At 42.4% G+C, this 102,840-nt stretch carries 86 protein-coding genes and 1 tRNA gene; 55 read left to right on the top strand and 32 right to left on the bottom strand.

Translation table 11 applies throughout. The features are described from left to right. The first annotated feature begins 9 nt into the window (after positions 1-9). Positions 10-86: transfer RNA gene (locus ACROAE_RS16250), tRNA-Asp, on the top strand. Positions 87-852: 766 nt separating this feature from the next. Then, a complete protein-coding gene (locus ACROAE_RS16255) occupies positions 853-2,127 on the top strand; it encodes a CinA family nicotinamide mononucleotide deamidase-related protein (RefSeq protein ID WP_432403630.1) in 1,275 nt (424 codons plus the stop codon). 49 nt (positions 2,128-2,176) lie between these two features. Here ACROAE_RS16255 and ACROAE_RS16260 read toward each other — a convergent pair whose 3' ends face one another. The 3 genes from ACROAE_RS16260 to ACROAE_RS16270 all read right to left on the bottom strand — a co-directional run bounded on the left by ACROAE_RS16260 (position 2,177) and on the right by ACROAE_RS16270 (position 7,302). Continuing rightward, entirely contained in the window at positions 2,177-5,236 is a 3,060-nt protein-coding gene (locus ACROAE_RS16260) for a DUF2339 domain-containing protein (RefSeq protein ID WP_432403784.1), read from the bottom strand. A 146-nt stretch (positions 5,237-5,382) separates the two neighbouring features. After that, positions 5,383-6,570, bottom strand: coding sequence for a flagellar assembly protein T N-terminal domain-containing protein (locus ACROAE_RS16265; protein ID WP_432403632.1), 1,188 nt, complete (start codon positions 6,568-6,570; stop codon positions 5,383-5,385). Positions 6,571-6,573: 3 nt separating this feature from the next. Further along, positions 6,574-7,302 carry a flagellar basal body L-ring protein FlgH gene (locus ACROAE_RS16270; protein WP_432403635.1) on the bottom strand — a complete coding sequence of 243 codons (729 nt, stop codon included), beginning with the start codon at positions 7,300-7,302 and terminating at the stop codon, positions 6,574-6,576. Between the two features lie 545 nt (positions 7,303-7,847). Here ACROAE_RS16270 and ACROAE_RS16275 point away from each other — a divergent pair. Together ACROAE_RS16275 and ACROAE_RS16280 are read left to right on the top strand one after the other, a co-directional pair. After that, positions 7,848-8,630: a hypothetical protein gene (locus ACROAE_RS16275; RefSeq protein ID WP_432403637.1), complete on the top strand. Its 783-nt coding sequence runs from the start codon at positions 7,848-7,850 to the stop codon at positions 8,628-8,630. Between the two features lie 69 nt (positions 8,631-8,699). Then, positions 8,700-9,155, top strand: a complete 456-nt coding sequence (locus tag ACROAE_RS16280; RefSeq protein WP_432403639.1) for an LPP20 family lipoprotein — start codon at positions 8,700-8,702, stop codon at positions 9,153-9,155. A 62-nt stretch (positions 9,156-9,217) separates the two neighbouring features. Here the strand turns inward: ACROAE_RS16280 and ACROAE_RS16285 are convergent, their stop codons facing one another. The 3 genes from ACROAE_RS16285 to argE all read right to left on the bottom strand — a co-directional run bounded on the left by ACROAE_RS16285 (position 9,218) and on the right by argE (position 13,706). Further along, entirely contained in the window at positions 9,218-9,757 is a 540-nt protein-coding gene (locus ACROAE_RS16285) for a DUF1439 domain-containing protein (RefSeq protein ID WP_432403641.1), read from the bottom strand. Beyond that, entirely contained in the window at positions 9,754-12,402 is a 2,649-nt protein-coding gene (gene ppc, locus ACROAE_RS16290; protein WP_432403643.1) for a phosphoenolpyruvate carboxylase, read from the bottom strand. Before ppc ends, ACROAE_RS16285 begins: the two co-directional genes overlap by 4 nt. A 152-nt stretch (positions 12,403-12,554) precedes the next feature. Beyond that, a complete protein-coding gene (gene argE, locus ACROAE_RS16295) occupies positions 12,555-13,706 on the bottom strand; it encodes an acetylornithine deacetylase (RefSeq protein WP_432403645.1) in 1,152 nt (383 codons plus the stop codon). Between the two features lie 262 nt (positions 13,707-13,968). Between argE and argC the strand changes: the two genes are divergently transcribed. From argC to ACROAE_RS16340, 9 genes are all read left to right on the top strand, one after another. Beyond that, positions 13,969-14,949: an N-acetyl-gamma-glutamyl-phosphate reductase gene (gene argC, locus ACROAE_RS16300; protein ID WP_432403647.1), complete on the top strand. Its 981-nt coding sequence runs from the start codon at positions 13,969-13,971 to the stop codon at positions 14,947-14,949. A gap of 30 nt (positions 14,950-14,979) precedes the next feature. Further along, complete coding sequence (gene argB / locus ACROAE_RS16305; protein WP_432403651.1) at positions 14,980-15,759, top strand: acetylglutamate kinase; 780 nt, start codon at positions 14,980-14,982, stop codon at positions 15,757-15,759. A gap of 14 nt (positions 15,760-15,773) precedes the next feature. Continuing rightward, positions 15,774-16,679 (top strand): ornithine carbamoyltransferase, encoded by a 906-nt coding sequence (locus tag ACROAE_RS16310; RefSeq protein WP_432403653.1) that lies wholly within the window; start codon positions 15,774-15,776, stop codon positions 16,677-16,679. A 110-nt stretch (positions 16,680-16,789) separates the two neighbouring features. Beyond that, positions 16,790-18,013 carry an argininosuccinate synthase gene (locus ACROAE_RS16315; protein WP_432403655.1) on the top strand — a complete coding sequence of 408 codons (1,224 nt, stop codon included), beginning with the start codon at positions 16,790-16,792 and terminating at the stop codon, positions 18,011-18,013. A gap of 154 nt (positions 18,014-18,167) precedes the next feature. Next, entirely contained in the window at positions 18,168-19,532 is a 1,365-nt protein-coding gene (gene argH, locus ACROAE_RS16320) for an argininosuccinate lyase (protein WP_432403657.1), read from the top strand. 455 nt (positions 19,533-19,987) lie between these two features. Then, positions 19,988-21,667, top strand: a complete 1,680-nt coding sequence (locus ACROAE_RS16325) for a glucan biosynthesis protein G (protein WP_432403659.1) — start codon at positions 19,988-19,990, stop codon at positions 21,665-21,667. Between the two features lie 11 nt (positions 21,668-21,678). Next, positions 21,679-23,862 (top strand): glucans biosynthesis glucosyltransferase MdoH, encoded by a 2,184-nt coding sequence (gene mdoH / locus ACROAE_RS16330; RefSeq protein ID WP_432403786.1) that lies wholly within the window; start codon positions 21,679-21,681, stop codon positions 23,860-23,862. Positions 23,863-24,207: 345 nt separating this feature from the next. Then, positions 24,208-24,471 carry a hypothetical protein gene (locus ACROAE_RS16335; RefSeq protein ID WP_432403661.1) on the top strand — a complete coding sequence of 88 codons (264 nt, stop codon included), beginning with the start codon at positions 24,208-24,210 and terminating at the stop codon, positions 24,469-24,471. A 48-nt stretch (positions 24,472-24,519) separates the two neighbouring features. Continuing rightward, the gene (locus tag ACROAE_RS16340) at positions 24,520-25,968 is read left to right on the top strand and encodes an MFS transporter (RefSeq protein WP_432403663.1); all 1,449 of its coding nucleotides are present in this window, start codon (positions 24,520-24,522) and stop codon (positions 25,966-25,968) included. A 5-nt stretch (positions 25,969-25,973) separates the two neighbouring features. Here ACROAE_RS16340 and ACROAE_RS16345 read toward each other — a convergent pair whose 3' ends face one another. From ACROAE_RS16345 to ACROAE_RS16360, 4 genes are all read right to left on the bottom strand, one after another. Continuing rightward, positions 25,974-26,759, bottom strand: coding sequence for a sulfotransferase family protein (locus ACROAE_RS16345; RefSeq protein ID WP_432403666.1), 786 nt, complete (start codon positions 26,757-26,759; stop codon positions 25,974-25,976). Positions 26,760-26,854: 95 nt separating this feature from the next. Further along, positions 26,855-28,168, bottom strand: coding sequence for an ATP-binding protein (locus tag ACROAE_RS16350; protein ID WP_432403668.1), 1,314 nt, complete (start codon positions 28,166-28,168; stop codon positions 26,855-26,857). A gap of 323 nt (positions 28,169-28,491) precedes the next feature. Then, a complete protein-coding gene (locus ACROAE_RS16355; RefSeq protein ID WP_432403670.1) occupies positions 28,492-29,424 on the bottom strand; it encodes a nucleotidyl transferase AbiEii/AbiGii toxin family protein in 933 nt (310 codons plus the stop codon). Between the two features lie 5 nt (positions 29,425-29,429). Beyond that, positions 29,430-30,203 (bottom strand): type IV toxin-antitoxin system AbiEi family antitoxin domain-containing protein, encoded by a 774-nt coding sequence (locus ACROAE_RS16360; RefSeq protein ID WP_432403672.1) that lies wholly within the window; start codon positions 30,201-30,203, stop codon positions 29,430-29,432. 446 nt (positions 30,204-30,649) lie between these two features. On the opposite strand from ACROAE_RS16360, the gene ACROAE_RS16365 reads away from it, so the two are divergent. Then, positions 30,650-31,756, top strand: a complete 1,107-nt coding sequence (locus ACROAE_RS16365; RefSeq protein ID WP_432403674.1) for a Fic family protein — start codon at positions 30,650-30,652, stop codon at positions 31,754-31,756. 8 nt (positions 31,757-31,764) lie between these two features. Here the strand turns inward: ACROAE_RS16365 and ACROAE_RS16370 are convergent, their stop codons facing one another. After that, the gene (locus ACROAE_RS16370; RefSeq protein ID WP_432403676.1) at positions 31,765-32,106 is read right to left on the bottom strand and encodes a hypothetical protein; all 342 of its coding nucleotides are present in this window, start codon (positions 32,104-32,106) and stop codon (positions 31,765-31,767) included. A gap of 104 nt (positions 32,107-32,210) precedes the next feature. Here ACROAE_RS16370 and ACROAE_RS16375 point away from each other — a divergent pair, with 104 nt between their 5' ends. Continuing rightward, positions 32,211-33,509 (top strand): restriction endonuclease, encoded by a 1,299-nt coding sequence (locus ACROAE_RS16375; protein ID WP_432403678.1) that lies wholly within the window; start codon positions 32,211-32,213, stop codon positions 33,507-33,509. A gap of 529 nt (positions 33,510-34,038) precedes the next feature. On the opposite strand, the gene ACROAE_RS16380 is transcribed toward ACROAE_RS16375, so the two are convergent. The 3 genes from ACROAE_RS16380 to ACROAE_RS16390 all read right to left on the bottom strand — a co-directional run bounded on the left by ACROAE_RS16380 (position 34,039) and on the right by ACROAE_RS16390 (position 38,351). Continuing rightward, positions 34,039-35,355, bottom strand: coding sequence for an anaerobic C4-dicarboxylate transporter (locus ACROAE_RS16380; protein WP_432403680.1), 1,317 nt, complete (start codon positions 35,353-35,355; stop codon positions 34,039-34,041). A 223-nt stretch (positions 35,356-35,578) separates the two neighbouring features. Further along, positions 35,579-36,781: a winged helix-turn-helix domain-containing protein gene (locus ACROAE_RS16385; protein ID WP_432403682.1), complete on the bottom strand. Its 1,203-nt coding sequence runs from the start codon at positions 36,779-36,781 to the stop codon at positions 35,579-35,581. Positions 36,782-37,205: 424 nt separating this feature from the next. Continuing rightward, positions 37,206-38,351: a hypothetical protein gene (locus ACROAE_RS16390; protein ID WP_432403684.1), complete on the bottom strand. Its 1,146-nt coding sequence runs from the start codon at positions 38,349-38,351 to the stop codon at positions 37,206-37,208. A 512-nt stretch (positions 38,352-38,863) separates the two neighbouring features. Here ACROAE_RS16390 and ACROAE_RS16395 point away from each other — a divergent pair. After that, positions 38,864-39,538: an inovirus Gp2 family protein gene (locus tag ACROAE_RS16395; RefSeq protein ID WP_432403686.1), complete on the top strand. Its 675-nt coding sequence runs from the start codon at positions 38,864-38,866 to the stop codon at positions 39,536-39,538. Between the two features lie 258 nt (positions 39,539-39,796). Here ACROAE_RS16395 and ACROAE_RS16400 read toward each other — a convergent pair whose 3' ends face one another. The 4 genes from ACROAE_RS16400 to radC (ACROAE_RS16415) all read right to left on the bottom strand — a co-directional run bounded on the left by ACROAE_RS16400 (position 39,797) and on the right by radC (ACROAE_RS16415) (position 41,753). Then, positions 39,797-40,015: a helix-turn-helix transcriptional regulator gene (locus ACROAE_RS16400; protein WP_226411862.1), complete on the bottom strand. Its 219-nt coding sequence runs from the start codon at positions 40,013-40,015 to the stop codon at positions 39,797-39,799. Continuing rightward, positions 40,012-40,572 (bottom strand): tyrosine-type recombinase/integrase, encoded by a 561-nt coding sequence (locus ACROAE_RS16405; protein WP_226411860.1) that lies wholly within the window; start codon positions 40,570-40,572, stop codon positions 40,012-40,014. The genes ACROAE_RS16400 and ACROAE_RS16405 overlap by 4 nt, the downstream gene beginning before the upstream one ends. 133 nt (positions 40,573-40,705) lie before the next feature. Then, on the bottom strand, positions 40,706-41,110 hold the full coding sequence (locus tag ACROAE_RS16410) for a DUF2787 domain-containing protein (RefSeq protein ID WP_432403688.1): 405 nt from the start codon (positions 41,108-41,110) through the stop codon (positions 40,706-40,708). 166 nt (positions 41,111-41,276) lie between these two features. After that, positions 41,277-41,753: a RadC family protein gene (radC, locus tag ACROAE_RS16415; RefSeq protein ID WP_432403690.1), complete on the bottom strand. Its 477-nt coding sequence runs from the start codon at positions 41,751-41,753 to the stop codon at positions 41,277-41,279. A 144-nt stretch (positions 41,754-41,897) separates the two neighbouring features. Here radC (ACROAE_RS16415) and ACROAE_RS16420 point away from each other — a divergent pair, with 144 nt between their 5' ends. The 8 genes from ACROAE_RS16420 (at position 41,898) to darG (ending at position 51,412) form a co-directional block, all read left to right on the top strand. Further along, a complete protein-coding gene (locus tag ACROAE_RS16420; RefSeq protein ID WP_432345755.1) occupies positions 41,898-42,098 on the top strand; it encodes a helix-turn-helix transcriptional regulator in 201 nt (66 codons plus the stop codon). Positions 42,099-42,253: 155 nt separating this feature from the next. Next, on the top strand, positions 42,254-45,430 hold the full coding sequence (locus ACROAE_RS16425) for a type I restriction endonuclease subunit R (RefSeq protein ID WP_432403693.1): 3,177 nt from the start codon (positions 42,254-42,256) through the stop codon (positions 45,428-45,430). A gap of 122 nt (positions 45,431-45,552) precedes the next feature. Then, positions 45,553-47,058, top strand: a complete 1,506-nt coding sequence (locus tag ACROAE_RS16430) for an HsdM family class I SAM-dependent methyltransferase (RefSeq protein ID WP_432403696.1) — start codon at positions 45,553-45,555, stop codon at positions 47,056-47,058. Continuing rightward, positions 47,048-48,340, top strand: coding sequence for a restriction endonuclease subunit S (locus ACROAE_RS16435; protein WP_432403698.1), 1,293 nt, complete (start codon positions 47,048-47,050; stop codon positions 48,338-48,340). Before ACROAE_RS16430 ends, ACROAE_RS16435 begins: the two co-directional genes overlap by 11 nt. Next, positions 48,337-48,885 carry a hypothetical protein gene (locus ACROAE_RS16440; protein ID WP_432403701.1) on the top strand — a complete coding sequence of 183 codons (549 nt, stop codon included), beginning with the start codon at positions 48,337-48,339 and terminating at the stop codon, positions 48,883-48,885. The genes ACROAE_RS16435 and ACROAE_RS16440 overlap by 4 nt, the downstream gene beginning before the upstream one ends. Positions 48,886-48,891: 6 nt before the next feature. Next, positions 48,892-49,725 carry an ATP F0F1 synthase synthase gene (locus tag ACROAE_RS16445; protein ID WP_432403703.1) on the top strand — a complete coding sequence of 278 codons (834 nt, stop codon included), beginning with the start codon at positions 48,892-48,894 and terminating at the stop codon, positions 49,723-49,725. 2 nt (positions 49,726-49,727) lie between these two features. After that, positions 49,728-50,333: a type II toxin-antitoxin system toxin DNA ADP-ribosyl transferase DarT gene (gene darT / locus ACROAE_RS16450; protein WP_432345766.1), complete on the top strand. Its 606-nt coding sequence runs from the start codon at positions 49,728-49,730 to the stop codon at positions 50,331-50,333. Between the two features lie 26 nt (positions 50,334-50,359). Beyond that, entirely contained in the window at positions 50,360-51,412 is a 1,053-nt protein-coding gene (gene darG / locus ACROAE_RS16455; RefSeq protein ID WP_432345768.1) for a type II toxin-antitoxin system antitoxin DNA ADP-ribosyl glycohydrolase DarG, read from the top strand. Positions 51,413-51,461: 49 nt separating this feature from the next. Here darG and ACROAE_RS16460 read toward each other — a convergent pair whose 3' ends face one another. From ACROAE_RS16460 to ACROAE_RS16470, 3 genes are all read right to left on the bottom strand, one after another. Further along, positions 51,462-52,034, bottom strand: a complete 573-nt coding sequence (locus ACROAE_RS16460; RefSeq protein WP_432345769.1) for a DarT ssDNA thymidine ADP-ribosyltransferase family protein — start codon at positions 52,032-52,034, stop codon at positions 51,462-51,464. 437 nt (positions 52,035-52,471) lie between these two features. Then, positions 52,472-53,683: a tyrosine-type recombinase/integrase gene (locus ACROAE_RS16465; protein ID WP_432403705.1), complete on the bottom strand. Its 1,212-nt coding sequence runs from the start codon at positions 53,681-53,683 to the stop codon at positions 52,472-52,474. 199 nt (positions 53,684-53,882) lie between these two features. Then, positions 53,883-54,746: a YicC/YloC family endoribonuclease gene (locus ACROAE_RS16470; protein ID WP_432403707.1), complete on the bottom strand. Its 864-nt coding sequence runs from the start codon at positions 54,744-54,746 to the stop codon at positions 53,883-53,885. A gap of 242 nt (positions 54,747-54,988) precedes the next feature. Between ACROAE_RS16470 and rph the strand changes: the two genes are divergently transcribed. Together rph and pyrE are read left to right on the top strand one after the other, a co-directional pair. After that, a complete protein-coding gene (gene rph, locus ACROAE_RS16475) occupies positions 54,989-55,702 on the top strand; it encodes a ribonuclease PH (RefSeq protein WP_011639245.1) in 714 nt (237 codons plus the stop codon). A gap of 72 nt (positions 55,703-55,774) precedes the next feature. Further along, positions 55,775-56,416: an orotate phosphoribosyltransferase gene (gene pyrE, locus ACROAE_RS16480; RefSeq protein WP_432403709.1), complete on the top strand. Its 642-nt coding sequence runs from the start codon at positions 55,775-55,777 to the stop codon at positions 56,414-56,416. Between the two features lie 101 nt (positions 56,417-56,517). On the opposite strand, the gene folE is transcribed toward pyrE, so the two are convergent. The 4 genes from folE to coaBC form a co-directional block, all read right to left on the bottom strand. Beyond that, on the bottom strand, positions 56,518-57,168 hold the full coding sequence (folE, locus tag ACROAE_RS16485) for a GTP cyclohydrolase I FolE (RefSeq protein ID WP_432403711.1): 651 nt from the start codon (positions 57,166-57,168) through the stop codon (positions 56,518-56,520). A gap of 231 nt (positions 57,169-57,399) precedes the next feature. Continuing rightward, positions 57,400-57,993 carry a nucleoid occlusion factor SlmA gene (gene slmA, locus ACROAE_RS16490; RefSeq protein WP_432403714.1) on the bottom strand — a complete coding sequence of 198 codons (594 nt, stop codon included), beginning with the start codon at positions 57,991-57,993 and terminating at the stop codon, positions 57,400-57,402. Positions 57,994-58,028: 35 nt separating this feature from the next. Further along, positions 58,029-58,487, bottom strand: coding sequence for a dUTP diphosphatase (gene dut / locus ACROAE_RS16495; RefSeq protein WP_432403716.1), 459 nt, complete (start codon positions 58,485-58,487; stop codon positions 58,029-58,031). Beyond that, complete coding sequence (gene coaBC / locus ACROAE_RS16500) at positions 58,484-59,677, bottom strand: bifunctional phosphopantothenoylcysteine decarboxylase/phosphopantothenate--cysteine ligase CoaBC (RefSeq protein ID WP_432403718.1); 1,194 nt, start codon at positions 59,675-59,677, stop codon at positions 58,484-58,486. The genes dut and coaBC overlap by 4 nt, the downstream gene beginning before the upstream one ends. A 278-nt stretch (positions 59,678-59,955) precedes the next feature. Here coaBC and radC (ACROAE_RS16505) point away from each other — a divergent pair, with 278 nt between their 5' ends. The 5 genes from radC (ACROAE_RS16505) to ACROAE_RS16525 all read left to right on the top strand — a co-directional run bounded on the left by radC (ACROAE_RS16505) (position 59,956) and on the right by ACROAE_RS16525 (position 63,678). Continuing rightward, positions 59,956-60,633: a RadC family protein gene (gene radC, locus ACROAE_RS16505; protein WP_188959009.1), complete on the top strand. Its 678-nt coding sequence runs from the start codon at positions 59,956-59,958 to the stop codon at positions 60,631-60,633. A gap of 121 nt (positions 60,634-60,754) precedes the next feature. Then, entirely contained in the window at positions 60,755-60,991 is a 237-nt protein-coding gene (rpmB, locus tag ACROAE_RS16510) for a 50S ribosomal protein L28 (RefSeq protein ID WP_137223931.1), read from the top strand. A gap of 6 nt (positions 60,992-60,997) precedes the next feature. Next, complete coding sequence (gene rpmG, locus ACROAE_RS16515; protein WP_011494790.1) at positions 60,998-61,171, top strand: 50S ribosomal protein L33; 174 nt, start codon at positions 60,998-61,000, stop codon at positions 61,169-61,171. A gap of 550 nt (positions 61,172-61,721) precedes the next feature. Continuing rightward, the gene (gene argA / locus ACROAE_RS16520) at positions 61,722-63,041 is read left to right on the top strand and encodes an amino-acid N-acetyltransferase (protein ID WP_432403788.1); all 1,320 of its coding nucleotides are present in this window, start codon (positions 61,722-61,724) and stop codon (positions 63,039-63,041) included. A gap of 97 nt (positions 63,042-63,138) precedes the next feature. Further along, positions 63,139-63,678 carry a PH domain-containing protein gene (locus ACROAE_RS16525; protein ID WP_432403721.1) on the top strand — a complete coding sequence of 180 codons (540 nt, stop codon included), beginning with the start codon at positions 63,139-63,141 and terminating at the stop codon, positions 63,676-63,678. On the opposite strand, the gene rarD is transcribed toward ACROAE_RS16525, so the two are convergent. Continuing rightward, on the bottom strand, positions 63,675-64,595 hold the full coding sequence (gene rarD / locus ACROAE_RS16530; protein WP_432403723.1) for an EamA family transporter RarD: 921 nt from the start codon (positions 64,593-64,595) through the stop codon (positions 63,675-63,677). The two genes, ACROAE_RS16525 and rarD, sit on opposite strands and share 4 nt — an antisense overlap. Before the next feature lie 142 nt (positions 64,596-64,737). After that, positions 64,738-65,202, bottom strand: a complete 465-nt coding sequence (locus ACROAE_RS16535) for a thioesterase family protein (RefSeq protein ID WP_432403725.1) — start codon at positions 65,200-65,202, stop codon at positions 64,738-64,740. A 389-nt stretch (positions 65,203-65,591) separates the two neighbouring features. Between ACROAE_RS16535 and recQ the strand changes: the two genes are divergently transcribed. Next, entirely contained in the window at positions 65,592-67,436 is a 1,845-nt protein-coding gene (recQ, locus tag ACROAE_RS16540; protein ID WP_432403727.1) for a DNA helicase RecQ, read from the top strand. A gap of 50 nt (positions 67,437-67,486) precedes the next feature. On the opposite strand, the gene ACROAE_RS16545 is transcribed toward recQ, so the two are convergent. Further along, positions 67,487-69,316 (bottom strand): diguanylate cyclase domain-containing protein, encoded by a 1,830-nt coding sequence (locus ACROAE_RS16545; RefSeq protein WP_432403730.1) that lies wholly within the window; start codon positions 69,314-69,316, stop codon positions 67,487-67,489. Positions 69,317-69,868: 552 nt separating this feature from the next. On the opposite strand from ACROAE_RS16545, the gene leuA reads away from it, so the two are divergent. The 6 genes from leuA (at position 69,869) to glpK (ending at position 78,245) form a co-directional block, all read left to right on the top strand. After that, entirely contained in the window at positions 69,869-71,437 is a 1,569-nt protein-coding gene (gene leuA / locus ACROAE_RS16550; RefSeq protein ID WP_432403733.1) for a 2-isopropylmalate synthase, read from the top strand. Next, positions 71,434-72,528, top strand: coding sequence for a 3-isopropylmalate dehydrogenase (gene leuB / locus ACROAE_RS16555; RefSeq protein WP_432403735.1), 1,095 nt, complete (start codon positions 71,434-71,436; stop codon positions 72,526-72,528). The genes leuA and leuB overlap by 4 nt, the downstream gene beginning before the upstream one ends. Further along, a complete protein-coding gene (gene leuC, locus ACROAE_RS16560; protein WP_432403737.1) occupies positions 72,528-73,940 on the top strand; it encodes a 3-isopropylmalate dehydratase large subunit in 1,413 nt (470 codons plus the stop codon). The genes leuB and leuC overlap by 1 nt, the downstream gene beginning before the upstream one ends. A 19-nt stretch (positions 73,941-73,959) precedes the next feature. After that, a complete protein-coding gene (gene leuD / locus ACROAE_RS16565; protein WP_432403739.1) occupies positions 73,960-74,565 on the top strand; it encodes a 3-isopropylmalate dehydratase small subunit in 606 nt (201 codons plus the stop codon). Positions 74,566-75,126: 561 nt separating this feature from the next. Then, positions 75,127-76,479 (top strand): outer membrane protein transport protein, encoded by a 1,353-nt coding sequence (locus ACROAE_RS16570; protein WP_432403742.1) that lies wholly within the window; start codon positions 75,127-75,129, stop codon positions 76,477-76,479. 269 nt (positions 76,480-76,748) lie between these two features. Further along, on the top strand, positions 76,749-78,245 hold the full coding sequence (gene glpK / locus ACROAE_RS16575; protein WP_432403744.1) for a glycerol kinase GlpK: 1,497 nt from the start codon (positions 76,749-76,751) through the stop codon (positions 78,243-78,245). A 336-nt stretch (positions 78,246-78,581) separates the two neighbouring features. Here the strand turns inward: glpK and ACROAE_RS16580 are convergent, their stop codons facing one another. The 3 genes from ACROAE_RS16580 to ACROAE_RS16590 all read right to left on the bottom strand — a co-directional run bounded on the left by ACROAE_RS16580 (position 78,582) and on the right by ACROAE_RS16590 (position 80,759). Next, on the bottom strand, positions 78,582-78,902 hold the full coding sequence (locus ACROAE_RS16580) for a hypothetical protein (RefSeq protein WP_432403746.1): 321 nt from the start codon (positions 78,900-78,902) through the stop codon (positions 78,582-78,584). Between the two features lie 91 nt (positions 78,903-78,993). After that, on the bottom strand, positions 78,994-80,064 hold the full coding sequence (locus tag ACROAE_RS16585) for a PepSY domain-containing protein (protein ID WP_432403748.1): 1,071 nt from the start codon (positions 80,062-80,064) through the stop codon (positions 78,994-78,996). Continuing rightward, positions 80,061-80,759, bottom strand: a complete 699-nt coding sequence (locus tag ACROAE_RS16590; protein ID WP_432403750.1) for a PepSY domain-containing protein — start codon at positions 80,757-80,759, stop codon at positions 80,061-80,063. The genes ACROAE_RS16585 and ACROAE_RS16590 overlap by 4 nt, the downstream gene beginning before the upstream one ends. A gap of 419 nt (positions 80,760-81,178) precedes the next feature. On the opposite strand from ACROAE_RS16590, the gene mraZ reads away from it, so the two are divergent. From mraZ to lpxC, 15 genes are all read left to right on the top strand, one after another. Continuing rightward, positions 81,179-81,637, top strand: a complete 459-nt coding sequence (gene mraZ / locus ACROAE_RS16595; RefSeq protein ID WP_432403752.1) for a division/cell wall cluster transcriptional repressor MraZ — start codon at positions 81,179-81,181, stop codon at positions 81,635-81,637. A gap of 24 nt (positions 81,638-81,661) precedes the next feature. Beyond that, a complete protein-coding gene (gene rsmH, locus ACROAE_RS16600; protein ID WP_432403754.1) occupies positions 81,662-82,603 on the top strand; it encodes a 16S rRNA (cytosine(1402)-N(4))-methyltransferase RsmH in 942 nt (313 codons plus the stop codon). A 14-nt stretch (positions 82,604-82,617) separates the two neighbouring features. Continuing rightward, a complete protein-coding gene (gene ftsL / locus ACROAE_RS16605) occupies positions 82,618-82,932 on the top strand; it encodes a cell division protein FtsL (RefSeq protein WP_432403756.1) in 315 nt (104 codons plus the stop codon). 11 nt (positions 82,933-82,943) lie between these two features. Further along, a complete protein-coding gene (locus ACROAE_RS16610) occupies positions 82,944-84,692 on the top strand; it encodes a penicillin-binding transpeptidase domain-containing protein (protein WP_432403758.1) in 1,749 nt (582 codons plus the stop codon). Continuing rightward, positions 84,676-86,169 (top strand): UDP-N-acetylmuramoyl-L-alanyl-D-glutamate--2,6-diaminopimelate ligase, encoded by a 1,494-nt coding sequence (gene murE, locus ACROAE_RS16615; protein ID WP_432403760.1) that lies wholly within the window; start codon positions 84,676-84,678, stop codon positions 86,167-86,169. The genes ACROAE_RS16610 and murE overlap by 17 nt, the downstream gene beginning before the upstream one ends. Then, positions 86,166-87,539, top strand: coding sequence for a UDP-N-acetylmuramoyl-tripeptide--D-alanyl-D-alanine ligase (locus tag ACROAE_RS16620; protein ID WP_432403762.1), 1,374 nt, complete (start codon positions 86,166-86,168; stop codon positions 87,537-87,539). The genes murE and ACROAE_RS16620 overlap by 4 nt, the downstream gene beginning before the upstream one ends. Continuing rightward, a complete protein-coding gene (gene mraY, locus ACROAE_RS16625) occupies positions 87,540-88,622 on the top strand; it encodes a phospho-N-acetylmuramoyl-pentapeptide-transferase (protein ID WP_432403764.1) in 1,083 nt (360 codons plus the stop codon). 21 nt (positions 88,623-88,643) lie between these two features. Then, positions 88,644-89,966, top strand: a complete 1,323-nt coding sequence (murD, locus tag ACROAE_RS16630) for a UDP-N-acetylmuramoyl-L-alanine--D-glutamate ligase (protein WP_432403766.1) — start codon at positions 88,644-88,646, stop codon at positions 89,964-89,966. Next, positions 89,956-91,170, top strand: coding sequence for a cell division protein FtsW (ftsW, locus tag ACROAE_RS16635; RefSeq protein WP_432403790.1), 1,215 nt, complete (start codon positions 89,956-89,958; stop codon positions 91,168-91,170). Before murD ends, ftsW begins: the two co-directional genes overlap by 11 nt. Beyond that, positions 91,170-92,273: an undecaprenyldiphospho-muramoylpentapeptide beta-N-acetylglucosaminyltransferase gene (murG, locus tag ACROAE_RS16640; protein ID WP_432403768.1), complete on the top strand. Its 1,104-nt coding sequence runs from the start codon at positions 91,170-91,172 to the stop codon at positions 92,271-92,273. The genes ftsW and murG overlap by 1 nt, the downstream gene beginning before the upstream one ends. Position 92,274: 1 nt before the next feature. Continuing rightward, complete coding sequence (gene murC, locus ACROAE_RS16645) at positions 92,275-93,741, top strand: UDP-N-acetylmuramate--L-alanine ligase (RefSeq protein ID WP_432403770.1); 1,467 nt, start codon at positions 92,275-92,277, stop codon at positions 93,739-93,741. A gap of 112 nt (positions 93,742-93,853) precedes the next feature. Next, the gene (locus tag ACROAE_RS16650; protein ID WP_432403772.1) at positions 93,854-94,624 is read left to right on the top strand and encodes a cell division protein FtsQ/DivIB; all 771 of its coding nucleotides are present in this window, start codon (positions 93,854-93,856) and stop codon (positions 94,622-94,624) included. Further along, positions 94,621-95,856, top strand: a complete 1,236-nt coding sequence (gene ftsA, locus ACROAE_RS16655; RefSeq protein WP_101088499.1) for a cell division protein FtsA — start codon at positions 94,621-94,623, stop codon at positions 95,854-95,856. Before ACROAE_RS16650 ends, ftsA begins: the two co-directional genes overlap by 4 nt. 26 nt (positions 95,857-95,882) lie before the next feature. Further along, on the top strand, positions 95,883-97,049 hold the full coding sequence (gene ftsZ, locus ACROAE_RS16660) for a cell division protein FtsZ (protein WP_432403775.1): 1,167 nt from the start codon (positions 95,883-95,885) through the stop codon (positions 97,047-97,049). Positions 97,050-97,260: 211 nt separating this feature from the next. Continuing rightward, complete coding sequence (lpxC, locus tag ACROAE_RS16665; RefSeq protein WP_432403778.1) at positions 97,261-98,181, top strand: UDP-3-O-acyl-N-acetylglucosamine deacetylase; 921 nt, start codon at positions 97,261-97,263, stop codon at positions 98,179-98,181. A 3-nt stretch (positions 98,182-98,184) separates the two neighbouring features. Here lpxC and ACROAE_RS16670 read toward each other — a convergent pair whose 3' ends face one another. Continuing rightward, on the bottom strand, positions 98,185-98,637 hold the full coding sequence (locus ACROAE_RS16670; protein ID WP_188958953.1) for a DUF721 domain-containing protein: 453 nt from the start codon (positions 98,635-98,637) through the stop codon (positions 98,185-98,187). 27 nt (positions 98,638-98,664) lie between these two features. Between ACROAE_RS16670 and ACROAE_RS16675 the strand changes: the two genes are divergently transcribed. Both ACROAE_RS16675 and secA read left to right on the top strand, forming a co-directional pair. Next, a complete protein-coding gene (locus tag ACROAE_RS16675) occupies positions 98,665-99,564 on the top strand; it encodes a M23 family metallopeptidase (RefSeq protein WP_432403780.1) in 900 nt (299 codons plus the stop codon). Between the two features lie 58 nt (positions 99,565-99,622). Continuing rightward, positions 99,623-102,343, top strand: a complete 2,721-nt coding sequence (gene secA / locus ACROAE_RS16680) for a preprotein translocase subunit SecA (RefSeq protein WP_432403782.1) — start codon at positions 99,623-99,625, stop codon at positions 102,341-102,343. Positions 102,344-102,840 lie beyond the last annotated feature (497 nt).

Raw genomic sequence — 102,840 nt, forward strand, 5'->3', positions numbered from 1 at the left:
CTTGCTAAAGGAGCGGTAGTTCAGTTGGTTAGAATACCGGCCTGTCACGCCGGGGGTCGCGGGTTCGAGTCCCGTCCGCTCCGCCAATTACATCGAAGCCTCGTCTAACGACGAGGCTTTTTTGTATCTAAAATTTAAAGCGATTACTGAAGTTGGAACGTTAGCTCTGCTGGTGCTTGGCCGCAATGTTCAAGAGGCTGATATTCCCGAGATTGATTGGTTCTCACCCTATTTATTCGGGTGGTAGAGTTTCTATAAGCGACAGGCCGCTTGTTAAACTGATGTCGGGGTTCATTTTTATCACAATCAGTATCAGCTCCGCTAATGACATCGAAGCCTCATCTAACGACGAAGCTTTTTTGTATCTGAAATTTATGCTATTTCCCTGTCAAGACAACAATAATCAGCGCTTCATGATGTTCTGTCAGCAATGTTGCTGTCATGATGATTGTTTATCCTATGTTATTGGCTCTCAAGAAATAAAATGTGCGTTTCATGTCAAATGTACGATTTGATTTTGTTGTATGTTTTAAATACTCATTTGATAGCCGCTTTGCTCACCGTAGCTAATTACATATATGTTTTATTCGCAATCAATCGCTTCACTTTTTCCATTTCAGGGTTTATCCAGCTTTTAGTTGGTTGATTCAAAATACACATTTATCGCTTATAACTCGCATATAGGTCATTAACAAAACGATCCAATTTAGCCGTTTTGAGATATTACTGTTGAGTTGTTGTAATTCATTCAGCTACTTATTAGCAAATTTCCTATTATTTCGATCTATTTTCTTGCCAATAGCATATTGCTCCCCTAACTTAAGTGCCAATTGCATGGGATAAGGAATAACGATGAAGTTAGAAATGATTTGCACAGGTGAAGAAGTACTATCTGGTCAGATAGTGGATACCAATGCAGCTTGGGTTGCGAATACCTTGATGGAGTTAGGCATTGAGATGCAACATCGTGTGACGGTAGGTGATCGGATGGATGACCTCGTCGCTGCATTCCAAGAGCGCAGTAAGCATGCAGATGTCATTATTGTTAATGGTGGCTTGGGGCCGACTAGTGATGATATGTCTGCGCTAGCCATGGCGAAAGCTAAAGGTGAAGAGCTTGTCGAGAATGTGCAATGGCGTGAGCATTTAGAAGATTGGTTTACCCGTAATAATCGGGTAATGGCTAAGAGCAACTTAAAGCAAGCTTGGTTACCGGCTTCTGCTGTGATGGTCGATAATCCTGTCGGCACAGCATGTGGCTTTAGAGTAAAATTGAATAATGCATGGTTATTCTTTACACCAGGTGTACCTTTTGAATTAAAGCACATGATCACCGAACAGTTTATTCCATTTATTACTGAAGAGTTTGGTGTTCAAGAAAAGTCAGCATTAGAAAAGTTACTCACTATTGGCCATGGTGAGTCATCTTTAGCGGATACTCTTTCTGAAATTTCTTTACCTGCTGGAATTGAATTAGGTTATCGTTCTTCAATGCCACACATTGAAATCAAGATATTTGCGCGTGGTGATAACGCTATTCGTCAGTTATCTGATGTAACAAAGCAGGTTAAAGCTTTATTAGGGTGTGCAGTCGTTGCTGAAAATCGCCCAACATTAGCAGCAGAGATCCATCATCGATTATACCAGTCCGGTTTTAGCCTTAGTGTGGCAGAATCTTGTACTGGTGGCATGATCACCAGTCAATTGATCGACTTTGCGGGAAGTTCATCATACTTGCATCATGGCTTAGTGACTTACAGTAATGAGTCTAAAGTGAAGGTGCTGGGCGTTAATCCACAGATACTTGACGATCATGGTGCTGTTTCTATTCAGACTGTAGAGGCGATGGCGCAAGGTGTACGGGGCATTTTAGACAGTGATTTTGCATTAGCCACTAGCGGTATAGCGGGTCCTGAGGGAGGATCTGATGACAAACCTGTTGGAACCGTTGCCATCGCATTAGCAACTAAACACGGGGTATACAGCCAAATGGTCAAGTTACCAAAACGATCACGCCAGCTTGTAAGAAGTATGAGTACGGCAATAGCTTACGATATGCTTCGTCGTGCATTACTTGAAGAAGCTGTAATTGTTGATTATCCGTCAATACCTCGATTCGCCAAGTAAGTTTATTCTAGCTTGCTTATCACTGTGATAAGCAAGCTAGATTTAATGACTAGGCTGTAAGGTCTTCAGGCAATTGATTGTTTTTCGCTTTTTGATAAAAGTAAGCCACTGTCAACAAAATCACCCCAATCAGAATAAATGCGATGATTTTTTGAATTAACTCAAATGACGCCATATCGACAAAAATCACTTTGATACAAGCAAAAGCAAATAGTAATGCCGCGAGCCTGACTAGGCTTGCTTGTTGAGGTCGTAAGCTGATAAACATCACTGCACTGGCATGTACGACTAATAGCACAGCACTCATTGGCGCAGCTACGCTGGTGTCGAATTGGTAGCTCCAGAATAAATAACTTATTACTAATAAAGTATGCCAAGCCCATTTTAGTGCTGTATGAGTGACTATTTTTCTGTGCGCTCTAATACCTAATCTCGCTGTTAGTAAATATCGAGCTAATAAAGCTAGCACTCCAAGCTCTGCTAAATTAATCAGTAAGTTATTAATATTTAACGTCAGCTGTGTTTCGCTGTGAAGCGCAATAGGTAAAATGGCACAGATAAAGATGGCCGCGTATGCCAGGCTATAACTAGGTGCTAAGGCCGACTTTAGATGTTGACCTATACGAGTGTTTCTCTCGGTAATGACACTGAAATAGCCGCAAATAATTAGCGCTGTGATTGCCCATGATGGATAGAGTAGATTGGTAACAGTTTGACTCAGTACAGCTATTACTAAGGCAATATAATATGGCGCAATATGCCATTGAAGCGTGGTCATTTGCTGCCACTTCTTAGGGAGCAGAGTATAACGCCAGCTGATAAATCCAATAAATGATAAACCAATCACTAATGCGAGTAGCCCTTGCCACAGTTCAGCTAGGCACATTGTTGCAGTGATCATGGTTGCTAATACCGTGAGTATTTGCGACTCATAGCGAAGACTTTTGTGATTAACGACGTATGCCAATCCTAAGCTCATGAGACTGCTTACCCATAATGCTATAGCAATATAGTCTGGGTAACTACGCACGATTTTAGGCAATAGCAGTAACGGTAAAGCTAAATAACATGCCAACTGAACGTAGTAAGCAAAGCGGATTAATTTGGCATCGGCATAATATTTTTTGTACCAATAATACGCGAGTAATAGTCCAATAAAGAGCTCAATACGAGCAAGTTTTGCATTCATCGCTTGGTCTGCAAAACTCAGACTATTGGCATCTACCATGCCAATAATCACTAATCCTAATAGCGGTAGTTGCACTAACCAGGCTAGCATTTCGCTAACGCGGAGAGTGTGTTTAGCACTCATGTACAGTAATAATAAGCTGATTAATGGCAATGTATTAAGCCAATATTGCTCAGTAATAAAGAAGCTAATGAGTAATAATGTAACCGTATATAGCACTCCCAGTAACTCACGGATAAACCGTACTGCTAGGTGTTCAAATGCCATTAAATCAGCTTGATAGCGGCTAAGAAGCTTCTGTGCGGCAAAAGTCATTGCACAGGTTAGTGCCATTGATAAGCTTAATAACCCTTGATACCCCAATAAGCTATCGTTGTCATAGTGCGGCAGGTTGAGTACTTCAAATACGTTCGCAAAACTGCTGATGATGCCAAGTACCAGTAAGACATAAGCTTCTGCTCTAATAGGGCTAAACAGTTGTTTACAGCCAATCCACAGAAACAATAATCCCTCTAGTAACAGCACTAGTCCCATCAACTCTACGCTGAGTAAAAACAGTGCGGCAAATCCCGCAAAGCTGCCGGCAAAAGCTAAAGCCAGGGCGCTAATATCTTTATCGCGTTTAATTAGCAAATATAACAACCCGCACAGCAATGCATTAAGCGCAAATAGCTCTCCAGCAAACACACTCCACTGGGTTAGGGTGTAGAGAGTAAAAACCATGAGTGCGATAGGCACTGCTAGCAACCTTGGTGTTAACGTCGATTTGATGATAAATAATAAGCTGGCAATGCTGTAGAGATAAAATAGTCCATTGACCATCAATAATGCTAAACCGGTTTGCCAATCAATGGCCGCAAACGGTAATTGAATGAATAAGCCGAGTATTTGTATACAAGCTATATGCAGTAATGCAGTGATTTCGATGAGTATCGGCCATGCTAATTTGTGGCTTTGAACCATCGAGCAGATGCCGATAAGCATCAAATAAGGTAGGTACAGTAATGGTGTTTGACCACCATCAAGTAACATCAGTGGCGCTAAAGAACCACCTATTAAAGCGATAATGGCCACCACTTTAGTGTCGAGTTTAAATGATAAACCATAACCAAAAACGGTGTTGAGTAAGAGGAGACCAAAGCAGGCAACATCGGGGATAAGGTTAAAATAGGGCCCTAAGAAATACAAACACAAGTAGTTAAGAATAAGCCCAAGGCCGACCAGACCGGAGCCAAAATCTTGCATGCCCGGCCTTTTTTGTCGAATAAATATACCGCCGATAATAATACTATTTGCGACACCTAAACCTAATAACGCTTTCCCCAGCTCTGAAAACCAGTTGTTAATTGAAAACTGTAATAAGTAACCAAACCCAAGAGTCAGCGTAATGATGCCGGCAACGGTCATCAAAAATACAGGACCTAAACCTTTAGCTTGGTAATGTTGATAAAAGCTTTTTGCTTGTTCGGTTAACCCAGATAATGGTGCAAGTGCTGATGCGCTAAACTCTCCAATGGCTTCAGCTAATTGAGAGACCATAGCACTTAGCGCACTTTGTCGTGCTGGTGACTTTGTGGCTATTGATGTTTTTTGTGCTGTTATGGATGACGTTGATACTGAATGATTAGTGTCTAACGGCTGATGTTCCCAAGCGGAAGAAGAGTATTGAGTTATATCCGTAACGAGACTATCGCTCGTATTACTTGCTTGGTTCTCATGTATTGAAATAGGCAAATTTTCGCTAGCCAAGCTATTTTGTTGATCATCGCTATTTTGCGCTTGTACTTGCACAGCCAAAGCATCAAGTTGCTGGCTGAATTTAGCTAATTGCTGATTTACATCGGCCCGTTGTGCATCTTGTTGCGAGACCAGCTCTGCTAACTGCGCTTTTAATTTGGCTACGTCATCCACTAACGGCATCATTTATCCCATGATTACTAAGCATTCCAATATTGCCAGGTTATTGTACGTGGTTCTGATTGATTAGGAAATGCTCAGTTTTCTGATACTTGAGATAAATACCGTGTGAGCATTCCATTGCTCACGGTTATGAATATGTTAATTGGTTACTGCTCTTGCGGTACGGTTGTCACTACATCATAGAGATCGATTTGATGCTGTTTCATGCCATTAGGATCAGCATCAAAAGGCACTTGTAGCAAGCTTATCTTGTTACTGACTTGAATTACTTTTAGGATAGTGGGTTCGGTTGGCGGCATCAAAGTAGAGAGCACTGTGTGGTTTAATGCAATACTGTTTAGTTTGATATATTGAAATAAATCACCTCTATTCACTCCATGTAGGGTGCCAATATTAATCGTAATATATTGATCGTCTTTATTGATTACTGTTGCCTTTGTGGCTTCACAGCTTAACGTTTCGTTAATATCTTTTGCTGCGTTAAACAATGTATCAATAATGGTTTTGCCATAATCACTGCGCCAAAATAAGCTATTGGCTAAATCAACTCGACTAAAAGAGTCAAAGCTCCAGTCGCCCTCACCGTGGTACTCGTTTTCAACTAAAATACTGTCACTGATCCGGTCGTACATAAACACTTTTATCGTAAAGTTGCGCTTCGGTGTCGTGGTTTTACTTAGTAGCCCTGATTTAGTTTCATTAAATAGGCCAACGTCACGTATATAACCAAAGACCAAATACTGACTTTGATATTGGCTGTTAAGTGAGTGAGAAATGCTTTTTACCGCTTTTAAATCAACCGTATCCATGTCTATTTCGGGTTTAAAGACCATTTCTGGGATCAGTGCTTCGACAAATACGTTAGGTTGGTTAGTTAACTCGTTTGTAAAGCGAGAAACCACATGAAAAGGCAGGCTAAATACATCCCCTGTAGTCGCTTGAGCTGGGGTTAATAGTGGAAATTGAGCAACAATAAGTTGCTTAAGGTAGCGATCTCTTGTGCAATTTAGGCTCGATTTTAGATTCACTTTGACATTAATGGTTAAGATGTCGTTTTTAAGTGATTCATTAAGGATTTTTATCTCACTGATTTGATGCTCAGACTGAATACTGCTTGAGCTTTGGCTTAAAATCCCATCGGTAACCGTGGATTCTATTTTGACAAAGCTATTAGCCTGCAATGAAGCATTTTCAATTGCTTGTTTAATGACTTTTTTACGTACTTCATTGTAATCATTGTCATTTATGGCCATTGATGCCTGGCCAACATACCATTGAGCTTGTGCCATAAATGGCATAAATAATAACCCGAAAACAAACAACAGCTTGATCATTAGTTAACCGAAAATATTAAGTAATTTACTGATAAGTGAAGGGTCTTGGTTGTCTTGCTGGTCGCCTTTCGCACTGACCTCAATGATAGCATTGCCAACCATGTTTGAGTCAATAGAGTGGTCGGAAGCAACGTCAGTGACTCTTATTTCACCAGAAAATCTGACATATTCATCACCTTTATTAAGCTTAAGCCATTTTTCACCTGCAACAATCAAATTGCCATTGGGGAGTTTTTCTCTTACTGAGACCGTAATTGTGCCTGATAAGTAGTTATTTTGATTACTTTCTGCTGAACTATCAAAGCTTTTTTCTTGGCTGTAGTCAGCATCAAGGTTATCGCTATTAATATTAATGCTACCTGCGGTAATCGATGGCGACAAAGTAAATTCGTTGCTGTTATCCCTTTGATAGCTTATCGACTTTTTAGAGGTCATTTCTTCATTCAGTTTAATCATTATCATGTCGCCGACTTCATAACGATTATTGTTTTGATAAATACTATAGATATTATTAGGATTAAATATGGAGCCAGTGACTTGTGGTGCCTGTTGAATATTATTATTTCTAACCGGACGATAACGAGGGTCGCCCTTAATTATTTCTTCACTGTCTTCAATAACGCTAATGGTAGTATTTTCTTTTGTGGGGCTTTTTATTTCCGTAACTTCGGTTGTTGAACAAGCGGGCATAAACGTTATAAATGCTAAGGTGAATGACAATGGTTTATTCATTTTATTATTCGCAAAGTTATCGGTGATTTTATGTTAACCATAATTTTATGCTATTTTTTATGCGAAAAGTGCTTTCTTCTTGATGTTTACCTCCTTTTACTTGTGTTTACTTACATTTACTTATATTTACTTTGTATTGATTTATTATGTATTTGTATCTGTATGTTCTAACTAGGAATTAGTTTGACGTTATATTTTTTAGATACGGATTTTATTTGTTTAGACATGAGTCACACTTAATTTTTTCGTAGTAATGTGAGTATTCAGTCTTTTAAAAATCTCCTGTTATTGTATTTGTATTTAAAATTGTGTTTTTAAATAAATTTGAAGTAAAAGTTTTACCGTACACTAGGGTTTTTAAATTTTGTTTGTGCGTAATATAAATAATTTTATCTATTTAAATTTTGTACAGAGAGTGATGATTCATCATTGTAGCTATAAAATACATGGCGATAATCTATTAGCTGCGATTAACACCGCTTTTATTTCGAAGGATATTTAACCAATAAATATCAACAACTATTAGCTTTAATTGGGAATTGATTGTGTCCTTAATAAACTCGTTAGATACAGCTGTCACCGCAGCTAAAACAGCAGCAAGTACTGTGAAGGGCATTACCGATCAACAAGATGCTATTGTAGAAAATGGCCTTGGTCAAAGTACTTTTGGCGCATTACTTAACTCACTGTCATCGGGTTCTGGGGCTATTGATTCATCCTTAACTAACTTGTCAAATATTGAAGTGATTTCTGTTGAAAAGCTTCAAGACCAGCTGTTGCAACAAACAGGTTTAGGAAATGAAAATTTATTGTCGTTAGCCGTATCTGATGATTTAGTCTCACAAATGCAGCAAGAGTTATTGTCTTCGTTACAAGCGAGTATGATTAACAGTACTGCTTTGTCTAGTTCAGTGTCTTCGGCCGTTTCTTCTGTATCGACAATGGTTCAATCGGGTAATCCATTACAATCAACAGTGGGCATTACACATGATGAGCTAGCTGCTACCGAAGAATCTTCAAGCACCCTTGATGATGTGTATTCGTTTTCATTTGGTGAAGAGGGTCTGGATGGCAATGACTTATTTGATTCGATAAATATATTAAACCATATCCCTATTTTGTCTGAAATCTACCAAATATCCACAGATACAGAGATTAGCCCAGCATCCAAATTGTTAGGCGGCATGTTGTACTCTGGCTATATCGGAGTCGGTGCGGCGGCTCTTGAGTTAGGTATGGATTATTTCACCGGTTACACATCCAAAGATTTAGTCGCCGATACGGGATTATTGTCGTCTGAAACGGATGACAATACCGATACACAATAACTCAAGCATCACATCGCCGATGGTTGGTGATGTCATTCCTAATTTGCGCGTCTATAGAGCGATTTATACATGAGAATATTACTCATAGCTGGCTGCCTACTGCTAGGCGGCTGTAGCTTATTTCAAAGCAGTTCTAATCACTATCGTCCTAGCGTTTACCCGGTGCTGACAGCTGTCGGGTATGCTCCAATTGACCGCCAACCAGCTGAGCGTCGTAGTGAACAACTATTAATGGCGATGGAGTCGTCAAAAATTTTGGCTTATCGTGAGCTCACTGAACAGGTCTATGGTTTGCAGTTAAAATCAAACACAGCGGTTCATGATTGGGCAATGAGCAATAGTGACACTCAAATTTTGGTTTCTGGTTTAATTAAGGGGGCTAGAGTCGTGAAAACTTATCCGGTCGATGGATTTTATGTTACTGAGTTAGAACTGGATTATAAGCTAGTGTGGGATTTGTATGAGCAATCTGAAAACCCACAGCAAAATAGTATTTTGGTGATAGAACCAGCTCAGAATTTTTAGAGTTTAAAAGCCGCCACAAAAAAGCACCCCGAAAGGTGCTTTCTGTTAGTACGGAAATAACGTTAAAACTTCACCACTAGTTTGCCCTGTTGTACGGCAATTTCTTTGGTCATTTTAGCCATTAACGCTTGATTACTGTCGCGAGTGTCTAAGGTGTACACCGGTTGATTTTCAAGATAATTGCGTAAAAATCCCATTAGTTGTGGTGTTGCCTGACTGATGTAACGTTCAATATCTGCAGGTTCAGACTCTACTTTAACTAAGTCTAACTGGCGCAGATAAATACTTTTCGTTTCACTGTCGTACCAAGGTACGGCCTCAAACGTGGTTTTCAATTTTGCATGGATAGGCATCAGTGGGTTGTTAATGGTGATCATGGTCGCTGCTGTTACTGCCATCGTATTTGGCTTAGCGCCTAGCACAACCTGCATATCATTTAGCTTAAGTGATATACCAATTAACTTATTGCCCTGTTTCACCTCAAAATGCATGTCTTTATTAAGGTACTGCTCAATTTCAGACTCGGTGATACTGTACTGACTGGCACAGCCAGTCAGTAACAATAACAATCCAAGCCCAAGGGTTTTAACCAAGGTTATCATCCAGTGTTTCTCATTCCTGCTGCAACGCCGGCAATGGTCAGCATAAGCGCTAGCTGAACATCTGCAGACGGTTCAACTTCTCTACGTGTGCGGGCTAATAGCTCGGTTTGTAAAAAGTTGAGTGGGTCAATATACGGGTTGCGCAGTTTAACAGATTCGCGATTCCAAGGGGTATGCGACATTAGCTCGGTTGTTTGAGTTAATGACAATACTGCATCAATGCCCAACTGTAGGCGTTGACGTAGTTTTTCACCTAAATGGTGCAGCTCAGGTTTTACTAAGCACGACTCATAGTATTTGGCGAGATTTGGCTCCGCTTTGGTATACACCATTTCTAGCATTGAAATACGCGTTTCAAAAAACGGCCATTGCGCTTCCATTTCACGTAGCAATTCAAGTTCACCACGATCTGCCGCATCTTGTAATGCTTCACCCGCTCCTAACCAGGCAGGTAACATTAAACGGTTTTGCGACCAGGCAAAAATCCATGGAATAGCACGTAAGCTTTCAATACCACCGTCGACTTTACGTTTAGCTGGACGACTGCCTAATGGCAGTTTGCCCAGTTCTACTTCTGGAGTTGCTGCGCGGAAGTAAGGCACAAAATCTGGCTCTTCGCGTACAATGCCACGGTAATGTTGTACTGATTCTTCAGCAATACGTTGCATACAATCACGCCATGCTTTTTTAGGCTCAGGCGGTGGTAGTAATGTCGCTTCCATTACTGCAGAGGTATAAAGCGCTAAGCTTTGTACGGCTAATTTTGGTAAACCAAATTTAAAACGGATCATCTCGCCTTGTTCTGTGACGCGGATGCGGCCATCTACTGAACCTGGTGGTTGCGATAAAATCGCTTTATGAGCTGGTCCACCGCCACGGCCAATTGAGCCTCCGCGACCATGGAACAACATCAATTTCACTTCGGCTTTTTTACACACAGCAACTAATTGCTCTTGAGCACGGTACTGCGCCCAAGCTGCTGCCATTACGCCGGCATCTTTAGCTGAGTCAGAATAGCCAATCATCACTTCTTGCATGCCTTTGGTGTAACCGCGGTACCAATCAATATTCAGTAGCGAGGTCATACATGCCGCAGCGCCTTCAAGGTCAGCTAAGGTTTCAAATAACGGTACTACGCGCATTGGATTCGTGCAGCCCGCTTCTTTTAATAGCAACAATACGGTGAGCACATCAGAAGGTTTACTCGCCATTGAGATAACATACGATCCCAATGCATTCGCGGGTTGTTTGGCGACTAAGTTACAAGTTCTGACCACTTCAGCTACATCGTCAGATGGTTTCCAGTTGGCAGGAATTAACGGACGCTTACCGGTTAGCTCGCGTAATAAAAACGCTTGTTTCTCGTTTTCATCCCAATGGTTGTAATCACCCATGCCTAAGTAACGAGTCAATTCTGCAATCACATCGCTGTGACGTGATGCATCTTGACGGATATCTAGGCGCAACATGTGAATACCAAAACAGGCTAGGCGACGTAAAATATCTAATAACAGGCCATTAGCGATTAGCTTCATGCCACAATCGCTTAAGCTTTTATAAAGCAGTTCTAACGGTTTTTGTAAGTCGTCTTTATGCCATATTAACTCGCTGATGTCGGCATCTGGATGCTTACCTTCAAGGCGGGCATTGAGGTAATCAATGGTGTTGCGTAATTGGCAACGAAGCTTACGCAGCACTTCACGGTACGGTTCTTTACTGTTGTCTGTTAATGCCGTTAACTCTTCATTGGCCTGCTCCATAGACAATTCGCCAAGCAGAGTAACAATGTCTTTTAGGTACAGTCTTGCAGCAGCATGGCGGTTACGGTCTAGCACTTCTTGAGTCACTGTTGACGTCACAAACGGGTTACCGTCGCGATCGCCACCCATCCAGCTTGAAAAGCGCACAGGAGAAACATCAATCGGTAATTGTTGACCGGTTTTTTGCTCTACTTGATCATTTAGCTGGCGCAAAAAGTCAGGAATGGCTTGCCATAAAGACGTTTCGATAGTGCTTAGGCCCCAACGCGCTTCATCAACCGGAGTTGGACGTTCATTACGGATTTCATTGGTATGCCAAATTTGCGCAATAAGCTGACGTAGTCGAAGAGTGCTTTGTTGACGCTCACGATCAGTCAGCTGGTTGTTTTCTTGCTCGGTTAAGCAATCGACTACAGCGGCATATTTTTGAATCAGCGTGCGTCGAGAAATTTCAGTGGGATGCGCCGTTAACACTAAATCAATGTCTAAGTTTTTTAAGCACGCAATCACATCTTTTTTATCTAAGTCGGTATCAAGCATGCGTCCAAGTAGTTGTTCTACTGGATCTGGCACGCACACCAATTCGTCGCAATTGCGGCTAATAGTGTGAAATTGTTCTGCGATATTGGCTAGGTTTAAAAATTGGTTGAAGGCTTTTGCAAAAGGCACCAGTTCTTCGTCTGGTAATGCGGTTAATAATGCCAACATTTGATCGCGTGATGCTTCGTCACCCTGGCGAGATTTTTTCGCTAAAATACGAATTTGTTCTACTTTTTCTAAAAATGCGTCGCCTAAATGGTTCTGCATTGTTTCGCCCAATATCTGGCCTAAATGCCCCACATTTGATCGAAGTGACGCATACATATCTGCCGTTTGCTCTGTCATACTTACTCCCGAAAAAAGAACGATTTTGCCAATATCTCTCACATCACAATACCCAGCGTAGTAAAATTGGTCAATACGCTGGCACTGTGTTTTGTAATTTTATTTCGTAAAATTATTACATTTTGCTTTCACATTTAACCAAAATTTGACGGCTATTTAATGCAAGCGTGATAAATCATTTTCTTAATCAGCTCGACCGTTGGCGTTAAGTATTCTAAGCCAATATATTCGTCAGGCTGGTGAGCTTGATTGATGCTTCCTGGGCCCAGTACTAATGTTTGGCAGCCGAGCTTGTTGATATAAGGTGCTTCAGTCGAATAGTTAACCACTTCGGCTTCACTTCCTGATAATTCAGCAACTAACTTGGTCCACGGATTATCTGCCTTTCCTGCAAACGATTCTGCGCCCGGGTACAAAGTACTGACACTAATACTGCCAGGATACTCTTTACTAATATCTGCTAAGTAGTTCAACACCATTAATTCGAGATCGGCTAATTCCATGCCCGGTAACGGACGAATATCTAAGTGCAAATCACAACAACCGCAAATACGGTTAGCCGCATCGCCACCATGTATATGGCCAAAGTTCATGGTTGGATAAGGTACCGTAAATGCATCTTCACGATAGTTTTCACTTAAATGCTGCTTTAGCTTCATTAACTGGCTAATCACTTTATGCATCACTTCAATGGCATTTAGACCACGTGCGGGATCAGACGAATGGCCACTACGACCAATTACGCGGATCCCTTGCGCTAAATGCCCCTTATGCATATAGACAGGCTTTAAGCTGGTGGGTTCACCAATTACTGCATAATCGGGGGCCACAGCCTTAGAGTCGGCAAAAGCTTTAGCACCACTCATGGTGGTTTCTTCATCTGCGCTGGCAAAAATAGTCAGTGGGCGTTTGAATTGATCAAGTGGCATGTCTTTTAGCGCTTCAAGCACTAAAGCAAAAAAGCCTTTCATGTCGCAAGTACCTAAACCGTACCAACGATTGTCTTTTTCAACCATCTCAAATGGACTTTGGCTCCAACGGCCTTCATCAAAGGGTACAGTATCGGTGTGACCAGCAAGTAATAATCCGCCTTTTCCTTGGCCAATACGAGCGATTAAATTTTGCTTATTGCGCGAATCTTCAACCGTGGGGGTTTCACAGTCAAAACCCAGCTCACTAAACCAATTTTGCAACAAGTTGATAACTGCATGGTTACTCATATCATGTTCTGCTTCGAGTGCACTGACTGACGGCGCTGCAATCAGCTGTGTAAAACAACTTTTAAGATCTGGTAGTGTGCTCATGGGTTATCCTAAAAAATTATATGTAAAATACTTATTCACATATATTGCATAATTAATATTTCGTGGTAGTCTAGCAAACAGCATTAACCGACACCATAAATAGAACGATCAAAATGAAAATAAACATGCGCTTTCATACTGCTAAAACCACTATATCAATAATCAACGCGAACTTCCTGCGACGATAGCCCCAAATTAGACGCTCCCTGTCTAAATAAGCTATGCTGACTCTTTATCTCACTACTCAAAAGAAATCAAACTTATGAAAAGCATCGCAATTATTGGCGCTAGTGGATACACAGGCGCACAAATTACTTCATTGATTAATGCCGACAGTAACCTTTCGGTTCAAGGCTTATATGTGTCGGAAAACAGTTTAGACAAAGGCCGTAAATTAGCCGACTTGTACCCTACATACAGTCATATGGCTTATACGCTTTCTCCACTAACAGATGAAGCAAAACAACAAATTGTAGACCAAGCCGATGGCGTGGTCCTCGCGACTGAACATTCAGTGAGCTTAGAGTTAGCTGCATGGTTTTATAAAAAAGGTTTAGCGGTATTTGACTTAAGTGGCGCTTACCGTTTTGCAGATGTGGCGCAATACCCTAAGTGGTACGGCTTTGAACACACTTATCCAGACGTGCTAGCTGAAGCGGTTTACGGTTTAGCTGAGTGGAATGCTGAAAAAATCAAGCACACCAGAATGATAGCCGTAGCGGGTTGTTACCCTACAGCATCATTAACCGCGTTAAAGCCGCTTAAGCCTTTTTTAACGGAGATGTACCCAGTTATTAATGCGGTCAGTGGTGTTACCGGAGCGGGCCGTAAAGCGCAATTACACACTAATTTCTGCGAAGTCAGCCTAACGCCATACGGTGTCTTAGGTCATCGTCATCAACCAGAAATTGCTACTCATCTGGGCCAAGAAGTTATTTTTACACCGCATTTAGGCAACTTTAAACGCGGTATTTTAGCCACTATTACGGTGCAGCTAAAACCAGGTACAACAGAAGCCGATATTGAAAAAGCGTATAGCGTTTATGACAGCTCACCCATTGTTACCGTTAAGCACAACATGTTTCCTAAGGTCGATGATGTCGTGCATACACCTAACTGTCACCTAGGGTGGAAATATGATGCTAACAGCGGTTATTTAGTGGTCGCCAGCGCGATAGACAATTTAATGAAAGGTGCTGCTAGCCAAGGGCTACAGTGCATTAAAATCCATTTCGGTGTGTAATTAACTCGCATTAGTAAAGGAATCAACATAATGGCTACAAAATCAGTATTAGTCCTAAAAGTGGGTGGCGCATTACTACAATGCGAAATGGGTATGGCGCGTTTAATGACAGCCACAGCCGAAATGCTTGCAGCTGGCCAACAAGTCATATTAGTTCATGGCGGTGGTTGTTTGGTTGACGAGCAATTAACCGCTAACGGCAAAGAAACCGTTAAATTAGACGGTTTACGTGTTACGCCAGCAGATCAAATCCCTATTATTGTTGGCGCGCTAGCTGGTACCTCAAACAAAATTTTACAAGCCGCAGCTGCAAAAGCTGGCATTGTTAGCGTAGGCATGAGCTTAGGTGATGGCAATGTGGTTACCGCTAAAATCAAAGATGAACGTTTAGGGCTGGTGGGCGAAGTTGAGCCCAAAGATGCCACCTACTTAAACTTTATTTTAAACCAGGGTTGGATGCCTATTTGCAGTTCGATTGCCATTTCTAGCCAGGGCGAAATGTTAAACGTTAACGCCGACCAGGCTGCAACAGCGTTAGCAAAATTAGTGAACGGTACGTTAGTGTTATTGTCAGACGTATCGGGTGTATTAGACGGTAAAGGTCAATTAATTCATAGTTTAAACAAAAGCGAAATTGAACATCTTGTTGCCCAAGGGGTGATTGAAAAAGGCATGAAAGTCAAAGTAGAAGCCGCATTAGAAGTCGCTCAATGGATGGGTAAACCCGTGCAAGTGGCTTCATGGCGCGACGCCGAACAATTAAAAACCTTAGTCAAAGGTGGGTCCGTCGGGACTCAAATACAACCTTAATGGAGTAGAAGTATATGCAGCACCTATTGTCGATAAAAGAGTTAACTCAATCTCAGCTTTTAGCCATTCTTGAACTGGCTAAAAAAATTAAGAATAACCCAGCTGAGTACCGTCGCGCCTTAGATGGTAAAAGCGTTGTGATGTTGTTTGAAAAACCATCACTGCGCACCCGAGTCAGCTTTGATATTGGCATTAATAAATTAGGTGGCCACTGCTTATACTTAGACCAACAAAATGGTGCGTTAGGTCAGCGTGAAACGGTCGCTGATTTTGCGACAAACATTTCATGCTGGGCCGACGCCATTGTGGCAAGAACATACTCGCACACCACCATTGAGCAATTAGCTCAACATGGCAGTGTACCGGTCATTAATGCCTTGTCTGATCTGTATCATCCATGCCAAGCGTTAGCTGACTTTTTAACATTATCTGAGCAGTTTGATGATGTAAGCCAAGCAAAACTGGCTTATGTTGGTGATGGTAATAATGTCACTCATTCGTTGATTTATGGTGCAGCGATTTTGGGCATGACCATGACAGTGATTTGTCCTGAAGGGGCATTCCCTGATGCACTTATCGTGACTGAAGCTCAAGCGTTAGCAAAGCAAAATGGTGGCAAGTTAACCCTAAGTGCTGACATTAATGCCATTGAAGGCCATGATGCTATTTACACCGACACCTGGATTTCTATGGGTGATGAAACCCCGCTTGCTGACATTAAAGCCCGTTTTGCACCGTACCAAGTAAATAGTGAGCTCATGGCTCAAGCTGGCGCTAAATTCTTTATGCATTGCTTACCTGCACACCGTGGTGTGGAAGTGACCGATGAAGTGATGGATGGTGAAGGTTCATTGATTTTACATCAAGCAGAAAACCGCATGCATGCACAAAATGCAGTATTAGTGACCTTATTAAGTTAGTCGCACTATTAACTTAGTCACCTTACTTAAGTGATTCAAAAGATTAAGGCAATAATGCCGTTGGCGTTATTAACATTGACCATATACGAAATCGATTCTAGGAAATAAACATGTCTAATGCAGTGAAAAAAACCGGTGTTAAAAAAGTGGTATTGGCGTACTCAGGTGGTTTAGACACCTCAGCTATTATCCCGTGGCTAAAAGAAACCTATGACGACTGCGAAATCATCGCATTTTGTGCCGACGTAGGCCAAGGCGAAGAAGAGCTTGTTGGCTTAACAGAAAAAGCTTTAGCGTCAGGAGCTTCTGAGTGTCATATCGTCGACCTTAAAGAAGAATTTGTTGCCGATTACATCTACCCAACTATCGCAACGGGTGCTATTTACGAAGGTACCTACTTGCTAGGAACGTCAATGGCGCGTCCAATTATTGCTAAAGCGCAAGTCGAAGTGGCCCGTAAAGTGGGCGCCGATGCGGTATGTCATGGTTGTACTGGTAAAGGTAACGACCAAGTCCGTTTTGAAGGTTGTTTTGCAGCATTAGCACCAGACCTAAAAGTGATTGCACCTTGGCGTGAGTGGGAAATGCGTAGCCGTGAAGATTTATTGGCATACCTTGCTGAACGTGATATCAAAACCAGCGCATCAGCGACCAAAATTTACAGCCGTGATGCAAACGCATGGCACATTTCGCACGAAGGTGGTGAGTTAGAAGATCCATGGAACGAGCCATCAAAAGGCGTGTGGACATTAACAGTAGCACCAGAAGATGCGCCAAATGAACCAGAATATGTCTCGTTAGCGGTTAAACATGGTCGCGTGACTCATGTTAACGATCAAGCATTATCGCCATACGCTGCACTCATGAAGTTAAACGACATCGCCGGCAAACACGGTGTAGGTCGTATCGACATTACCGAAAACCGTTTAGTGGGCATGAAGTCTCGTGGTTGTTACGAAACACCAGGCGGCACCGTGATGTTTGCTGGTCTGCGTGCCATTGAAGAATTAGTGTTAGACAAAACCAGCCGTACCTGGCGCGAACAGATTGCTGGCCAAATGTCGCATTTAGTTTACGACGGTCGTTGGTTTACGCCTTTATGTAAATCACTTATCGCAGCGTCAGAGTCATTAGCAGAATCTGTTAACGGAGATGTCGTGATTAAGCTATACAAAGGCCAGGCGACAGCTGTTAAAAAGCGTTCGCCAAACAGTTTATACTCAGAATCTTTCGCTACCTTTGGTGAAGATGACGTGTATGACCAGAAGCATGCTGAAGGCTTTATCCGTTTGTACTCTTTAGCAAGTCGTATTCGTGCGTTAAACACTAAATAAGGTTTACGCCAATACCATTTAAGGCGCTGCAAAGCGCCTTTCTTATAATGACTTTTGGGTAATCTAAAGAGTCATCACAAGAAAGAAAATACTTAACACCTATATTATTGAACAGCCAGTTCTTAAAACAGTTTTCAACACAGAGGATACCGACATGGCGTTATGGGGCGGAAGATTTCAAGGCGAAACCAGTGCACTTTTTAAGTTATTTAATGACTCATTGCCAGTTGATTATCGCTTATTTGAACAAGACGTTGTCGGCTCAATCGCATGGGCAGACGCCATTGCCAGCGTCGGGATTATTACCGCGCAAGAATGCATTGATTTAAAAGCGGCGTTAAATGAATTGCTGGTGGAGGTGGGTAATGATCCACAAGCCATTATCAGTAACGGCGCAGAAGACATTCACAGCTTTGTTGAGCAAAAGCTGATTGCTAAAGTGGGTGACTTAGGTAAAAAACTCCACACGGGTCGTTCACGTAACGACCAGGTCGCGACTGATTTAAAATTGTGGTGCAAAAAAGAAGGTGCTGCATTACTCGCACGCCTAGGCACTTTGCATGCAGAGTTGATAGCATTAGCCGAGCGTGAAGTCGATGCGGTGATGCCGGGTTACACTCACTTACAGCGTGCACAGCCAGTCACTTTTGGCCATTGGGCGCTAGCTTATGTAGAAATGTATGAGCGCGACATTAGCCGCCTGCAAGATGCTCTAAGCCGTGCTGATTCATGTCCGCTAGGTTCTGGCGCACTCGCTGGTACAGCTTACCCCATTGATCGCCATGCATTAGCGTCAGCATTAAACTTTGCTCGCCCAACCTTAAACAGTTTAGATAGCGTGTCTGATCGTGATCACGTGGTTGAATTGTGTAGCGCGGCGTCAATCAGCATGATGCATCTAAGCCGTATGGCAGAAGACTTAATTTTCTTTAACTCTGGCGAAGCTAATTTTATCTCACTAGCAGATGAAGTCACTTCTGGCTCATCACTGATGCCGCAAAAGAAAAACCCAGATGCGTTAGAGCTTATCCGTGGTAAAACAGGCCGAGTATATGGCAGCTTAATGGGTATTTTAACCACCATGAAAGCCTTGCCACTGGCTTACAACAAAGACATGCAAGAAGACAAAGAAGGCTTGTTTGATGTGGTCGACAGCTGGGCCATTTGCTTAGACATGGCGGCACTCGTTTTGTCAGGTTTAAAAGTAAATCGTCCACAAGCTTTGGTCGCGGCGCAGCAAGGCTATGCTAACGCAACCGAATTAGCTGATTATCTTGTCGCTAAAGGCATGCCGTTCCGTGAAGCGCACCATGTCGTTGGCGAGGTGGTGGTATTTGCCATTGCTCAGCAAAAGCCGATTGAAGAGTTAAGCGTGGTAGAGCTGCAAAAATTTGCCAAAGTGATCAGCGATGACGTGTATCCAAACCTTACCATTGAAGCGTGTTTAGAAAAGCGTGACGTATTAGGTGGCACCGCCATCAATCAAGTGCAAGCAGCAATCGCCGCTAAAAAAGCGTAATTTTTTAGCGAGTCAGTTTTGAATGAAGCCCTGTTGCTAAACCCAACAGGGCTTTTTGTTTGAGCATTCATTCATTGATGTAGCTATTGATGACATTTATTTTCAATAACTTGAGCTTCAATGGCGGAAAAAGGCGGGGTCGAATGCTATGCGGAGCATTTGCCTAAAAGCGCACAGTGAAATCAGAATGGGCATAACAGCTAACCGTTTGCCTTTTTTCGTAAAAGGCGGTGCAGTAGCAATCAATAACGTGATTTTTTTACGTTATATTTGGATATATAGTTAGATTAAAATGTTATAGACGGCAATGGGTTTTATTGATGAATACTTGTGCAATTTTTTGGCGTTCTGATATCGTTCGCGAAATAGAGCATAGGGTTGTGTACCAAGACATTTTGCCGCAATAACCGCTCTGAAACTCGCATATTAACGCTGTATTTTTTAGGTAGCCTATTATGGTTAGCTTACTGAGTTGTCGTACTTCGGTCTCATCTCACATTGTAAAAAAAGCGCTAACGCGTTTGTCGTTAGCCATGGCCGCAGGGCTTTGTTTTAATCTTGCCGCACAAGAACCTACTCCACCGATTACCACACCCACATCGCCTAGCGTGACCATACCGCTGCAAACTTATGCAGATGAACAAGCGATAGTTAAATCACCGAATAATCTGAACACAGAAACCAAAGTGCGTTTTGCCAAAACAGCTAACTTTGATTCTGATTCAGTGGTTAAAATTGCGCGTAAATTAGCGCAAAAGCCATATGTAGAACTTAAAGACCCATTACCACCAGGGTTGGCCAAAATATCTTATGATGAATATCGCGATATTCGCTTTAAGCCAGATGCCTCAATTTGGAAAGCTGAAGGCTTACCATATCAAATGCAATTATTTCATCGGGGTTTTTATTTCCAAGACTTGATTGAAATTGCCTTGGTTGAAGGTAAGCAAGCGACCCATTTAGCCTATAACTCAGAGTTCTTTACTGCAGGTGATGTGTTAAGTCAGCGTTTACCGACCCAGGATATTGGCTATTCGGGTTTACGTATTCATTACCCATTAAATACCCCTGCGTATTTTGACGAATTAATGGTATTCCAAGGCGCGAGTTATTTCCGTGCATTAGGTAAAGGCAGCGATTATGGCTTGTCTTCAAGAGGGTTAGCGTTAAATACAGCTGAACCAGAAGGCGAAGAGTTTCCTATATTTCGTGCCTTTTGGGTTGAACGCCCAAACAGCGACAGTAACTTAATTGTGGTGCATGCGTTACTCGACAGCCCAAGCGTTGCGGGGGCATACCGATTTTCAGTGAGACCGGGCGACAACACTCATATCGATGTCGAAGCAACGTTATTTCCACGCGTGGATTTAGTTAAAGTTGGCTTAGCGCCTAGCACCAGTATGTTTTTACATTCTATGAATGGCCGCCAAAACACCGATGACTTTAGACCAGAAGTGCATGATTCTGATGCGCTATTGATCTTAAATGGTCGCGGCGAGCGTTTATGGCGTCCGCTTGCTAATCCAAAGCAATTGCAAGTCAGTGCCTTTATGGACAACTCGCCGCAAGGGTTTGGTTTAATTCAACGTGAACGTAGTTTTGATGCGTATCAAGATCTGGAAGCCCACTATGAACGTCGCCCAAGTTTGTGGGTTGAACCTGTCGGCAATTGGGGCGCAGGTGAGGTAGTGTTAACCGAAATTCCAACCGACTCTGAAATTCATGACAACATCGTCAGTTATTGGAAACCGAAACAACCTATTGCCGCCGGTAGCGAGTTTCATTTTACTTATCGATTAATTTGGGGCAGCGAGCCCGAAGTTGACGATGGCACGGTTGTTGTTGCTCGCACCGCCAGTGGCCGCGCTGAAATAGCCAAAGCGACACCGAGACGTTTGTTTGTTATCGACTATCAAGTTAAAGAAGGTAATAACGATGAAATTCCGGTCGCCAAAGTGCAGAGTTCAGCCGGTGCGGTAACCAATGTGGTGGTGTCTCGTCAGCCTAAAACCAATGGCTATCGTTTGGCGTTTGAAATGGACCCACAAGATGCTGAATTGATTGAGCTACGTGCTGAGCTTAAATTTACTGGCCCACGAGATGTCGAAACCTGGCTTTATCGCTGGACCCTTTAAACATGAACACGATGCAAACTGAGTTTGATACAAATGCTACCGAGCCTACATTGGTCGGTGGTGCAGCCATGCCATTAGAGCGACCAAGCCCAATGGAGCCGCAGAGTTTACGTGCGTTGTCCGAAGGCATGCCGCGTAAAAGTATTATTGCCAATGGCGTAAAGTCAGACGGATTACGTCGTCTGTTAGTGGTTGGCAGCGCGTTTATTATGTCGGTTATGGCCATTTACGAAATGGTGTCGGTATTTAATGTCGGCGGCGTAACGCCGCTGGAATACATCGTTTTAGTGTTGTTTGCGGTTAACTTTTGTTGGATAGCATTGGCATTTAGTGGCGGCATTGCTGGCTTTATTATGCTCCTTAAAAAGCCTGTTGCCGAAACTGCCGAAAGCATAAAGCTGCATACCCGCACCGCGATATTAATGCCGACTTATAACGAGTCACCCGATCGCGTTTTTGCCGCGGTTGAGGTGATGGCGATGGCATTAGTTACGTCGGGCGAAAGCCATGCGTTTGACTGGTTTATATTAAGCGACACTACCGACCCCGATATTGCGTTGGCAGAAGAGCAGGCGTTTTTGATTTTGCGCCATAAAGTGAGCAAAGATGCGCGGGTGTATTACCGCCGTCGCCGTAAAAATGATGCCCGTAAAGCCGGTAATGTGGCCGACTTTTGCAAACGCTGGGGCGCCAGATACGATCACTTGTTGGTGTTAGACGCCGACAGCTTAATGGAAACTCATACCATTGTTAGTTTGGCGAGACGGATGCAGGCAGATCCTGACGCAGGGCTTATCCAAACCATTCCTTACCTTGTCAATGGCAACACGCTTATGGCACGGTTACAACAGTTTGCTGCGCGGATTTACGGGCCAGTGATTGGTACAGGTTTGTCTTGGTGGGCGCACAAAGAAGGTAACTTTTGGGGCCACAATGCCATTATCCGCACCCAAGCTTTTATGAGTGCAGCGGGCTTACCGCATTTAGCCGGTAAACCGCCTTTTGGTGGCCATATTATGAGCCACGACTTTGTTGAGGCCGCGTTGATAAGGCGTGCGGGTTGGAGCGTAGTGATTGCCGCCGACCTTCCAGGGTCTTACGAAGAATGCCCTCCGTCTATTGTCGATTTAGCGGTGCGCGATCGCCGTTGGTGCCAGGGTAATTTACAACACACTCGAATATTGTTTAGTAAAGGATTGCACTGGGTCAGCCGCTTACATTTACTCACAGGGATAATGGCGTATTTGTCATCGCCATTCTGGTTAATGCTGATTTTGTCGGGCTTAATGCTGGCACTACAGGCACACTTTATTCGCCCAGAATATTTTACCGACCAGTTTTCGCTATTCCCCACCTGGCCAGTCATGGACTCCGACCGTGCGTTACGGTTGTTCTATATCACCATGGGCATATTGTTTGGTCCAAAAATCCTTGGTGTCATATTGTTATTGAAAAATAGCACCATGAGTAAGCAGTTAGGTGGCAGAGGTAAAGCCATGATTAGCGTAATAATCGAAGTGATATTGTCGGCACTGATTGCGCCAATAATGATGCTGATCCACTGCGGTGCTGTGATGTCTATTTTAGCTGGACGCGACAGTGGTTGGTCGCCACAACGTCGTGACGACGGCAGCTTACCTTGGCTAACATTGATTTATCGTCATCGTTGGCACATGTTAATGGGTGCGTTATTGGGTTACGCCGCCGTGCTTGATTCGCTTACCTTATTGGCGTGGATGAGCCCCGCGTTAATTGGTTTATGGCTTGCTGTACCGCTTTCTGCCATGACCGGTTCAGAACGATTTGGCCTATGGGTAAAAAGCTTAGGTATTTTGGCCACGCCAGAAGAGGTAAGCGCACCGCAACTTAGCGTAGACTCGCAAGCGCGTCGTGCCGAATATGTGCAAGCTATTGCAGAGCCGTGGACTTTATATCGATTGCTGCAAGACGCAGAGCTCATGGCATTACATTTAGCCGTTATCGACAAAAAACCTCACCGTTTAGCGGGTTCAGCCGTTGAGTCGCTAGAAGCCATTACCCGAGTTAAAGTGCAAGAGGCCCAGTGCCAACACAATATAGCCAACCTATTTACCCGCCAGGAGTTGGCGTATTTACTGGGTAACCCATTATTGTTAAAACAGTTACAAAAGCTGCCAGAACAATCGGAGTCTGAAGGGTTAGTGTCGTTTTGTTAGGTGGATTTAATTCAGATTGAAGAGCTAGGGGCTGTTGATCTTTGTTCGTTTTTTATTCGATGAAGTAAATTTGTACAATTTTATTTAAGTGAATACTTGTATAACGATCTATTTCTCCCATTTTTAATCGGCATTTAAAGGTTATTTTGATTAAGAACTAGTTTTGTATGAATTTTATACAAAGATCGACAAGCCCTAATAACAAACATAAACTCTAAATTAAAAGTTAAATATTATGTTTGTTACACGATATTTGTTATACAGTTATTTTTGATGATTTTATTACAAGTCTCGTAGATACATATTGAATTGTTTTATACGTAAACCTACAACAGGGAGGGTGTGATGTTTGCTTATATTTTTTGGTCTTTTTTAGCTCTTGTTGGTGCTGTAAATATAGTTAACAAATCAAATGGGAAATATTTTAAAACAATAACATCAACTTCTTACCTTGTTGTTGCTCACGCTGTTTTATTGTCTGGATCTTGTGTGATGGCCCTCGGTTTATTCGACTTGGTTTTAAGTTGGAGTAATAAATTTGTAATGTTTACTATCATACTTTTACATAATAGCTTTATTGCTTGGGCGAATTATAAAAAGTTAAGCTAGTTTGTTCCACGAATAAATATTTATTAATGGCGTGCATTCATACATCTTATGGCTTTAGAACCTTCATCTAGTAGCACTAATCCTTGTTCGCGCAGTCGTGACAGACTGTCGTGGCTTCGATGCACGCTACGCCGCAGCCAGCAAGAGGCTGTTGCCTCGTCAACCATGACCGCTACCAGTGATAACTTTTTTAATGCTTATGCGATTTTTTTAGGCGCCAGTTTAGGCCAAATGGGCTGGGTAACAGGCTTGCCGCAATTGTTTGGTTCATTAGCGCAGTTATTGTCAGTGTGGTTGGCGAGTCATTTTAGTCGTCGGCAATTTATTGTGGTTTGCGCCGCGCTGCAAGCTGTTGTGGTATTGGGTATGGGTGCTCTGGCGGCGTTTCGGCCTGAAAATGCCGTATGGCTATTTATCGGCTTAGCGGTGTTATACCAAGGATTTATTAATTTAATTCAGCCACATTGGCGTGCCTGGATGGGCATGATAGTACCGCAGCGCCGACGCGGTGCATTCTTTGCGTCTCGTACCCGTTTAACCATGATGGCATCACTGAGTGTATTTTTTGTCGGCGGCGGCATATTAACGCTAACCGACTCAGTGCAGATGGCGTGGTTAGGCTTTAGCTTGCTGTTTTCGATTGCCGCAATGGGGCGTTTTGCTTCAGCCTGGTTGTTGTTGCAAATGCACGACCCAGAACCGCGAGCGGCCAAAGCGTCTGGGGTGTTTAGCCAAACCCTATATAACTTTCGCCAGGCGTGGAAAGACAAAACCTTTCGCCATTACAGTTTATTTGTCGCGGGTATGCAGTGCATGGTGGCCATATCGGCACCGTTTTTTGCGGTATACATGCTAGAAGACCTGCACTTTACCTATTTTGAATTTGTGTTATCGAGCGTCGCTTCCATCTTTACCCAATTTATTACCTTGCGCTTTTGGGGCCGCTTTAGCGACCTGTACGGTAATCGGTTAGTGATGATGATTACTAGCTGCCTCATTCCGAGTTTGCCGTTATTGTGGCTGTTCTCTGATAACTATTTATACATTCTCGCCATTCAAGCTTTTTCCGGTTTAGCCTGGAGCGGCTTTACCTTAAGTACCGCGAATTATCTTTATGATATTCGACCTTTTCGTAGTGATTTTGCTACTTACGCAGCATTACAGGCGGCATTAAGTGCCGGTTTTGTATTTATTGGTGCGATGTTGGGAGGCGTCATTGCCTCGTATGCAGAAGCTTTTTTAATCTGGACAGGTTTTAATACTTGGTTAACCAACCCAATATTTTTGGTGTTTATGATCTCGACCATTATGCGATCGCTGGTGGCATTGTGGTTTATTCCGCGCTCCGTAGAACCCAAAGCGCGTCCAAGACCTGAACTGCTTACCCTTATTTTCCGTATCCGTGGCTTTAACGCTATTTCGGGTGTCAGCCTAGACTGGCTTACCGTGGCCAAGAAAAAGCGCGCTAAAAACAAAGAACAACATAGCGATAAATAACGCTTCTAATCGAGGCGGTAATCAAAAAACTTACGCTTGTCAGGGCCAGAGGCATTAGCGCTAATCTTATTGGGATGTTTATACTCATCCCAACTAGCCACATTACGGCCCATGTTTAACTGTGGAAAGCTTAATTGTGGAAAGTTCTGCGTTGGAAAGCTTAGTTGTGGGCCATTTAGCTGCGAAAGGTTCAGTTGCGGACATTCAACCTCATTTCCCAGAGGTAAGCCGATAAACTGCAATAGGGCAGTAAGGCTACCTGCAAGGCTTATATCAATAGATATAAAGTCATTTCGGCCAGTAAAATAGCTCAACACTTGCTGCTGGTGGCGCTGATAACAAGCCGTTAAGTGGACTTCATCTGCTACATCTTCAACCTGCCATATATCAAAGCAATGATTAAAACTGCGCTTCATCACCGGATGAAAACGGCCATTGTCTTTGTCTAAATGCACCATCATTCGGCCAAGCAACATTTGCATCGACGGCAACCACTTATCTAATGGCCTGTCTAAATAAACAAACTTAGCGTTGGGAAATAACACATCTAACTGCTTATAATCACTAAAACACGGCGCGTCAGACACCGCATCGGCCAGCATAAACGCCTGCTTGGTAAACGCCTGGTGAGCAACCGTTAATCCCTGTTCAAGTAATGCCACACTGACACTAGTGGTGCCCGTACGCGGCAGGCCGATAATAAATACTTTATTAGCCGGTTCATTTGCCAATGTAGGTTTATGCATAGCGGTTTGTGGCGTTGTCGATACTTCAGTCAGTTTGGATGTCATTTATTACAGTCGCATTGGGTTATTGAAAGGTAAACTTATTTATTAATCAGCCATATAAATTACGGGTTACACAATTTATGAGTAGTAACCTAACGTTACCATTTTGTCGGTAAATACTGAGTGTAATATAACGGCATTACGATATGTTCTTTCTCTAGAGCTGAAGATCCTTGTGTTCCGGTAAGCTTGAATGTTTTGCTTGGATTGCATTTTTCGATATATGACGTAAGAGATTTAGCGCGCGTACGTTTACCACTTTTGACTTCGATAGGGAAAATGGCGCCTGCATCATTAGTCACAATAAACTCTATTTCTGCTCGAGCATCATTCCAAGAGTAGCTAGGGTCAACCCCCATAGCAGTCAGTTCTTGCTGAACAAAATTTTCGGCTATATACCCTTTGTACTCATAACTTTGCTGTTTTATTTCTTTATAACTACTGCCAAGCATATGGCTGAGTAGACCTATATCAAACATGAATAACTTAATCATATTATCTTTTTTGTAAGCGGCAAGTGGTGATTTAGGCGTCCCTTCAATCGGATAGTTAGCCAGTGCCAAGCGACAACGAAGTAACCAATGAATCGCGTTTTCAAAATCGCTATAACGTGATTTACGTTGGTGGACGTTTTTGAATTTAAAGCGCTTAACCGACTCATCCATCACGATAGAGAGTTGTGCAGGGATGCTACTAAACACGGATTCAATCAAAGTCGCATCAACTTTACCTGCGTATTTACCAAAATCTCGTCGGTAACCTTCTATCAGGTCAGCATGTATTTTCGATACCTTTGCAACACGTTCTAATATGCTGGCATCTTTATATTGATACCAAGCAGCCACGGCCTCTGGCATACCACCGGTAAAGAAATAATCAGTGAGTTTGTCCATCAGTATGTTATGTGCGGTCGTCGAACTTGCTTGGGTGTCAAATGCCTTAATTAGCGCAGTTTCTTCAGAGGCATAAATAAACTCTTTGAACGTTAACGGACGTAAAAAGTACTGTTCAACTTTGCCTACAGGAAAAGTATTTAATAAACCAATGTTTGATCCACTTGCCGCGACAAAGTAAGTCGGGGCTTTTTCGGCGAAATATTTGAGTGATGTGACAGCACGCTCACACTCGCCGATTTCGTCAAGAATAAGTAAGTCTGTTTCTGGGTTAAAGCTCTGGCCGGTGATCAGTTCAATGTTTGTTAATAACTCGTCAGGTGCGAGTGAGCTTTCAAATGCCTCTTTAAAAGCAGGGTTTTCTAGAAAGTCGATACGAAGCGTATTGGCGAATGTTTTACCAAACAGTATTTGCAGGAGAAACGTTTTACCCGTTTGGCGAGCACCATCAATCAGTAATGGCTTACGCTCCGGTTGGTTTTTCCACGTCATTAATGAATTGAGTAAAGTACGTTTCATAAAGCCTCTAACCGGCGGTAATCAATGTTAGTGGTCATTATAAACATAAAATCACGTATAAGTTACACTTTTATGCGCGTAAAAGTGCGCATTGGTTACACTTTTATGCGCATAAAAGTGTGTTTTGTCTACTGGGCTGCGCGTTAAGTGACGTAATAAGTCGTCGGTTATATCAAAAAATAGTTAAAGCCAGCCGCGGCTATCGTCATCCGACATTTAGCCCAGTTTGTGGCGTTGTTGATATGAATGCTGCCGTCATTCCTTTAATCGTGCTGGGCAATAAAGGGAATAAATTGCAATTTTCAACAAATTGAGTGCTTAAATTAAACTGGAGTTGCGGGCTTGGTAGCAAGAACTCTTTTAAGCCGGTCATAAGCATATGCATGCTTATCTGGAGGCATCTTAGTTAAGTTTTGTTGCTTCCAAAGTATGGCGGGTAATTGTTCAACTCCGGAAAGTCCAAGCAGTGACCAGTTGGGTGATCGGTTTTTGAATGACAATAAGAATGCTCGCTCTTCTCGTGTTAGCGAGATGTTTATTATTTTCACTAACTGTTCCCGTGCAGCCTCAAGCTCTGTCTGTGGGATATCGTATTCAGCCATGTTAATAAATTCACCTCGATACACATCTGAGATGTCTTTAAAATGAGGATTTAGTAGTTCGGCGATTGGACGAGGGTGACTTATAATATATACCAGTAGTGCTTTACGCAGTTCATCGGTAAGCCCTTCGTTATCAAGTAATTGCTTTATGTCGAAAAGATCTCTTGGATGTTGGCGATCGAGCGCCGCACAAATCTTACCCGCATACAGATCGGCAAAGCTCACAACTACCATTTCAGCAAAACCAAATTCATCTTCAACAGCTTCATTCACAGAAATGAGTTTTGACTCGTAAACTGTCCCACGTAGAACTGGAGAAAGCTCTATTTTAATTTGAACACCATTTCGTTCTACTAATAGACGTAGCGCATCAATTTTATCTTGGTATGAACGAATAACGCGGGTGTTATCGATGCTGTTTATAATGGATGAAGCCAATGTATCTAAGTTATTTTTAATTGTCAGTAAGGCTTGTTGCCTTGCCATCATGGGCAGGAATACCAGATCAATATCAACGGAAAGCCTTGGAAAGTCACGTACAAACAAATTGATTGCCGTCCCTCCTTTAAGAGCAAAACAATCGTGCTGGGCAACAAAGGGAATAACTTGTAGTAACAGTTGGACCTGTCGATAGTATTGGCTTTTTCTATCCATCTTGGTTACATCTCCTTGGGTATAGTGATTTGCCAAGTTGGCTCTAGTTTGCCGTTTTGTGCGATAAGTCGCTTGCCTGTTCCTAGGTCATATTGTTCAGGTGTCAGATACTTAAGCCAGGCATGTTGTTGTCTATTTGCCAGCCAAAGAAATAGCCGTTTAATTTTGATGCTGCAGCAGGCTTTAAGTAAGACATCCAACTTACGTGGTGAAAGGTTGCTCAACCCCTGCATAATTTGATCCGCGTGTTCAAAACTAGTGTGTTGGGGCACTGTGGTTAAGAGCTCAAGAATCGCTTTTTCTGGACAAGAATAAAAAAGCGGAGGGAGTGCTTCTCTCCACGTGTTTTGTCGTAGATATTGACTATTGAGCATCAGTGTTTCTGGCCATATACGTTTTGTGCCATGCCATTCAAACTCTGCTGAAATATCGATTCTGTCCAGCCAGCGAGGTAATGCGGAATTAGAATAAAGCTGTATTTTAGGTTTATCGCCGATAGACACATAATGCCCTAAACCTTCAAGCTCTAACGCTGTTAAGCCGCCCACATGAATAGGACTATCTGACATACGTTGTACAGAAGCAACAAGACCTTTCCAGGAGAGATTTGCCTCCAGTCTTACATAAACCCCAGCGGTGAGGGGAATTAAAGTTCGGCTACGTACAGCATTGTCCAGAAAGTGGAGGCTGAGCCCTTGTGCTTCAAGCCATGGTTTTGTGGCTACCATATCCAAAGGCAGTGCATTCTGTAGTTGTGTTCTGGCTTTAGTATTCAGCATGTTCGACTATCGCATCTGGTTTGATTAGGCTTAAATATACGTTGATTATTGACGTGTTTTGTTCATTATTCAAACTTTATTATCTATAGAAGTTTAAGTTTTGTCATTTGCACGTTAATCATTGCCGTAAAAGTTTAGTTTCTCAAACTGATTTTTTACTTTTTCAATGTTAGTTTAGGGCTAGCAAGGTGTGGTGATACAGATAAATCAGTCAGTTTGGATGTCATTAACTTGCTATCGCTTCGGGGTTGTTGAGTCGGTAAATGATTATACCGAAATGGCTGTTTAACGTGTTATAGAGGTGACTAGTACTGTTATGAGGCAATTAATTACACTTATTCGCCTCATAGTATGAGGCGAATAAATTGCTATTTGCCTCATTTGATGAGTAGAATAGCTTAGTGTTCGCATCAAAAAATATTTTAGTCAGTTAAATAGAGGTCATTATGTGGATTTGGCAGCAACAACAATGGCCAGAGTTTGTATGGGATAATACTCGTATAAGTGCATTATTGAGGCAAATTCAATTTAACCAAGGTTTGCTGCTGGGTAAAATAGGTTCTGAATCCGCTAGTCAATGGACACTCGATACCATGCTGGCCAATATTGTTCATTCAAGTGCTATTGAAGGTGAAAAGCTTAACGCATTTTCTGTCCGTTCCTCTCTGGCGAATAAGCTTGGCGTGAGTGAAGAAAAACCTTATCCCACCACGACGCAAACTGATGGTTTAGCAGATATCACCTTCGATGCGCTACAAAACTGGCAACAACCGCTGAGCTTAATGCGGATTCTAGATTGGCATGCAATGTTGTTTCCAGAAAACCAAACTGGGTTTAATCCTGTTGTTGGCGGTAAGTTATGTGGTAACGAGCCTATGCAAGTGGTATCGGGCCGTTTAGACAAACCTACTGTTCATTTTGAAGCGCCTCCTCGAGATACGCTAGACCAAAGTTTAACGGAGTTTATTGAGTGGTTTAATCAATCACGAAAACAGGCAGATCTTGATCCGCTAGTACGAGCGGCCATCACTCATTTGTGGTTTGTCACCTTGCATCCGCTTGACGATGGTAATGGACGTATCACCCGTTTGCTCACCGATTTAGCACTAGCGCAAGCTGAGCATCGCTCGATTCATTTTTACACAATGTCAGTTAGTATTCTTGAGCGACGCAAAGGCTATTACGCAATATTAGAGTCTACCCAGCAAGGTGGCTTAGATATCACACCTTGGTTGCTGTGGTTTTTAGACACCTTAAATGACGCTATTCAACACACGCTCAATATCATTGAGCAAACTACTGCTAAAACCCAGTTTTGGCGTCAAGTTGATCAACACTTACTCACTCCAGCGTTAACCACAGAACAAGTGAAAGTGCTCAATAGGTTACTCGATGGTGACTTTAATGATGGGATAAGCAGTAGCCAATATCAAAAAGTCGCTAAAGTCAGCCGCGCCACCGCCACCCGACATTTAGCTCAACTTGTGAATCAACAGTGTTTGGCCAAGACTGGCGCAGGTGGTAGAAGTACAAGGTATATGTTGGCGTTGTGAATTTGGTCTTAGATTAAAAATTGTCTGAATGATATTTTGCTTGCGCCAACCATGTTTTGAAATGTAAGCGTATTTATTTCTAAACAGACCACATCCTTATTTTGTCTGATTTTAAAGCCATTCAAATGATCAAAAAGGTACAACCTATCTACTTTTAACCAGTTTAAGTTGTTATCATTTTTTAGAAGCAAATGAATATAAGGCAAGTTGGGCGATTTTATCTTATTGATTGGTATTTCTAGCCACCATACTGGCTTTGCTTTATTCACATTAGCAAAGTGAGTGTTTGACGTATTAAATACGGCGTTAAAATTTCTATTTGCAAAGTCTAGCGCTTCATTCTTGTTCATGTTTTTACCTAGAAATAAACCAATAAAGTATAACAATAACATTGTGTTATTGTTGCGTCACTGTAGTATGGTTACTCATAAAGCATTGTTGTCTGTTGGTGAATATGGAAATTCAGATTGGTGATGTACTTAGATATAAAAAACCAGCTACTGCTGAAAATATGATTGAAGATGGATACCTAAATTTTCATTTTCTTACGCAGTCGCTAGATGCTAAGAATCTTCAACTAGAGAAAGGCATTAATGCGTCAGCAAAAATTAAAACTGACTCTGGCGAGCTAGTTCGTCCTGCAATACTGATTTCTAGTAGTCCAAATAAAAAAGGTTCATCAGAAACACCGTGGGAAGATTTCTACGATGTTGATAACGGTCATATTCGTTATTTCGGTGATAACAAGGAACCCGGTAAAGATCCAGCTACGGCACTCGGAAATAAAGCATTACTTGAAGCATTTCGTTTAGCACATTCACATTGTCCACAAGAACGCTCATTAACACCGCCAATTTTATTTTTTAAACGTGTTGTAATAAACGGCGTTGCTAAAGGCTACCCTCAATTTCAAGGACTAGGCGTAATTAATAGTGTTGAGTTAGTGACTCAATGGGATAACAAACTCGGACGAACTTTTACAAATTATGCTTTCGACTTCACAGTGTTATGCATTGCTACTGAGCATGAAAAGTTTGAATGGGATTGGATCAACAGTCGACGACAAAAAGCGTTCTCTTTAGATATCACTAATCAAACAGCTCCTAAGAGTTGGCGACGATGGCTTAAAGAGGGAAGTAATTCACTCAATAAACTACGCCGACGAGTTTCAAAATTACGCCTTGAAAAGGCTGCAAATCAGAAGCCTATACCTGGTAGCGAAGCCGATAAAATACTAAACGAAATTTATTCCTTCTATGCAGATAAAAAACACAGTTTTGAGGCTCTAGCTGAGGTGATTGCTGAACGCGTTATTGATAGGGATTTAGGTGTTTATCAAAAAGGTTGGGTGACCCAGGGCTCGAGTGACGGCGGCGCAGATTTTATCGGTAAGGTCACCCTTGGCAGCGGATTTTCTAAGGTCGAATTGATTGTATTAGGCCAAGCTAAATGTGAGTCATTAAATGCTCCAACTGGCGGAAATCATATCGCACGCACCGTTGCCAGATTAAAGCGAGGTTGGCTCGGCGTATATGTAACAACCAGCTATTTTTCTGACGCTGTACAGCGAGAAGTGATTGAAGATAAATATCCCATCATATTGATTCATGGGCTCAGAGTGGCCGAGGAAGTCAATCAAATGGTGTATGAAAGTGAAATGTATTTGAATGTTCATGAGCTTTTAACCGCGATGGATACAGTGTATCCATCGCGGTTAAAGCAAAGGCAAGCTGAAGAAATTTTAAATTTATAGGTTTTCAAGGCGTTTTGATACTTATCAAAGGTTATTAACCTTAGTATCTTCAATCTCTTGAGTATATGAATCATTACACATGCTATTACCTCCAATGAATTTATGTCTATTTTGGCCTGAGAGTCTATGGACTATGAGTAACATTAGCTTCTGAAACATAGGACGAGGTGATACTGAGGTTTATTCCCCAGATTGATTAAGATGAACCTGCTAGAGCCAACCATATCGGCATAGGCAACTGTTGAAAACAGGATGTTTTTGTCAAGCCCCCATGGATGGGTTTACGGCGTGTCGCAGAGGGCGATATGGTGAGCGGATTAACCCATGAACCTGTCGATAACTCATCAGATAATTTTAGTCTTTTAGGTCTTCGTTTTTAGCTCTTCGGTCTTTAGGTTCTCAATGATTAAAAACAATAATGGCAGCCACGTTGGCTGCCATTATTATTGATGCTAGTGACTCTTTTGGTCAATTTACTAGCGGTTTACCGATTTTTGTCTAACGTTCAAAGCCAAATTACAAGCCAAGGCTAGTTAATAGCCATCGATATAAAGTAACCCACAAATGTTGCGGTTACTACGCCAATAAAGCCTGGAATGATAAAGCTGTGATTGAGCACGTACTTACCAATATGCGTGGTGCCGGTTCTGTCGAAACTGATTGCGGCCAAATCACTTGGGTAGAACGGGAAGAAGAAGTAGGCATAACACGCTGGCAGGACACCAATTAATACTGGTGCTGGAATGCCGAGTGAATACCCTAATGGCAACATAATGGTTAATACTGCTGCCTGGCTTTTTAAGAAGATTGATGACACAAACATCGCGATAGCAAATGTCCATGGATACACGCTAACAATGTCGCTCACCGCGCTCACCAAATAGGTTTTATGGTGCTCAATAATGGTGTCACTCATCCAGGCAATACCAAAAATAATGATTACCGCGGTCATACCGGCGGTAAACACATTACTGGTGGCAATCTTTTTAGGCGATATATTGGTTGCGAGTAATATGACACCACCAACAGACAGCATCATAAATTGAATCGCGACCGACATGCTGACGCCAGCAGGGAGCAACTCCTTGCTGAACATGGCCACTATGATAACGGCCAGAATACCCAGTAAGAATACGATTAAGCCTTTCTTAGCGGTTGATTGTGCTTGTGGTGTTTCGGCATTGTCATCTTGTGGATCGATTAACGCCTCACGAAAATCAGCATCGGTTAATCGTGCCTGAAACTCTTCATCTTTATCTAAATCTTTACCGCGCTTTAAGCTCCAGGTACAGGCCACAAGCAAACCAATTAAGGTTGCTGGAATGGTCACCATAAGCACATCGATTAAGCTGATATCAAGATTATTATCAACAGCTGTAGCTAATACTACCGCAGCGGCTGCCGCTATGGGGCTGGCGGTAATGCCCATTTGCGAGGCGACTGTCGCCATTGCTAGAGGACGTTCAGGGCGAATGCCTTTTTTGTATGAGACATCATAAATAACAGGTAAAAGTGGGTAAACTGAATGGCCAGTACCAACCAGAACGGTTAGAAAATAAGTACATAGTGGGCCTAAAAAGACGATATGTTCAGGATGTTTGCGTAATATCTTCTCAGCGAATTTGACTAATAGGTTTAAGCCGCCGGTTGCCTCTAGTGTTGCCGAGGCCGCGACCACCGCCAGAATAATCAGCATTACGCTTATGGGTGGAGCACCTGGTGCAACACCAAATACAAATGCCAGTACCGATACGCCTAAGCCGCCCAATAAACCAAAGGCGATTCCGCCGTGGCGGATGCCAACGAATATCACCGCTAATAACAGCAGCATGTGTATATAAAACATCGTGTTTTCTCCCCGCGTAGGCTTTATGTCGGTTGTTATTATTTTTAACCTTTTGAAGGTATCTCACAACGAATTTGAGGTTAGTGACTTAACTCAAGCTATTGAGTCGGGGATGGTAATAAATGTTTAAAACGTGAACAACATTACATACAACCGGATGTATTGTGTTGAGTCACTTATTATTTGGTGAGGGCGAGCTGTGTTGGGCGTTCAGAGGGGGCCGTTAAATACCCTGTTGACTTGCTTTGAGTAACATCTGGGCAATCGTTTTATCGTTACATTGTAATAGCTGCCAACGTTGGCAGTTGTTGAATTGAGTGTAGTGTTCAATCGCTTCAATGAGTGCAGAAACCAAATGCGCCTTGTCATGTGGCTCATCATGCTGGTTCGTTAATATTTGGGTTTCAATGTGCAGGTTTTGCAGTAACAAGCATTGGTTTTTACGGTCGGCTTTTACATCCACGCGTCCAATAAAGCGGTCGCGCCATAAAATGGGTAATGAGTAATAACCGTATTGGCGTTTAGCCTCAGGCACATACACCTCGATTTGATAGTCAAAACCAAACCATTGCTTAAGTTTTTGCCGTTGAATGACTAAATTATCAAACGGATTAAGCAGCCACACTTTGTTGGGAATGGTGCTGGGGAGTGTGAGCTTGGGCTGATAAAAATAAACTTGGTTGGTGTGTAGAACGGTAAAACTGGCAATATCGCCTTGCTCACACATTTGCGCCAAGGTCTTGGTCAGTAATGGTTTAAGGCCTTTACGTAGGTACTGAATTTGCTGCAAATTGCCAAAGCCATGGGCCATTAAATAACGCTTAATTAAATGCTGAGCAAACTCGCTGTCGCTGGGCACGGTGGTATCTATATGGTTTGGTAAAACGCGCTCGGTTAAATCGTAAACCTTTTGAAACTTATCACGCCTAGCCACCATTAACTCGCCTTGAATAAACAATTGTTCAAGCGCTTTTTTAGCGGGTTTCCAATCCCACCATGATCCATTTTTAGCATCCGCATTATGTGTAAATTGACTGGCTTTGAGTGGCCCTTCGGCTGTTATGCGGGCTTTTACCTCGCGCATGACTTTATGCTCAGGCTCAAACCAATGTTTATCGCCTTGTTGTAATTGTTGTTTGCGATACAAACTAAAACGATAATCATCTATGGGCAAATATGCCGCCGCATGGGACCAGTATTCAAATACGGTTTTATCGTTCATAGCCTCGTCAAGCATGGCAGGAGAGTAATCTGCTAGGCGATTGTGCAACACATGATGATGTGCGCGCTCGACCACATTAATAGAGTCTATTTGCACATAACTTAATTGCTGCATTAATTCTGATAACGACCCTAAAGGCTGCAACAAACCTTGCTGCTGCATACTTAGCTGTAACCATTGTGTGACAGAGTAAGGGTTGGTCATTAAGAGCCTTTATTGAATGCGGTAAGCGAGTTAAAACACGGTGATAGGCCATTGTAGGCCAACTTTTATAGCAGAGTACACCAGCGGTTGATTATAAGATTGCTGGATGTTGGTAGTAAGAGTTAATCATTGTGTGAGTTGTTCTTACGCGCTATGGCGTGTCAATCTTGGTTTAACGGTTATAGCGTGTAAAGCTGGATTGTTTACACATTATAATAGTTCAGTACTGGCTGAAATAACCTAGGAAAAAACAAACATTAAGCCCAGCAAATGCTGGGCTTAATGTTAATGCGTTCAGGTTGAGAGTCTATTCTACATTTTGGATCTGAATGTTGCTTGTTACTTTTAGTTATTGTAAATCAACATTTTAAGTTTATATTTTTGTTGTTTTAATATTTACTCACCATTTTACCCACCGATCTGTTTAGTTAAATAAATTATTTATATATTTCTCAACTGTAGTTTTTTGTTCCTCAGCCTCTTTTTGGGCACGCTTAAAGTTTTTAGTTTTCAACGTTATGCTTTTATTGGCGCTTTTATTACTTCTTCTGTAAGTTCTTTGTTTCCAGGCTTTATATATTTGCTCTATGACTTCTTTTTTGCTTATCGAACAATCTTCTTTTGTAATACTTTTTGTTGATACAGAAATAGCCTTACTCTTGTCAAAATCCCCAACTAATGTAACGGGGCTAAATACGCTTATATGTTCAAAAGACATTAATGAATCTGTTTTGGAAGATACTAACTGCGGTTGATTAAACTCAATGTGGTCATTGTCTGCTGTAAGCAGATTTGCAAGGTTCTGAGATGGACTATTTGAATTTATATAAGGTGACGTTGGGATGACGGACAATTCGAAATTATTACCATAATCATGTGATAGTGTAGTTTTTTCAATAAGGTGTGGTTTGAAACCATCTTCGATAGCATCAAAGCTTGCAATAATTGCGTTATATTTGTCCACAGTATTCATTGGACGGAAGCAGTTTTGTTGAAGCTTTTTGCTTTCTAGGTGATTCCAAATCCATCTGCATTGCTCGTCATCAGAATTACTAATCCATTTATAGCTTTCTGTATTGAAGATGTAAGTGCTCCAGATGTGTTTTATTTTGTCGATCAGATCAACTTTATCCTTATACTCTAACGGGCAAATAATTAACCATTCTGTCAAATATTTTTTACATTCAACCTGATTAGAAGGAGCTCTATTTAGATAAATATCAAGTAGATCATCTTTGGGTTGTGTCTGGAAAAATGCATGTAAATATGTAAACACCCAAAAACATAGTCTTGGCTTACGTTCGTCTAACCAAGATAAATCGATTGTTCTAAAGAAGTCATTGAACTTACTTCTGACAGAATCTAAGTCTGATAATTCACGCCCTTTAAAATTATGTAGACGTCCTAACAGGTTGGATTTTACTATCTCAATAGCATACATCGACAGTGTCAAAGGAGGTAAGTAATATATAACTTTTAACTTAGCGACTTCATGATAAACCCAATTAGACTTAGTTTCATCTTTAATGACTTCACTCAGCCACTCTCTTAATACAATTATTTGGTTCATATTTTGTGCTACTTTTTTGGTATATAAATAGTGAGTAAATGTATCATACTCGATTTTTAATCATCGTTTATATGATTTTTAAATGCATTTATATCATTATATTTCATATTTTTTATGATTTATTTTAGTGTTTTTATTGATGTTTAAATGAATCTATATGTATATTTATTGGCTATTTTATCGTTGAATAATCGTAGCATTAAATTGCAGTTTTCATTGTCTTCAATGGGCTTTGGTGTTTTAAGGTGTATGATTTAATTACAGAGTGATAGATTGTTTTTGTCAAACAGTTACTTCGATTGTTTTTATAATAGGTTGCATTGCTACAGGGTCTTTAACTGATATCGAAATGTCGGTTTGTTAATACTACAACTACTACATAGCTGTTCATTAGTATGTGAGTAGTGATAAGTAACTAGCCATCACCATTAAAGTGATGGCTTTAGATAATCAATATCTCTAAATTAATACAGGTAAGACAACTCCTATGAATACAACATAGGAGAGTCATAATGAATGCTAGACACCATGAGAATAAGAACTTAGTTTTACTGAATGGAAGTCACTTTAATGGGGTGGTAGTTAATGGGAACTACCAACTGATAGAGAACCATCTTTATACCATTGAACGGGTACTTGGGTTCTCTCTTGAGGAGCACAAGCGAACGCTTGTCGTTCGATTTGATTTACACTTACCAGCTAGACCTAACTGTTGTGATTTCCCGTTAGAATATGGTTCAGATATCATCTCCCGCTTTCTCGCTTCATTTAAAGCTCAAGTGCAAGCAGACTTAATCAGAAAAATGAAACAGGGTAAACGGGTGCATCATTGCAACGCTAGATACGTCTGGACGAAAGAACGGAATGAGGCACAGCAGGACCATTATCATGTAGCCATCTTCTTGAACAAGGATACCTACCATAGTCTAGGAGACTATACTCAACCAGGTGATAACCTCGTAACTAGAATTGTGAAAGCTTGGGCTAGCGCGTTAGGGTTAGAATATTTCGATGCCAATAAACTGGTTCATTTCCCCCAAGACACGCCGTATTACATTCTAGATATGAATGCCTATAGTTTCCCATCTGACTATCAATCTGTTTTTAACAGACTAAGTTACTTTGCTAAGGTAGATACTAAGCATTACGGTAATAGGAGTCACTCTTTTGGGGCTAGTCGTAAATAGACTAAAAACGGCGTTTTAGAAGATAATATATACCTGAAGGCCTTTAGGGTGTTCTGTGGCATTTTAAAGCTATTCAAGTTCATTGGTTTAGTCTTCTTCTGATTTAACCAAGTGTCATCACTCAATAGCATAACTAAACGTAGGAGAGCGATAGGTCGATACATGACCTGAAGGAACAAGTGATAACACTGCCGCAGTAAACCTAACAATTAACCAAAAAAAAGAAATGGAGGTAGGCCCACTTCTTTGCATGGATGCTCAACGAAGCTGAACTCGTTGAAACATCTTTTGCTTAATCCATTCCCTTACTTCACTCTCTACCCACGCAACACTTCTTTTGCCAAGTTTAACCGGTTTGGGAAAACTGTTGTCTGCGCAGTACTTGTAAACTGTTGAGCGAGCCAGGCAAGTTAGCTTCATGACCTGTCGTAGCTTCAGCAGTTGTAAGTGCTCAGGTGTGGGTTGTAGAGTATTCATAGTTCAAGCTCCTGAAAGTCTTGGTCTACATCGTCTTGGGTAATACCAATGTATCGTAATGTAACGCCCTCAGAGCTATGCCTGAGCATCTTCATTACGCGGCCAATGTCTTTAGTGTTTTGGTAGAGATGATAGCCCCTGGTCTTTCTCATGGAGTGTGTGCCTAGTGCTAACTTTAACTCTTCACCAACTAACGCAAATGCTTTAGCCACAGCACGCCTTGTAAGCGGTCTGGGCTTGATGCTTTTAGATTGCTGATTACGAAAGGATTGGAATAGGTAGATATGGTGTGGATGGTTACGCTTGACTTGCTGTATATGAGCTAATACTTTTTGGTTAAGTTTAATGTTGGCTTGTTTACCAGTTTTCATTTCTTTGACAACTAATCGGTCTCCTTGAATATCGTTAAATTGAATCGACAGTAAATCAGAAATCCGTAGCGCAAGATTGAGGCCGATATTCCAAATGTCGGCCATTTGCTTACTACAGCGCATTTCTAATAAATGGCCAATGAGTTGAATGGTTTCATGCTTTTTGATTGCTTGTACTTCCGCCATGTTCAAGTTCCTTATTCGAGCTATCCGGGCGTTTTGGGTACTTCAGAGGGGTCTTTCGCTCTTACCCCTTGGTACATAAGGGTTTGCATGTTCCCGTTTTACCATTATGGGAACTTGGGATTTAAGGTAGGTTTTAGCCCAGTGCAATTTGTACTTGGTAAACATCCATATGGTGGTAGCTGATGAAATTGTCACTAAACAACTCAATGAGCTCTTTACCTTCATCATGGTTTATCCATCCACCAATCGAGCTATAAACTTGTTTGCTGTTAAAACAGATATCAATGTCCTTAATCAACTCATAACCGTGAAAGGCAAAATCAGTCACGTAGACTAAACGCCAATGATTAAGTTGTTTCTCAAGTCGTACTTCAACCGGATGAAAGCCACCGAGTTCAGGTGAGTAGTCAGGGTCTCTAAAATACAAAGTAATAGCGTTTGCATCTCGTGGTCGGGTATCGACTAATTCTTGCGAAAGTAACTGATAGAAAGATACTGGCATAACAGGTCTTTGATCCGTATCAATTGAAATGGTCATACAGCGGTCCTTAACACCAAAACACACAAATGCAGGGGATTAAGGGCGCATGCCTTTAATCCCTTGCTAGCTGGTGGCTGGTGAGTTGTGAGAGTAGAAAAGAAAGAGATGTTTGATAACGAGGTGTTATCGACAGTTGTTAGCACAGGGCCTTAAAAGGCAGTGGCTATAATAATCCCCGCTCTGCAAATGAAACGGGCGTAGTCCCAACAACGATGTGGTCCAATACCCTGACATCGATAAGCGCCAAAGCATCCGTTAGCTTCTTTGTTATCTGTTTGTCTGCCTGTGAGGGCTCAGGCTCTCCTGATGGATGGTTATGAGCAAAGATAACCGCAGCAGCATTCACTTCAAGTACAGCCTTCACCACTTCCCTGGGGTACACACTGGCAGCATCAATGGTGCCAAAGAACAGCTCACGAAACTCAATAAGCTGGTGTTGGCTATTCAGTAGCATCACGCCAAACACTTCCCGTTCATAACCCCCTAACTTGTATAACAGGAAGTCTTTAGTGCTTTGTGGGTTTGTGTACACGTCCTGATGGTTAAGTTTTTCAGCAATGATGTTAGCAGCACTTTCAAGAATTTGAAGCGCAGTGGTTGGCCAATGCAAGGCCGTTTTGTTGTTAGGTTTGGTGTGCATAAAAGTCTCCTTTAGTCAGTTAATGGCTTATGCACAGGAGTGATATATATCTGAAAATTGTTGGAATCGTGTTGGGGTAATCAGCATCCATCTAAATTTTTATTCGCTCAACTCATGTTGTGAATCAAACATGAGGAATTCACAATGAGACTAATTAAACTGAAAGCTGTGATGGATTGTACTGGGCTAGGACGTTCGACTCTTTATAAATACATTGCTGATAAAACCTTTCCAAAACCGGCTAAGCTTGGCAAAAGAAGTGTTGCTTGGGTAGAAAGCGAAGTACAAGATTGGATTTTAGACAGGATAGAAGAGCGGGATTTGAATATTGATACATTGAACTAGCTTATCAATTGTCTGATAGTTAAATTTCAAAATCACTTGGATGATATGATTTATGTCATTGTTTATTATTTGATTATCAAATACTCTCTAAGCTAAGTTTTAAGCTTGATGTTAACACTAACATTAGTTTGTATTGTAGTTAGAACAGGGACGCTATGACTAAGCACAATGAAGATACACGGGTAAAAATACCAACCATACTTCACCTCACTAGGTTAGGTTATAAATATCTATCTCTGAAAGAAGCAACATGGTGTACCGACACCAACATTTTCACTGATATCTTTAAAGAATCATTAGGGCGTATCAATCCAGAAATGGATGATGCTGATATCGAGCGTTACCTAAATGACTTAAAGCTGAACTTAGATAACGAAGACTTAGGTCGCGCCTTTTATGAAAAGCTAACAAACCGTTCTGGAACAAAGCTTATTGATTTTGATAACTTCTCAAATAACAGCTTGCATGTTGTAACTGAGCTTACTTACAAAAATGGTGATGAAGAGTTTAGGCCTGATATAATTCTACTCATAAACGGTATGCCGCTAGTCTTCATCGAAGTTAAAAAACCAAACAACAAAGATGGTGTTATAGCTGAACGGAATAGAATTAACACCCGCTTTCAAAATCCTAAATTTAGACGATTCGTTAATATTACCCAGCTCATGTTGTTTTCAAATAACATGGAATATGATGATGGAAGCTCAGAGCCTATTCAAGGTGCGTTCTATGCAAGTGCTTCCTACACAAAACCTATTTTTAACTATTTTCGAGAAGAAGAAGTCCTCAACCTTACTAAGCTGCTTAAGCCTTTAGAGGATGAAACGGAGAATTTTGTCTTAAAAGACAATAACTACAGCGTTATTAAACATAGCCCTGAATTCATCACCAATAAAGATCATGATGCTCCAACCAATAGAATATGTTCGTCGCTACTTAACCCTGAACGACTTGAGTTTATTCTGCGCTATGCGTTGACCTATGTTAAAGAGACTGATGGCTTACAAAAACATGTAATGCGTTACCCGCAGCTGTTTGCGACCAAAGCCATAGAATCTAAGTTAAGTGAAGGGATTAAAAAAGGCATTATTTGGCATACCCAAGGAAGTGGTAAAACTGCATTAGCTTATTACAACGTTAGATTTTTAACTGATTATTATCAGCAGCAGAACATCATTCCGAAGTTTTACTTTATTGTTGATAGGATCGACCTACTCATTCAGGCTCAGCGAGAATTTACCTGTCGTGGTTTGATGGTACATACGGTTAACTCCCGAGAGGCTTTTGCTCAAAGCATCAAGGCTACTAAGGTCATTCACAACGATTCAGGCAAGCCTGAAATCACAGTTGTTAACATCCAAAAATTTGAAGATGATCCTAATGTTGTTAGAACTATCGATTATGACATTAACATTCAACGTATTTACTTTTTAGATGAGGTACACCGCAGCTATAACCCTAAAGGCAGTTTTCTAGCAAACCTTACACAGTCAGACCCAAATGCCATTAAGATAGGCTTGACGGGGACACCACTATTACTAGAAGAGAAAGACAAAGATCCGACTAAAGAGACAAAGGCATTTAGTTCAAAGCAAATCTTTGGTAACTACATCCACAAGTATTATTACAATGCTTCAATTGCTGATGGTTATACCCTGCGATTAATCCGAGAAGAAATTGCAAGTAACTATGTGTTAGAGATGCGCCAAGCGTTAGAGGAAATAAAGCTACAACAAGGCAGCATAGACAAGAAAGACGTTTATGCACACGCAAAATTTGTAAAGCCGATGCTTAAGTACATAATTCAAGACTTCGAAAATAGCAGAACAACATGGAGCGATAACACCATTGGTGGGATGGTGATTTGTGATAGTTCAGAGCAAGCTAAGGAGCTTTTTAAGCAGTTCAATGATACTTATGCGACTAAGCCTATTTTACCAGCGACTTCAAAAACTGAGGCCGTACAGGTAAACGAAAATGAAGTCAATGAAGTGAGCCCTAAGTATCTTGGGCAGATAAAACGAGATAATCAAGTTCATTCCGCAGCACTGATTTTACATGATGTCGGTAGCAAAGATGAACGCAAGGATTGGGTCGAAAAGTTTAAAGCGGGTGAGATAGATTTTGTATTTGTTTATAACATGCTCCTCACTGGCTTTGATGCAAAGCGCTTAAAAAAACTCTACCTAGGCCGTGTTATTAAAAAGCACAACTTGCTGCAAGCATTAACCCGAGTCAACCGCACATACAAAGACTTTCGTTATGGTTATGTTGTTGACTTTGCCGATATCAGTACCGAGTTTGACGCAACGAACAAAGCCTACTTCGAAGAGCTTAAAGGTGAGCTTGGCGATGAGATGGAGAGTTATTCAAATCTATTTAAAAGTCACGAAGAGATAAGACAAGAGATAGAATATATAAAAGATGTTTTATTTCAATTTGATATTGAAAATGCCGAACTATTCCAACAACAAATTAGCCAAATATCAGACCGAAAACAGGTATTAGTCTTAAAAAAAGCTCTTGAGGGTGCTAAAGACTTGTATAATCTCATTCGTCTTCAGGGTGATGTAGAACAGCTGCAACAACTCGATTTCGCTAAGCTCAACGTCCTGTATAGATATACCAATGATCACCTTGGAAGCTTGAACCTAAAAGAGCAAATAGAGAACCATGCAGATACAACCAACTTACTAAATGCGGCTCTTGAAGACGTAGTATTCATGTTTACAAAAATTGGTGAAAGTGAACTTAAACTAGCTGATGAATTGAAAAATGCTTTACGTAAAACCCGTGAAGCATTGGCAGGTAACATAGACCAAGTTGATCCCAAGTTTATCTTCTTAAAAGAAGAGTTAGAGCGCCTATTTAAAACCAAGAACCTGAGCGAAGTAAGCCAAGAAGAAATGAATAAAAATATCGGTGCGCTAAGAAAAATTCACGAGCGTGTCAAAGAACTAAACCTTGAAAATAGCCGCTTTAAGTCAAAATACTTAGGCGACGAAAAGTACGCCAGAACACATAAACGTCTGCTTGAAGAAATGCGTGGTGAAGGAAAACAAAGCAAGTTGTTCACAAGTACTGAAAACTTAGTGGAACGTCGTATCTTTGAAGCGTTAGCTGCGATAAAACAATTAACTGATGACCAGGTACTGAACAATCAGCAATTACTAAACAACGAGAGCTACTTTGAACGTACAGTTATGCCTAATACGATTAGGCAGTTTAAGGTAGAGCAAAATATCAATCTAAGTCCTGTCGCGGCCAAGCATATTAATACATTGGTTGTGCGGGAATACTTAAACGAATTTAATGGTAGAAGCCCGTGGTAGAGCAAGATTTTCAAAGTAAAACAAAGCAACTTATCGATGACTTAAAGTCAACGTGTGCACGTAACGGTTTAGGTAATGACGCCAGTGAATTTAAAATCATTACCCAGGTGTTTTTATACAAGTTGCTGAACGATAAGTTCACTTATGAAACCAAGCAAATTGAACCAAAGTTGGCGAGTAGCGACAACTGGGAGCAAGCGTTTGTCGCATTAAGTGATGATGAACGAGAAATGCTGGCAATGCAATTACCTGCTGATGCAGCACAATTAAAGCAAGAGCATTTTATTTCCACCTTGTTTGCTCAACAGAATGAAGCAGATTTCGCTAAATTGTTTGATGATACACTGCGTGATATCGCCATGTTGAATAGTGATACCTTCTCTGTTATGACAGACTCAGGTGAAAAAGTCGCACTATTTGAACCTATTAGTGAATATGTCACGGTAAGTAAGCGTGACAACTTTTGCCGAGCAATCATTAACAGCATTGCTGAATTTAGCTTTGAACGTATCTTTACTCAAAAATATGACTTCTATGCTGTAATTTTTGAGTACCTAATTAAAGATTACAACAGCAACTCTGGTGGTAAATACGCCGAGTACTACACCCCGCACGCAGTTGCGCGCATTATGGCAAGTATTCTAGTACCGAAGGATCTGCAGGGTAAAATTAGCAATGTGAGTTGTTACGACCCATCAGCGGGTTCTGGCACCTTATTAATGAACGTGGCTCATGCAATTGGTGAAAGCCGCTGCTCTATCTTCACTCAGGACATTTCCAAGAAGTCATCGAACTTACTTAGACTCAATTTAATATTGAATAATCTAGTGCATTCAATACCAAATGTGATTGAGGGTGACACCATGCGCTACCCGCATCACAAGGATGGGGCAACCCTGAAGCAATTTGATTACATCGTATCAAATCCGCCATTTAAGCTTGATTTCAGTGAGATTCACGAAGAGCTGGAAGGAAAAGAGCATCAAAAACGTTTCTTTGCTGGAGTTCCTAAAGTACCAGCCCAAGCTAAAGATAAAATGGCAATTTACCTACTATTTTTACAGCACATTATTCATTCACTAAAAGCCGATGGTAAAGCTGCTGTTGTGGTACCTACAGGGTTCATTACTGCTCAATCTGGAATTGATAAAAAAATCCGTCAGCATTTAGTGGATAATAAAATGTTGGCAGGAGTGGTTTCCATGCCATCTAATATTTTTGCTACAACAGGTACAAACGTCTCAATTCTGTTTCTTGATGCCAGCAACAAAGGTGATGTAGTACTAGTTGATGCATCAAACTTAGGGACAAAAGTTAAAGAAGGTAAAAACCAAAAAACGGTATTAAGCGCAACGGAAGAACAGCAGATCATTGATGTTTTCAATCAGAAAGAAGCTTTAGATGATTTGTCTGTTGTAGTGGGTTATGGCGATATCGTGGCAAAGAATTATTCATTGAGTGCAGGCCAGTACTTTGAAGTAAAAGTTGAGTATACCGATATAACGCCTGAGCAGTTTAAAGAAAATATGGGAAACTATAGCTCGAACTTGGAAAGTATGTTTGAAAAGTCCCGAGAGCTAGAAAGTGTTATTAAAAATCAGCTGGCAGGACTGAAGTATGAAAACTAAGACGCTTGCTGAACTTTCATTAAGAATTTCTAGTGGACTCACGCCTCTTCGGAGTAACCCACTATTTTGGGCTGGTGGTAATGTACCCTGGCTAAAAACTGCGCAACTAGGTGAGAAGTACATCTATGCAACATGTGAGCATATTACGGAAGAAGCGCTTGAAAAAACAAGTATTAAGCTTTCCCCGAAAAATACGTTATCAATAGCTATGTATGGAGAAGGTAAAACTAGAGGTAATGTTTCTATATTAAAGAAGGCAATGACAACTAATCAGGCTTGTTGTAATGTTGAAATTGATCCAGATAAAGCAGATATTGAATACGTATATTACTTCTTAAAAAATCAATACAATGAATTACGCAACCTATCTTCAGGTGTACGAAAGAACCTTAATTCAGGTGATATAAAAGGCTTCCCCATTCGACTTCCTGAGGCTGTCATTGAGCAAAGTCGTCTTTCTGCGGTCTTAAAAGCTATTGACCAAAAAGTTGAACTCAACACTCGTATTAATACAGATTTAGACGCTATGGTTAAAACATTGTATGCCTATTGGTTTGTACAGTTCGATTTTCCAAATGAAGATGGGAAGCCGTATAAAACATCTGGCGGAGAGATGGTTTATAACGAAATATTAAAATCTGAAATACCTTTGGGGTGGGACGGTAACTATTTATCTGACTGGATAAAAGCAGATAAAACGGGAGATTGGGGTAAGGAAGCACTGCAAGGAAATTACACTCTTCAAGTTGATTGCATTCGAGGTGCTGATATAAACGGATTAAATGGAACAGGTAAAGTTGCCGCTCCAAATCGATTTATCCTTGAGAAAAATACACATAAATTGCTTTTACCTTTTGATTTTGTAATTGAAATATCTGGTGGCAGTCCAGCGCAGTCTACAGGTCGAATATCTGTAATTACGGAAGAAGTACTCGAACGTTTTGAACACCCCGTTATTTGTTCTAACTTCTGTAAGGCTATCTCACTAAAAAATAGTTCATATTTTTATAACTTTAGCTACATGTGGCAGTGGATTTACGATCATGAAATTCTATTTGGTTGGGAAGGTAAAACGAGCGGAATTAAAAACCTTCTGTTTGATGCATTTGTCACTAAATATCATGTTGCGATGCCTCCGGAAAATCTTGCAAAAAAATTCTATGATTTTGTTAGTCCTTTGCAGAGCAAGAAACAAACGTTACTAAAAGAAAACGCTGAGTTAGAGTCTTTGCGAGATTGGCTGCTTCCTATGCTAATGAATGGTCAAGTTACTATTAAATGACAAATATTGCGTATCGGCTATTACTTACCATTACTGCAACATCATTGTTGCTGATAATTTTTGTGGTGCAGAAAGGCTTCACACTAGGTCACTTTTTTGAAAAGTGTACTTACTTGGCGGGGCTGCCGAATGCAATTTCATACATTCTTTATCTGTTAGTGCCAATAGCGTTAAGTGGACTAAGTATTTTACTAAGTCGGTTTCTTGGTAAAGATGAATTTACAACTGGTCAGGTGGTTGAGATTGAACATGCTAACAACAGCTTTCTTCCTAGCTACCTGGGATACTTTTTTGTTGCACTAAGTATCAATAACTGGGAAACCTTGGGCTTTGTATATGGCGTGCTATTCGTGTTTACCTTCCTATCGCAAGCACTCTACTTTAACCCACTGTTTTTGTTGTTTGGATTTGAGTTCTACAATATCAAAACTAAAAACGGTGCAGCTATATTTTTGATAAGCCGACATAAATATAAAACGCCTGATGAAATTGTCATCGATGAGGCCTACAGAATCAATAATTATACATTTATAGAGAGAGGTTAATGCTACATGGATCATGTACTAGTCAAAGTTAAGGGATTACGAAAAAAGCCTTATTTAAAAATGATTTCTAATTACACGCTGTATGACCCTGTGGCGATTGATTTAGGTGCTTGCGTGCCTTACACCCCCGATCATAATCTTGATGAAGATGCCTGGTTTAAAATAGAGGATTTTAAAGCACAACCATATTGTCTACAGTTATTAAAAACAGATTTTAACTCTGTTGAGTATGATGATTTAACCAAAGGTCAGTTTGGCAAAATTGGTTTTGTTTTTGCTGTACAGGACAATGATTTTTACTTTCAAAAAGTAACACCTTCATTATTTATAAATAAAAAAATGATCGCTTTCGGTGAAGCGGCAGAAGTTGAAGATAACAGTACTCGATTGGTTATTAATACTCTACCCGATGCAGTATATTTTAAAGATGATGATACGCTTATTTTCCGTAACTTAGCGACCATATCTAGCATTTTTAAAGGGATTGATACTCTTTACAAGGAAGCAACCAATGATGAGGTTGAGGCTTTTTTAGAAGAAGATTTTATTGAATTATCGAATGGTTACGGTATGAATAAGGTCTCTAAGCCAAATCGAAAACGTATTGCTTTAGCAATGGACACATTAGCAGCAATGCCAGCAGCAGACCGCGACCAAATGTACTCGTATATTCATAGCTACTGTGAGAAAAAACTTAAATTTGATAAGGATAACAGCAAGTTTGAAATCACCACGGATGATGAACTGAAGTACTTACTCTACGGTATTGAGCAGCGTTTCTATACCACTGAGTTTGGGCATGAAAAGCGTTTGGCTAACTCTGTACAGGCTATGGATTAAAAATGACAGTCAAAGTATCACACATTACTCATGTTGATAACTTGGGGAGCATCTTAGAGCAGGATTGCCTGTGGTCGGATGCGAAGCGTATTGAACTTGGGCTAATGAATCAGAATATTGGTTATAGCCACATAAAGCAAAGGCGTCTAACTCACCTGGTTTCTGTAGCAGCTGGTGGAACAATAGGCCAATATGTACCATTCAATTTCTGCCCACGGTCAGTTATGCTTTACGTAATTTATCAGGGCCACGAAAATTATGATGGTGGACAAGAGAAAATAGTCCATTTAATTTCGGACACTGATACAGTAAGAGCCACAAACCAAGACTGCTTTTTTACCGATATTCACGCGGATTTAGCTTTTGCCGAACAAATTGATGACTTTAACCGTATAAACGAGCTCAACTTTAATAAAATTCATGCTAAATACTGGCAAGAATTCAAAGAGGAAAAGCAAGCAGAGTTTTTAGCTTATCAAGCAGTTTCTTGGAATTGTATTCGACAGATTGCAGTAAAAACGCCAGAATTAGCATTAGAGGTAGAACAGCTACTCTCTACATCAAGCCACAAGCCAGAAATTCTAATCAAGCCAGAATGGTATTATTAAGTGAGTGACTCAAAATGATTTCATATGTGAAAGGAAACATTCTGCACGATCAAGCGGATGCCATTATCAATACTGTAAATACTGTCGGTGTTATGGGGAAAGGTCTTGCACTCCAGTTTAAAAAAGCATTTGATGAAAATTATGCAATTTACAAAGTTGCATGCGACAACAAAGAAATGACAACAGGGAAGATGCTAACGACCTCTACCAACTCCCTAAATCCGCCATATTACATCATAAACTTTCCTACTAAAGCTCATTGGAAAGGTAAGTCTAAGCTTGAATATATCCATGAAGGCTTAAACGATTTGAAATCAGAAGTTAAGCGTCTAGAGCTCACCTCTGTAGCTATTCCAGCATTAGGTAGCGGTTTAGGTGGGTTGCCTTGGAATTTAGTTGAAGAAGAGATAAAAAGATCATTATCTGATATGCCAGAAGTGGAGTGGAAAATCTATCCTCCTCAAAATGCACCAAAAGCTGAGCAGATGGTCAATCGTACTGCACGCCCAAGAATGACAAAAGGCAGAGCCGCTGTAATAGGTTTGATTAATGAATATCTAACGACGGGCTTACATTACAAGTTGTCTTTGCTGGAAGTTCAGAAACTAGTTTACTTTCTCACTACGGCGGGAGAAAAACTAAATAAGGTACAGTTTCAAAAACATCATTATGGCCCATACGCTGATGTTTTAAGGCATGTACTTGAAAAGATGGAAGGACATTTTATTTCTGGATATGCTGATGGAGCTAATAAACCAGACATACCTATTAAACTCCAAGAAAAAGCTGCTGTTGAAGCTCAGGCCTTTTTAGCCGAGCATCCTAGTACGAAAAAGCATTTTGATGATGTTAAAAGGCTCGTAGATGGTTTCGAATCTCCATATGGGATGGAATTATTATCAACAGTTCATTGGGTCGCTACTCAGGAATGTTCTGCCGAGTGCATTGAACTTGAAGACTTAGTTAGTAAGGTGCATTCTTGGAGCGAACGTAAAGCTTTAATGAAGCCAGCCCACATCCAGGTTGCACTGCAAAGGCTTTATGATGGACAGTGGCTCAATAAGACAGCTCCGATCTAAATAAATACTTGTAGGTGCTTCTATCATTAAAAGAAGCACCTATCGTTTACTACCGTCTAAACATTCCACGGTTAACGACTACGTCGATTTGTAATCTTCTATCCCTTAGAAGCATTTCAACATTTTGTTTAACTCTATCATTAGAAACGAATAGCTTAAAAAAATCGGCGACTGGTACAATTTTTGGAGATAGGCATTCTGCCATACAAACGCTTTTCGAGTTATCATCATGATAATCACGAAGATTCATAGCCTCCCAATCAATAGTTTCCATTCCTTCGGCATAACTTAAAATCCTAATTCCCTCACGTGCAAGAGGGTGGCGTGGAATAATTTGCCAATTACGAGCTTCAGCAACCGCTCGTCTAACACTAATTAACACAAAATCACTATCAGGATATTCTTCGTGTACACGCCCATCGAAAGGGTTCGCAGCAAAAAAGTGAAACGGTACATATGTCTCTAATCTATGAGCTTCTCTGCCCTTTAGAATGGCATGATCAGCTACATCGTCGAAATCGTTCAAATCTTTTCGAGGTAACAATCCATGTTCTAAAATTCCAGTCAAATTATCAGTGCTAGTAATATGATAAATTAACTTTTGTACTTTTATGTCTGTCATTGCAATCATCCTTGTTCACTACTAAGTTCTCGATACTAGCTTTATATAACAGATCTGAACTAAGAGCTATATCAACAAACAGTAAACATCTAGTTTTTAAAGTAATAAGTGCCCAGTTAAAGCTGATGCAATACCTATAATAACTAGCTCCAAATGCGAAAAGTGGTTAAAAATCTCTATTTACTATTTGAATCACCAATTGACCTCACTACAATCAAAGCGGAACTAAACAGGCGATTGAAACCATCAATTTAGAACAATAAATCACATAAGCAATTGTTGTAAATCACAATAATAGAATAACCAATATTCAGATTCGGAAGAGATTGTGAATTGCCCATATATTAAAAAAACTCAGTGGTCTTCCCTGTTTTATTTCAATAGCTATTATGTTGCAGTACGTTGATGTGCTTATGGTTCAACCAGGGGGAACCACATCAATTAATTATTTGCAGCAGTGTGTTTGATAATTTAGCTAGTGCTTCTTTCCGCTCTTCAAAATAATCATGCTGGTTATAGATTCCTTCTACACCCTTAAGCTTATGATTCAAGCAACGCTCTGCCACATGCCCAAGAGTACCTTGCTTGGCTAGTAGGGTGCGGCAAGTGCGGCGTAAGTCGTGGACGGTAAAGTGGGCCATATCACCCATTAAGTTAAGCGGTTGTTTTTTCTTACCGGCTTCATGACCAAAAAGCTTAGTGATCGCTCTGTTTAATGTATCTGAGCCCATGTGCGGATTTTTGCTGGTTCTACGGCTTGGAAACACATATTCAGAACCACAAGCTCTTACCTTTAGCTCTTGTAACCAGTTCATGACAACTTCAGGTAATGGAATAGCAATGCCAACGCCTGATTTACTGCGCTCTTTAGACAAGTTCCAAACCTGCTTCTCTAGATCAAATTCCTTCCATGGCGCTTCTGCCAATTCAGACTTCCTAATACCCAATGTCACCAGTAATGCACAGGCTAGATAATTGTCACGGCTGAAACTATCGCTGTTGCTTCGTGCAATATGAAAGAACTGAGTAACTTCTTCTATTGTTAAAGCCCTGTCTTTGCTTTTTTCCACGCCACCAGCATCAGAAACCGAAAATGCACTCGCTGGATTTGCGCCAAGCAGATCCAGTTTTATGCCGTGATTGAAAAGTTGTTTACAGTACATCAGAGCGTCGTTAGCGATCGCAGGACGGCCAGTAGCGGCAATGGCCTTCAATACTTCTCTTATGTCCCTAGCGTTGACGCTATTGACGTTAAAGGTGCCTATATGTGGCGCAATGTCTTTACGGTAGATGCGTTCGGGGATTTCGTGGTGTTTGAGTCTTTTAACGTTACCGATATGCCAATCGGCGAAGAGGTCATCGACGGTTTTAATTTCGGCTTGTTCAGCGCGTTTCTTAGCGACAAGAGGATCTAAGCCATCTCGAAACTGCTTCATTTTAATTGCAGCGTCGGCACGAGCATCAGCAAGAGAAAGATCACTGTATTTGGCTAGTGTCATTTCTTTGCGTTTATTGTTGGCCGTGTAGCGGAGCATCCAAAACGCTTTGCCGGATTTGGGTACAACAAAATACAGGCCTTCACCATCGGCGAATCGACCAGGCTCTCCCTTGGATTTTGCTGCTACTTCCTTTGCGGTTAATTTTCCCATTAGCTCTAGTTCTCCAGCCAATTATAAGGGTGGGTATTTTACCCACCACTACACATTGGCTAGATACTAGCATACTCACCATATTACCCACCAGTTAGTTCGAGAAAGTGGTGGGTACGTTTGGACCTCTATGGATTGAGATTAAGAATAAATCCTTTTAAAACAATGGTTGTGTTACATTTGCGGACCTAAATGGACGTTATTCAACGTTTTGGATCTGCTCGCGCATTTGCTCAATCAATACTTTTAATTCAACAGCGGCCGAAGTGATTTCTGCACTGATTGATTTTGAGGCTAAAGTATTTGATTCGCGGTTAAACTCTTGCATCATAAAGTCTAAACGACGACCTTCGCTGCCACCTTTTTTAAGGATGCGGCGAGCTTCTGCTACGTGTGCTTCAAGACGGTCCATTTCTTCGGCAACATCTTGCTTTTGTGCTAGGAGTACCATTTCTTGTTCGATACGGGCAGGGTCTAGTTCACCAGCAATATCGGCTAAGCGGTTAGTGAGTTTTTCACGCTGATATTTCATTACCGTTGGCATATGCTCACGCACAACGTTCACTTGTTCCATTACGCCGTCTAAGCGAGTCAGTAACATGTCTTTAATCGCTTCACCTTCACGGCCGCGCGCTTCGATAAACTGATCGATTGCATTATCAAAGGCTGTCATCAGTTCTGCACCAATGCTGTCCATGTCTTGCTCGGCTGAGGCAAGCACGCCAGGCCAGCGTAATACGTCTGTTAAGCTTAGTTCGCCTTGACCGGCTTCTTGCTTTAACCAATTAGCAGCACTTAATAACTGTTTTGCTAGCGCTTGGTTGAGTTGCAATTCGTTGCTGCTGTTGTCGGCTAACTCATAACGTAGATTCACTTCTACTTTACCGCGGTTTAAGCGTTTACGTAGGCGATCGCGTAAGACAGGTTCAAAGCTACGAAACTGCTCAGGTAGGCGCAGGTAGGTTTCTAGGTAGCGCTGGTTGACTGAACGAATTTCCCATGAGGCTGTGCCCCATTCTGCTTTGTGCTCGATACGAGCGTAGGCTGTCATGCTTTGGATCATGAAGTGTCCTGTTATGTTATTACGCAAATGTGGGTTGATTATAGCCGTTTTAGGTCGTTGGATTAAAGGATTAGTGGCGATAATTGTGGCTTATCTTGGCCGATATCAACAACATCCGCGATAACGCTAGTGGACGATCATGTTACCGATAGCGATTAGCGTGGGTTTGTCGTGGCATCTGGCGTCGCGAACCTCTATAATATGCGCTCAAATCTGATATGAATTCGACTACAGGACTTTTCATGCGCCCAAGTAACCGTACACCAGCTCAAACTCGCCCTATTACTATTACGCGTTCTTTTACTGCACATGCTGAAGGCTCTGTTTTAGTTGAGTTTGGCGACACAAAAGTATTATGTACAGCCAGTTTCACTGAAGGCGTTCCACGTTTTCTTAAAGGCCAGGGTCAAGGTTGGGTTACTGCTGAATATGGCATGTTACCGCGTTCAACGCACAGCCGTATGGACCGTGAAGCGGCTCGTGGTAAGCAGTCTGGCCGTACTCAAGAAATTCAACGTTTAATTGGCCGTGCATTACGTGCAGCCGTTGATATGAAGTTGTTAGGTGAAAACACTATAGTTATCGATTGTGACGTGATTCAAGCTGATGGTGGTACACGTACTGCTGCTATTACGGGTGCTTGTGTGGCGTTAGTTGACGCGCTTAACTGGGCTCGCGGTAAAGGCATTATTAAAGCCAACCCACTTAAGTTTTTAATTGCAGCTGTGAGTGTGGGTATTTACAAAGGCGAAGCGATCAGCGATTTAGAATACATTGAAGACAGCGCTGCTGAAACTGACATGAACGTTGTGATGACTGAAACCGGTAAGATTATCGAAATTCAAGGCACTGCAGAAGGCGAACCATTTAGCCATGAAGAGTTGCTCGAGTTGTTAGTGTTAGCTAAAAACAGTATTCGCGAAATTGTCGATGTGCAAAAAGCCGCATTAAGTTAATATGCTGTTGAAAAATGAGGACCGATAACGGTCCTTTTTTTTAATCCAAAATTTGATTATAGAGGAATAACCGTGAAAGCCTATCAACGCGAATTTATTGAGTTTGCTTTAGCCCGCCAAGTGTTACGTTTTGGTGAGTTTACCCTTAAATCTGGTCGTACGAGTCCGTACTTTTTTAATGCTGGATTGTTCAATACGGGTAAAGACTTAGCGCGTTTAGGCCGCTTTTATGCTGCGGCGTTAATGGACTCGGGCATTGAGTTCGATTTGTTATTTGGCCCTGCATACAAAGGTATTCCGATTGCCACAACTACAGCCGTTGCTCTGTGCGATCATCACGATGTTGACATTCCATACTGCTTTAACCGCAAAGAAGCTAAAACCCACGGCGAAGGCGGCAGTTTAGTCGGCAGTGAGCTCAAAGGTAAGGTGATGCTGGTGGACGATGTGATCACTGCGGGCACTGCTATCCGCGAGTCGATGGAAATAATTAATGCCCACAATGCCCATCTTGCTGGAGTGTTGATTGCACTTGATCGCCAAGAAAAAGGCAAGGGCGAGCTGTCGGCGATTCAAGAAGTTGAACGCGATTTTGGCTGTGAGATTGTGTCGATTATTAAGTTAGCTGATTTAATTAATTACTTGTCTGAAAAGCCGGGAATGGAAGCTGAATTAGCCTCTGTTAGCTCATATCGCGAGCAATACGGAATTTAGTGTAGACAAACTGATTCGCTGAGGCTGAAAAATTAAAAAAGCTGCACAATAGTCATATTGATGCAGCTTTTTATTGCACTTTTTTCCGTAATCCGTGTACGCTATTTCACTTGGTGTAAAAACTCAGCACGGGTAGCAGGGTTAGACTTAAAAATACCGCCAAGTGCCGTGGTGGTGGTTGAACTGGTTGAGTCCATTACCCCACGAGATTTAACGCAGTAATGTACCGCATCCATTTTTACCGCTACGTCTTTGGTTTCAAGCAAGGTTTGCAGCGCCACTAACACTTGTTGGGTTAACCGCTCTTGTACTTGCGGACGTTGGGAAAAGAAGCGCACGATTCGGTTAATTTTAGACAAGCCAATAATTTTAGTTCGCGGTAAATAAGCCACAGTCGCGAATCCATCAATGGTTACCAGGTGATGTTCGCAGGTACTGGTGAGGCTAATATCTTGCACTCGCACCATTTCATCAACGCCCATCTTATTTTCAATGACGGTGATTTTTGGGAAGTTTTCGTAATCGAGCCCCGAGAAGATTTCATCAACATACATTTTGGCGATGCGACGTGGCGTGTCTGCCAAACTGTCATCAGTTAAGTCGAGTGACATTAAGGTCAAAATCTCACGCATATGGTGTTCAATTTTAACTTTACGTTCTTCAGGCGTGGAAGTTTTTGGCAGCATCGGGGTTTCTAACCCACGGTCTTTTAGCGCTGCTTGTACTTTAATTGCGGCTTCACTGAATGCCATATATCCTCCAACGACTCGATATCACTGTTTGTATGAGTGTAGATTAACACCCACTTGGCTGCCCCATAGGGGAAAAGGAGAATAGCGCGATTCACTGTAAATTAATACCGCAGCCAATAAAAAAGCCGATCCTTCTATTCAAGTATCGGCTTTTGTTGATTAAACATTTAAGCGTTATGTCATAATATTTTTCACGGTTTCAGCATTAAAGAAACGAAATGGATGATTCAATTAGCTTCTCAACAATTGTTGCTGAATAAAGGTCCATTGTTCATCAAAATGCAGTGTGGGTTTTTGTTTGAATTCACTGCGGACAAACTGTGAAATTCTGCCTTCGGCAAACGCTAACAATAGATTGGCCAGTATGGCTTCGTCGATGTTAAAGCCTACGCCTTCACGTAAGGTTTTTTCGCGTAGAATTTGTTTTATTTGGGTTTCTATCTTGGCAAATAACACGTCGATTCGACTGCGTAAACGCTCGTTTTCACCTAGCAGTGCATCGCCATTTAACACGCGAGAAATCCCTGGGTTTCGTTCAGAAAACACCAACAATAGCTGTAATACTAATTGGCAGCGGGTCATGGTGTCTTTTTCTTCGTCCATGATGATATTCAATCGCGAGAGAATTGCGTCTTCAATAAATTCGATTAAGCCTTCAAACATACGCGCTTTGCTAGGAAAGTGACGGTACAGTGCGGCCTCAGACACGCCCACTTCAGCGGCGAGTTTGGCGGTGGTGATGCGTTGACCTGGGCTAGTTTCAAGCATTTGCGCTAAGCATTGTAAAATATGCTCACGACGGTTTATTTTTGGGCTTTCGGCCATTATGTGTTCCTTGGCTCAGTGACTACTTGAAAAGGTTATTTGGTACCAGAGTGACCAAATCCGCCTTCTCCACGATCTGAGCTATTAAACTCATCCACAAGGGTAAATTGGGCTTGTACAACAGGGACAAACATTAATTGGGCTAAACGATCGCCAATGTTGAGTGTGAATGGTTTATCACTTCTGTTCCAACATGACACCATAAGTTGCCCCTGGTAATCGGAGTCAATTAAGCCGACCAAATTACCCAGCACAATGCCATTTTTATGGCCCATACCTGAGCGCGGTAAAATCACTGCAGCCAGGCTTGGGTCGGCCACATGAATGGCGATACCTGTTGGAATTAATACGGTTTGTCCTGGCTCTATGACCATTGCCGTGTCAGTCATTGCGCGTAAGTCCATGCCTGCACTACCGGGAGTAGCATAAGCTGGCAGCGGAAATTCACTGCCAATACGCGAGTCGAGAATTTTTAGTTCAATGGGTGTTTTCATGATTTTTTTAGTTGTTGTTCTATCAATGTGAGTAATTGGCGCGCCAGTGTGAGTTTGTCTGTTGCGGGCAGTTGTTGGCTGCCGTCTTGCCAAAATACTTGTAGTGCATTGCTATCGGCATTAAAGCCTAAGCCTTGAATAGAGACATCGTTAGCGGCAATCATATCCAGTTTTTTACGCTGTAGTTTACCGCGAGCGTATTGCTCTACGTCGTTCGTTTCAGCGGCAAAGCCGACTGTGAAAGGTCGTGTTGTGTGCTGAGCTACCGTGGCTAAGATATCAGGATTACGCACCAGTGCAAGCTGCATTTCTTCTGCCGATTTTTTAATTTTTTGATCGGCGACATCGGCAATTCGATAGTCTGCTACTGCGGCGCAGCCGATAAAAATATCATGTTGTTCAACTTGTTGCATTACGGCATCGAGCATTTGTTGTGCAGAACCCACATCAATACGCTTAACACCTACTGGTGTGGCAAGATTGACCGGCCCTGAGACGAGTGTCACCTCTGCGCCCATTTCTGCAGCGGCTTGTGCCAGAGCAAAGCCCATTTTGCCAGAGCTGTGGTTGGATATATAACGCACCGGGTCAATGGCTTCGCGGGTTGGCCCAGCGGTGAGTAACAATTTATGACCTTGTAAAGACTTTGGCCCAAAAAACTGCACCAGTTGTTCGGCTATGGCGACGGGCTCTTGCATACGACCTGGACCGACTTCACCACAGGCCTGGTTGCCTGAGGCTGGCTGCCAAATGATTAAGCCTTTGCGGGCTAGATTGGCCATGTTCTCTTGGGTAGCGATGTTTTGATACATCTGTTGATTCATAGCCGGGCACACAATGATTGGTGCACTCGTGGCTAAACATGTGGTGGTGAGTAGTTCGTCTGCCATGCCGGCATTAATACGTGCCATTAAATTTGCTGTAGCAGGAGCGAGTAACACTACGTCTGCCCAGCGTGCCAGTTCGATATGGCCCATTGCGGCTTCTGCAGCAGGATCGAGCAAATCAGAGGCAACAGGATGGCCCGAAAGCGCTTGAATCGTTAATGGTGTAATAAATTCCATGGCGCTTTGGGTCATGATGACTCGTACATCTGCGCCGCGTTCTTTTAAGCGACGAATAAGATCGGCACTTTTATACGCAGCAATGCCGCCACCAATTCCGAGTAGTACTTTTTTATTTGTCAGCATGTTGTGCATTATCCGACTCTATCCTAATTGCGGCTAACAATATCACAAACCTGTGACAATTTGCGTGGATCCAATCTCAAAAATATCGACCATACTGTGTAACTGATTATAAGAGGGTGTAAATAATTGAGAGCGTGTTACCCATTAAGAAGATGTCATGATTTCAACGTGGGTTTTTAAAGGCACATCAATTCAGTATTGGCGTAGTAGTAACGAATTTATGCAACTTGGTTGAATTCGTCGAGGGTATGGCGTCTTTAAGATAACAAGGAGCATACATGGGTATAAAAGATTGGCCTCAAGGTGAGGGGCCGCGAGAAAAGTTATTACTAAATGGTGCAGGGCATTTGTCTGATGCTGAATTATTAGCGGTGATTTTACGAAATGGTCTAGCGGGTCAAAATGCAGTGGATTTAGCCCGCGAAATGATAAATCAGTTTGGTGGTTTACGAAGCTTGTTAAGTGCATCGAAGAGCCAAGTGTGCAAATTAGCCGGTGTTGGGCCGGTAAAATATGCTCAATTACAGGCTGCAGCCGAGATTTCTAAGCGAATTGCGCATGAAAATCTACAAAGAGGGCAAATTTTGACAAATCCTGATTTAACTCGGGACTATTTAATGAGACAATTAGCAGACCGATCCTATGAAGTGTTCGCCTTACTATTGTTGGATACCCAACATAGAGTCATTCAATTTGTAGAATTATTTCGTGGCACCATCGATTCCGCTTCTGTTTATCCTCGCGAGGTTATTAGCCTTGTGTTGGAGAAAAAAGCAGCAGCGGTGATAGTGTGTCACAATCACCCGTCTGGCATTGCAGAGCCAAGCCAGGCTGATCGGCGAATAACTGAGCGAATAAAAAATGCATTGGCAACCATAGATGTTTCTTTGTTAGATCATATGGTTGTAGGTGATCAGGAGATAGTCTCCTTTGCCGAGCGAGGATGGATTGTATAAACACTGCTTGATCTTATATGGTCAATCGTGTATAAAATGCGCCCTCTTTGTGCCTCGGGCGACGGCCATACGAGGCACATTAATGCTCGAGCGTTAAAAATTTGTTTTGGAGAAGATTGACATGTCAAGAGTATGCCAAGTAACTGGCAAGAAGCCAATGGTTGGTAACAACCGTTCGCACGCTAAAAATTCGACTCGTCGTCGTTTTTTACCTAACCTACAAAACCACCGTTTTTGGTTAGAAGAAGAAAAACGCTTCGTACAACTACGTGTATCTACTAAAGGTATCCGTATTATCGATAAGAAAGGTATTGAAGTTGTTGTTGCTGAACTTCGTGCCCGTGGCGAGAAGGTATAATAGAAAATGGCTAAATCTAAAGGTAATCGTGAGAAGATCAAATTAGTATCTAGTGCTAAAACCGGTCACTTCTACACTACTGAAAAGAACAAGCGTAACATGCCTGAGAAAATGGAAATCAAGAAATTTGATCCAGTTATTCGTCAGCACGTTATGTATAAAGAAGCTAAAATCAAGTAATTGATTTTTGATTCTTAAAAAAGCCCCTTCATTGGGGCTTTTTTTATGCCTAAAGAAAAGTAAGCTATACTGACACCAATCCACATTAGAATGTGCTCTTTTAGCGAAAATTATCCATGCAGTTGTACGTTAACAAAGAAGGCAATGCTGATACATTCGCCCTTCGGGGCAGTGTTACTAGACCCATTACTGCTTCAAATGCCTTTGATGTAGGTTAATACACCTACAGTCATTTTCATTATACCGGCCCTAGTGGCGCAGTCTAAAATAGATCATATTCTAATAATGATTGGTATGATAAAGTTTATGCTGTTTGAGAGAGCAAAAGTGCGTAAAGCAAGATAGTGCATTCAGTTAAACTAACGTTATGGCTGTAATGATTTTTTCACACTTAACGGACAAACTATTTTTTGTTTAATGTGAAATAAAATGCTTTAAAAGTGAATTAAAATGCAATACCATCATTATTCTATACTACATTCTGGCTTGTAACTGCACTCAGGTTGCAAGTATGACTAACACCAAACTAATTACCGAGGTGAATTTGCCTGTGAGAACCACTGAACTGGTTGATGGATTTCGTCATTCTGCTCCTTATGTTAATGCCCATAGAGGTAAAACTTTTGTCGTCATGTTAGGTGGCGAAGCATTAGCGCATCCGCAATTTCGCGGCATTTTAAATGATGTTGCCTTGTTGCATTCACTCGGGATTGAAGTGGTATTAGTTTATGGTGCTAGGCCGCAAATTGATGCAGGGCTCAAAGCTGCGGGTATCGAGCCGGCATACCATAATGGCATCCGCATTACGGATGAAGATACTTTAAAAATTATTAAGCAGGTAGCCGGTGCGACTCAGTTTGATATTACTGCAAGATTGTCGATGAGCTTAGGCAATACGCCAATGCAAAATGCACAAATTAACGTAGTGAGTGGTAATTTTGTTATTGCACAGCCTCTAGGTGTCGATGACGGTGTTGATTTTTGTTTGAGTGGTAAGGTGCGTCGTATTGATGCGCAGGGCTTACGCCGCCAACTCGACAATAACGGCATTGTGTTGATGGGGCCGATAGCGGCTTCTGTTACGGGTGAAAGTTTTAACCTCACAGCTGAAGAAGTGGCGACTCAAGTCGCCATTAAGCTTAAAGCAGACAAAATTATTGGTTTTAGTGATACTAACGGCCTCATCGGCAAACATGGCGAAGTGATTGCTGAGTTAATGCCTGATGACATCGAAGAAATGCTAAAAACCATGTCTGTAGATGATCATACAACGGTAGGCACTATGGCGTTTTTAAAGGCCAGTGTAGAAGCGTGTCGTCGTGGAGTGCCACGTTGTCATTTAGTGAGCTATTTAGACGATGGTGCATTACTGCAAGAGCTGTTTTCTCGCGAAGGTATTGGTACTCAGATTGTGACACAAAGTGCAGAGCGTTTACGCCGTGCCACGATCAGCGATATAGGTGGTATTTTAAACTTAATTCGTCCATTAGAAGAGCAAGGTATTTTAGTGCGCCGTTCTCGTGAGCAGCTTGAAATGGAAATTGAGCAGTTTATGTTAGTTGAGCGCGATAACTTAGTTATTGGTTGCGCTGCGCTATACCCATTTGAAGAAGATAATGCCGGTGAGTTTGCGTGTTTAGTGGTGCATCCTGATTATCGTGATGCCGACCGAGGCAGCATCTTATTGAATAACATTATTGGTCAAGCGCGAGTGCGTGGTTATTCACGTTTGTTTGCATTAACGACTCGCAGTATCCATTGGTTTTTAGAGCATGGTTTTAATATTGTTGATGTTGAAGAGTTACCAAACAAGAAAAAACAATTGTACAACTATCAGCGTCGTTCAAAAATTCTAGCGCTCGATTTATAATTGATACACACCATAAAATGTCGGTTATTCCGGCATTTTTTATGGGTAAAATAAACGAAAGTGAGCGGTATAATATGAGTTTTACTGAGGAGGACTTATGGATGTTATCGCGTTAACGCCACTTGATTCAGGGGCGATAAACAGCGTTATTGCAGTATTATTAGGTTTGCTCGCGTTAACCGTCTTTATTTTTGTGAAACCCATTCCGAGTAATGCTAAATATCTTACTTTAGGCATCATGTTGCCGCTAATGGCTTTATTTGTCTTTATTTTATATCAATCATTTAGCAGTAATATTTCTTGGGATAACAAACTGTTGCGGGTAAATATTCCGCTGTATTCGAATGAGATAGATACTGACCTCGTTGATTTTGCACAAGCGCGTGTAGTTAACCTGATTAAAGAGCCTGAATACGCCGCTAAATGGCGCACAAATGGTTTAGGTTTGCCAGGGTATTCTCTGGGTTGGTTTTCATTGAATAATGGCGTTAAAGCCTTGCTGTCGGTTACTGAATCTGAAGGCGTGATCCTCTTGCCAATCAGTCATGATCGAGTGATTTTGTTTAGCGTAATCGATGCAGATGAAGCGCTAGCAAAGTTGCATGCTAGCGCACAGTCCAAACAACCTATTGATTAAATCTTCACTGCGGCCGCTTTTTTAGTGGCCACATGACGACGCTGGCGTTGCAGTACCATGTCGCCAACAAATATCACCAGTGCTCCCCAGATAAAACAAAAAGTGATGCCTTTTTCAATGTCAAAAGGCTCATTAAACAGTTTTACTGCAAGAATGAACATGATGCTTGGGCCAATGTATTGGAAGAAACCCAAAATAGAAAATGGAATTCTGACCGCCGAACCGGCAAAACATAAAAGTGGGATGGTGGTAACAATACCCGCAGCCACTAACAGTAAGTTGAGGTTAAGGCTATTGGTTAACATGCTAACAGGTGAGCTGTCTAACGTGACCAATAAGTAACCGAGTGCAACCGGTAATAAAATAGCAGTTTCAACCAGTAAGCCAGATTTTGCATCAATATTGACTTTTTTGCGCAGTAAACCATAAAAACCAAAGCTTGCTGCAAGAGCCAAAGATACCAACGGAATTGAACCAAACGAGATTAACTGCACCAGGACACCCACACTCGCTAATGTAACAGCAACCCATTGTAATTTACGTAAGCGTTCGCCAAGAAACACCATGCCTAGCAATACGTTAAACAATGGATTAATAAAATAACCTAAGCTTGCATCAAGCATGTGGTCGTTATTGACTGCCCAGATAAAAATAAGCCAGTTTGCTGCGATTAATATCGAAGTTGTGAGCAAAATGAGTAGTTGCTTGGGCTGTTTAAGAATGAGGCGTAAGCGACTGAATCCACCTATAAATTGCATCAAAATGATCATAAACAGAAATGACCATACAACACGGTGCATTAAAATGTCAGTGGCTGGAACTTGATGTAATAGTTTGAAATATAAAGGGGCGATACCCCAAATGGTGTAAGCGCAAATCGCGAGGAAAACCCCTTTACGATATTCTAAATCAGGCATAGTGAGTCAACAATGGCAACAACGAAAAGAGGGGCGATTGTAGGTTGCCCCTATTGATGACACAAGTGATTAAGCGATTTGTTTTTATTGGTTAACTGTCAGTTTAACGTGGCAATGACGTTGATACATTGCCGATGCTAAATTAACCCACCATATAAGTGCCTGTACCAAAAGCAATATGAGTGCCTAACTCATTATGTAATTCCATTCGGCAAACAGATACTCGGTTGCCCGCCCTAATCACTGTGCCGGTACCGGTAAATATTTCTCCGCGACCAGGGCGCAAAAAATCAACCCGCATATCAATGGTGCCTAAGGTGGTTAAGCGTTGTTGTAATTCTTCCATTGTCCAGTCATCACGGCTGGCAACTAGCCCTGCAAAGGCGGTTAGACCACCCACTACATCAAGTAACGTTGCGGTAACGCCACCATGAAGAATGTTTTGATGGATGTTACCAATCAGTTCGGGTTTCATTTTAATCACGACCTCAACCCCATTAATGTCGTAATGCTTAATGTCTAATCCGAGTAAATTATGGAATGGTACGTGTTTATCAAAAATCTCTGCAACTTGTTGTAAGGCTTTATCTTGAATAGATGAAGTCATGGGCAATCCTTGTCGTATTTAACCTGAGCTCGGGATAATAAACGCCTTTCAAACAGTCCTTTGCCCTGCTAACTGCGTTGAATCGACTTACAATAGGCTAGCTATTGACGCGTCAATTCGCCTTGTTAGCAGAACAAATGACAAGCTTGAAAGTGATGGTGGGTAAATTGTTGATTTTAAAAGGTATAAGTTCATCCCTTATCCCGGGCTCAGGTTGATTTATTATTTTTGTATGTATTTTCAATGCGCATAGAGTATTTAATCTAACGCTAAAGTGTTCAATACTCAATCATCATCGGCATGTTAAATAAACCAATTGCACTTTGCTTCAAGACATCTGTGGCTGAGTGCTTTAAAATGACCATCCTTTAAATGACATCATAGTGTGAATGGATAATCTGACTTCAACGCCAAGCCCAACTCTTGATACTGCTGCAGAGCAGGATGTGTTATCGGCCAGTTTACAGCAGGTATTTGGTTATCGTGCCTTTCGTGAAGGGCAGCGAGACGTGATTGAGCGCAGTTTACAAGGCCAAGACACCTTAGTGATAATGCCTACTGGTGGCGGTAAGAGTATGTGCTACCAGTTACCCGCTTTAGTCTTGCCGGGTGTGACAGTCGTTGTATCGCCTCTGATTTCATTAATGAAAGACCAAGTAGACAGTTTGTTGCAAAGCGGTGTTGCTGCAGCGTATCTCAATTCATCTTTACCGCGTGAGCAAAGTGCAGAAGTGCTTCGTAGACTGCATGCAGGCGAGATAAAACTCTTGTATGTATCGCCTGAACGCTTATTGCGTCCAGACTTTATAGAGCGTTTGCAATCTGTTGAACTTTCGATGTTTGCGGTAGATGAAGCACATTGTATCAGCCAGTGGGGCCATGATTTTAGGCCTGAATATGCAGCCCTTGGGCAGTTAAAAGCGTATTTTCCGTATATTCCGTTAATGGCATTAACTGCCACCGCAGATCAAGCGACACGACTCAGTATTTGTGAACGCTTAAATATTGCTCCGTATACCTTATTATCAAGTTTTGACCGTCCAAACATTCGTTATACCGTGGCTGAAAAATTAAATGCAGCCAACCAGTTGCGTCAGTTTGTCACTATACAAAATGGTGCCAGCGGTATTGTATATTGCAGTAGTCGCCGCCGAGTGGATGAAGTGGCAGAGCGCCTGCGTTTACAAGGATTTAATGCTCAAGCATATCATGCGGGGATGAGCCAAGATGAGCGTGCTGATGCACAAGACAAATTTTTAAAAGATCAGATTGATATTGTGGTTGCCACGGTGGCTTTTGGTATGGGAATTAACAAATCAAATGTGCGCTTTGTGGTGCATTACGATATCCCTAAAAGCATTGAAGCTTATTATCAAGAAACCGGCCGAGCGGGACGAGATGGTTTAGAAGCTGAAGCGTACATGTTGTTTGACCCTGCCGATATTGGTCGGGTGAGGCATTTAATTGAGCAATCAGAACCCGGTCCGCAGCAACAAGTTGAGTTTCATAAGTTACACACTATGGCTGCTTTTGCTGAGGCGCAAACCTGTCGCCGTCAGGTATTATTGAATTATTTTGATGAGGTGGCATCTGAGCCTTGTGGTAACTGCGATATTTGTTTGGACCCGCCTAAACGTTACGATGGCACCGAAGATGCGCAAAAAGTATTGTCGTGTATTTATCGCTTACAACAACGCTTTGGTATTCACCATGTAATTGATGTACTCAGAGGTTCTAAAGCCGCAAATGTGGTTGATAGAGGCCATGATAAGTTAACCACTTGGGGGATCGGTGCCGATAAATCGACAGAGCATTGGGTCAGTGTGTTGAGGCAGTTAATTCACTTAGGGTTGGCGAGTCAGGATATTACTCGAGGTTCAAGTATTCGCTTAAATCCAGCAGCAAGAACAATTTTAAAAGCTGAAATGACCTTAATGTTGGCTGAGCCGCGGATCCAGCTACTCGATGTTAAGCGTAAACCGAATACCCGCGCGGTACAGCAGTACGATCGTAAATTATTTGCACGATTAAAACTCTTGCGCCGAGAGCTCGCTGAGCAACATGATATTCCACCGTATTTGGTCTTTAACGATGCTACGCTGGCTGAGATGTCAGCCATGCTGCCTACCAGCCCAGGTGAAATGCTTGCAGTAAACGGTGTTGGCCAAATAAAACTTGACCGTTTTGGCTGTGAGTTTTTAGATGAGATCAGTGACTATTTAACAAAAGGCTAACGCTTAGCCTTTATGTTTTAAATACGCCGTGTGTAATGGCCAAATGTCAGTTAAGTGACTTTGGTGTCTTGTGGTTTCATTTTACTCAATTGATTTAATATCGCTCGCTTCATCAAGACTTCAAATGTGTCTAACTGTTGTAAACTCGCCAGACCGATACTGGTTTTAACATCGCTTTTCCAATTGCTGAGTATCTGTTCTATTTGATGCATGACTCTAGTTGCCCCGGCAGATGATGTGTGAGGCAACAGAATAATTAACTCATCGAGGCTATGGCGAAATAGCAGATCTTGCTCTCTTAATGCCAATTGAAACTGCTGTTCAACATAGGGAATATCCACCTGACGGATACGATTGATATTAACCAGTAGCATACTCATTTGATAATGACCTTGTTTGGCATTGAGCAGTGCGTTGTCAATCCGTTGTTGTTGTTGAGTTTCTTCTTTTTTGTCGACTAATACCGCTTGTGGTTTTTTAGTCAGAAAGAGCACTAAACCAATCGATAACAATAAGATAATCAACGCGGTAATCGCAAGATTTTGATTCATATTAGATGTTGGTTCTTCATCGATAGGTTGGGGGTTATTTTGCTCTGCTAAGCGGGCTTGATACTGGATAAAGTGAGCGTTATTGAGTTTAGCGGTGGCTTGTTTGGTTGCATCAAAGCGTTGCACCTGAAATTGATAAGCTAATTCAAACTGATTGTTTGCTGCATAATATTCACTAATGATCTGAGTAAACTCTTCCAGATCGGAAAATTGTTTAAGTTCGTTAGCTTGCTCGATAATCTCATTGAGCAATGATATTGCTTGAGTATCTTTTTTCTGCGCGAGATAAATCTTGGCTAATGTCCGTTTTATGCGCATGACATAGATCGGCTCTTGAAATTTGGTAAGAACGCTAATGCTTGATTTCGCTTGTTGTTCTGCAATATCGGTATTACCGACATATAAGTGAATCCCAGAAAGTATTGCATTACTTATAGCTAAGTCTTTCTCCGCTGTATTTTTATGATTTTCTAACTCAGCGGTATGCAGGTAATTAAGCACTTTCTCTTTATTATTTAGTGTGATGTGTATTCGAGCAAGGTTGATAGCAAATGCAAAATTAAGTTTACCGAAGGAGGAGTTATCTTGCTCTACTTGCTCAGCAAAATGTAAAGCTTCTGCAATGTCACCCATAGAAAAAAATACGTTAGATATCTCTGCTTTTAAATAAGACTTAGGCAGTAAATACCATTGTTGAAATTGTTCTTGTGCTTCATCAAAAATATCTAATGCTAAGCGTAAATCTTCAATCGATTGGTTGTAATTTTCTAAGCTTGTATTTTGTCTACTGCGTAAATACAGGCCATTAACAATAGCTTGTTTTTCAGAATATCGCCTTGCTAGTCTCAATGCTTCTTCTGTCAGACGTTGCTCTTGCAATACATTACCAAGGCTTTGATTTGCAGAAGCTTCGCACTGAATAAAATAAGGCCTAGCAACATCGTATTTTAATTGTCGTGCATTGGTTTCACCTTGCTTGGCAAGCGTGATTGCCTGACTGAATTCACCAAACTCGAGTAAATTAAAGCAACGCAGTAAGCTTAATCGTAGGGTTTCTATGTTGCTAAAAGATTGAGTGCTTTGTTGGCGTTCAAGCGCGGTTAAGAGTGTTCTTGCGTCTTCTGATTTTTGCGAATTGATATTACTAATCACATCCAATTGTTCACTAACATTGAGTGACTGAGTTTTCTGGACGATGTCGTCACTGAGTAATAGCTCTTGCGAAGGTAGAGATAATGCCGGTGCCGCGATGGTAAAAAGCAATAAACTAAACATAAAGCTCATAATGCGATTAAATTTATATTTATTGGCTTCTTTCGAACGGGTCATCGGTTACATCTACTCAAATTGGGTTGCTTGAAGTATACGATTTTTTAATCGTGGATACATAAATATATAAACGATGCAGCCACTTAAGTTCACAAATTTTGATCTAGCACTGTTAGGTACTTATGATAAAAATATGCCCTCTGAGCGCTGGCGAGATTGCATGTGCTGAGCGTAATGAGGTACTAGTACGTCGTAATCTTTCTCAAGTTGAGTAATTTAGGGTTGACAGCGGAGCCAGCTCGCGTTAAATATTAGCTATAGAGAAATGTATACAGAATATTTATTTACTCAATATTACGTAATGTGAATATAAAATTATTTTAAGTGAATACTAAAACCATGAACACACAATCGATTTTACTCGGACTCCTTCTCCTCTCTCGCATAGACTGCGCGGAGTCCTTTGTGTTACATGCGAGATAAATTATTCAGCATACACAAACCCCGCGCTAATAGCCGCGGGGTTTTTTGTTTATAGCCCTTTTGAAACGAGCCAGTTGTGATGTTTGCAGTTAGGTGAAATACATACAAGATGGTCGATGGAGAAATTCGATGTCCGATAGAGTCATAATTTTTGATACTACGTTACGTGATGGTGAGCAAGCACTTGCCGCGAGCTTAACCGTTAAAGAAAAGCTGCAAATTGCGTTGGCTCTTGAGCGTTTGGGCGTTGATGTGATGGAAGTGGGGTTTCCTGTGTCGTCTCCTGGCGATTTTCACTCAGTGCAAACTATTGCTAAAACCATTAAAAACAGTCGTGTGTGTGCGTTATCTCGTGCGCTTGAAAAAGACATTGATGCCGCCGCACAAGCCTTGTCAGTGGCTGATCAGTTCCGTATTCATACTTTTATTTCTACCTCGACAATTCATGTCGAAAGTAAATTAAAACGTTCTTTTGATGATGTATTAGAAATGGCCGTTAATGCGGTTAAATACGCCAGACGTTTTACCGATGATGTTGAGTTCTCATGTGAAGATGCTGGCCGTACGCCAATAGATAATTTGTGCCGTATGGTTGAGGAAGCGATTAAAGCTGGGGCGCGTACCATTAATATTCCTGATACCGTTGGTTATACCGTGCCAAGTGAGTTTGGTGGCATTATTAAAACGCTTTTTAATCGCGTGCCCAATATCGACCAGGCTGTGATTTCAGTGCATTGTCATGATGATTTAGGTTTGTCGGTGGCTAACTCGATTGCCGCGGTTGAAATGGGCGCGCGCCAAATTGAATGTACCATTAATGGTATTGGTGAGCGTGCAGGTAACTGCTCACTAGAAGAAATCGCGATGATCCTGGCAACCCGAAAAGGTTTACTTGATTTGGATTGCGGTATTAATGCTAAAGAGATCCACCGTACATCGTCGTTAGTGAGTCAGCTTTGCAATATGCCTATTCAAGCAAACAAAGCGATTGTCGGTACTAATGCATTTTCGCACTCGTCAGGTATTCATCAAGACGGCATGCTAAAAGCCAAAAATACCTACGAAATTATGACGCCAGAAAGTATCGGTCTTAATCGTAACAACTTAAACATGACCTCGCGCTCAGGCCGTCATGTGATTAAACATCGCATGGAAGAAATGGGTTATCAGCCAAGCGATTATGATATGGACAGCCTTTACGAGCAGTTTTTAACCCTAGCGGATAAAAAAGGTCAAGTATTCGATTACGATTTAGAAGCCTTGGTGTTTATGGAGTCGCAAGCGCAAGACGACGATAAGTATCAGCTTCAGCACATGATGGTGCATTCAGATTCTACAGAAGGTGTAGCGACAGCCACGGTACGTATTGCTGTTGATGGTAAAGATATTACTGAGGCTGCCACAGGCAATGGTCCTGTCGATGCGGCCTATAATGCCATTGCCAGAGCGACAGAACGTAAAATCAATATTACTAATTACAAGTTAAGTGCAAAAGGCGAAGGTCAAAACGCACTAGGACAAGTTGATATTACCGCTAAATATAACGAACAAATGTTCCACGGTGTGGGTTTAGCAACAGACGTCGTTGAAGCTTCAGCACAAGCGTTAGTGCATGTGATGAATTTAGTATATCGCGCAGATAAAGTGGCTGATTTTAAACAGCAGATCCATAAAGAAAGGGAGTTAGGTGGCGTATGAGTTATCAAATAGCAGTTTTGTCGGGTGATGGTATTGGTCCAGAGGTAATGGCTGAAGCACGTAAAGTGTTAAGTGCCGTAGAAACACGTTTTGGATTGGATATTAACTACACCGAATATGATGTTGGCGGCATCGCCATTGATAATCATGGTTGTCCTTTGCCTGACGCTACCTTAAAAGGTTGTGAAGCCGCTGATGCGATTTTATTTGGCAGTGTTGGCGGCCCTAAATGGGAGCACTTACCGCCGAATGATCAGCCAGAACGTGGCGCATTATTACCATTACGGGGCCATTTTGAGCTATTTTGTAATTTACGCCCAGCAAAATTACACGATGGTTTAGAGCATATGTCACCACTGCGCAGTGACATATCAGCCCGTGGTTTTGATGTATTGTGCGTGCGCGAGTTAACCGGAGGCATTTACTTTGGCAAACCAAAAGGTCGTCAAGGTGAGGGTGATGATGAAGAAGCGTTTGATACCATGCGCTATAGTCGCCGCGAGATCAGCCGTATTGCCCGCATTGCATTCGAAGCCGCCCGTGGCCGTAAAAACAAAGTGACTTCGGTAGACAAAGCTAACGTGTTAGCGTGTTCAGTCTTATGGCGTCAGGTTGTTGAAGAGGTTGCTAAAGGCTTTCCGGATGTGACCTTAGAGCACATCTATATTGATAACGCGACTATGCAGCTGTTGCGTCGTCCTGACGAATTTGACGTGATGTTATGTTCAAACTTATTTGGCGATATTTTGTCAGATGAAATTGCCATGTTAACCGGCTCGATGGGCTTATTATCATCAGCTAGTATGAACAGCACAGGTTTTGGTTTATTTGAACCCGCAGGCGGCAGTGCGCCAGATATTGCAGGTCAAGGCATTGCCAACCCCGTTGCACAAATTTTATCTGCGGCATTAATGTTACGTCACAGCTTAAAACAAGAAGATGCAGCAAACGCCATTGAGCGTGCAGTCACCAAAGCATTATCCAATGGTTACTTAACCGGTGAACTGTTAACGGCAGATAAGCGCAGCGAAGCTAAGTCGACAGCACAAATGGGTGATTATATCGCTCAAGCAATTCAGGAAGGTGTGTAATGGCTCAAGTAACAGGTAAAACCTTATACGAAAAAGTATGGGATGCGCATATTGTGGCGAGCCCAGAAGGCGAAGCGCCAATAGTGTATGTTGATCGCCATTTAGTGCATGAAGTGACCTCTCCTCAAGCCTTTAGTGGTTTAAAAGTGGCAGGCCGTAAATTACGTGCCCCAGAAAAAACCTTTGCCACCATGGATCATAACACCTCAACACGCAGTGCAAGTTTAGATGCGTTAAGCCCAATGGCACGTACGCAAGTTGAAACTTTAGCGCAAAACTGTAAAGAGTTTGGTGTGCGTTTATACGACATTCACCATCCTAATCAAGGGATTGTTCATGTAATGGGGCCAGAACTGGGTATTACCTTACCCGGTACGGTGATTGTATGTGGCGACTCGCACACCGCAACCCATGGTGCATTTGGCGCATTGGCATTTGGTATTGGTACCTCAGAGGTCGAGCACGTGCTTGCCACCCAAACACTGCGCCAGTTAAAAGCCAAAACAATGAAAGTAGAAGTACGCGGCAAGGTGACCGATGGCGTCACTGCCAAAGATATCGTATTAGCTATTATCGGCAAGTTAGGTATGGATGGCGGTACCGGTTACGTGGTTGAATTTTGTGGTGAAGCTATTGAAGCATTAACCATGGAAGGTCGTATGACCTTGTGTAACATGGCTATCGAAATGGGAGCTAAAGCCGGTATGGTGGCGCCAGACCAAACCACCTTTAATTATTTAAAAGGCCGTGAGTTTTCACCAAAAGATGCGATGTGGGAGCAAGCTGTTGCAGCATGGTCTGAGCTTAAAACTGATGCAGATGCCGTGTTTGATGTTGAAGTGGTTTTAGATGCTAACGACATCGCACCACAATTAACCTGGGGTACTAACCCTGGGCAAGTTGTGGCCATTGATGCCGTGGTGCCTAATCCGCAAGATGAGCCGAACATGACCAACCGCACCAGTATGATTAAAGCATTAGAGTACATTGGCTTAACGCCGGGTACTAAAATGACCGACATCAGCATTAATAAGGTGTTTATTGGCTCTTGTACTAATTCACGTATTGAAGATTTACGCTCAGCAGCTGTGCATGCCAAAAACCGTAAGGTGGCAGAGGGCGTTGTGGCGATTGTGGTACCCGGTTCTGGCCAGGTAAAACTGCAAGCAGAGGCAGAAGGCTTAGATAAAATCTTTATTGAAGCTGGTTTTGAATGGCGTTTACCGGGCTGCTCTATGTGCTTGGCGATGAATGATGACCGCTTAGAAGCGGGCGACCGTTGTGCATCAACCAGTAACCGTAACTTTGAAGGTCGACAAGGTCGTGGTAGTCGAACGCATTTAGTTAGCCCAGCAATGGCTGCAGCAGCGGCGATAGCGGGTCACTTTGTCGATATTCGTCAACCTTACTAAACCGAGATAGGAGATAAACATGCAAGCATTTACTGCCCATACCGGTTTAGCGGTAACCATCGACAGTGCAAATATCGACACCGATCAGATTATTCCGAAGCAATTTTTATCTAAAGTGACTCGTGATGGTTTTGGCGTACATTTATTCCATGATTGGCGTTATTTGGATGATGCAGGCGATAAACCCAATCCTGATTTTGTACTTAATCAGCCACGTTATAAAGGCGCATCAATTTTATTAGCCCAAGAAAACTTTGGTTGTGGCTCGTCGCGCGAGCATGCGCCGTGGGCCTTAGCTGATTTTGGGCTAAGAGTGATTATTGCCCCGACATTTGCGGATATTTTTTACGGCAACTCAATCAATAACGGCCTATTGCCAGTTAAGTTACCTGCAGAGCAAGTACAGCAATTAATCGATGAAGTTGCAGCCGAAGAAGGCGCACAAATTACCGTCGATTTACAAGCCTTAAAGGTAACTTCACCTTCTGGTGCTGTATTTAACTTTAGTTTGGTTGAATCCGCTAGGCATAAACTGCTTAATGGCCTTGATGCGATAGGTTTAACCTTGTCATTTGAACAGCACATCAGTGACTATGAAACCCAAATTCCACCATGGTATGCGTAAGCGATTTAAATGTCATTTATACGGCTTAGGCTCCCGCAGTGAGTGCTTATGACACTGCTGATTAGCGAGTTAATTGACTAATTAATTGGCTAGATAATTGGCTAGATAAGTGAACCATGAGTGATAGTTCTGTGTTGAAAACCTCTTTTTGCTCGCAAAGAGAGGTTTTTTTATTTTTATTTGTAAATTAATTTATGTTTGCAAGAGGTTAAATCATTCTGTGGCATGTGAACATAAGCGACTAAAACTGACCATTAAAGCTAACTCGCGTGCTATTTTGTGTTATCTATGATTTTGTTTTTTAAAGATAATTTTTTTATTTTCTGTCGATGATTATATTTGAGCGTACAGTTATTTATATTTTTACTTTTTTACCCACTCATACAAATTAAAACCTTGCGCTAGATCACAGTTTCAATTCTTACCATTGTCTCCATTGTGCAAGCTGACGCCAGTTGCAAAGCGGTTTGGGATCCGTACACTGATGCCCTCATTTGAATCGAGCTTTTGCTCTATTTAGGTCGATTTAAGCAGTATGAATCTTAAACACAGAGAATGAAAATGAAAAAAACAGTGTTAACATTGGCGATCAGCGCCATTGTCTTTGGGGCAACAACTCAAGTCAACGCAGCAGGTTTTCAGCTTGCAGAATCTTCAGCTACCGGTTTGGGCCGAGCGTATGCGGGTGAAGCTGCAATCGCAGACAATGCCTCAACTCAAGCGCGTAACCCAGCAATGCTAGCGTATCTTGAAGGCCGTCAGCTTTCTACAGGCGGTATTTACGTGATGCCTGATGTCGATGTGTTAGGCGACGTGAGTGTCACCTCTCCTTTGTTAGGCTCAGATGCAGTTGTGATGAATGCTGATGAAATCGATGTTGCAGATAATGCACTCGTACCTAATTTTTATTACTCTAACCAATTGAATGATCATTGGACTTGGGGTCTGGCGGTTAATGCTAACTATGGCCTAGCCACCGAAACCGACAAAACAAGTGCGGCAGCTATTTTTGGTAGCCACACAGCCATCACCACGGTTGAATTTAATCCTAACATCGCGTATCGCATTGATGATGAGTTTACTGTGGGTGCCGGCCTTCGTATGGTGTATGGCGAAGGTGAAGTTAGCGCAACAACGCCAGCTTGGATTGGTGCCATTAGTGCCAACCCTAATGTGCCAGCAAGCATATCAGCACGTTTACCATCAGCAGGTACAGAACTTAAATCAATGGAAGGTGATGACATTGGCTATGGTTGGAAAGCAGGAGCGAGCTGGCAAATCAATACCAGCAACCGCATCGGATTAGCTTATCACAGTGGTGTCGACCTAGATTTAGACGGTACAGTCTCTGGTGTGGTGTATGACGGCGGACAAGATATTAAGATTGATGGCTATCTGCCTATCGAATTGCCTGCTTTTGCTGAACTGGCTTCTTATCACCAACTAACAGAGAACTGGGCGATGCATGCCAGCATCAATTGGACTGAGTGGAGTACATTTGAGCGACTAGTGGCATACTTCCCTGGAGAGGTTAAACCGACGGGCGATATTGAGTCAGATATTGTGAAAGAAGAAAACTTTAAAGACAGCTGGCGCTATGCCATTGGTACAACCTACACCGTAAACGATCAGTGGACGTTACGCGCAGGTTTTGCACTTGATAAAACGGCAGTCGATGATGAACACCGTACTACTACTATTCCAGACACAGATCGTTTCTGGTTTAGTATGGGGACTGGCTACCAAGTGTCTGAAAACTTGAGTGTCGATCTTGGTGTCACTTATATTCGTATGCACGGTGATGCACCGATTAGCGAATCTCAAGACTTGCTTGGTCTGGCAACTATCGACTTCAATGGTGAAGCCACTGGTGATGTATGGTTAACCGGTGTACAACTAAGCTATAAGATGTAAAAGTCTTTGTAATCTAGCTCGCTGGGCCTCGCATTTGCGGGGCTTTTTTATACTATGATGATAACGTTGATGCTGCCAGGATAGCTTTTTATTAAAGAAAGGTTATTGGTAGGAAGTATCATCATAAGAAATATAAGCCATTTGCTATTACTGTGAAACACAGACTAATACTTGCATTAAATTTATATGTCGATGTAGGATGTGCTATTGGCTTATTAAGCAGATAAATCATATAAAAATAATCATGTCAAAATGATATAGGAAATCAGATGGTTGCTAAGAAATACATCGTCGCGTTAGACCAAGGTACCACCAGTTCTCGTGCGATTGTGTTTGATCACCAAGCGAATATTGTCGCCGTTGCGCATCGAGAGTTTACTCAGCATTATCCTCAAGCAGGGTGGGTTGAGCATGACCCAATGGAGATTTGGTCATCGCAAAGCTCAGTATTGGTTGAAGTGTTAACGCGTGCAGGCATAAGCCGTCATGATGTGGCTGCCATTGGTATTACTAATCAGCGTGAAACCACCATTGTATGGAATAAGCACACTGGCAAACCTATTTGTAATGCGGTTGTATGGCAATGTCGTCGTAGCCAGGGTATTTGCCAACAGCTTAAAGCGCAAGGCGCCGAAGAGATGGTGCGCCAAAAAACTGGACTGGTATTAGACCCGTATTTTTCTGCTTCAAAAATCAAATGGATTTTAGACAATGTTGAAGGTGCTCGCGAACAAGCCGAGGCCGGTGATTTATTGTTTGGTACGGTTGACACATGGTTAGTGTGGAAACTTACCCAAGGTGAAGTGCATGTTACCGAGCCGACTAATGCATCACGCACCATGCTCTTTAATATTCACACCCAAGAATGGGATCAAGATTTACTTGAGTTATTTGATATTCCACGTGCCATGCTGCCAAGCATCAAACCGTCGTGCGCCATCTACGGTTACACCGAACTGGCAGGTAACCATGTTCCGGTTGCGGGTATGGCAGGCGACCAACAATCTGCGCTATTTGGCCAGCTTTGTATCGAACCGGGTATGGCTAAAAATACCTACGGAACTGGGTGCTTTTTATTGATGAATACTGGCGAGAAAGCGGTTGAGTCGACACATGGATTGCTAACCACAGTAGCCATTGGTGCCGACGCTAAAGTCAACTATGCGCTAGAGGGGTCTGTCTTTATGGGCGGGGCGGTAATTCAATGGCTGCGCGATGAGCTAGGCTTAATTGCAGACGCTTGCGATACCCAATATTTTGCAGAAAAAGTGGATGACACCAATGGTGTGTATTTAGTCCCTGCTTTTGTTGGATTAGGCGCGCCATACTGGGATGCAGATGCCCGTGGTGCCATTATTGGGCTTACTCGTGGTGCGAATCGTAACCATATTATACGTGCAGCGTTAGAAGCCATTGCATATCAATCGCGTGATGTGTTGGATGCAATGAGTAAAGATTCGGATGTGCCACTAACCGAAATCCGCGTCGATGGCGGTGCGGTGGCTAATGACTTTTTAATGCAATTTCAAGCCGATATTACAGGGGCGAAAGTGATTCGACCATTAGTGACCGAAACAACGGCAATGGGCGCGGCATTTTTAGCAGGTTTAGCGGTTGGTGTGTGGGAGTCTACTGATCAACTAAAAGCCATGTTATCTACTGAGCGCGAATTTATTTCTACGATGGATCATGACCACAGAGCTGAAATTTACGCTGGCTGGAAAAAAGCGGTGTCGCAAGTGAGCCCTAATAGTCCTCCGCAATAATTCGGTCGAGATTAAAAAATAAGGCTTATACCAATTCCATTAATTATGTGACCAATCAGAGTCACTCAGATTGTTCAGTTTGAGGCGCATTGTTGAAATAATGGTTATTCCCTTCTAAGACAATGCAACAAAGAAATGAACGGTCTGAGTGTCTCCTGCAAGGCGGGTTTCTGTGCCTTCTATGCTGCTTAATAGCATTTTGACGTACGACTGCATGGATGCAGAAGGTAGAGCAACGCAGGAGCAGTTGCCGAGAGCAACTATATCTTCAATCCTATTATTTGCCTAGAAGGCACAGAAATCCCGCTGAATGACCAGATAATTAGTGGAATGGTATTATATCTCTATATCAATAAGCTGGCTGGCGGTTTCTCCACGAGTGGAAAAGCGCTCGTCAGTGTTCATTCTTCTTAATCGACTGCCATCATTCTTTTTGTCATCTATGCTGCGTAATGTTGAGCGGCGCTCTTTGCGGAGAAGGACTTTTTTAGCAACAACGGTTTTATGAGTTATGTGAGGGGGTAATTGTGACTGCGGCGCTTCATGGCTGTCGGCGCTAATAGCGCTAGAGCCTCGCACTTGTTCAACAATCCTTCTTCGCTCGCTCACCGCGCGCACAGGTCTCGCTAACATGGCATAAATGCTGTCGATACTCATGTCGCGTCCTCCTGAGCCAATAAATACAATCGTTATGTTGTTAACTATACCTGTTATCGGCATCGTCAGGCTAAAATTTAATCATCTTTCATTATTGATTCACATCCGATGTTTTTTCATACCATTGGCTGACTTGCTGCGGGCTTAACGCAAGGTTGGCATTGCTGATGATGTGTTGGCAACTGAGGCGATAACCTTGAGCTAGCTTGCGTTTACTTAATTTGGCTATGTCATACTCGCAGGCGGAAGGCGGCGTCGATAAATACTGCACCACACATTGGCCGCATTGACCTCCACCGCCACATTCGGTAATAAATCCTTTAGTGTGCAAAGTACTTGCATGCTTGTTGATATTGTCGAGCATTAACCCCGACTTAGCGCTGATTTGAGCGATTAATTTCTGTGAATCATAGAGTGTTACCGTTACTGGCCGTTTTCTCGCTGACCAGAAAAATCCCTGCTGTAATTGATACAGCAATAAACGAACGCCACTGATAGCAAATATGAGGCTCAGCACGGCAATTATTTGAGTCCAGAAGTGATTGAAACTTACGCCATTTTCCGAGTTGTAATCCATAAAATGCAGCATCAACAACCATTGTTGATAATCAGAGCGATTATTTTGATGCGCAATCACGCTACCTGAGTGGCGATTAACATAAATACGAGTATCTACCTCATCGTTAGCGGTTATCATCAATGTGCCAACAGGCATTGTGGTGTCGTGTTTAAGTGCTTTTGCTGGCGCAAGCTTGGCATCTCCTCGATAACTGGCACGGGAGATCTGTTGTATTTGAAGATCAGTTAGGCTCACTCTACTTAATACCTGCTGATGCTTTGTCGTGGTTTGCAGGGTGTCGGCCCATACAAACACTTGCTGACCATTCACTTGAGTCAGTTGATAAGCCGGACGAGCTAGAATGGCGATTAACTCTATGTCGCTAAGCGGCATGTGAGATAACCTCACCACATCATTAATCGACACCGTTATCTGCAGGCTTATTGGTGTTGTTTGTGCTACTACCGATTGTTGTTGATGCATGCTGGCAGAAAACCAGGCTGACGGAATCATGTTTAGCAATAAGCCAGTAACTATCCACAGCAGTAGTTGCAAGCCAATCAATAACCCTAACCATTTATGCAATTGTTGCCAGCGGATCATCGAGCCACCTTTTTATTGTGACTGAAGCGAAACCATAACAACATTGTGCCAAACAGTGCCGTGAGCAAACTCAAACTGGCCATTAACGTCAGTAGATTGTTATGGATATTGTCGCGTGTATCGTAGTCCATAATATGCAGCATCCACATAACATCAAATAAACGCCAGTACACATGACGCTTAGTCACGATTTCTCCTGTGTCTGCAGAGACATACAAACTACTTTGTTTAATATCGGCAAAATTAATTTGCCACACTGGTAGCCATTTAGGGTTTAACTCACTGGGGGCGGTTTGTACAAATAACTGCGCACTGCTAATAACGCCCGCTCCAGTATAAGCGCTAAGCGCAATATGTTTGGCTTGTTGTTCAGTCAGAGGAGCAAGCGGTAACCCCGTGTTGGCATTAAGAATAATTAACTGTGATTGCGAGGTGAATTGATAAAATGCTTGTCCTTGTCGCTGAGCTAAACGTATTTGGCTCGCGTCTGGATAATGTTGCAGTAGCGCCGTTATTGGATAAGTCACTGTGGTGAGAGCAACGTTTTTGGGCGCTGATGTTAGTGTATCACCGTGAATGAAATCGATGTCCATTAACACCATGTAGGCCCCTGACAATATCCATAAGGCCATTTGTAACCCGGCAAAAAGTGCAAACCAGCGATGAAAGCGGCGTAAAGTATGGCCATTTAGCATAATAGTTGCCGTGCAAATAAAGATGGGAGTGCTTTTTTAACACTAATTAATGATCAAGATCGACAATTTGTGAGTTTTTATTCTGATTAATTCGCATCGATTGCGGTGCTAATTCAACCAAAAGGTGGATTATTAGCGCTATTAAGAGATGTTAATAAAAAGATCACCACCGATTTTTAGCCGATAAAATGACCGTTATGTGTCTGGTTTAACTCATTTACCCTGATTTTAAGCTGTTTTTAACAACTGGCTTTGTCATTCATCCCGTTTGAGATTAATTTGCTGCTAACCCGCTTGGGGTCTGGATTTAATATATCTGTCCATTGCTTGACAACACTTGCATAGAGTCCCTAAACTTAGCATTTGTGGGAAAAAGTGGATCATTGTGGATCAAATGCTAACAAAAGAGGTCTCATAACGTGTTTCGGGGTGCCAGTGCTATCAATATGGACGCTAAAGGACGGATCGCAATTCCTGCGAGATACCGTGACGCGTTACGTGTAGAGCATGCCGGTACTGTGATTATCACTGTTGATATTGAATCCGCCTGTTTGTTGATTTACCCATTACATGAATGGGAGCAGATTGAAGCAAAGCTTAAATTGCTTTCAGATACCGTTCCACTTGAACGTTCCTTTAAACGAAAATTACTAGGTCATGCCCAAGATTGTGAACTAGACAGCCACGGACGCATTGTGATTCCGCCGGCTTTACGAAGTTTTGCCAGCTTAGAAAAGAAAACCATGCTGGTGGGCTTACTGAATAAATTTGAACTATGGGAAGAGTCAGCTTGGCAACAACAGATGGATGACGGTAATACACTCATCCACAGCCAAGATTTAGCCAGCAATGAACGCTTGGCACACTTTTCACTGTAGAGACCAAAAGGTTAGAAGAACCCAATGAGCCAAGAGTTTGCCCATTTATCTGTATTACTGAATGAGACCGTTGATGGTCTCAATATCCAACGTGATGGCATCTATATTGATGGCACGTTTGGTCGTGGTGGACATTCTCGTCATGTGCTGAGCCATTTGGGTGAAAACGGTCGCTTAATTGCAATCGATCGCGATCCTCAAGCCATTGAAGCGGCAAAGCAATTTGCTGATGATCCGCGGTTTCAAATCGTACATGGCGGTTTTGGTCAATTAGCACAATATGTCGAAGAGTTAGGACTGACCGGTAAAATTAATGGCGTGTTATTGGATTTAGGCGTGTCGTCACCGCAGTTAGATGATGCCGAACGTGGTTTTAGTTTTTTACGAGACGGACCATTAGACATGCGTATGGACAACAGTCAGGGGCAAACGGCAGCTCAATGGATTGCTCGCGCTGAAATTGAAGACATGGCATGGGTATTTAAAACCTATGGCGAAGAGAAAAACTCTCGTCATATTGCTCGCTGTATTGCAGCAGACCGTGAAAAAACACCGTTTTTACGTACTAAAGATTTAGCCGATTTAATCGCACGTATTACTAAAAATAAAGAACGCAATAAGCACCCTGCAACGCGAGTTTTTCAGGCAATTCGTATTTATATCAATAGCGAGCTAGAGCAGATTGATCAAGCTCTTGAAGGTGCATTAACGGTATTGGCGCCACAGGGGCGTTTGTCGGTGATCAGTTTCCACTCGTTAGAAGACCGTATGGTAAAGCGTTTTATTCGCCGCCATAGCCAAGCTGAAAGCGTGCCATATGGATTGCCTATTATGGAAGCAGAGCTTAATAAATCGCGTAAATTAAAGGCGGTTAGTAAGGCTTTAAAGCCTTCTGATGCAGAATTAGAGCAAAATCCTCGTGCCCGCAGCTCGGTTTTACGAGTTGCAGAGCGCTTAGATTATTAGTCTTTGAGGTTAATGTGAGCCAATCGACATTAAGTTTACCTCGAATTGTGTTGCAAGATCTTTGGCGTCACAAGTGGATTGTGTTGTTGGGGATGTTAGTCGTCTCTAATGGCATTGTGGTGGTGTATACCAGCCATGTGACGCGACAATTGATATCGCAGTGGGATCATTTGCTGCAAGAGCAAGATAGATTAGATATTGAATGGCGCAACTTATTATTAGAAGAGCAGTCGCAGTCTGAACACAGCCGTGTGACGCGAATGGCAACAAAAGAACTCAATATGGCGCGGCCGCTTCCAAAAGAAGAAATCATCATTCGAGTTCAGTGAGCATAGGGATTATGGCAAGACAAGCAAAACGAAAATTAAATCACGAACTGATTCCATGGCGTTTATACGTTGTGGTGGGGTTTGTTTTGCTATTATTTTGCAGCCTGATTGCACGTGCAGCTTATATTCAAATTATTGAGCCTGACAAACTGCGGCACGAAAGTGATATGCGCACCTTGCGTACCACCAGTAATCAAGTTCAACGTGGATTAATTACCGATCGTAACGGCGATATGCTCGCTGTCAGTGTTCCAGTACGTGCGGTGTGGGCTGATCCTAAGCATGCTCACGATCAAAATGCATTTAAAGACATGCGTCGTTGGCAAGCGCTAGCGGATGTATTGCAAGAGCCTGTCGATGAATTGGTTCGTAAAGTAAAAGGCAACCCGAAAAAACGTTTCGTTTACTTAAAACGCCAAGTGACTCCTGCCGTAGCTGATTACATTCAACAGCTCAAAATTGGCGGGATTTATCTTAAGTCAGAATCGCGTCGTTATTATCCAAGTGGTGAAATAGCAGCCCAGTTAATCGGTATTACTAATATCGATGACGTGGGTATTGAAGGTATCGAAAATACCTACAATACCTGGCTTACTGGTACACCCTCAAAGCAAAAAGTGCGTAAGTCGCGCGACGGTAGTGTGGTTGAACGTTTAGATATGGTGCAGGAGGGTGAAAGCTCGAACGACCTTGTATTAAGTATTGACCAACGTATTCAGCAATTGGCTTATCGTGAACTCAAGCGTGCCACTGAGATGTACCAAGCAACATCGGGCTCCGTTGTGGTGATAGACGTGCTCACCGGTGAAGTGTTAGCAATGGCAAATACTCCCTCTTATAATCCTAATTCTCGCGATAACTTACAGACTCACCGTATGCGTAATCGCGCATTAACCGACACCTTTGAGCCTGGATCTACCGTCAAACCGTTTGTGGTTGCAGCGGCATTAGAAGCTGGCACCGTTAAGGCAAATGAGCTTATCCAAACCTCGCCAGGTTGGATGCGTATTGGTGGTCGTCAAGTGCGCGACTCTAACAACTACGGCGAAATGTCGCTGGCAAAAATCCTTGTTAAATCAAGTAACGTTGGCATCAGTAAGTTGGCATTGTCTATGCCGGTGCAACAGTTATTGGGCACTTATCAGTCAATGGGGCTGGGTAATTATTCTGGCATCAATTTAACTGGCGAAAGTGCTGGGCTTATTCATGACCGTAACCGCTGGTCTGACTTTGAACGCGCCACCTTATCATTTGGTTATGGCTTTACCGCGACGCCTCTGCAAATTGCGCGTATGTACGCCACGTTAGGCAGCGGCGGTGTGTTGTATCCCGTTTCGATTTTAAAACTCAAGCAAGCCCCTAAAGGCGAGCAAGTTATTTCTACTCAAGTGGCTAAAGATGTCATGCAAATGCTTGTGGGCGTGACCGAACTGGGCGGCACCGCGAGACAGGCTCATATTGACGGTTATCCGGTGGCGGGTAAAACCGGTACCAGCCGTAAAGCCGTTGCAGGAGGTTATGGTGATGATTATGTTGGCTTATTTGCCGGTGTTGCGCCTGTTCACAAACCTCGATTAGCGATTTCAGTGGTGATTAATGAACCGAAAGGTGACAAATATTATGGCGGTGATGTCGCAGGGCCTGCTTTTGCCAAAATTATGTCCGGGGCATTGCAAATGCTGAATGTTGAGCCAATTTCAGAGCGAGAGGCTATCCATTTAGCCACTGCGCAAGGAGCGCAGCATGATGTTATTAAATGATTTATTAGCACCGTGGTTTCATTATGCTGGCTCAGAGTCGATTAATGGCTTAACACTAGACAGCCGCAGTGTCAGCCAAGGTGGATTATTTGTTGCTCTACCTGGTTATAAAGTCGATGGTCGCGAGTATATTTCACAAGCTATCGATGCCGGCGCTGCTGCAATATTGATTCATACTGATAATCCTGATCAGCACGGCTTAGTCGATTTACAGCAATACCAAGTTCCGTTGGTGTATTTTTTTCAACTGTCGCGACAGTTGTCTGCCGTTGCTGCCCAATTCTATGCAACTCATACCCATTCATTAGCATTAATTGGCGTAACTGGCACTAACGGCAAAACCTCTGTTAGCCAAATCATTGCACAAATCGTGAATTTACTCGGACACCCAGCGGCCGTTATGGGTACGTTAGGCAATGGCATTTGGGGACAATTAGTCGACAGCGGTAATACAACGGCTGATGCCATTACCGTAATGAAGCAATTAGCTGAGTTTAATGCTCAAGGGGTGAAAGTGTGCGCCATGGAAGTGTCTAGCCATGGTTTAGTGCAAGGCCGTGTAGAGGCCGCCCCCTTCGAAACGGCTATTTTTACTAATTTAAGCCGTGATCACCTTGATTATCATGGTGATATGGATGCTTATGCCGCTGCTAAGAAACGCTTATTTCATTTCCCTAGCTTAAAACACGGTGTGATTAACATTGATGACGCCACAGGTACCAAGTGGTTTGCTGAGCTCGCTAATCGTCAGATTAAGTCGTTCAGTACTCAAGGCGATGCCAGTGCCGACTTTTATTGTACCGAGGTGCAATATCATGATGCAGGTGTTAGCGCGGTGTTGCATTATCCAGCATTAAATGGCCAAAGCAGTTTATCGGCCAGCGTTGAATCACCCTTACTTGGCGCGTTTAATTTATCAAATTTAGTCGCAGCCATTGCAGCGTTGTATTTGCAAGGCATGTCGATGACCGCCATGCTCGCGGTGATGCCAAATTTAGTCCCTGTTTCCGGTAGAATGGAGCGTTTTTCCGCTGCTAATAAAGCCACTCTAGTGGTTGATTATGCGCATACGCCAGATGCCATTGAGCAAGCACTAAAAGCATTGCGCGTGCACTGCCAAGGTACCTTGTGGTGTGTGTTTGGTTGCGGCGGTGATCGCGACAAAGGTAAACGACCATTAATGGCGCAGGCGGCTGAGCAATATGCAGACAAAGTGATGATCACTAGCGACAATGCGCGCAGCGAAGATCCACAAACCATTATCAACGATATTTTACAAGGCATCAGCCAACCCAATAATGTGCTAACACATGTTGATCGTATTGAGGCTATTACTCGTGTTGCAGCATTAGCACAAGCTGATGACATTGTATTGCTTGCAGGTAAAGGGCATGAAACCTATCAAGAAGTTGCAGGTCAACGCATCGATTATGATGAACGCGCTTTAGCACTAGCTTTGTCTAAGGACGCATTATGATTAGTTTATCGCTTGCTCAACTCGCTGAGCACTTACAAGGTCAATTGCACGGTAAAGATCAAGCTATCTCAGCGGTGAGTACCGATAGCCGTAAGATAGACACAAAGTGTTTATTTGTTGCGTTAAAAGGTGAGCGTTTCGATGGTCATGATTTTGCCAAAACGGCCATCGATAATGGCGCTGCGGCATTGTTGGTTGATCATGTTCTGCCGTTTGATGTTGCGCAAATTGTGGTTGCCGATACTCAAAAAGCCATGGGCAATATTGGCGCGCTTGTGCGTCAACACGTTAACCCAATCAGCATTGCGCTGACGGGTTCTAACGGTAAAACCAGCGTGAAAGAAATGGTTGCCACTATTTTATCGCAACAACACCAGGTGTTATTTACCGCGGGTAATTTCAATAATGAAATCGGCGTACCGTTAACACTGCTGCGTTTAACTCAAGGCGATGAATATGGCGTGTTTGAGTTAGGTGCCAATCACCGTGGTGAAATCGATTACACCTCTTCATTAGTGCAACCGCAAGTGGCATTAGTGAATAATATTGGCAGTGCACACCTAGAAGGCTTTGGTTCGCTTGAGGGTGTGGCCGAAGCCAAATCAGAAATTTTTAATCATCTGGCTAACAACGGCACTGCGATTATTAATGCTGATGATAAATATGCCCCTTATATGATGCAACGCTCGCAAGGCCACAAGCAGTTACGTTTTTCGTGTCAGGCAGACGTTGATGCAGACGTTAAAGCTATCGATATTGAAGCTGACGAAAATGGCTGTTGCCAGTTCATGTTGACCTTCAATGGTCAGCAAGTCGCGGTGCAATTACCTCTGGCGGGATTACACCAAGTGAGTAATGCACTCGCTGCCGCGTCTATGTGCCTAGCGCTTAGTATTCCGTTATCGGTTATCGCACAAGGGTTTGTATTATTACAACCGGTTAAAGGGCGTATGCAGCCGCATAAGCTCGGGCGCATGCTGTTAATTGATGACAGTTATAACGCAAATCCCACTTCAGTCAGTGCTGCAATCAATTGGTTGCAACAACGTGATGGTTATCGTTGTTTAGTGCTGGGAGATTTGGGCGAATTAGGCGACAATGCTGCCCCTTTGCACGCCAGCGTTGGATTGCAGGCGAAAAATGCAGCAATAGAGAGGTTATTCTGTTGCGGTCAACTTTCGGGCCATACCAGTGAGGCTTTTGGTAGCGAGCATTTTTCCGCACAAGACAAATTGATTGTCGCATTACAACAACACCTCAAAGATGTTGAAGGCAATGTGACTATTTTAGTTAAAGGTTCTCGCAGCGCTGCTATGGAGCGGGTTGTCGACAGTTTATTGAATGCCTATGGGCGTGGGGAGTTAGTGTAGATGCTGGTTTATCTAGCCGAGTATTTAACCCAATTTTATAGCGGGTTTAACGTTTTTTCATATGTAACGTTCCGGGCTATTTTAGGCTTGTTGACTGCATTGGTGTTTAGTTTGTGGTGGGGACCGATTTTAATTAAGCACCTGCAAACGCTGCAAATTGGTCAGGTTGTACGTGATGACGGTCCAGAATCGCATTTCAGCAAGCGTGGCACCCCGACAATGGGTGGGATTCTGATCCTTGCAGGTATTTTTATCAGTGTGTTGCTATGGGGTGATTTATCGAATCGCTACGTATTAGTTACGCTGTTTGTGTTAGGCAGTTTTGGCGCGATTGGCTTTATTGACGATTACCGCAAAGTGGTTAAAAAGGACTCTAAAGGCCTTATTGCCCGTTGGAAATATGCACTGCAATCAATTGCAGCAATCATCGTGGCCGTGTTTTTATACAGCTCTTCGACCATGAATGGCGAAACACAATTAGTGGTGCCGTTTTTTAAAGACGTGATGCCACAACTTGGGTTGATGTTTATTGTACTGGCTTACTTCACCATTGTGGGCGCGAGTAATGCCGTGAACTTAACCGATGGTTTAGATGGCTTGGCGATTATGCCAACGGTCATGGTTGCGGCAGCATTTGCGTTAATTGCTTACTTGTCTGGTCATGCACAATTTGCCAGTTATTTGCATTTACCGCATTTACCTCTAGCCGGTGAACTCGTGATTGTGTGTACCGCAATGGTCGGTGCTGGCTTAGGCTTTTTGTGGTTTAACACTTACCCAGCACAAGTATTTATGGGCGATGTTGGTTCATTGGCATTAGGTGCTGCATTAGGTGTTATCGCGATTTTGGTTCGCCAAGAGATTTTGTTAGTGATTATGGGCGGTGTATTTGTAATGGAAACCGTATCGGTGATCTTACAGGTAGGTTCGTACAAGTTGCGCGGTCAGCGTATTTTCCGTATGGCGCCTATTCATCATCACTATGAGTTAAAAGGATGGCCGGAGCCACGGGTTATTGTGCGCTTTTGGATTATCTCATTGTTTTTAGTGTTATTGGGTCTTGCGACTCTAAAACTACGCTAAGCAATCATTAAGGTAGATATTATGCAATCTAAGTACACGCACATTGTTTTAGGCTTGGGAGCTACAGGGCTTTCAGTCGTGCGTTTTTTAGCAACCAAGGGCATTAAACCCTTAGTGATGGACAGTCGTCGTAATCCTCCAGGGGCCGAGACACTGGCACAAGAATTTGCAGATATTGAATTAATAAAGGGTGGGTTTGATTGTCGCTACTTAGTGCAGTCGAGTCAGATCATTATCAGCCCTGGTGTACCTATTGATACCCCTGAAGTGCGTGCTGCACTGGACATGGGTATTGAAGTCATTGGCGACGTAGAGTTATTTGCTCGTGAAATTGCCGATCGTAAACCTTGTGTTGTTGGTATTACCGGCTCAAACGGTAAATCTACCGTGACCACATTGGTTTACGAAATGCTGCAAAAAGCCGGTATGTCTGTCGCCATTGGCGGCAATATCGGCACGCCGGCATTGGATTTACTCAGCGAAGATGCTGAGTTTTATGTGCTTGAACTGTCGAGTTTTCAGTTGGAAACCACGCATTCGTTAAATTGTATTGCTGCGACCTGTTTAAACATTAGCGAAGATCATATGGATCGCTACAGTGACTTGAACTCGTATCGCGAAGCCAAATTACGTTTATACCCACAAAGTCGATTTGTGATGTATAACCTCGATGATGAGCTCACGTATCCATTAGAGCCAATGAACCAAAATCATTTTTGCCTTGGCGTACCAGAAGGCGATGCTTGGGGATTAAGTGATGGCAAGATTTTCCATGGCGACAGTGAGATTGTTAACTTAAATGAAGTGTCATTGATTGGTAGCCACAACCACGCCAATTTACTTGCGGCAATGTCACTCGCGTATGCCTGTGGTGTCGATAAAGAGTCGATGGTTGATGTCGCGAAGCATTTTGTTGGCTTAAGTCATCGCTGTGAATTAATCGGTGTCAAACAAGGTGTGTCGTATATTAACGACTCAAAAGCCACAAACGTAGGTGCAACCGTTGCTGCATTAGAAGGGTTAAATTCGCACCTGGGTGATTTATATTTAATTGCGGGCGGTGACGGTAAAGGCAGTGATTTCAGTCCGCTTACTGAACCGCTGGCTAACATTACTCAGCTGATTACGTTAGGTCGTGATGGACCTAAAATTGCCAAGTTAAAAGCAGACTCAATAGCCGTGAATAGCATGGCAGAAGCGGTAGCCAAAGCGGCAGAATTAGCATCGTCTGGCGATATCGTTTTACTGTCGCCTGCCTGTGCCAGTTTAGATATGTATAAGAGCTTTATGGCTCGTGGCGATGACTTTAAGCAATGTGTGGAGTCGTTACCCGATGGCGAGTAACGAGCAACAACTCAGCTTGTTTAAACAAGGCTTGAATTGGGCTTTACCGTCATTGTTGTCTGACAACAGTGCGCCGGGAATGCCGCTGTATGATCGTAGTTTTTTAGTGGCGATTATTGGCTTGATGTGTTTTGGTTTTGTCATGGTGATGTCGGCTTCTATGCCTGAAGCCACAAAGCTAACTGGCGATCCATTTTATTTTATGTACCGCCATGTGTTGTATTTAATTGGCTGTGTGGTGATTGCGTTTTTTGTGTTGAAGTTTGAGGTTAGCTACTGGGAAAAAAACAGTGGCATGTTGATGCTAGGCGTACTGGTATTGCTCATTGCTGTATTGTTTATTGGTACCTCGGTAAACGGCGCAAGGCGCTGGTTGTCTATCGGGCCAATACGTATTCAAGTCGCTGAAATGGCCAAGTTTGTGTTTATTGTTTACATGGCAGGCTATTTAGTTAGGCGTCATGGTGAGTTACGCGAAAACCGCAAAGGCTTTATTAAACCTATTGGTGTATATGGTTTATTTGCATTGTTAATTCTATTGCAGCCTGACCTGGGTACCGTGGTGGTATTGTTCGTGTGTACGGTAAGTTTATTGTTTTTAGCCGGCGCCAGAATCATCGACTTTATGGCGTTGATTTTGTTAGGGGTCATCACATTTGTGCTGCTGATATTGTTTGAGCCATACCGTATGCGACGAGTGACCTCGTTTATGGACCCATGGGAAGACCCATTTGGTAGTGGCTATCAGTTAACACAATCATTAATGGCGTATGGCCGTGGTGATTGGTTTGGCCAAGGTTTAGGTAACAGTATTCAGAAGTTAGCTTATTTGCCTGAGGCGCATACCGACTTTATTTTTGCCGTGATAGGTGAAGAGCTCGGTTTTGTTGGCATCATTATGGTGTTGCTGGCGTTATTTTTTGTGGCTATCCGTGCGATTAGATTAGGCAACTTGTGTTTAAAGATGCAACGTCCATTTGAAAGCTACGTGGCATACGGCGTCGGGATTTGGGTGTGTTTCCAAACAGTCGTTAACGTGGGCGCCAGTATTGGTATGCTGCCAACTAAAGGGTTAACACTGCCCTTTATTAGTTATGGTGGCAGTAGTTTATGGGTCATGACCGCGGCGGTGATGTTACTGGTCAGAATTGATTACGAGCGCCGACTGAGTTTGGTGCAAGCCGTACAAGGGAGAACAAGTTAATGAATAGCAATGTGAGTCGTTCTCCACGTATTTTGGTGATGGCAGGCGGTACTGGCGGGCATGTCTTTCCTGCTCTGGCAGTAGCGAAATATTTGGCTGAAAAAGGCTGGCAAGTGCGTTGGTTAGGCACGGCTGACCGAATGGAGGCGCGTTTAGTGCCTCAGCACGGCTTTGATATTGAGTTTATTGATATTAAAGGTGTTCGCGGCAATGGCCTTATTAGAAAATTAGCCGCACCATTTAAAATAGTGCGTTCGATTATTCAAGCTAAAGCCGTGATAGATGATTTTAAACCGAATGTCATTTTAGGCATGGGTGGATTTGCCAGCGGACCTGGCGGTGTAGCGGGTAAGTTATCGGGTGTACCAGTCGTTTTGCATGAGCAAAATGCAATACCCGGAATGACCAATAAATTGCTGTCTAAAATTGCTAAAAAAGTATTGTGCGCGTTTCCCAATACCTTTGGCAATAACGTTGCGAATGTGGAAGTTGTTGGTAACCCTATTCGCCAAGAGCTTATCGCATTAGGCGAACAAACCAAAAAGCCGCAAGTCGATGCGTTACGCATTTTAGTGGTCGGTGGCAGTTTAGGTGCCAAAGTGCTCAATGATGTGATGCCTGCAGTGGTAGCTCATTTAAGCAAACATCACTCGATTACGGTATGGCACCAAGTGGGTAAAAATAACCACACTGCAGTTAAAGCCAGTTATCAGCAATTAGGCCAGCTAGACACGGTTAATGTGGCCGAATTTATTGATGATATGGAAGCCGCTTATCGTTGGACAGATGTGGTTGTTTGTCGCTCAGGTGCGTTAACCGTATCTGAACTCGCCGCAGTAGGGCTTCCAAGTATTTTGGTGCCTTATCCACATGCAGTAGACGATCATCAAACCGTAAATGCGTCAGTGTTGGTTGATGCCGGTGCAGGCTTTTTATTACCGCAAACGATTTTAAATGCAGACAATCTTGCTGAAAAATTGCAGTTGTTTGCTGAACATAGAGAAGAACTCGCCCAAATGGGCCGAAAAGCACGAGGCGTTGCAGTGTTAGATGCCACTCAACGAGTAGCAGATATTTGTGCCTCAGTTGCAACAAAGGGTTGAAATGACAAAGACAGAAAGATACGCACAACTTCGTAGCATGATCCCTGAAATGAGACGGATCAAGCGCATTCATTTTGTTGGCATCGGTGGTGCTGGCATGGGTGGTATTGCCGAAGTGTTAGTCAATGAAGGCTATCAAATCAGTGGTTCTGACATTGCGGTTAATAGCGTAACAGAACGCCTACAAAGCTTGGGTGCAAAAATCATTATTGGCCATCAGGCCCAAAGTGTTGAGCAAGTTGATGTGGTGGTGGTGTCTACCGCAATTAACCCGCAAAACCCTGAGATTATTGCTGCAAAAGAATTACGTATTCCGATTGTTCGCCGTGCTGAAATGCTGGCAGAGCTGATGCGTTATCGTCATGGTGTAGCTATTGCTGGCACTCACGGTAAAACAACAACCACCAGTTTAATTGCCAGTGTGTATGGTCAGGCAGAGCGTGATCCAACATTTGTGATTGGTGGACTGTTAAACAGCGCAGGCACTAATGCACGTTTAGGCAAAAGCCGTTATCTGATTGCTGAAGCGGATGAAAGCGATGCAAGCTTTTTGCATTTGCAGCCAATGGTCAGTGTGATCACCAATATCGAAGCGGATCACATGGATACTTATGGTGGCGACTTTGAAAAGTTAAAAACCACCTTTGTCGATTTTTTACATAACTTGCCGTTTTATGGTGTTGCCGTTATGTGTATTGACGACGATGTCATCCGTGAAATTATGCCGCGTATTGGTCGCCAGGTAGTGACTTATGGCTTTAGTGAAGATGCCGATGTGCAAGCGATTAATTTTGCGCAAAATGGCCATCAATCTAGCTTCACTGTGAAACGCCATAATAAGGATGATTTAGACATTGTCTTAAATCTACCTGGGCAGCATAACGTATTGAATGCTTTAGCTGCGATAGCGGTAGCAAGTGAAGACGACATAGATGATAACTCGATTGTACAAGCGTTAGCAGAGTTTGAAGGCATTGGCCGTCGATTCCAGCACCTAGGTGAATTTGCGACTCCTAACGGTAATGTCATGTTGGTCGACGATTATGGTCACCATCCAAGTGAAGTGTTGGCAACGATTAAAGCTGCGCGTGCAGGTTGGCCAGATAAACGCCTCGTTATGGCGTATCAACCGCATCGTTATAGTCGTACACGTGATTTATATGAAGACTTTGTTGATGTGTTGTCGCAAGTCGATTGTTTACTGCTACTTGATGTTTATGCCGCAGGTGAAGCACCTATTCCTGGCGCAGATGGACGAGCGTTGTGTCGTTCAATTCGTTTGCGTGGGCAAATTGATCCTATTTTTGTTGCCAGCCCAGATCAGTTAGCCGCTGTCTTGCCAGATGTATTACAGGATGGTGATTTATTTTTTACTCAAGGTGCAGGCAATATCGGGGCATTATCGAAAGAATTAGCCCTTAGCGAATTAGGCTTTAAAGCTCAGCAAGAAGAACAAGGAAATGATTGATTTTTCATCAATTATTGTGTTGAAAAATCGAGCTTTAATCCTAAAGGATTGGTCGATATAATGGCCGATCTTTTGGGGCTAACCCCGGAACAACGTCAGAGGCGGATTTAAGGTGTCGTGGAGCGATAAAGGGCGCCAATTAAAACAGAATCTAGCACGTGTAAATTGGTATTTTTGCACTGGCGTACTGTTTTTACTATGTGTGCTCGGCACAGTTGTTTGGGGTGGAATACAGCTTCATAATCTGCTTAATGATGCAGATGCTCTGCCCATTGAGGCGGTAGCCGTTAAAGGTGAGAGGCTTTACACCACCGATGACGAGATTAAAAATGCGCTGCAATCGTTAATGCAAAATAGTTTTTTTAGCGCAGATGTACTTGACGTGCAAAAAGCATTAGAAGCCTTACCGTGGGTATATCATGCCTCAGTAAGACGAGAATGGCCGGCAAAATTTAAAGTGACTCTGCAAGAGCAACAAGCAGTGGCACATTGGAATAACACCGCGTGGTTGAATGTAAATGGTGAGGTTTTTGAAGCGCTTGCGCATGCAGAACACACCAGTTTACCACTCTTATCAGGACCAGAAGGAACTGAGCAAGAGGTGTTAACCAGTTTTCAACAGTTAAATGATTTACTAACAATAAATGGCTTCACCTTAGTCAATTTACGTTTAAGTCCTCGTCATGCTTGGCATGCAGTATTAGCCAACGGGATTGAAATTGAGCTCGGGCGAGAAGATAAAATGTCACGGATACAACGCTTTATTAATGTGTATCCGACGTTGAAGCAAAGTGATAAACCAGTTGCAACCGTTGATTTACGTTACGATACCGGGTTTGCAGTAGGCTGGGGTGATTCAAAACAGAGAGTCGACAATAAATGACCAAAAATCAGGAAAGAAACCTCATCGTGGGGCTAGATATAGGGACATCCAAGGTCGCAGTGATCATTGGTGAAGTATTACCTGATGGTGAGATTAGTGTCATTGGTTTAGGTAACCATCCTTCACGCGGTATGGACAAGGGCGGTGTTAACGATCTCGACTCTATAGTACGCAGTGTGCAACGTGCATTAGATCAAGCTGAGTTAATGGCTGATTGCCAAGTGTCGTCAGTGTATTTAAGCATTTCGGGTAAGCACATTGCTTGTCAAAATGAAAACGGCATGGTGTCAATTAACGACGAAGAAGTGACTCAAGAAGACGTTGATAATGTTATTCATACCGCTCGCTCAGTAAAAATACCGACAGAGCGCCGTATTTTGCATGTGTTGCCGCAAGAGTATTCAATCGACGTTCAAGATGGCATTAAAAGCCCTATTGGTATGTCTGGTATGCGTATGGAAGCCAAAGCACACATCGTGACATGCGCCAATGATATGGCCAAAAACATAACCAAAAGTGTTGAACGTTGTGGGTTAAAAGTCGACGACTTAGTGTTTTCAGGGATTGCGTCAGCAGACTCTGTACTGACTAACGACGAGAAAGATTTAGGCGTATGTATCGTCGATATTGGTGGTGGAACGACCGATATTGCTGTATATACCAACGGCGCATTACGTCATTGTGCGGTTATCCCAGTCGCGGGTAATCAAGTGACCAGTGATATCGCTAAAATTTTTAGAACACCGTTAACTCATGCCGAGCAGATTAAAGTGCAATTTGCCAGCGCAAGAAGTTCAACGGTAAGTCGCGAAGACAGCATTGAAGTTCCGTCAGTAGGCGGCCGTCCTTCGCGCAGTATGTCCAGGCATACATTGGCTGAAGTTGTTGAGCCAAGATATCAAGAATTGTTTGAGCTCGTGCTTAAGCAGCTGCAAGACAGTGGGTTAGAAGACCAAATTGCAGCAGGTATTGTACTCACCGGAGGCACGTCCTCAATATCAGGTGCAGTTGACATTGCCGAGGCAACATTTGGTATGCCAGTTCGTGTGGCATCACCGTTGCCTGTAAAAGGGTTATACGAATATGTGGATCAACCTATTTACTCAACAGGAATAGGCTTGCTTCATTATGGCGCTAGGCGAGTCATCGAACGTCAGTTCGAGCGACCAGAGCGTCAAGGGGTTACCAGCTTTTTGAATCGGGTCAAAAGTTGGTTTAAAGGTGAATTTTAATAACGCAGACATACGGAGATCAGACAATGTTTGAGATCATGGACACTCATTCAGACGAAGCGGTGATTAAGGTCATCGGCGTCGGTGGTGGCGGCGGAAACGCTGTCGAACATATGGTAAAACACAGCATCGAAGGTGTTGAATTTATCGTCACAAATACAGATGCGCAAGCATTACGTAAATCAAGCGCGGGTTCTACAATCCAGCTTGGACGTGATGTGACTAAAGGCCTTGGTGCTGGTGCAAACCCAGATGTGGGTCGTCAAGCCGCTGAAGAAGATCGCGAAAATATTCGTGCTGCCATTAAAGGGTCAGATATGATCTTTATCGCAGCAGGTATGGGCGGTGGTACGGGTACTGGTGCCGCACCTGTCGTAGCAGAAATTGCGCGCGAAGAAGGTATTTTAACTGTTGCTGTAGTGACCAAGCCTTTTCCTTTTGAAGGGAAAAAGCGTATGGCCTATGCAGAACTGGGCATTGCCGAGTTAGCTAAACACGTGGATTCGTTAATTACGATCCCAAATGAAAAGCTGCTTAAAGTGCTTGGCCGTGGTACTTCATTGCTTGATGCATTCGCTGCAGCCAACAACGTACTACTTGGTGCCGTTCAAGGTATTGCAGAGCTAATTACTCGTCCAGGTTTAATCAACGTCGATTTCGCCGATGTGAAAACGGTAATGTCTGAAATGGGTAATGCCATGATGGGCACCGGTGTCGCACGTGGAGATGATCGCGCTGAAGAAGCTGCAGAAGCTGCTGTGGCCAGCCCATTACTTGAAGATATTGATCTAGCGGGTGCGCGCGGCGTATTGGTTAACATTACCGCAGGTATGGACATTACAATCGAAGAGCTTGAAACTGTGGGTAACCACGTTAAAGCTTACGCATCAGACAATGCGACTGTTGTTGTTGGTGCTGTCATTGATCCTGAAATGAGCGACGAGTTACGTGTGACTGTTGTTGCTACCGGTATTGGCGCTGAGAAAAAACCAGACATTCAATTGGTGTCAAAACCTGTTGCACGTCCAGAGCCAGTTGCCATTGAGCCTCGTCCAGAGCCTGTTGAAGAAGTGATTCCTCAAACTAGCTATGCGGCGCCAAAAGGCAACGCGGTTCCACAGCAACAACCTTCTCAACGTCCTGATGCTGATTATCTTGATATTCCAGCATTCTTACGTAAGCAGGCTGACTAAAACTCGGATAAAACGTGATGTTTTCGCGTGATTAATGAGTACGCTGTTGTAATAAAGGTTATGTTGCAAGCCGGTTTACGGATTTGCTACTGGGTCAGTGATTTTTTTGTGAAAATCCAAACTTATGGTAGCATGTCATACCAGCTCTGCATGATAGTCTTAGGCTATTTTTGCAACTATTTGTTTAATATTGATATTTACGGGTTAATGAATGATTTTTCAAAGAACTGTTCAAAAAATGGTGAAGAGCACTGGAGTCGGATTGCATTCTGGCAATAAAGTGACTCTATGCATTATGCCCGCACCAGTAAATACAGGGATTGTACTTAAGCGTACCGATTTAAGCCCAGCTGTGTCTATTCCAGCCAAGGCCGATATGGTGCGTGAAACCACTATGTGTACAGCCTTAGTAAACGATGCTGGTATTAGAATATCAACGATTGAGCATCTGTTTGCGGCACTTGCCGGCTTAGGCATCGATAATGCAATTATCGAAGTCGATGCACCAGAAATCCCGATTATGGATGGTAGTGCAAGCCCGTTTGTGTTCTTACTGCAAAGTGCAGGCATCAAAGAACAAGCGGCGCCGAAAAAATACCTGAAAATTACCAAACCCGTGCGTGTTGAAGATGGTGATAAATGGGCTGAGCTAAAACCTTTTAAAGGGTTTAGAGTTGATTTTAAAATTGACTTTGCTCATCCAGAAATTGCCCGTAGTCAACAACACATGATTATGGATTTTTCAACTTCAGCGTTTGTTAAAGACATTAGTCGTGCCAGAACATTTGGTTTTATGCGTGATATTGAATACCTACGTGCAAATAATCTTGCACTTGGTGGCAGCATGGAAAATGCCGTTGTACTTGACGAATATCGTGTATTAAACCCTGATGGTCTGCGTTATGAAGACGAATTCGTTAAGCACAAAATTCTCGATGCATTTGGTGATTTGTATGTTGCAGGTCATGCCATCGTTGGCGAATTTGTTGCTTATAAAACCGGACATGCGTTAAACAACCAACTCGTGCGTGCATTACTTGCTCAGCAAGATGCATGGGAGTTAGTCAGCTTTGACAAAGAGGCTGATGTTCCCGTCAGCTTCATGGTTCCGGGTGCGCTCGCGCACGCTTAATCGTTAAGATTGCCTATTACGGCTGGCTAATGCAGCCAGCCGTTTTAGTTTTTCACCTAGCGTACCATCGACATGTTCCGCCAATGCTTCAATATGTTGTGCTGCAGTGGTACTAATAACGTTTTGATTGGTGCTAACTTGTGGCTTAACTAATGCAAGCCCAGGATTGACTTTAACCTCAATAGCGGTAAGCATCGGAAGCGTGTCAATTTGAAGCTGTTGTAATAGCTTCTGCTTTTGAAAGTTTATTCTTGCAGCCCATGCTGCAGATGTAGTTTCAATAACAAGAACACCCTGGCGGAGATTAGCAACTTTAAGCTGCTCTGCTACAGGACCATTTAATGTCTGTTTTACATATTGATTCAGATTATTTAATAGTTCTGCTTTCTCGGCAAGTTCAGGCAGTCTCCCAGACAAATGGACTAAATTACTGAGATCTTGAGGGGGCTTTTTCATATGATAATAAGATGGCTGAATTAGGCTATGAGTGTAACAGTTTTTATTCAAGGTCGAAATGGCGTAACACGTTGGCAACCCAGCAAACGGTGGTTACTCTTACCTATTATTCTTATGGCCACAGGCACTGGAATATATCAATACAACACTGACCGCTTTGCTAGCCAACAAGCTAAAGTTGACGAAAACAAACAATTACGTCAACAGCAAACGCAACAAGTGATTGAACTCAAAACCGCAACTGAAACCCAATTAGCAGCACTTGTTGCTCATGTGGCGAAAATGCAAGCCAAAATTACCCGACTTGAAGCCCTTGGCCAACAAGTTGCGCAAAATAACCTCCTTGATGATCAATTTGATTTCTCTACAGAAGTTGGACTCGGTGGTTTAAGCGAAATAGGTAATGGCGTCGAATTAAGTCAGCTTATCGATGAAATGAGTAAGCTGGCATCCAGAATTGATAATAATAATGTTCAGTTATCCCTACTTGAAACAGTAGCATCTAATCTCCATATAGATGAAGAGCGTTATATATCAGGGCGGCCAATCGATAAAGGTTGGTTATCTTCGCCCTATGGTTTACGAAATGACCCTTTTAGCGGCCGTCGAACAATGCATAAAGGCATTGATTTTGCCGGTAAAGAAGGGGCGGATGTTACAGCAACTGCAGCAGGCGTTGTAACATGGTCAGGAAGCATGCTTGGGTATGGCGAGTTAGTCGAAATAGATCATGGTAATGGTCTTCGCACTCGATATGGTCATAATAAATCTCTGTCAGTAAACGTAGGTGACGTGGTTGCCAAAGGCGATAAAATTGCCAGTATGGGAAGCACAGGCCGTTCAACCGGCCCCCATGTGCATTACGAAGTGTTGCGCGGTAAGCAACAAATAGATCCACAAGAGTACGTTTACCGCAAAGCAAGTTAATAATATTAACGGTTAATGCGCTCAAATGAGCCAAACCTACAACAGATAAGTGATTAAGATGTTAGGCAAACTACTGACAAAAGTATTCGGAAGTCGCAACGATCGCACTCTGAAAAATCTCGGCAAAATCGTAAATCAAATTAACGCATTAGAGGCTGACTATGAAAAGCTATCTGATGAAGAGTTAAGAGCCAAAACAGAAGAGTTTCGTCAGCGCTTAGACGGCGGCGAAAACCTAGACGGCATCATGGCTGAAGCCTTCGCGGTAGTGCGTGAAGCGTCAAAACGTGTTTTCGATATGCGCCCCTTCGACGTACAGCTACTTGGCGGTATGGTTTTAGACAGTAACCGTATTGCTGAAATGAGAACCGGTGAAGGTAAAACATTAACGGCAACATTACCTGCATACCTTAACGGAATATCAGGTAAAGGTGTTCACGTTATTACCGTAAACGATTACTTAGCGCGTCGTGATGCTGAAAACAACCGTCCATTATTTGAATTCTTAGGCTTAACCGTAGGCATTAACGTTGCCGGTTTAGGTCAACATGAAAAGAAAGAAGCTTATAACGCTGATATTACCTATGGTACTAACAACGAATTTGGCTTCGACTACCTTCGTGACAACATGGCGTTTTCACCACAAGAACGTGTACAGCGCCCACTGCATTACGCACTGATTGACGAAGTCGATTCAATCTTAATTGATGAAGCTCGTACGCCATTAATTATTTCAGGTGCAGCAGAAGATAGCTCAGAGCTATACGCTAAAATTAACTTGTTAATTCCAAGTTTAATTCGCCAAGATAAAGAAGACACCGAAGATGAAATTGGTGAAGGCGACTACAGCATCGACGAAAAAGGCAAGCAAGTTCATTTAACTGAACGAGGCCAAGAGAAAGTTGAGCTACTTCTTATCGAAAAAGGCATGTTAGCTGAGGGTGATTCACTTTACTCTGCCACTAACATCTCTTTATTACACCATGTTAATGCTGCATTACGTGCGCATACATTATTCGAAAAAGATGTCGACTATATTGTTCAAGATGATGAAGTTATTATTGTTGATGAACATACCGGTCGTACCATGCCAGGTCGCCGTTGGTCAGAAGGATTACACCAAGCTGTTGAAGCTAAAGAAGGTGTTAATATCCAAAATGAAAACCAAACGTTAGCGTCTATTACGTTCCAGAACTACTTCCGTCAGTATGAAAAACTGGCTGGTATGACAGGTACCGCAGATACTGAAGCATTCGAGTTTCAACACATCTATGGATTAGACACCGTTGTGGTGCCAACTAACCGTCCTATGGTTCGTAACGATATGGCCGACTTAGTCTATCTTACTGCACCAGAGAAATATGCCGCCATTATTAAAGATATCGAGGGTTGTCGTGAACGTGGTCAGCCAGTATTAGTCGGTACCGTGTCCATCGAACAATCAGAATTGCTTAATTCACTATTGAAAAAAGCTAACATTCCACATAGCGTGCTAAATGCTAAATTCCATGAGAAAGAAGCTGAGATTGTTGCCCAAGCCGGTAGTTTAGGTGCAGTGACTATTGCAACTAACATGGCTGGTCGTGGTACAGATATCGTATTAGGCGGTAACTGGAACATGGAAATTGAAGCGCTAGATAATCCAACTGCGGAACAAAAAGCTAAAATTAAAGCAGATTGGCAAATACGTCACGACGAAGTGCTTGCAGCAGGTGGTTTACACATTTTAGGTACCGAGCGTCATGAGTCACGCCGTATCGATAACCAGCTACGTGGTCGTGCGGGTCGTCAAGGTGATGCGGGTTCTTCACGTTTCTACTTATCGATGGAAGACAGCTTAATGCGCATCTTCGCATCAGACCGCGTATCGGGCATGATGAAAAAGCTTGGTATGGAAGAGGGTGAAGCTATTGAGCATCCTTGGGTATCGCGTGCAATTGAAAATGCTCAACGCAAAGTAGAAGCGCGTAACTTTGATATTCGTAAGCAACTTCTTGAATATGACGATGTTGCCAACGACCAACGCCAAGTTGTCTACGCACAACGTAATGAGTTAATGGACGCTGAGAGTATTGAAGATACCATTAAAAACATCGAACAAGATGTTATTGCCGGTATTGTCGACCAGTATATCCCACCACAGTCACTTGAAGAGTTATGGGATGTTAAAGGTTTAGAGCAACGTCTCAGTAATGAATTTAATCTCAAGCTCACTATTCAAGAATGGTTAGATAAAGAAGAAGACTTACACGAAGAAACGTTACGTGAGCGTATATTAGGTTCATGGACTGAAGCTTACCAAGCGAAAGAGCAAATGGTCGGTGCGCAAGTGCTGCGTCAATTTGAAAAAGCGGTAATGCTGCAAACGTTAGATGGATTGTGGAAAGAGCATCTAGCCGCAATGGATCATTTACGCCAAGGTATTCACTTACGTGGTTATGCGCAAAAGAACCCTAAACAGGAATATAAGCGTGAATCATTTGAATTATTCCAGCAAATGCTCGAATCATTAAAGAATGATGTTATCAGCGTACTGTCTAAAGTACAGGTGCAAGCCCAATCTGATGTTGATGAAATGGAACAGCGTCGCCGTGATGAAGAAGCAAAAATACAACACGCTTATCAACACGCAGCAGCAGAATCATTAACGGGATCAGAAGAACAAGCTCCAGAAACACCGCGTACCGTTATTCGTGATGGTGAAAAAGTCGGTCGCAATGATCCTTGTCCATGTGGCTCAGGTCAAAAATACAAACAGTGCCATGGAAAGTTAAGTTAATAATCCATTTCACGAATTAAAAGGCAGCGTATATACGCTGCCTTTTTTATTTCTAGGTAAGACTAAACCCCAACAAAATCGGGCTATTGTGGATAACTTTGGGGGTAAATAGTGCGTAACATGTAGTTAAGTACCCAAAGTGATAAAAGATCATAAAAAGATCGTTTTTTTACGTAAAAGCGCTTGCACTAAATCTTAAGCTGCCTATAATGCGCATCCACTGACACGGCAGACAGCGAAAGCAAAAGCCGGTGAGTGTTATCAAGCCATTGAGGTGGCAGAGATAACGGCAAAAAGAAGTTTGAAAAAACACTTGACGCCATAAAGGGAATGCGTAGAATACGCAGCCCTGACCTACTGAAACGGTCAACGCTCTTTAACAATTTATCAAGTAATCTGTGTGGACATTCACAGGTATTGAGTTATTCGAAATTGTCTTCTTGTTCTTCGGAATGTAGGCAATCAAAAAATTTAAACTCAATGATGAGAATGTTCAT

The sequence above is a fragment of the Shewanella sp. MF05960 genome, assembly GCF_050849305.1.
Classification (GTDB): domain Bacteria; phylum Pseudomonadota; class Gammaproteobacteria; order Enterobacterales; family Shewanellaceae; genus Shewanella.

What these genes read in the sequence shown, in the direction of transcription:
- ACROAE_RS16255 (WP_432403630.1), top strand. Translation starts at nt 853, where the DNA reads ATGAAGTTAGAAATGATTTGCACAGGTGAAGAAGTACTATCTGGTCAG.
- ACROAE_RS16260 (WP_432403784.1), bottom strand. Translation starts at nt 5,236, where the DNA reads ATGCCGTTAGTGGATGACGTAGCCAAATTAAAAGCGCAGTTAGCAGAG.
- ACROAE_RS16265 (WP_432403632.1), bottom strand. Translation starts at nt 6,570, where the DNA reads ATGATCAAGCTGTTGTTTGTTTTCGGGTTATTATTTATGCCATTTATG.
- ACROAE_RS16270 (WP_432403635.1), bottom strand. Translation starts at nt 7,302, where the DNA reads ATGAATAAACCATTGTCATTCACCTTAGCATTTATAACGTTTATGCCC.
- ACROAE_RS16280 (WP_432403639.1), top strand. Translation starts at nt 8,700, where the DNA reads ATGAGAATATTACTCATAGCTGGCTGCCTACTGCTAGGCGGCTGTAGC.
- ACROAE_RS16285 (WP_432403641.1), bottom strand. Translation starts at nt 9,757, where the DNA reads ATGATAACCTTGGTTAAAACCCTTGGGCTTGGATTGTTATTGTTACTG.
- ppc (WP_432403643.1), bottom strand. Translation starts at nt 12,402, where the DNA reads ATGACAGAGCAAACGGCAGATATGTATGCGTCACTTCGATCAAATGTG.
- argE (WP_432403645.1), bottom strand. Translation starts at nt 13,706, where the DNA reads ATGAGCACACTACCAGATCTTAAAAGTTGTTTTACACAGCTGATTGCA.
- argC (WP_432403647.1), top strand. Translation starts at nt 13,969, where the DNA reads ATGAAAAGCATCGCAATTATTGGCGCTAGTGGATACACAGGCGCACAA.
- argB (WP_432403651.1), top strand. Translation starts at nt 14,980, where the DNA reads ATGGCTACAAAATCAGTATTAGTCCTAAAAGTGGGTGGCGCATTACTA.
- ACROAE_RS16310 (WP_432403653.1), top strand. Translation starts at nt 15,774, where the DNA reads ATGCAGCACCTATTGTCGATAAAAGAGTTAACTCAATCTCAGCTTTTA.
- ACROAE_RS16315 (WP_432403655.1), top strand. Translation starts at nt 16,790, where the DNA reads ATGTCTAATGCAGTGAAAAAAACCGGTGTTAAAAAAGTGGTATTGGCG.
- argH (WP_432403657.1), top strand. Translation starts at nt 18,168, where the DNA reads ATGGCGTTATGGGGCGGAAGATTTCAAGGCGAAACCAGTGCACTTTTT.
- ACROAE_RS16325 (WP_432403659.1), top strand. Translation starts at nt 19,988, where the DNA reads ATGGTTAGCTTACTGAGTTGTCGTACTTCGGTCTCATCTCACATTGTA.
- mdoH (WP_432403786.1), top strand. Translation starts at nt 21,679, where the DNA reads ATGCAAACTGAGTTTGATACAAATGCTACCGAGCCTACATTGGTCGGT.
- ACROAE_RS16335 (WP_432403661.1), top strand. Translation starts at nt 24,208, where the DNA reads ATGTTTGCTTATATTTTTTGGTCTTTTTTAGCTCTTGTTGGTGCTGTA.
- ACROAE_RS16340 (WP_432403663.1), top strand. Translation starts at nt 24,520, where the DNA reads ATGGCTTTAGAACCTTCATCTAGTAGCACTAATCCTTGTTCGCGCAGT.
- ACROAE_RS16345 (WP_432403666.1), bottom strand. Translation starts at nt 26,759, where the DNA reads ATGACATCCAAACTGACTGAAGTATCGACAACGCCACAAACCGCTATG.
- ACROAE_RS16350 (WP_432403668.1), bottom strand. Translation starts at nt 28,168, where the DNA reads ATGAAACGTACTTTACTCAATTCATTAATGACGTGGAAAAACCAACCG.
- ACROAE_RS16355 (WP_432403670.1), bottom strand. Translation starts at nt 29,424, where the DNA reads ATGGATAGAAAAAGCCAATACTATCGACAGGTCCAACTGTTACTACAA.
- ACROAE_RS16360 (WP_432403672.1), bottom strand. Translation starts at nt 30,203, where the DNA reads ATGCTGAATACTAAAGCCAGAACACAACTACAGAATGCACTGCCTTTG.
- ACROAE_RS16365 (WP_432403674.1), top strand. Translation starts at nt 30,650, where the DNA reads ATGTGGATTTGGCAGCAACAACAATGGCCAGAGTTTGTATGGGATAAT.
- ACROAE_RS16370 (WP_432403676.1), bottom strand. Translation starts at nt 32,106, where the DNA reads ATGAACAAGAATGAAGCGCTAGACTTTGCAAATAGAAATTTTAACGCC.
- ACROAE_RS16375 (WP_432403678.1), top strand. Translation starts at nt 32,211, where the DNA reads ATGGAAATTCAGATTGGTGATGTACTTAGATATAAAAAACCAGCTACT.
- ACROAE_RS16380 (WP_432403680.1), bottom strand. Translation starts at nt 35,355, where the DNA reads ATGTTTTATATACACATGCTGCTGTTATTAGCGGTGATATTCGTTGGC.
- ACROAE_RS16385 (WP_432403682.1), bottom strand. Translation starts at nt 36,781, where the DNA reads ATGACCAACCCTTACTCTGTCACACAATGGTTACAGCTAAGTATGCAG.
- ACROAE_RS16390 (WP_432403684.1), bottom strand. Translation starts at nt 38,351, where the DNA reads ATGAACCAAATAATTGTATTAAGAGAGTGGCTGAGTGAAGTCATTAAA.
- ACROAE_RS16395 (WP_432403686.1), top strand. Translation starts at nt 38,864, where the DNA reads ATGAATGCTAGACACCATGAGAATAAGAACTTAGTTTTACTGAATGGA.
- ACROAE_RS16400 (WP_226411862.1), bottom strand. Translation starts at nt 40,015, where the DNA reads ATGAATACTCTACAACCCACACCTGAGCACTTACAACTGCTGAAGCTA.
- ACROAE_RS16405 (WP_226411860.1), bottom strand. Translation starts at nt 40,572, where the DNA reads ATGGCGGAAGTACAAGCAATCAAAAAGCATGAAACCATTCAACTCATT.
- ACROAE_RS16410 (WP_432403688.1), bottom strand. Translation starts at nt 41,110, where the DNA reads ATGACCATTTCAATTGATACGGATCAAAGACCTGTTATGCCAGTATCT.
- radC (WP_432403690.1), bottom strand. Translation starts at nt 41,753, where the DNA reads ATGCACACCAAACCTAACAACAAAACGGCCTTGCATTGGCCAACCACT.
- ACROAE_RS16420 (WP_432345755.1), top strand. Translation starts at nt 41,898, where the DNA reads ATGAGACTAATTAAACTGAAAGCTGTGATGGATTGTACTGGGCTAGGA.
- ACROAE_RS16425 (WP_432403693.1), top strand. Translation starts at nt 42,254, where the DNA reads ATGACTAAGCACAATGAAGATACACGGGTAAAAATACCAACCATACTT.
- ACROAE_RS16435 (WP_432403698.1), top strand. Translation starts at nt 47,048, where the DNA reads ATGAAAACTAAGACGCTTGCTGAACTTTCATTAAGAATTTCTAGTGGA.
- ACROAE_RS16440 (WP_432403701.1), top strand. Translation starts at nt 48,337, where the DNA reads ATGACAAATATTGCGTATCGGCTATTACTTACCATTACTGCAACATCA.
- ACROAE_RS16445 (WP_432403703.1), top strand. Translation starts at nt 48,892, where the DNA reads ATGGATCATGTACTAGTCAAAGTTAAGGGATTACGAAAAAAGCCTTAT.
- darT (WP_432345766.1), top strand. Translation starts at nt 49,728, where the DNA reads ATGACAGTCAAAGTATCACACATTACTCATGTTGATAACTTGGGGAGC.
- ACROAE_RS16460 (WP_432345769.1), bottom strand. Translation starts at nt 52,034, where the DNA reads ATGACAGACATAAAAGTACAAAAGTTAATTTATCATATTACTAGCACT.
- ACROAE_RS16465 (WP_432403705.1), bottom strand. Translation starts at nt 53,683, where the DNA reads ATGGGAAAATTAACCGCAAAGGAAGTAGCAGCAAAATCCAAGGGAGAG.
- ACROAE_RS16470 (WP_432403707.1), bottom strand. Translation starts at nt 54,746, where the DNA reads ATGATCCAAAGCATGACAGCCTACGCTCGTATCGAGCACAAAGCAGAA.
- rph (WP_011639245.1), top strand. Translation starts at nt 54,989, where the DNA reads ATGCGCCCAAGTAACCGTACACCAGCTCAAACTCGCCCTATTACTATT.
- folE (WP_432403711.1), bottom strand. Translation starts at nt 57,168, where the DNA reads ATGGCATTCAGTGAAGCCGCAATTAAAGTACAAGCAGCGCTAAAAGAC.
- slmA (WP_432403714.1), bottom strand. Translation starts at nt 57,993, where the DNA reads ATGGCCGAAAGCCCAAAAATAAACCGTCGTGAGCATATTTTACAATGC.
- dut (WP_432403716.1), bottom strand. Translation starts at nt 58,487, where the DNA reads ATGAAAACACCCATTGAACTAAAAATTCTCGACTCGCGTATTGGCAGT.
- coaBC (WP_432403718.1), bottom strand. Translation starts at nt 59,677, where the DNA reads ATGCTGACAAATAAAAAAGTACTACTCGGAATTGGTGGCGGCATTGCT.
- radC (WP_188959009.1), top strand. Translation starts at nt 59,956, where the DNA reads ATGGGTATAAAAGATTGGCCTCAAGGTGAGGGGCCGCGAGAAAAGTTA.
- rpmB (WP_137223931.1), top strand. Translation starts at nt 60,755, where the DNA reads ATGTCAAGAGTATGCCAAGTAACTGGCAAGAAGCCAATGGTTGGTAAC.
- rpmG (WP_011494790.1), top strand. Translation starts at nt 60,998, where the DNA reads ATGGCTAAATCTAAAGGTAATCGTGAGAAGATCAAATTAGTATCTAGT.
- ACROAE_RS16525 (WP_432403721.1), top strand. Translation starts at nt 63,139, where the DNA reads ATGGATGTTATCGCGTTAACGCCACTTGATTCAGGGGCGATAAACAGC.
- rarD (WP_432403723.1), bottom strand. Translation starts at nt 64,595, where the DNA reads ATGCCTGATTTAGAATATCGTAAAGGGGTTTTCCTCGCGATTTGCGCT.
- ACROAE_RS16535 (WP_432403725.1), bottom strand. Translation starts at nt 65,202, where the DNA reads ATGACTTCATCTATTCAAGATAAAGCCTTACAACAAGTTGCAGAGATT.
- recQ (WP_432403727.1), top strand. Translation starts at nt 65,592, where the DNA reads ATGGATAATCTGACTTCAACGCCAAGCCCAACTCTTGATACTGCTGCA.
- ACROAE_RS16545 (WP_432403730.1), bottom strand. Translation starts at nt 69,316, where the DNA reads ATGACCCGTTCGAAAGAAGCCAATAAATATAAATTTAATCGCATTATG.
- leuA (WP_432403733.1), top strand. Translation starts at nt 69,869, where the DNA reads ATGTCCGATAGAGTCATAATTTTTGATACTACGTTACGTGATGGTGAG.
- leuB (WP_432403735.1), top strand. Translation starts at nt 71,434, where the DNA reads ATGAGTTATCAAATAGCAGTTTTGTCGGGTGATGGTATTGGTCCAGAG.
- leuC (WP_432403737.1), top strand. Translation starts at nt 72,528, where the DNA reads ATGGCTCAAGTAACAGGTAAAACCTTATACGAAAAAGTATGGGATGCG.
- leuD (WP_432403739.1), top strand. Translation starts at nt 73,960, where the DNA reads ATGCAAGCATTTACTGCCCATACCGGTTTAGCGGTAACCATCGACAGT.
- ACROAE_RS16570 (WP_432403742.1), top strand. Translation starts at nt 75,127, where the DNA reads ATGAAAAAAACAGTGTTAACATTGGCGATCAGCGCCATTGTCTTTGGG.
- glpK (WP_432403744.1), top strand. Translation starts at nt 76,749, where the DNA reads ATGGTTGCTAAGAAATACATCGTCGCGTTAGACCAAGGTACCACCAGT.
- ACROAE_RS16580 (WP_432403746.1), bottom strand. Translation starts at nt 78,902, where the DNA reads ATGAGTATCGACAGCATTTATGCCATGTTAGCGAGACCTGTGCGCGCG.
- ACROAE_RS16585 (WP_432403748.1), bottom strand. Translation starts at nt 80,064, where the DNA reads ATGATCCGCTGGCAACAATTGCATAAATGGTTAGGGTTATTGATTGGC.
- ACROAE_RS16590 (WP_432403750.1), bottom strand. Translation starts at nt 80,759, where the DNA reads ATGCTAAATGGCCATACTTTACGCCGCTTTCATCGCTGGTTTGCACTT.
- rsmH (WP_432403754.1), top strand. Translation starts at nt 81,662, where the DNA reads ATGAGCCAAGAGTTTGCCCATTTATCTGTATTACTGAATGAGACCGTT.
- ACROAE_RS16610 (WP_432403758.1), top strand. Translation starts at nt 82,944, where the DNA reads ATGGCAAGACAAGCAAAACGAAAATTAAATCACGAACTGATTCCATGG.
- murE (WP_432403760.1), top strand. Translation starts at nt 84,676, where the DNA reads ATGATGTTATTAAATGATTTATTAGCACCGTGGTTTCATTATGCTGGC.
- ACROAE_RS16620 (WP_432403762.1), top strand. Translation starts at nt 86,166, where the DNA reads ATGATTAGTTTATCGCTTGCTCAACTCGCTGAGCACTTACAAGGTCAA.
- mraY (WP_432403764.1), top strand. Translation starts at nt 87,540, where the DNA reads ATGCTGGTTTATCTAGCCGAGTATTTAACCCAATTTTATAGCGGGTTT.
- murD (WP_432403766.1), top strand. Translation starts at nt 88,644, where the DNA reads ATGCAATCTAAGTACACGCACATTGTTTTAGGCTTGGGAGCTACAGGG.
- ftsW (WP_432403790.1), top strand. Translation starts at nt 89,956, where the DNA reads ATGGCGAGTAACGAGCAACAACTCAGCTTGTTTAAACAAGGCTTGAAT.
- murG (WP_432403768.1), top strand. Translation starts at nt 91,170, where the DNA reads ATGAATAGCAATGTGAGTCGTTCTCCACGTATTTTGGTGATGGCAGGC.
- murC (WP_432403770.1), top strand. Translation starts at nt 92,275, where the DNA reads ATGACAAAGACAGAAAGATACGCACAACTTCGTAGCATGATCCCTGAA.
- ftsA (WP_101088499.1), top strand. Translation starts at nt 94,621, where the DNA reads ATGACCAAAAATCAGGAAAGAAACCTCATCGTGGGGCTAGATATAGGG.
- ftsZ (WP_432403775.1), top strand. Translation starts at nt 95,883, where the DNA reads ATGTTTGAGATCATGGACACTCATTCAGACGAAGCGGTGATTAAGGTC.
- lpxC (WP_432403778.1), top strand. Translation starts at nt 97,261, where the DNA reads ATGATTTTTCAAAGAACTGTTCAAAAAATGGTGAAGAGCACTGGAGTC.
- ACROAE_RS16670 (WP_188958953.1), bottom strand. Translation starts at nt 98,637, where the DNA reads ATGAAAAAGCCCCCTCAAGATCTCAGTAATTTAGTCCATTTGTCTGGG.
- ACROAE_RS16675 (WP_432403780.1), top strand. Translation starts at nt 98,665, where the DNA reads ATGAGTGTAACAGTTTTTATTCAAGGTCGAAATGGCGTAACACGTTGG.
- secA (WP_432403782.1), top strand. Translation starts at nt 99,623, where the DNA reads ATGTTAGGCAAACTACTGACAAAAGTATTCGGAAGTCGCAACGATCGC.